The following is a 115343-nucleotide window of genomic DNA, read 5'->3' on the forward strand; positions in this document are numbered from 1 at the left end:
CCCGGATGCAACAACTCTCCCGCCGCCCCGATGCCGATGCAGGCTCCGATGGGCAGACCCCCGCCCAGCCCCTTGGCCAAGGTGATCACGTCGGGCACGATGCCGACCGACTGGTGGGAGTAGAACCAGCCCGTGCGGCCGATACCGGTCTGCACCTCGTCGAGGACCAACAGCGCGCCGTGCTTCGCCGTGATCTCACGTGCGGCAACGAGATACCCGTCCGGAGGAACGACCACGCCGCCCTCCCCCATGATGGGTTCGAGAAACACTGCGGCGGTGTCGGAATCGACGGCTGCCTCGAGCGCGGCGATGTCTCCGTAGGGCACGTGCTGGACACCGGCAGGCATGGGTTCGAACGGAATTCGCTTGTCGGCTTGTCCGGTGAGCGCCAGTGCACCCATCGTCCGTCCGTGAAAGGCCTTCTCGGCGGCAATGATGTGGGGACGACCGGTCAGACGCGCGATCTTGAACGCCGCCTCGTTGGCCTCGGTACCCGAGTTGCAGAAGAACACTCGTCCCGTCGCACCCGCACCCAGGTGTGCGAGCAATTGCTCGGCCAGTTCGATACCCGGTTCCGTCGCATACAGATTCGACGTATGACCCAGAGTGGAGAGCTGAGCAGTGACCGCCTCGATCACCGCAGGATGAGCGTGGCCCAGGATATTGACGGCGATACCGGCCAGCAGGTCGAGGTACTGCTTGCCGTCGGCGTCGGTCACCACAGCGCCTTCGCCTCGAACGAGCGCTACTCGCGGCACACCGTAGTTGTCCATCAGCGACGTGGACCACCGCTGCTGTAGATCGACCGTGGACTGCGTGCCGGTCATGACGTGACTCCTGACGTAGACGAGTGATCGGGGGTGACCATGGTGCCGATCCCCTCACCGGTGAACAGCTCCACGAGAACCGAATGTTCGACGCGACCGTCGATGACGTGCGCCGACGGCACGCCGGTACGAACGACCCGCAGGCACGCTTCCATCTTCGGAACCATCCCGGCATCGAGCGTGGGCAGCAAGGCGTCGAGTTCCGACGCGTCGATTCGAGAGGTCAGCGAGCTGCGATCGGGCCACGCCGTGTAGAGACCCTCGACATCGGTGAGCACGACCAACTTCTCGGCCCCGATCGCACTGGCGAGAGCAGCAGCAGCGGTATCGGCGTTGATGTTGTGCACCACGCCGTCACTGTCGGGTGCGATGGTGGAGACCACCGGAATGCGTCCTGCGGCAATCAGATCGAAGATCGCCTTCGGATCTACCGAGGTGACGTCGCCCACCAGACCGATATCGGTATCGACGCCGTCGACCAGGACCGAACGACGCGTCGCGGTGAACAGGTGCGCGTCCTCCCCCGAGATTCCGACGGCATAGGGCCCGTGACTGTTGATCAAGCCGACGAGTTCACGGCCGACCTGCCCGAACAGCACCATCCGAACGATGTCCATGACTTCCGGTGTGGTGACCCGGAATCCGCCGCGGAACTCACCCGTCAGGCCGAGTCGGGTGAGCATGGCCGAAATCTGCGGGCCTCCGCCATGTACGACGACGGGGTGAATTCCGACGGTGCGGAGAAACACCATGTCGGCGGCGAATGCTCGTTTGAGATCGTCGTCGATCATGGCGTTCCCGCCATACTTCACCACGACGATCTTGCCCGAGAAACGCTGGAGCCAGGGCAGTGCCTCGGCGAGCGTGAACGCCTTCTGCGCTGCGGTCAATGGTGTTGCGGCAGCGGTCATGACGAGTACGCCGAATTCTCTTCGACGTAGGCGTGGGACAGATCCGTCGTTCTGATCGTGGCCGTACCGGACCCGAGTCCGAGGTCGATGGTCACGGCAATATCGACTCCGGACAGGTCGACCTCGCGCGCACCCGGAGCGCCGACGCCGTCGATGCACACCGGATTGCCGTTGAACGACACGGCAATCCGATCCGGATCGAGTTCGATCGGTGCGATACCGATTGCCGCCAGTACACGACCCCAGTTGGGATCCGAACCGAACAGAGCTGTCTTGGTGAGACTGTCCCTGGCGACCGTCCTCGCACCGACGAGAGCCTCGTCCTCGGACACTGCACCGGAGACGGTGATCTTCACTCGCTTGGTGACGCCCTCGGCATCGGCCATCATCTGGTCGGCGAGGTCGTCACACACCGCCAGAACAGCAGCGTCGAGGTCCTCCTGCGAAGGGCTCACACCGCTCGCCCCAGAGGAGAGCAGCAGTACCGTGTCGTTGGTGGAGGACGCACCGTCGACGTCGAGCCGGTCGTACGACAGCCGGGTCGCCGCACGCAACGCCTTGTCCAGCTGTTCCGAAGTGGCGACGGCGTCGGTGGTGATGACACTGAGCATCGTGGCCAACGACGGTGCGAGCATGCCCGCGCCCTTGGCCATCCCACCCACATTCCACTTGTCTGCGTGATGAACCGCGGCCTGCTTCGGCACGGTATCGGTGGTCATGATCGCGTAGGCGGCATCGGTGCCTCCGGAGATACCGCCGGCCAGTTCGTGCACCACCTCGGTCACCCCGGGCAGCAGCTTGTCCATCGGCAACCGGTCGCCGATGAGACCCGTCGAGCACACGGCAACGTCGATCGCCCCTGTTTCCGAACCCCAGTTGCTCAACACGGACGCGACCTCCTCCGCCGTCCGATGCGCGTCCTGGAAACCGGGTGCACCGGTACAAGCGTTGGCACCGCCCGAGTTCAACACCACCGCGCGAAGCCGACCGGTGGTGAGCACCTGCTGCGACCACAGCACCGGCGCGGCCTTGACCTTGTTGCGGGTGAAGACGCCCGCTGCCGTGAAGTCCGGGCCCTCGTTGAACACCAGAGCCAGATCGGACCTGCCACTTGCCTTGATACCCGCGGGAATCCCGGCCGCACGGAATCCGGCGGGAGACGTCACGCCCTGGGAACGCACCAGCTTCCCCGCGATCGAGGCGACCGCGTCCGTCTCGCTCTTCAGGCCGGTCATGGAGCAACTCCTACGGTAGAGAGACCGTCGGTCTCGTCGATTCCCAACGCCAGATTCATCGATTGCACTGCTGCACCGGCTGTTCCCTTGGCCAGGTTGTCGATGGCCGCGATGACGACCAGCAAACCGGCGTCTGCATCGACGGACACACTCATCTGCACAGCGTTCGATCCGATGACCGAACCGGTCTGCGGCAGCCGCCCGGCCGGAAGAACATGAACGAAGGGCTCCGCGGCATAGGCCTTCTCGTACACCTCGACGGCCTGAGCCTCGGTAGCGGTGGTCACGGCCGTACAGGTGGCCAGAATGCCACGCGGCATCGGCGCGAGTACCGGAGTGAACGACACCGACACGTCGGTACCGGCCACCGCCGACAGATTCTGCACGATCTCCGGAGTGTGCCGGTGCGCGCCTGCTACCGCGTATGCGCGAACCGAGCCCATCACCTCGGAGCCCAGCAGGTCGGCCTTGGGTGCCCGGCCCGCACCGGACGTGCCGGTGACCGCAACGATGTTGACCCGTGGCTCGATGATTCCGGCGGCAACTGCCGGGGCCAGGGCAAGACTCGACACCGTCGGATAGCACCCGGGCACGGCGATACGCGTGGCCCCGACCAGGAGCTCGCGGTGCCCCGGTAGCTCTGGGAGCCCGTACGGCCAAGTCCCCGCATGCGGAGACTTGTAGTACTTCTCCCAGGCTGCCGAGTCGTTGAGGCGAAAATCGGCACCGCAGTCGATGATCACCACGGATTCGGGCAACCGAAGCGCGAGTTCGGCGGATTTACCGTGCGGCAACCCGAGGAAGATCACGTCGTGCCCGGCAAGTTCGTCGACCGTCGTGGGGCCGAGAACACGGTCGGCAAGCGGCAACAGGTGGGGATGGAACTCACCCAGTGTCGCGCCTGCATTGCCGCCCGCAGTCAGCGCTCCGATGACCAACGAGCCGTCGCGTACGGCCGGGTGGCCGAGCAGCAGGCGAAGGATCTCACCACCGGCGTAGCCACTGGCACCTGCCACCGCGATGCGCTTCGGCGTTGCCTCCGAAATAGTCATGCGGTTTATTATGCAGCATCATGCAAGCTCATTCATCGGCGGGCCGGAAACGCTAGCTGTTGCCCATCGATCTACGGATTTCGTCGAGCTTCTTTCGGCCGGCTTCCTGCCGATCGTTCCACTGTTTGTCCAGGTCCTGACCGGCTCTCGATTCCCGGTCCAGCTCCTCCGCCCCGACAGCCGTACCCGAGCGGTGCTCCACCTTTTCTCGCACCCCGTCCCAGGTCGGCACCCCGGAGTCGGTGAAGTCGCCCGTAATAGCACCGCCGACATAACCCCCACCCCCGCCGACTGGCAGGTCGTCGACCAATTCCGCATCGATGACGCCCGGCACCGTTCCGCCCAACGGAGCTCCCGGTGGTGGATCGCCGAGCGGCTGGTCGATACGAGGTTTCGTCACCTGCGGAACATCCACATCGGGAACGGTTCCCGGCGGGACGCCGCGATCCGGCCCGGCGGGCTCGGGTTCCGCCGTCCCCAACTCGGCCGCCAGAGCAGATGCCGCCGCTGCCACCGGAGCCAACCGAGGTCGGCCGACAACCGCCGCGAGAACCTCGTTCAACACCTGCAGATCCGAGGCCGTGCCCTGCGTGTCGGATTCACTCATCGGCCGCTCCCGTCGTCGTACCCGTCATGACACCACGCTACGCACAACACCGGCCGCGCCGTCGACGGTTCAGCTACGCAGCTGGGCACCGACCGCTGTGGACGCCGCAGCCACGGCTGCGTCGCGAGCCGCCGTCGCCTGATCCTCGGTCAGGGTGCCGTCCGTACCGCGGAACCGGAGGGCGAACGCCAACGACTTACGCCCCTCGCCGACCTGCTCACCCTCGTAGACGTCGAACAGTCGGATGGACTCGAGCAGTTCTCCACCGCCGATCGTCAGCGCAGCCTCGACGGACGCAGCGGGCACGGACGCGTCGACCACGACAGCGACGTCCTGCAACACGGCCGGGTACGGCGATACCTCGGGGGCCGGAAGCGATTCGACGACGGGCAGAGCACTCAAACTCAGCTCCACCGCGCACGTACGCGGCGGCAAACCGGCTCGCTCGAGCACGGCCGGATGCAGTTCGCCTGCATGCCCGACGACCTCACCGTCGAGAAGAACCTCGGCGCACCGGCCCGGATGCCAGGGAAGGTGTTGTGCGGCACGAAGATCGACGTGCACACCGGACGCCGCGGCAACCGTGCGCACAGCGGCGAACGCGTCCGCGGCCTCGGCTGCTCGGCCCGGACCCCAGGGCCCAGAGGGCTCACGCTGACCGGCGAGCACCACGCCCACGTGTACCGGCTGTGCGGGGAGGGACCCACGGAGCATCGCGATCTGATCGTCGGTCGGTCGCCGATCGACCGGCAACGCGTCCACTGCAGCGGTGGCGTCGTGCCGGAGAACGACCTGGGCGATTCCGAACAAAGACACGTCCCGCTGACCGCGGGCGATATTCCTGCTCAGCATTTCGAGCAGACCGGGAAGCACGGTCGTCGCAAGCTCGGGGCGGTCGGCCTCGAGCGGGTTCAACACCGACGTCGTCGCTCGGCGCGGGTCGTCCGCGTCGAGGCCCCACGTGTCGAAGATTCCCTTGGGCAGGAACACCGGCGGAAGAACCTCGACGTAGCCGGCGAACGCAAGGGCCTTGCCGACTGCCCGCCGACGCTTCTGCTCGACGGTGAGGCCGCGCCCACCGGGAGCGGACGGCAGAATCGACGGGATCTTCTCGAGCCCTTCGAGCCGCAGCACCTCTTCGACCAGATCGGCGCGCTGCACCAAGTCGGGTCGCCACGAGGGAGGATCGACGACCAGTTGTCCGTGGCCGCCACCGTCGACATCCACCTCGACGGTGCAGCCGATCTGAGCGAGCCGTCGAGCAGCGGTCCCGTCGGGGTACTGCACACCCGCGATCCGATCGGGCAGGTCGAAGTCCATCGTCACCGACGGGAACCGGGCAGCCTCGCCGATGTCGGTCAGCACCGGCTCGATACGGCCACCGGCGATCTCGACGAGCAACTGTGCGGCCCGATCGAGCGCCGCAACCGGGAGCGCCGAATCCACAGTCCGCTCGAATCGCTTGCTCGCCTCGCTCGACAGCTTGTGGCGACGGCCGGTTCGGAACACCGCGAGCGGATCGAACGATGCTGCTTCGAGAACGACGTCGCTGGTCGAGTCGTCGACCTCGGTGGACGCCCCGCCCATGACGCCGGCCAACGAGATGGCTCCCGTTCCGTCGGCGATGACCACGTCTTCCGCATCGAGCGAGCGCTCGACGCCGTCGAGCGTCGTGAGCGTCTCCCCCGCATTCGCGCGCCGCACGACGAGATCACCGTCGAGCTTGCTCGCGTCGAAAGCATGCAACGGCTGGCCGAGCTCGTGGAGCACGTAGTTGGTCACGTCCACGGCCACCGAGATCGGTCGCACCCCGGCCAGCAGCAGTCTCCGCTGCATCCACCAGGGAGTGACGGCAGCAGAATCGATACCCACGACCTTCCGCAGAGCGAACCGAGAAGTACCGGACTCGGGCTCGACAGTCACGGGCCAGGCGTCGCCGGTGACCTCGGTGGGCATCGTGCGCGCCGGATCCACATACGGAAGATCGAAGCTGCACGCCAACTCACGGGCCAGGCCGCGCACCGAGAAGGCGTATCCGCGATCCGGTGTCACGTTCAGCTCGATCACCGAGTCATCCAGGCCCAGAACGACTTTGGCATCGTCTCCGGGCTGCGCAGTACCTTCAGGTAGTACCAGGATCCCGGAGTGGTCCCGGCCGAGACCGAGCTCGAGCGTCGAGCAGATCATTCCGTTGGAGTTGCGGCCGTACGTCTTGCGCGACGCGATGGCGAATCCACCGGGCAGAACGCTGCCGGGCAGAGCCGCGACGATCAGGTCCCCCTCGGCGAAATTGCGTGCTCCACAGACGATCTCCTGAGGCTCGTCGGCCCCCACGTTCACGAGGCAGAACCGAATGGGCTTCTTGAATTCGGTCAGTTCCTCGATCGACTCGACCCGACCCACCACGAGTGGCCCCGTCACGTTGTCCAACGAGACCAGCTCCTCGACCTCGAAACCGACGCGTACGAAACCCTCGTCGAGCTCGTCGGGCGAGACGGACCAGTCGGGAGTACCCGCGTGCAGGACCTCGGTCAACCAGGAATGTGGGACTCGCACGTGTGCTCAGCTCTTTCTTGTATCCGAGATGAAGTGGGGCTGGAGAGTAGCGGCGTCAGGCCTGAACACCGAAGGGCAGAGTGAACCTGATGTCCCCCTCGACGATGTCCCGCATGTCCGGGATGTCGTTGCGGAACTGCAGAGTTCGCTCGAGACCCATGCCGAACGCGAAACCGGTGTACACCTCCGGGTCGATGCCGCTGGCCTGCAACACCTTCGGGTTGACCATTCCGCAGCCACCCCATTCGACCCAACCGGCTCCACCCTTCTTCTTGGGGAACCACACATCGACCTCCGCAGAGGGTTCGGTGAACGGAAAGTAGTTGGGCCGCATCCGAGTACGCGTATCGCTGCCGAACAGAGCCTGCGCGAACGCGTCCAGCGTTCCGCGCAGATGCGCCATCGTCAGGCCCTTGTCGATCGCGAGCCCCTCGACCTGATGAAAGACCGGAGTGTGCGTCGTGTCGAGCTCGTCGGTACGGAACGTTCGGCCAGGACAGACGACGTAGATCGGCACCTCGCGAGAGAGCATCGATCGCACCTGCACCGGCGACGTGTGCGTACGCAGTACCTGCCGCGAGCCCTCCGGCGCGATGTGGAACGTGTCCTGCATCGTGCGAGCCGGGTGATCGGGCAGGAAGTTCAACGCGTCGAAGTTGAAGTGCTCGGTTTCCACCTCGGGGCCCTCTTCGACCTCCCAGCCCATTCCGACGAAGACGTCGGCAACCTGCTCGGAGATGATCGTGATGGGATGGCGCGCTCCGACGGGTGCCCGGTCGGTCGGCAGCGTCACGTCGATCGTCTCGGCCACGAGAATTGCCGCATCGCGCTCCGCCGACAGCACTGCGCGGCGCTCGTCGAAGGACTTCTGCACCCGGTCTCGTGCCACCTTGACGCGCTTGCCCGCGTCCGCCTTCTGGTCACCGGGAAGAGCTCCGAGGGCGCGCTGAGCCAACGCCAGTGGCGCCTTTCCACCCACGTGATCGATTTTGACCTTCGTGAGCGCATCGAGGTCCGACGCGTCGGCGAACGCCTGCTCGGCCGAGTCCACCGCAGCGTCGAGTGCGGACCCTTCGAGAACGCTCGGATCTACCGGCTCGGGCCCGGACTCTTTCTTCGCCACGACAGATGCACTCCTCGAATAATGGTCGGTCTGCACGAGGCAGAGTGGTAACGATCCTAGGCGACCGTATTCACGGGTTCGCCGACCGTCGTCGAACACGGGCGCTCGCGTAGAGACACAGTGCCGCGGCGGTCGCCAGGTTCAGACTCTCCGCCCGACCGTGGATGGGAATTCTGATCCGGTGATCGGCAGCTTGGGCAACGGGGAGGGACAAACCGTGGGCCTCGTTGCCGAACAACCACGCAGTCGGCTGCTGGAGCAGCTCGTCTGCGTCGTCCAGGTCGACTTCGCCGTCGGCGGCGGTCGCCACGACCGTCAGTCCTGCACGGCGCAGTGCGTCGACGCCGCCCTCGATCGAGCGCTCCCGCGCGATGGGGAGATGGAAGACGCTGCCGGCCGAGGCCCGCACGCATTTGCCGTTGTGAGGATCGACGGAGTCGCCGAGCAGGACCACAGAATCGGCCCCCGCGGCGTCGGCAACACGAATGATCGTGCCGGCATTACCAGGCTCGGCCATTTCCACAGGAACGGCCACCAGCCGCGGTGTCCCGGCCAACGCACGGCCGATCGGGACGTCGACCAACTCGGTGACTGCGATCAGGCCCTGCGGAGTGACAGTGTCGGACAACGCCTTCGCGGCCCGATCGGTGATCGGAAACACCCGTGCTCCAGCGGCCTCGACGGAGGCGATGAGGCTCTCGTGTCGGTCGAAGGCGTCCGCGGTGAAGAACAGCTCTCGGACCGAACCGAACCGCGCAGCCTCGGACACAGCATTGAAGCCCTCGGCAAGGAACAGTCCCGCCTTCTTGCGCTCTGCAGCGCGAGCGAGCTTTACGGCCGAAACGACCCGCGGAGTTCGCTCGGTCAGCGAATCCACGGGTCGTTTCGGAGTTGAATCGTCGTGCGGCGACTCGCTCAGGCTGCTTCTCCAGCAGGAGCGTTGACATCGGCAGGCAATGCAGCCTTGGCGATGGCGACCAAGCCGGCGAATGCCTCGGCATCGGACACAGCGAGCTCGGCGAGGATCTTGCGGTCCACCTCGACGCCCGCGGCCTTCAGGCCCTGGACGAATCGGTTGTAGGTGATGTCGTTGGCCCGCGCTGCAGCGTTGATTCGCGTGATCCACAGCTTGCGGAAGTCACCCTTGCGCGCGCGGCGGTCCCGGTACGCGTAGGTGAGCGAGTGGAGCTGCTGCTCCTTGGCCTTGGTGTACAGACGTGAGCGCTGTCCGCGGTAGCCCTTGGACGCTTCGAGAATCGAACGGCGCTTCTTCTGGGCGTTGACGGCCCTTTTTACGCGTGCCACTGGTGAATCCTGTCGATCTGGGGGCGTGTGAAACCCCGAATGGTAATGGGATGAAGCCGACCGAAATCAGTCGGCGGCGGGCCGGATCAGATGCCGAGCAGGCGCTTGATCCGAGGCACGTCGGCCTTCTTGACAACGGCGACGCCATCGAGGCGACGAGTCACCTTGGTGGGCTTGTGCTCGAGCAGGTGGCGACGGCCGGCCTTCTGGCGCAGGATCTTGCCGCTGCCGGACACCTTGAATCGCTTCTTGGCACCACTGTGCGTCTTCTGCTTGGGCATGAAATCCTCTGTTCTGTATTAGCTCTTCGGTGATGCATGGCACAGACACGCAGCGCCTCGGCACGGACTGCGCACCGAGGCGGGTGCGGGACTGTCTTACTGGTAGAGCGCGAAGCTCAGTTGGTCTGGGCCGGAGTAGCCGGAGCTGCTGCGGCCGGTGCTTCGGCAGCCGGAGCTGCAGCGGCGGGCTGTTCCGGCGCGGGGGCCGGTGCGCGTTGCGCAGGCGGCGCGGCAGCGCTTTCCTGAGCCTTCACGCGAGTCTTGGCACCCTTGTGCGGAGCCAGGACCATGGTCATGTTGCGGCCGTCCTGCTTGGCCGACGTCTCCACGAAACCGAGTTCCGCGACGTCGGCACCCAGGCGCTGCAACAAACGGAAACCGAGCTCGGGACGCGACTGCTCGCGACCACGGAACATGATGGTGACCTTGACCTTCGAGCCGGCTTCGAGGAAGCGAACCACGTTGCGCTTCTTGGTCTCGTAGTCGTGCGCGTCGATCTTGGGGCGGAGCTTCTGCTCCTTGATGACGGTGAGCGTTTGGTTCTTGCGCGATTCGCGCGCCTTCTGCGCAGCCTCGTACTTGAACTTCCCGTAGTCCATGATCTTGCAGACCGGCGGACGTGCGTCGGGAGCTACTTCGACAAGATCGAGGTCGGCTTCGAGAGCCAAGCGGAGTGCATCTTCAACACGCACGATCCCCACCTGTTCACCGCCTGGTCCGACAAGACGGACCTCGGGAACTCGGATGCGATCGTTGATGCGGGTCTCAGTGCTGATGGGGCCTCCTAGGTAGTGCGGTGTGGTGTGTAACCCGACCGCCTGCCACTTACACAGCCCGTCGCCCTCGAACCTCGACATCACGCTCGGCGAACCAACACCGAAAACGAAAAAACCCTGCAGCCGGTCTGTACCGACAGCAGGGCCCGATGTCGACCGGTCGATCCGTACGACATAGCGCGTCGTACAGTCTCCTCACGAGGAGGAAGCACTGGGGAATCCCAACTGGGAGACCGTCGTGCGACCGGACCGGAAGCCATCCTTTCGGATCACATACCGGTGGGAGTCGGGCTCCACTTGCTGCCTTCATGCGGTGAACTCCATCGAGGAGCGCACGCCGAAGACGGTCGTCGAGTCAGACTACCAGCAGAAGCCCGAAACCGACAATCGCGTCGATCGATCGCGCCGAGTCGACACCCGATCCCACTGACAACACCCGCGGCGTGGGATTCTCGTAGGTATGACCAGTTCATCCACGCCCGCCGAACCCGCAGGCACCGACCCCACCGGTATCGAGCAAGAAGTCCGGGAACTCGCCGAGGTTCCCGCGGTCGAGGTCATCAGCCGCGCAGCGGTGATGCTGATGAGTTCTGCGGCCGAGAAGCTGGGTCTGTCCGAGCCCGATCCCGCGGAGAGCCCCTACCTCGATCTCGATGAGGCCCGACGCGTCATCACCGCACTCGCCGGCTTGGTCACCGCGTCGGTCGAGTATCTCGGTCCGCACGCCGGACCGATTCGCGACGGCCTGCAGGCATTGCAACGCGCGTTCCGGGAAGCCTCCGCACACCCGGACGAGCCGGGACTCGGCCCCGGTGAGAAGTACACCGGCCCGGTGCACTGAACGAGCGCACCCCACCCCCACCGACAGACGACGAAGCCGCATCCGGCAATCCGGATGCGGCTTCGTCGTCGACGTGTTCGCGTCAGACCGCAGCGACCTTACGAGCCCGACGCTTCTTCGGGGCCGCCTTCGGCGTGGACGCCACTACCTCACGGGAGAGCGCCTCCTGCAGGAATTTTCCGGTGTAGCTTTCGGGCACCGCTGCTACGGCTTCCGGATTACCCTGTGCCACAACCGTTCCGCCGCCCGAACCGCCTTCGGGCCCCATGTCGATTACCCAGTCGGAGACCTTGATGACATCGAGATTGTGCTCGATGACGATGACGGTGTTCCCCTTGTCGACCAGTCCGTTCACCACGCCGAGCAATTTCCGGATGTCCTCGAAGTGCAGGCCCGTGGTCGGCTCGTCGAGGATGTAGACCGTGCGGCCGGTCGATCGCTTCTGCAACTCGGCTGCGAGTTTCACACGCTGAGCTTCGCCGCCGGACAAGGTCGTTGCCGGTTGCCCCAGGCGGACGTAGCCGAGGCCGACCTCGACGAGGGTCTTGAGATACCGGTGAATCGACGTGATGGCCTCGAAGAAGTCGGCAGCCTCCTCGATCGGCATGTCCAGAACCTCGGCGATGGTCTTGCCCTTGTAATGCACCTCGAGCGTCTCACGGTTGTAGCGAGCGCCCTCGCACACCTCGCACGGGACGTAGACGTCGGGCAGGAAGTTCATCTCGATCTTCAACGTGCCGTCTCCCGAGCACGCCTCGCACCGACCACCCTTGACGTTGAACGAGAATCGTCCGGGTTGATACCCACGAACCTTGGCCTCGGTGGTGGCCGCGAACAACGTACGGATCTTGTCGAAGACCCCGGTGTACGTCGCAGCATTGGACCGGGGCGTGCGGCCGATCGGCGACTGGTCGACGCGAACCAGCTTGTCCAGTTGGTCCAGACCGTTGATCCGGGTGTGCCGACCGGGAACCTGCCGGGCACCGTTGAGCTTGTTGGCCATCACGGTCGCAAGGATGTCGTTGACCAGAGTCGACTTGCCCGAGCCGGAGACACCGGTGACCGACGTCAGAACACCGAGGGGGAAGCTGACGTCGATTCCCTGGAGGTTGTGTTCACGGGCACCCACGACGGTGACCTGTCGCTTCTTGTCGACCACCCGACGGGTGTCCGGCAGCGGGATCTCCATGCGACCCGACAGATACGCACCCGTGAGCGATTCGTCGTTGGTGAGGAGGTCCGCGTAGGAACCGCTGTGCACGACGCGTCCGCCGTGCTCACCGGCCAACGGTCCGATATCGACGACCCAGTCCGAGGTACGGATGGTGTCCTCGTCGTGCTCGACGACGATCAATGTGTTGCCGAGATCGCGCAGTCTCGTCAGCGTGTCGATGAGCCGGCGGTTGTCCCGTTGATGCAGTCCGATGGACGGCTCGTCCAGTACGTAGAGCACGCCGACGAGGCCGGAGCCGATCTGCGTGGCGAGCCGGATACGTTGCGCCTCGCCGCCGGACAGCGAGCCCGCGGTGCGCGCCAACGACAGGTATTCGAGACCCACGTCCAGCAGGAAGCCGAGTCGAGCCTGAACCTCCTTGAGGACCTGGCCCGCAATCGCTTCCTCGCGTCGCCCCAGAGTGAGGCTGTTGAGGAAGTCGGCCGTGTCGGCGATGGACAGTTCACACACCTCGGCGATCGACTTCGGCCCGAAATCACCTGCCGCGATGGTGACCGACAGAATTTCTGGACGCAGCCTGGCTCCGTTGCAGGTAGGACACGGAACGTCGCGCATGTAGCCGTCGTACCGTTCCTTCATCTGTTCGGATTCGGTCTGCTCGAGGCGGCGGTGCAGGAAGGGCATGACGCCCTCGAACTCGGCGTAGTACGACCGGGTGCGGCCGTACCGGTTCTTGTACTTCACGTGCACCTGGTGGTCGCTGCCCTCCAGGACAGCTCGCTTGACCTTTGCCGGCAGCTTGTTCCACGGAGCGTGCAGATCGAAGCCCATGGCGTCGGCGAGTCCGGACAGCAAGCGGCCGAAGTACTCCGACGTCTGGCCCATGGACCACGGCGCGATGGCCCCGTCGGCCAGACTCAGATCACCGTCGGGCACCACCAGCTCGGGATCGACCTCCTTGCGCACGCCGAGCCCGACACAGTCGGGGCAGGCACCGTAAGGCGAGTTGAACGAGAACGATCGCGGTTCGAGGTCGTCGATGGACAGCGGGTGGCCGTTGGGACACGCGAGCTTCTCCGAGAAACGACGCTCCCGATCGGGGGCGTTCTCCTCACGGTCGACGAAGTCGAGAACCACGATCCCGTCTGCCAGCCGCAGTGCGGTTTCCACCGAGTCGGTGAGCCGCTGCTTCGAACTGGACTTGACGGTGAGCCGGTCGACGACGACCTCGATGTCGTGCTTTTCCTGCTTCTTCAACACCGGTGGGCTACTGAGCTGGTGGACGACACCGTCGACGCGCACACGTGAGTAGCCCTGAGTGTTGAGCGAGTCGAACAGGTCGACGAACTCGCCCTTACGGGTTCGGACCACCGGCGCTAGGACCTGGAATTTCAGGCCCTCCTCCATGTCGAGAACCTGATCGACGATCTGCTGTGGAGTCTGCTTGGCGATCTGCTCGCCGCACACCGGGCAGTGCGCAGTGCCCGCCCTGGCGTAAAGCAACCGTAGGTAGTCGTAGACCTCGGTGATGGTGCCCACGGTCGAGCGTGGGTTGCGGTTGGTCGACTTCTGGTCGATCGAGACCGCGGGCGACAGGCCTTCGATGAAGTCGACGTCGGGCTTGTCCATCTGACCGAGGAACTGCCGTGCGTATGCGGACAGCGACTCCACGTAGCGACGCTGGCCTTCGGCGAAGATCGTGTCGAAGGCGAGAGACGACTTGCCCGAACCGGACAAACCGGTGAACACGATCAGCGCGTCCCGGGGCAGGTCGATATCGACCCCCCTCAAGTTGTGCTCCCGTGCACCTCGCACTATCAGGCGATCCGCCACTGTGTTCCCTTCTTTTCTCACGAGCACGTCGAGCCGTGTTGCTGCTCGACGCAGCATTGTCCGACGTCGAGTCGATGATGACGCGTGGTGCCGATGCACCGATCACATGCCGTGTAGCCGAGGACTCCACGTCGAAAACCTGTCGAGGTGAGCGACGAACCTCACCTCGTAGCAATGGTAGGTCCAGGTACCGACACACTTTTCCACGAGCGTGACCCCGGCGCTCCCGTCGTTGCTGCCGACGGTAGCGTCCTCGAAATGGACGAGCACCTCATGGTCATCGACGACAATTACACCGGCGTCGTTGCACAGGGTTCACCCCCGCAGCGGCGGACGATCCCCGGAGCCACGATCACCAAGATGTCGGTCGGCCCCATGGACAACAACACTTACCTGGTCGTCTGTTCCGCAACGGGCCATTCCCTGCTGATAGACGCCGCCAACGAGGCGGACCGCATCTCACTGCTTCTCGACGAGAACGCACCGACCCTGTCTCTGATCGTCACCACCCATCAGCATGCCGACCACTGGCAGGCGCTGGCCGATATCGCCGGTGGCACCGACTCGCCCACCGCGGCCCACGAGCTGGACGCAGAACCGCTGCCGGTAGCTCCGGACCGTCTTCTGGCCGACCACGACACGGTGTCGGTGGGTGAGCTCACCTTCGATGTGGTGCATCTGACCGGTCACACTCCGGGCTCGATAGCACTCGCGCTGACCGATGCCGAGGGCAAGACGACGCACCTCTTCACCGGCGATTCTCTGTTCCCCGGCGGCGTCGGCAAAACCAACGGCCCCGAGGACTTCACCCACCTCCTCGACGACGTGAGCGCCAAATTGTTCGACCGCTACGCCGACGACACCATCGTCTACCCCGGGCACGGCAAGGACACCACCCTCGGTGACGAGCGGCCGCACCTGGCGGAATGGCGCGAACGCGGCTGGTGACGCCGCGCGTGCTTGAGACCGTGAAACACGGGGTATGAAGAGTGTGACAAAAGTGCACGCACCGGTGACTTCGAACTATTTTCGGTGCGAGTCCGCACGTACAACCGCCATGACACGAGAAACTACGCAGGAGGCTGTCAATGCTGGTCCGCCGTATCGCCCGTCCGCTGATGTCTACGATTTTCATCTCCGGGGGCGTCGATGCACTTCGTAATCCCGCCGGCAGGGCGAAGGCAGCCGCTCCGCTGATCGAGCAGAGCAAGGATGCTCTGCCGAACGAGGTCACCGCGAACGTGCCGACCGATCCCGAGACGTTGGTTCGGATCAACGGCGGTATCCAGGTCGCCGGCGGCATTCTGTTGGCCACCGGCAAGGCACCGCGCATCGCATCGCTCGCTCTGGCCGGAAGCCTCGTTCCGACGACACTGGCCGGACACGCGTTCTGGAACGAAACCGACCCGGAGACCAAGGCTGCGCAACGCATCCACTTCTTCAAGAACCTCAGCCTGCTCGGCGGATTGCTGATCGCGGCCGTCGACACCGAGGGCAAGCCCTCCGTCGCGTGGCGCAGCAAGCGGGCGGCACGCCGCGCACAGGAATCTGTGGTCTCAGCGCTGCCCGGTCACACCACTCACGACACCGGCGAACGCGTCAAGGAAATTGCCTCGATCGCAGCGAGCCGCGGTGCCGACCTGGCCGACGCCGCACAGCCGAAGCTGGCCAAGCTCGCCGACGCTGCACAGCCGAAGCTGGCCAAGTTCGCCGACATCGCCGGCGAGAAGGGCTCGGAGCTGGCAGAGGTCGCGCAGCCCGCTCTGAACCGGTGGGCTCACATCGCCGCCGACAAGGGTTCGGAGCTGGCCGAGGAAGCCCAGAAGCGGGGCTCGAAGCTGGCCGAGCTTGCTGCCGACCGCGGAAGCGATCTGGCCGAAGAAGCGCAGAAGCGTGGATCGAAGCTCGCCGACAAGGCCGCGCACCGCAGCTCGGATTGGGCCGAGCTCGCTCAGAAGCGGGGCTCGAAGTTGGTCGACGTCGCTGCCGACCGTCGCAGTGAACTGGCCGAGGTGGCACAGAAGCGCGGAGCAAAGCTCGCCGATCTCGCTGCCGAGAAGGGATCCGTTCTGGCCGAAGAGGCTCAGAAGCGCGGCGCCACGTGGGCCGACATCGCGTCGGATCGGGTCGACACCCTCGGCAAGCGCGCTCGTAAGCGGGCCGAGAAGCAGAACAAGGAACTCGAAAAGGCAACCGAGCAGGCTCGGGCCAAGCTCGAGAATCGAGTTGCCAAGGCGCAGAAGAACTTGGACAAGAAGCTCCAGCAGTACGCGAAGTAGGTCTACCCACGACGCTCGACGTCGTTCGCGCACGGCCCTGTCCCAGAACTCGCGGTTCTGCGACAGGGCCGTTCTGCGGCGTAGACTGCTCTGGCTGATTTCGAGGCGATATTTTCGCCTCGGCCGAACTCCCGAGGAGAACCTTTGCCGGACGACGGCCACCCATCGAACGATCCCGGTGCACCCATCGAGGAAGACCTCGAACAGGCGCATCTGACGCGGTTGTACACGCAGCTCGATGCACTGCGCGAGTATGCCGCAAACCGACTTCGCGCCGTGCTGCTCGAGACCGGCGGAACACCGCAGGCCCGAAGCGAGCGCGAATCCTTCAACCAGATGTACACCGAGGACATCGCCAAGTACGACGCAGCCGAGAACGGACTCTGCTTCGGACGCATCGACCTCGATCCGGACACCCTCGATCCGAAAGTCGACGACCGCCCCGAGCGTTACATCGGCCGTGTCGGAATCCTCGACGACAAGAACGATTACGAGACACTACTGCTGGACTGGCGAGCTCCCATGGCCCGTCCGTTCTATCTGGCGACACCGGCAGCTCCCGAAAACGTGTTGCGCCGCAGGCACATCCGTACCCGCGGACGCAAGGTGACCGCCATCGCCGACGAGTTCCTGGACCTCGATTCCGCGCAGTCGTCCAACGATGCCGCTGTTGCGGGTGGCGTCGCCAGCGAGGGTGCGCTGCTGTCCGCGCTCGATGCGGCGCGAACCGGTCAGATGAACGACATCGTCGAAACGATCCAGAGCGAGCAGGACGCGATCATCCGCTCACAGCATCGCAGTGTGCTGGTGGTGCAGGGCGGACCGGGCACCGGCAAGACGGCCGTGGCACTGCACCGAGCAGCGTATCTGCTGTACACGTACCGTCAACAGCTCGGCAAGAGCGGTGTCCTGATCATCGGGCCCAACGCCACGTTCCTCGACTACATCGGCCAGGTGCTGCCGTCGCTGGGCGAAACCGGGGTACTGCTGTCGACGATCGGCGATCTGTACCCCGGAGTCCGTGCGCAGCGCGAGGATTCGGCTCTGGCCACCGAGGTCAAGGGCAGACTGTCGATGGTCGACGTACTGACGCAGGCAGTGCGTGATCGCCAGGAGGTGCCCGCACAGCCGCGCCGGCTGAAGTTCGACACCTACGACATCACCCTCGATCGAAAGATAGTCACGCGTGCCCGCGGCCGCGCCCGGTCCTCCCGGCGACCACACAACTTGGCTCGACCTCTGTTCGTGTCCTCGGTCATCGACCAGTTGGCCAATCAGCTGGCCGCGAAATTCGGCCAGAACGTGGTGGACGGATCGAGCTTGCTCAGCGCCGACGACATTGCGGACATGCGGGACGAGATGCGCGAGGACCACGACGTGATGGCTGCGATAGACGAGTTGTGGCCGGATCTGTCACCCCAGCAGGTTCTTCGAGACCTGTTCGCATCGCCGGAGAAGATCGCATCGGCCGCACCTGCGCTCGGCGAGTCGGAGCGCGAGTCGCTGCTGCGCCGCGGCCACGGCTTCTCGTCCGCGGATGCCCCGCTGCTCGACGAGCTCGCCGAGCTGCTCGGCGTCGACGATGCTGCCGAACGTGAGCAGGCCCAGCGTCAATGGCGTGGCCAGATCGCCGATGCCCAGGGCGCGCTGGACATCCTGACCGGGTCTGCACCACAGGACCTCGAAGACGAACTGGACCCGGAGATTCTGATGGCCTACGACCTGATCGACGCCGATCAGCTTGCGCGACGCCAGAATTCGGGTCAGCGACTCACCACCGCCGAACGCGCAGCCGGCGACCGTACCTGGACCTACGGGCACGTGATCGTGGACGAGGCACAAGAGCTGTCGGCGATGGCGTGGCGAATGGTGATGCGGCGCATCCCCAATCGGTGGATGACACTGGTGGGTGACACCGCGCAGACCGGTGACCCGGCCGGAACCACGTCCTGGGGATCGGTGCTCGAACCCTATGTGGCTCAACGCTGGAAGCTCACCGAACTGACGGTCAACTACCGAACGCCGTCGGAGATCATGACGGTGGCGCACGACGTGCTCGCGGCGATCGATCCGGAGCAGTCCGAACCGCGATCCATTCGCAGCACCGGCGTCGAGCCGTGGGCTCAACGCGTAGCCGCAGCAGATCTGGTGACGACGGTCGAGAAGCGAGTGGCCGACCACCCTCGTCCCGGCCTGAGCGCAGTGCTCGTTCCCTCCGAACTGGTCTCCCAACTGCAGCACCTGGCGTCGGATGTGGTGACCGTGTCGACGGTCAAGGACGCGAAAGGGCTCGAGTTCGACTCGGTGCTCATCGTCGAGCCGAGCGCGATCGTTGCGGAGTCCGTCAAGGGTATGAACGACCTCTACGTGGCCCTGACCCGAGCAACCCAGCGACTCGGCGTCGTCCATGTGGATCCTCTGCCCCAGGAGCTCGGGGCCCTGCAGCCCTTCGACGCCGAGGTCTGACGAGAACAGTCCGACGAGAACAATCGGCCCGCCCCGTCATCGTCGACGGGGCGGGCCGATTGTCGTACTACGAGAAAATCAGCGGACGGTATGGACGATCAGCACGTCACAGGTCGACTTGCGGGCCGCGTCGGACGGAACCGAACCGAGCAAGCGACCGGTCAGCGAGTTCAGCCCACGGTTGCCGACGACGAGTAGATCGCCCTTGACCTCGTCCACGAGTGCCAGGAGGGACTCGACGGGCGCTCCGACGATCGGCTTCTCCTCGATGTTCTTCGCGCCGGCCTTGGTGGCGTGCTCTCGGGCGGTGCGCAGGATTTCGCGCGTCGGTGCCGAACCGGTGATCTGGTAGGCGTCCTCGCGGAGTGCGTCGGCGGCGGCAGAGGTGTCTTTCGGATCGGCCGGGTAGTAAGCACACGCGATCACCAGGGTGGCATCGGCATCTCCCGCCAGAGCCGCGGCCTTCTCCACTGCCCGCAGTGACGATTCGGAGCCATCGGTTCCGACGACGACGGTGCGGTAGGCGCTCATTCATTCCTCCATTTGTCGGTCACACACAGATGTGACACTTCTGGTCGAACTGGATTGGTGCAAGTCACAGGACCGAAAGACGTGGTCCGGGGACTAATGCGCTGACAGTAGCCGGAAGTCGACGATCGGCACGTGAACTTGGGGAACAACACGATCCGCGCCACTCACATACATTGGTTTGCATGCCGATCCCCCGCCCGCCGTTGTCGAGACGGGCCCTCGCTCTCGGTGCCGTCGCGATCTCGATCGTGATCGTGGCCGCCCTCGCATTCGCATTCCTCCCCCAGGGACGCGAAGCCGACACTGCTACGCGTGACGCGCGCATCACGCTACCGGACAGCCCCGGTTCGACGGAGACCGTCGACCTCGACACCCGGCTCTACATTCCCGAGTCCACCCCCGCTCCGGCTGTGTTGCTCGCGCACGGCTTCGGCGGCAGCAAGGACTCGGTCGACGGCGAAGCTCGTGATCTCGCCGCGCGCGGATACGTGGTTCTCGCCTACACCGCGCGCGGCTTCGGTGACAGCACGGGTTCCATCTCCATCAACGACCCCGATCGCGAGGTCGCCGATGCCCGCGGCCTGATCGACTGGCTGGCCGAACAGCCCGAAGTACAGCTCGACGCTCCTGGTGATCCCCACGTCGGCGTGGCAGGCGGGTCGTACGGCGGGGCACTGGCCCTCAGCGCAGGCGGAACAGACCCGCGTGTGGACTCGGTGGCCGCTGCCATCACCTGGAACGACCTGGGCCAGGCCCTGTTCCCCAACTTCGGCGTCACCTCGTCCGCAGGTCGAGAAGCGCTCGGAAACATCGATTCCCCGGCCGGTGCCGAATACGGCGGACCCGGCGTCCTCAAACGTGGATGGGCCGGGGTCTTCTTCGGAGCGGGGGCCTCCAGCGCTGCGCCCGGCAGTTCCACGGACGGTAACGGTGGTGGTAACGATGGCGGTGGCGCATCCGCATGCGGCAGATTCGCCCAGGAATTCTGCGACGCCTACGCACAATCCGCAGTGACCGGCATCCCCAGCCAGCCGCTGCTCGATCTGCTGACTGCCCACTCGCCCGTCGCGGTCGCGTCGAACATCACGGCTCCGACGCTTCTCCTACAGGGCACCCAAGACACTCTGTTCGGTCTCGACCAGGCCGACGCGACGGCTCGGCAGATCGCAGCCGCAGGCGGTGACGTGACCGTTCGGTGGTTCGACGGTGGGCACGATGCCGGTGGAACGAACGGTGCGTCGGATCGAGCCGTCGCGGACTTCTTCGACCGGACTCTGCGCGGCACCCCCGATCCCGCGACCTCCGAGAGCGCGCCGTTCGTGTATTCGACGCAGCGCGCAGCCGATGAGCGAGGAGGAGAACGCAATCGTCGGATGACGGCTCCCGACTACCCAGGCCTGACCCCGAACTCCGAACCCACACAGACGAATACGGTGACCTTCACCCCCGCCTCGGACGACGGGACGATCATTCGTCCGCCCGGCGCGTCACCGTCCGCCATCTCGACGGTCCCCGGTCTGGGTTCGGTGTTGTCGACACTCGGATCGACCGGAGCCGGTGCAGCGCTGACTGCGGACCTTCCGGGCCAGTCCGCGATTTTCACCAGCGAGCCCGTCGACTCGTCACTGACCATCACCGGCGCGCCGAGAGTCGATCTCCGGGTGGCGTCCCTCGCCGGGCCCGGCCAGGCTGTGCTGTTCGCGAAACTGTACGACGTCGCCCCGAACGGCACACGGACCCTTCCCGGCGGCGCAGTGTCGGCCATCCGACTGCCCGACACCGGGAGCATCGATCCCGTCGACGTCACCGTCGCCCTCCCTGGAATCAGCTATACCGTCCAGCAAGGTCATCGTCTCGAACTGAGCGTCTCCACCACCGATCAGGCCTACGCCGTCCCGCTGGAGCCCGCACAGTTCAGCGTGACCATGGCGAACACGTCCGTCGCGTTGCCGACGGTTCCCGCGGTGGCGAGCGCGAACAGCACGGTACCCGTCGCTCCACTGATCGGAATCGGCGTGGTCGTCCTGGTGGTCGGATGCATCGTCGTGGCGACGATCGTGCGAACCAGACGCCGCACGGTGGCCGAGGTCGACGAGGCTCTGGTCGACACTCCCCTGGTGATCACCGATCTGGCCAAGACGTACTCGAACGGGTTCCGCGCCGTGGACGGCGTCAGCTTCGAGGTGAAACAGGGTCAGGTACTCGGACTGCTAGGACCGAACGGTGCCGGAAAGACCACCACGTTGCGCATGCTGATGGGCCTGATCACCCCCACCGGCGGCGACATCCGAGTCTTCGGTCACAAGGTCACACCCGGTGCCCCGGTGTTGTCGCGGCTCGGCTCCTTCGTCGAGGGTTCCGGCTTCCTTCCGCATCTGACCGGCACCCAGAACCTGCGGCTGTACTGGGAGGCGACTGGGCGACCGATCGAAGACGCTCACCTCGACGAGGCACTCGAGATCGCAGACCTCGGCGCAGCGATCGAACGCAAGGTCAAGTCCTACAGCCAAGGCATGCGTCAGCGCCTCGCCATTGCACAGGCCATGCTGGGTCTACCCGATCTCATGGTGTTGGACGAACCGACCAACGGCCTCGACCCGCCACAGATCCGAACCATGCGTGACGTGCTGATCAACTACGCGAAGACGGGGCGCACCGTGTTGGTCTCGAGCCACCTCCTCGCCGAAGTGGAACAGACGTGCACGCACGTCGTGGTCATGAACCGTGGCTCCGTGATCAGCTCGGGCACCGTCCGCGAGCTGACAGCGGCCGGTGGGCAGACCGAGATCAGGGTCGACGACGCCGGCCGCGCCCAGTCGGTACTCGACGCCGCCGGCCATGACGGCGCGGTGATCGTCGACGACGGCACGGTGACCGTCGACCTGACCGACGCCGATTCCGCCGTCGTCATCAGAGAACTCGTTACGGCGGGGGTGTCGGTCCGCGGCTTTTCCCAGTCCACCCGACTCGAGGACGTGTTCCTCGACCTCGTTCATCGAGATACCCCAGGCACAGTCGTTCACGAGACCGACTCCAGCGAGGATCGCTCATGAGTACAACGCACGCAGACGGCCGCGCAGCGGGCTACAGCGGCGGCCGCACCCTGCCGTTTCGTACCGAACTGCGTCGACAGTTGGGCCGGCGACGCACTCAGCTCGCCATCGGTTTCCTTGCCCTGCTACCGGTGATCCTTGTCGTCGCCTTCACCGTGGGCAGCTCCAGCGCCGACTCCGACGCCGGCGGACTCATCGAGCTCGGCACGCGAGGCGGCATGAACTTCACCGTCTTCGCACTGTTCATGTCCGTCGGATTTCTGCTCATCGTCGTGGTGGCGCTGTTCTTCGGCGACTCCGTTGCGAGCGAGGCCTCGTGGTCGAGCCTGCGCTACCTGCTCGCCATCCCGGTTCCTCGAAGCCGACTGTTGACCCAGAAGGCACTCGTCTCGGCCACGCTGTCCAGCGCCGCCATTCTGGTGCTGGTCGGAGTGTCCCTGCTGATCGGGACGGTGATGTACGGCGCCGAATCACTGGTCACGCCGCTGGGTGAAGGACTGTCGTACGGCACTTCCCTGGTGCGACTACTGATTGCGGTCGCCTACATCGGCATCAATCTGCTGTGGGTAGCGGGTCTCGCCATGTTGCTGTCGGTGCTCACCGACGCCCCTCTCGGGGCCGTCGGCGGCGCGGTGATGACGTCGATTCTGATGCAGATCCTCGATCAGATCACGGCATTGGGGTCGCTGCGCAACTATCTGCCCGGGCACTACGCGAACTCGTGGATCGACGCCTTCGGCACGAACATCGACTGGAACGACATGGTGGTCGGATCGTTCTCGGCCATCACCTACGCGGCGGTCTTCGGGCTGATCGCGTGGAGACGATTCGCCACCAAGGACATCACCAGCTGAGGCGGCCTACTTCTTTTTGATCGCTGGCCCGAAGACGCCCTCGGGAATGGTGCCCTGGCCGACGATCGACTCACGCCACGGCGTCGCGAGCGAAACCAACCGAGCTGCACCGTCCTCGCCGAGGGCGGCCCACGGCGCGACGGCGAGGTCGTTGGTGATGTCCTCGACCAACGTGCGGAGATCTTTCCCGTCCTGAGTCAAAGCGCCGTCGGCCGTCAACAATTCACGATCGGCCAAGGACGCCACGGCTTCGTTCCACTGCTCGGTCGACCATCCACGACGCTTGCGCGCGAATTCCTTCTCGAAGCCGTACCCGGTGGCGGTGTGGGTGATCAGCGCGTCCAGGCCGTTCAACCCCGCCGTCTGCAGCGCGGCAATGTGACCGTCGCCGCGGTACTCACGGATCAGGGTGAGCGCGTGCCACAACACGAGGTGCGGCGCTTGAGGCCAGTCGAGTTCGGCGTAGGCGGCGTACAGCGGCCGACCGTCGTCTCCTGGGATTCCACGCGCAGCGATCGATGCGAGGTCGGCAGCTTCGGCCATATCCGGGGACGCCAACGTCTCGGAGCCCAACAGACGCTCGAATGCGGTGTCGAGTGTGGCGTAACGGATTGCCATGATCTCGTCGGGAGAGGCGATGGCCCAGGCTGCCGGAACCAGCGGGCTGATCAGATCGCGGTTGAAGTTGTAGAACGTGGCTGTCACGACACCTGCACCGACCGGCCCGAGAGGTGCTGCACGACCGGCGAAATAGCAGGCCCGTGGCGGTAACCCAGCGGCAACGAGAGCGTCCTGCGTCTCCGGCAGGAAGTAGGTCATCGAGTGGATCAGTTCGAGTGCACGAGAGGTGCGGCCGGCGGTGGTTGCGTCCATCACTGAACCGTAACCGAACCATTTCGGATCGTTCCGCAGGCTCGACTCGCACCACCCGCTCGACCTATTTGAGGCCGGCCGCGTCCATGCCGCGGAGCTCCTTCTTCAGGTCCTGGATCTCGTCGCGCAGTCGACCGGCCAGCTCGAACTTCAACTCGCGGGCAGCGTTCATCATCTGATCGGTCATGTTCTTGATCAGGTCCGCCAACTCGGCGCGCGGCATCGACGAGACATCCTGCCCCTCGTACACGCCGGAGCTGACCGACCTGCCTGCTTCGCCCTGCGCTCGCCGACCACGGCTGGCGTTCCGACCCGAGCCACCCACTTCGACGGCCGTGTCGGTGTCCTCTGCCTCCTGATACACCTGATCGAGAATGTCGGCGATCTTCTTGCGCAGCGGTTGCGGATCGACTCCCCGCTCCTTGTTGTAGGCGATCTGCTTCTCGCGCCGACGTTCGGTCTCTTCGATCGCGTACGTCATGGAGTCGGTCATCTTGTCGGCGTACATGTGCACTTCACCGGACACGTTTCGAGCGGCGCGGCCGATCGTCTGAATGAGGCTGGTGCCGCTGCGAAGGAATCCCTCCTTGTCCGCGTCGAGAATGGCGACCAATGACACCTCGGGAAGGTCGAGGCCCTCCCGGAGGAGGTTGATGCCGACCAGGACGTCGTACTCACCCAGCCGAAGCTGCCGCAGCAGCTCGACTCGGCGCAAGGTATCGATGTCGGAGTGCAGGTACCGGACGCGGATGCCCAGCTCGAGCAGATAGTCGGTCAGGTCCTCCGACATCTTCTTGGTCAAAGTGGTGACGAGAACTCGTTCGTCCTTCTCGGCACGCTCGCGAATTTGGTGGACGAGGTCGTCGATCTGCCCCTTGGTCGGTTTTATGACGACCTTCGGATCGACGAGGCCGGTAGGACGGATGACCTGCTCGACGAATTCGCCGCCGGTCTGCCCCAGTTCGTACTTGCCGGGAGTAGCGGACAGGTAGACGGTCTGGCCGATCCTCTGTGTGAACTCTTCCCACGTCAGCGGCCGGTTGTCCGTCGCAGACGGCAACCGGAACCCGAAATCGACCAGGTTCCGCTTGCGCGACATGTCGCCTTCGTACATCGCGCCGATCTGTGGGACGGTGACGTGGGATTCGTCGATGACGAGTAGGAAGTCCTCGGGGAAGTAGTCGATCAGGGTCGCGGGTGCGGTGCCGGCCCCGCGACCGTCTATGTGCCGCGAGTAGTTCTCGATGCCGGAGCAGAAGCCGACCTGCTTGATCATTTCCAGGTCGTATTGCGTGCGCATCCGAAGCCGCTGCGCCTCGAGCAGCTTTCCCTTGCCTTCGAGCTCCGCCAGGCGCGCCTCGAGCTCGGCCTCGATGTCCTTGACCGCCCGTTCCATGCGCTCCGGCCCGGCGACGTAATGGGTGGCCGGGAAGATGCGTACCGAATCGACTTGGCGAACGATGTCGCCCGTCAGCGGATGCAGGTAGTACAGCGCCTCGATCTCGTCTCCGAAGAACTCGATGCGAATAGCGAGCTCCTCGTACGACGGAATGATCTCCACGGTATCGCCGCGGACTCGGAACGATCCGCGGGTGAACGCCATGTCGTTGCGCGTGTACTGCACGTCGACCAGAAGCCGGAGCAGCGCATCACGCTGGACCTCGACGTTGACCTCGAGCTCGATCGACCGATCGACGTACGACTGCGGGGTACCGAGACCGTAGATGCACGACACCGACGCCACCACGACCACGTCTCGGCGAGAGAGCAGGGATGCCGTCGCCGAGTGCCGCAGACGCTCGACGTCGTCGTTGATGGACGAGTCCTTTTCGATATAAGTATCGGTCTGCGCGATGTACGCCTCGGGCTGGTAGTAGTCGTAGTACGACACGAAGTACTCGACTGCGTTGTTGGGCAACATGTCTCGTAGCTCGTTCGCCAACTGCGCTGCGAGAGTCTTGTTCGGTGCCATCACCAGGGTGGGGCGCTGCAGTTTCTCGATCAGCCAGGCGGTGGTGGCAGATTTACCGGTACCGGTGGCACCGAGAAGCACGACGTCCTTCTCGTCCGCCTTGATCCGACGTTCGAGTTCGGCGATGGCGGTCGGCTGATCACCGGCCGGAACGTGTTCGCTGACGACCTCGAACGCCGGTCCGGTGCGCTCGATCGCTCCCACCGGACGGTGTTCGGAGTGCGCGACAACGGGATGTTCGGATGCAAACGCCATTACACAAGCGTAGACGCGACCACCGACAAGTTCCGTCGGAGAGACCTCGGAGGTCTGTTCCCGGTAGCTTCTACAGGCATGGTCGCTCACACGTCAGCCGGTGCGCACACCGTCGTTCATGCCCCGAAACACGAAACGTTCGACCTGGTCGCGAAGACCAACGTCGACCCCAAAGGGTTCGTTCGCGTGGTCGACGAATACCGCGTCGAGCCGTGGGGGCTGTACATGGCCCGGCCATCCGACCATGCCCACTTCGACTACCTGGAGTCCTGGCTACTGCCTGCTCTCGGGCTCCGGGCCTCGGTGTTCCATTATCTGCCCGCGCACGCCAGAGACCAGGACTACTACGTCGACATCGGCGAGTACACGGCCGGGGCCAGCCGATGGACCTCGGTCGATCACTATCTCGACCTCAGTGTTCGCACCGGCCGCGACTACGACCTGCTGGACGTCGACGAGCTGTTCGACGCGCGCGTGGCGCAGCATCTGGACACCCCGACGGCCGAGCGGGCGCTGTCCCGATCGATCGCGGCCATCGAAGGACTGACGCGGCACGATTACGACCTGAACGCCTGGCTCGCGTCCGTCGGCATGCCGACGGAATGGAACGGCAAACCGGCCTGAACCGCGCAGCTCTGCCTCAGGCAGTCCAGTTCGTCTCCTCCGCCCACTGCCACGCCCGCCGATACGCCACGTCGAACCACGGTGCCTTTGCGTTCTCGTATGCCTCGATCGCCGAGCGGTAGTCGGTGATTCCGGCGGCGGCTTCGGAAGCACGCCGCTTGATCGCGGCGTATTCCGTCGCGACAGCCGCGTCCGCCCGGAGCCAGTCACGGAACAACAGGGCGAACGTCTGGTTTGGCCAACCGTCGACTCGAACATGGACGTTGGCCGGTCGGCCGGGGTCTGCGTTGCCGTGAAAACGCTTGCCCCACACGGCCGGATCGGCCTCACCACCCACTCCGTACGCGGGCTTCGGATCGTCGAAGTCACTGGACTCGACTCCGGGGAACCCGGCGACGCGCAACTGTTCGCCGACCGAATCTGCGTCGGCCAGCGAGCGCACCGTGATCTGGATGTCGAGCACGTCCTTGGCATCGAGTCCGGGTACCGCCGTCGATCCGACGTGGTCGATCCGAACAGCCTTGTCCCCACACGCGAGAGCAAGGCGCGCGATCATTCGCCGCGCCTGGGATTCCCAGGCCGGGTCTGCAGTCACGAGTTCCGGATGCGTCCGGGCGACAATGCCCTCTCTGAGGTTGCGCTCGAAGGGAATCACGCGCTCGTTCCACAAGTTTCGTACCTGATCGTCGACGCTGCCGGGCGCACCCGTGTTGTCTATCCACACATCTGCCGCCGCTCGGCGCGCATCGTCGGTCGCCTGCGCGGCGATGCGCGCGCGGGCATCGGCCTCGGGCATGTTTCGTTGGCCGGTCAGCCGACGTACTCGTTCCTCGGCGTCGACCCAGACGACGACGACCAGATGGAAGAACGGAGCCATCGAGCCTTCGACGAGAAGTGGAATATCGTGCACCACCACGGCATCCGCTGCCGCACCCTCGATGATCTCGGTAGTGCGCTGTCCGACCAATGGATGCACGATGGCGTTGAGCTTCTTTCGCGACTCCTCGTCGCCGAAAGCCTTGGCGGCCAAGGCCGGCCGATCGAGTGACCCGTCGGGTGCCAGTATCTCGGTACCGAAGGTGTCCGTCAGTTGTTGCAGCCCAGGCGTTCCCGGCTCCACCACTTCGCGGGCAAGTACGTCCGAGTCGACGAGCACTCCCCCGAGTTCGGTCAGCACTTTCGCCACGGTCGATTTGCCGGCACCAATTCCGCCGGTCAGTCCCAGTCTCAGCATGCGTCCAGTCTGACACTCGAACACGCCGAAGCCCACCAGCCCCAAATGCACCGGTTTTGCAAGCCTGTCGGTTATCTTCGACGAGCGCGACCTCGATGTGCCGACCCACCGCCAGCGAAAAGGACACCCATGCAAAGCAATCAGATCCAACCGGGTCGGCACCGCCTCGGCATGGATGCAGGCGTTCATTGCATTCTCATTCCAGAAGTTGCCTCGGCGCTGGCCGACCACCGGCGTAACTGGTTCACCAACCTCCTGACCCCTGCCCGCCACAGCTTCGCCACGATGCGTAAGCGCACGGCGAGCGTCGGCCAGTGGAGTCCAGCCACCGCCGCGTAGTTCGCACTCCCCCTCAACCTTGGACCCGGTTCACCAGAACCGGGTCCATTGTCGTTCCCGTTGCACCTGCGTATTCGAACGAGAAAGCCCCGGTTCTCACAGGGAGAACCGGGGCCGAGGTCACACCCTCACGGGTGGACTACTTCTATCAGGCGTTGCCCGACAGCTTCTCGCGAAGTGCAGCGAGCTGCGCATCGCTGGCCAGCGATCCACCGGTCGAGGCGGGAGCCGACGCTGCGGGAGCATCGCCTTCTGCATCGGCGGGAGCCTGACCCGACTCGGAGGAGTAGTTGGTGTTGGCGGCTTCGGCAGCTTCGTCCTTGGCCGTCTTCTCCATCTGAGCGGTGTGCATCTTGTGGCGACGCTCGGCCTCGGCGTAGCGACCTTCCCACTCTTCACGCTGCTTCTCGTAACCTTCGAGCCATTCGTTGGTCTCGGAGTCGAAGCCCTCGGGGAAGATGTAGTTGCCACCCTCGTCGTACGAGTCGGCCATGCCGTACTTGGACGGATCGAACTCTTCTGCGTAGTCCTCGTTGGCCTGCTTGAGGCTCAACGAAATCCGGCGACGCTCGAGATCGATGTCGATGACCTTGACGAGTGCGTCGTCGCCGACACCCACGACCTGGTCCGGAACCTCCACGTGGCGCTCGGCCAGCTCGGAGATGTGCACGAGGCCCTCGATGCCCTCTTCGACGCGAACGAACGCACCGAACGGAACGAGCTTGGTGACCTTGCCGGGCACGATCTGGCCGATCGCGTGGGTGCGAGCGAACTGGCGCCACGGATCTTCCTGCGTTGCCTTGAGCGACAGCGACACACGCTCGCGGTCCAGGTCGACGTCGAGAACCTCGACGGTGACCTCGGTGCCGACCTCGACAACCTCGGACGGGTGATCGATGTGCTTCCAGGACAGCTCGGAGACGTGCACCAGGCCGTCGACGCCACCCAGGTCCACGAAGGCACCGAAGTTGACGATGGAGGACACGACGCCCTTGCGGACCTGGCCCTTCTGCAGCTGGTGCAGGAACTCGCTGCGGACCTCGGACTGGGTCTGCTCGAGCCATGCGCGACGCGACAGGACCACGTTGTTGCGGTTCTTGTCGAGCTCGATGATCTTGGCCTCGATCTCCTTGCCGACGTACGGCTGGAGGTCGCGGACGCGACGCATCTCGACGAGCGAGGCGGGGAGGAAGCCACGGAGACCGATGTCGAGGATGAGTCCACCCTTGACGACCTCGATGACGGTGCCCTTGACGGCCTCGTCCTTCTCCTTGAGCTCCTCGATCGTGCCCCAAGCGCGCTCGTACTGAGCTCGCTTCTTGGACAGGATCAGACGGCCTTCCTTGTCCTCCTTGGTGAGGACGAGTGCTTCGATCTCATCTCCCACGGAGACGACCTCGTTGGGGTCGACATCGTGCTTGATGGAGAGCTCGCGGGAAGGGATGACGCCTTCGGTCTTGTAACCGATGTCGAGTAGAACCTCGTCACGATCGACCTTGACGATGGTGCCCTCGACGATGTCACCATCGTTGAAGTACTTGATCGTGGCGTCGATGGCGGCGAGAAAATCCTCTGCGGAGCCGATATCGTTGACGGCTACCTGCGGTGAGGTTGTGGTTGAGGGCATGTGTTGAGTTGCTCCGGACGGGTTGGGTATCGGTTGATGGATGTTCGGTCGGACTTGTGAAACGTGTGCAGCACGAGCATCTTCCGCGGATCCGTTGCCGGCTCCGCACGCGTCGACGCCGGGCAAACCCGACCTGGGCGCAGCATGAACACACTCGCGTTGAACAGGGTACGCGATGCCGCAGTACCAGCACAAACCCGGTTAGAGTCGGCGTGTGACCAATCCTTCCGCACCGCTGTCCACCCCCGGCCGCGGCCGAATCGATTCGGTCGCGAGCGACCGCGCGAGTCGAACCTGGTGGGATTCGGATGCCGACAACTATCACCGTACGCACGGCGCGTTTCTGGGCGCGTCGACCGAATCCGGAGAGTTCGTCTGGTGCCCGGAGGGACTGCACGAGGGCGACGCGCATCTGCTGGGTGACGTCGCGGGCAAGGACATTCTCGAGGTGGGCTGCGGGAGCGCACCCTGCGCCCGCTGGCTCGGGACTCAGGGGGCGCGCGCCATCGGCCTCGACATCTCGATGGGCATGTTGCAGCGCGGCGTCGACGCGATGACCGCGGGCGGGTCGACGGTTCCGCTGGTGCAGGCCAGTGCCGAGTCCCTACCGTTCGCCGACGAGGGGTTCGACATCGTGTGCTCGGCCTTCGGTGCGGTTCCGTTCGTCGCGGACTCCGCCAACGTGATGAAGGAAGTGGCGCGGGTACTGCGGCCGGGCGGCATCTGGGTGTTCGCGGTCAACCATCCGATGCGCTGGGTGTTCCCCGACGATCCCGGGGTGGGCGGCCTGACCGCGACGATTCCGTACTTCGATCGAACCCCGTACGTCGAGTACGACGCCGACGGGACCCCCAACTACGTCGAGCATCACCGCACGATCGGTGATCGCGTGCGCGAGCTGGTCGCCGCAGGTCTCGAGGTTCGCGACATCGTCGAACCGGATTGGCCGGAGTGGCTCGACCGCGAGTGGGGTCAGTGGAGCCCACTGCGCGGCCAGCTGTTTCCCGGCACCGCGATCTTCAGTAGTCGAAAACCGCGGTGAGTCCGTAGTCGATCAGCGCCGGTGCACCCTGGCTTCGACGGTCTCGGTGAAGGCGCTGGTCGACGCCTGACCGCCGAGGTCCGCTGTCGCGACCCCGGATTCGACGGTGTCGTCTACGGCGTGCCGAATCCGGCCGGCTGCGGCGGCGAGCCGTACGTCCCCGTGCCGATCGGCGAGCCACTCGAGCAGCATCGCGGCCGACAGGAACAGTGCCGTCGGGTTGGCGCGATTCCTGCCTGCGATATCCGGGGCGGATCCATGGGAGGCCTGCGCCATGGCCTGGGTACGCGAAGAGTTGATCGACGGTGCCGTGCCGAGTGACCCGGACAACTCTCCGGTCAGGTCGGAGAGGATGTCCCCGAACATGTTCTCGGCCACGATGACGTCGTAGTCCTCACCGCGTCGAACCAGATGCGCCGCGAGGGCGTCCACGTGCTCTTCGGTGACGTCTACCTGCGGAAACTCCTCGCCGACGGACCGGCAGGCATCGCGAAACAACCCCGTCGTCAACGACAGCACGTTGGTCTTGTGCACGATCGTCACTTTCTTCCGCCGCCGGTCTGCGAGCGAGAAGGCCTCACGAGCGATGCGTTCGCACGCCGAACGGGTGAACACTCCCACCGCGAGCGCTACATCGGGCGTGGGCATGAACTCGCCACTGCCGACGAACATGTTGCGGTCGGCGTAGAAGCCCTCGGTGTTCTCCCGCACCACCACCAGGTCCATCTGCGGCGACATCGCGCGCACTCCAGGAAGTGCCTTGGCCGGACGGATGTTGGCGAACAGATCGAAATGCTTGCGAATTCGTCCGCCCGGAGTCAGCTGAGATCGGAACGGCTCAGGGTACGACGCGCTGTCGTGAGGCCCGAGAATCCACGCCTCGAGCCTGCCGAGCTCGTTCAACGTGTGCTCGGGCATCGGCGTTCCGTGCTCGTCGAGAGCACCCAACCCCAGCGGCAAGTGCTGCCAGTCGACGACGGGACCGTGCACTGCGGCCAGAGCTGCGTCCACCACCCGGATCGTCGCAGGGACGATCTCGTGACCGATGCCGTCGCCGGTCATGGCCCCAATTCGTAAAGTCGGTGCATCTCGTCCGTCCGTCTGCGCCATCATGACTACATGGTGCAGTCCGCCGAACTCCTCCTCGACTCGGGGCTCGATACTGCGGTTCGCCGCGAGTGGGCGGCACTCTCCGATGCCGGCCTGCCGAGCCAGAACCGTCATCGGGGCGAGTCGAATCGACCGCACATCACCGTCTCGGTGGCGTCGTCCATGCCCGCGTCCGTCGATTCCGGTACGGCCGTGCGTTTCGACCCGTTCGATGTTCGTCTCGGCGGCCTCGTCGTATTCGGTGGCCGGACCGCCACCCTGGCCCGTCTGGTCGTGCCGAGCGTCGAACTGCTCGACCTGCATGCTCGGATGCATGCCGCCGTAGGCCCGGGCTCGTTCGACAATGTCGCCATCGGGCATTGGACGCCGCACGTGACGCTGGCCCGGCGGTTGACACCCGACGAAGCCGGTGCCGCGACGCGCCTGCTGTGCCCGCACCTGGACGACCTGATCGGCTCTGCCGTTGCCTTGCGTCGGTGGGACGGCGACAACAAGTGCGAATGGCGCATCGGCTGACCGCCAGGCCTGTCAGAACCGGAAGTCTCCGAATTGGGTCACCTCCGCATGTGTATCCGGCGTGCGGCCGACAGCAACCCACGCATCGAGGGCGAGAAACATCAACACAACCACCAGTACAATTGTCATGCCACCAGCGTCCTACCTGCGCCGACCCAACACGAGTGGCAGTAATGACATGTATCGTCGATTTTCTGCCATACTGCTGTCATGCTGAAGAAGGTGGTCGCAGTACTGCTGCCGTTGACCGAGCAGTTCGAGCTCGGCGTGGCCTGCGAGGTGTTCGGATTCGACCGCTCCGACGAGGGACTGCCCACCTACGACTTCTCGTTGATCGCCGGGGTCCCCGACACGATTCGCACCCGGGTGGGTTACACGATCGATGTGCCCCACGATCTCGACCGGCTCGACAGCGCCGATCTGATCATCGTTCCGGCCGGCGGCACCGAATCGGCCGACGACGGAAGCTACGTGTGCGGCAGTACGTACAGCCCCTCGATCGAGCCACTACTCGACAAACTCCGTGCGGCGGTGGACCGAGGCGCGCTGGTCGCCAGCCTGTGCAACGGCGCGTTCGTACTCGGCGCCGCGGGCCTGCTCGACGGCAGGCGGTGTACGACCCATTGGCGACACTCGGCCTCCCTGGCCGCGAAATACCCGTTGGCCCAGGTCGACCCAAACGTTCTCTACGTGGACGACGGGAATGTACTGACCAGTGCGGGCACCGCGGCCGGTATCGACCTGTGCCTGCACATCGTCCGCAAATACCAAGGCAGTGTCGTGGCCAACGGAATCGCGCGCAGAATGGTCGTTCCGCCACACCGTGACGGCGGCCAGGCGCAGTTCGTCACCAGTCCACTACCGGCGATCCGAACCGAAACGTTGGCACCGTTGCTCGATTGGATGACCGAGAACCTCGATTCGGAACTCACGATCGGCCGACTGGCTGCGCGGGTGAACATGTCGGCTCGTACATTCGCCCGCAAGTTCGCCGCCGAGACCGGCACGACGCCCGCGCGGTGGCTCAACGATCAACGCGTACTGGCTGCGCAGCAGCTCCTCGAGAACTCCGACCTGCCGATGGATTCGATCGCCGAAGTCGTCGGTTTCGGGAATGCTGCAGCCCTGCGCCAGCATTTCGTCAGACTTCGCTGCACGACGCCCAACTCGTACCGCCGAACATTCCGGGCCGCGCCGCAACCCGTGTGACGGACCACGGAGAGGAGTGGGTCCGGGAAGATTCCGGAGAACCTCTGCGTTGAGACGAACAAGAAGCGCAATCAATCGAAAGGGTACGCGTGGCCACTCAGACTTTGACTCAGCAGAATTTCGACGAGATCGTCACCAGCAACGACGTGGTGTTGGTCGACTTCTGGGCCTCCTGGTGCGGTCCGTGCCGCCAGTTCGCGCCGACGTTCGAGAAGTCTTCCGACGCGCACCCGGACATCGTGCACGCCAAGGTCGACACCGAAGCCGAACAGGGCTTGGCCGCTGCAGCGCAGATCCAGTCGATCCCGACGATCATGGCCTTCCGCGAGGGCATCCTGGTCTACGCCCAGCCCGGCGCATTGCCCGCTCCGGCGCTCGAAGACCTCGTCGGCCAGATCAAGGCACTCGACATGGACGTCGTCCGTCAGCAGATCGCCGAGCAGGCACCCGCAGCGGAGTAATTCCCTCACAGCACAAAAACGAAGGGCCGTTCACCGAATCCGGTGAGCGGCCCTTCGCTGTGCCATGGCCCGATTCAGTGAGCTGCGGCATCCCAGCTGCGACCGGTACCGACCGACACCTCGAGGGGCACCGACAATTCGATGGCCGACGACATCTTGTTACGCACCAACGCCTCGACTTCCTCGCGCTCGGAGTCGACGACCTCGAGTACCAGTTCGTCGTGCACCTGCAACAGCATGCGCGACTTCAAGGTCGACTCCGCCAGAGACTTGTGCACGTCGATCATCGCTACCTTGATGATGTCTGCGGCAGTGCCCTGAATCGGAGCGTTGAGTGCCGCGCGCTCGGCGACCTCGCGACGCTGACGATTGTCGCTGTTGAGATCTGGGAGGTAACGACGACGGCCGTACAGCGTCGAGGTGTAGCCCACCTTTCGGGCTTCCTCGACCGCGTTGCGCAGGTAGTCGCGCACGCCGCCGAAGCGAGCGAAGTACGCCTCCATCTGCTGCTTGGCTTCGTCGGTGGAGATCTTCAACTGCGCGGCGAGGCCGAACGCGCTGAGTCCGTAGGCGAGGCCGTACGACATGGCCTTGACTCGACGGCGTAGTTCCGGGGTGACCTCGTCGATCGGTACGCCGAACGCGCGCGAACCGACGAAGCTGTGCAGGTCCTCACCGGTGTTGAACGCTTCGATCAGCCCCTCGTCACCGGATACGTGCGCCATGATGCGCATCTCGATCTGGCTGTAATCGGCGGTGAGCAGGGTGTCGTAGCCGGCACCGACCACAAAGCCGTCGCGGATGTGGCGACCCGCCTCGTTCCGCACCGGGATGTTCTGCAGGTTCGGTTCGGTCGACGACAGTCGTCCGGTGGCCGCGACGGTCTGATTGAACGTGGTGTGAATGCGGCCGTCGTCGGCGACAGACTTGAGCAGGCCGTCCACCGTCACCTTCATCCGTGTGGCATCACGGTGATCGAGCAGGAACTTCAGGAACGGATGCTCGGTCTTCTCGAACAGCCCCTGAAGAGCATCGGCGTCGGTGGTGTACCCGGTCTTGGTCTTCTTGGTCTTGGGCATGTCGAGTTCCTCGAACAGCACCACCTGCAGCTGTTTGGGCGATCCGAGATTTATCTGCTTGTCGATCACGCCGTACGCGGAGTTCGCGGCCTCGTCGACCTGCGCAGCAAAACCCGATTGCAGCGAGCGCAGGTGATCGCCGTCCACTGCGATGCCCGTCGCTTCGATATCGGCAAGCACTGTCAGCAGCGGCAGTTCCATCTCCGAGAGCAGAGTGGTCGACTCGATTGCCGCGAGTTCCGCGTCCAGGGCGTCGGCGAGATCGATGACCGCCCTTGCCTTGAGAATTTCGCCCTCGGCGAATGCCGCGTCAGCGGTGTCCTCGGCGTCGAGAAGCGACATCTGCCCCTCGCCGGCATCTTCGACGCGTAGTTCGCGCTTGAGGTAGCGCAGCGACAAGTCGTCGAGGTTGAAAGACCGCTGACCGGGCCGGACGAGATACGCCGCGAGCGCGGTATCGGTCGTCAACCCACCGAGCGTCCATCCTCGACCACGAACAGCGTGCAGTGCCCACTTCGCCTCGTGCAGAGCTTTGGGTCGATCCGCATCGGCGAACCACGCGGCCAGAGCGCGTTCGTCGGATTCGTCGAGAGCCGTCGTGGTGACGAAGGCGCCCTCGCCGTCTGCTGCCGCGATGGCCACCGAGGTCGCGTCGCTGTCGTACGGCCTGCGCGGTCCGAGGATGGATACCCCGCTACGCCGACCGTCGGACGCGTGCTCGTCCAGCCACGCCGCCAACTCCCCTGGCGCGACGATGCCGCCCCGAACGTCGAACCCTTCTTCTGCCTCGGGCTCGACCGAGGCGAGTGTCTCGAACAGTCGATCCCGCAGGATGCGAAACTCCAGATCGTCGAACAGGGCGTGGATCTTCTCGCGATCCCACGGGGCCAGCTCGAGTTGATCGGGCGTGAAGGGCAACGGCACGTCGCGCACCATCTCGGTGAGCTCGCGGTTGAGCACCACACTCGACAGGTTGGCCCGCAATGCGTCGCCCACCTTGCCCTTAACCTTGTCGACATTGTCGACGAGGGCGGTGAGCGACCCGTATTCGATGATCCACTTGGTCGCCGTCTTCTCCCCGACGCCGGGAATGCCGGGAAGGTTGTCGCTCGGATCTCCGCGCAGAGCTGCGAAGTCCGGGTACTGCGACGGCGTCAGACCGTATTTGGTGGCGACCTCGTCCGGGGTGAATCGCGTCAGGTCCGAGACACCCTTGCGGGGATAGAGCACCGTGACGTTGTCGGTGACCAGCTGCAGTGCGTCACGATCGCCGGTGACCACGAGGACGCGATAGCCCAGCGCCTCGGCTTGCGTGACCAGAGTGGCGATGATGTCGTCGGCTTCGAACCCTGCCTCGGCCATCACGGGAATGCCCATGGCACCGAGCACATCCTTGGTGATGTCCACCTGGCCCGCGAACTCGTCCGGCGTCTTGCTGCGGTTCGCCTTGTATTCGGGGAAGCGCTCGGCCCGGAACGTTTGCCGTGACACGTCGAAGGCGGCGGCGATGTGCGTCGGCTTCTCGTCCCGCAACAGGTTGATCAGCATCGAGGTGAACCCGTACACGGCATTGGTGGACTGACCGCTCGTGGTCTTGAAATTGTCCGCCGGCAACGCGAAGAAGGCACGGAAGGCCATCGAGTGACCGTCGATGAGGAGCAGCGTCGGACGCTCTTCGGCTGACTTCGCATCGGTCCGGGCTGCGGGTGCTGCACTTTTGTCGGTTACTGGGCTCACGGTTGACCAGTCTAGGTAGCGGGTCCGACATCACGTAGCCGGATGCGGGCACCGCGACGCAATCGCCGCGGCACCGATCTCCCGCAGCGCGAAACACAACCGATACTTTCCGGAAATCTCAGTTGCCGATTTTGCGTCGTTTCAACGGATAGAGTCCGACAATTGCAGTAAATCCCCATCCCGTGACTCAACGACAACCGTCCGGAGGACGTGCGTGGCTCCAAATGTTCGATGGACCAGAAAGGTGCAACCACCGAGGTTGCGCGCAAGATCTGCAGTTCGCGTCTTCCAGCGAACACTCCTACTCGCCATCCTGAGTTCCATTGCGGCGCTGCTGTTCAGTGCGCCTGCGTTGGCGCAGGAACCTACCCCCACTCCCCCGGCGGCGCCGGGAACCAGTGCCGAACAGGCATCGCCCGCAGACGCCGTCAGCGTCGCGGGATCGCTCAACAACGGTGGAGAACGCCTCGAAGGTGTCGACGTTGCGGCGCTCGACGCGTCGGGCAGCGAAGTGGCCCGCACCACCAGCGAGACCGGCGGACGCTGGACTCTCGAATTGTCGCCTGGCACATACACATTCCAGGTGGTCCAGGAAACGCTCCCCGACGGGGTGAGCGTGCAGGGCGAGGTCGAGCGCGACGTGCAGGCCGGTCGCTCGAACACCGTCATCTTCTCCTTCGGTGAGGCCAGGACCGCGACCAGCACCCCGTTCTACGAGAAGTTCGTGCGCACCACGGTCGACGGCTTCCGCTTCGGTCTGGTCATCGCGCTCGCGGCGGTCGGTCTGAGCTTGATCTTCGGAACGACGGGCTTGACCAACTTCGCACACGGCGAACTCGTGACGCTCGGAGCCGTCGCGGCGTGGTTCTTCAATGTGAGCCTCGGGATACAACTGATCCCGGCCACCGTGCTGGCGATCATCGTCGGAGTCGCGATCGGCTGGCTCAACAACGCCCTGATCTGGCGGCCGTTGCGTAAACGTCGAACCGGCCTGATCGCTCAGCTGGTGGTCACGATCGGACTCGCCATTGCGCTGCGCTACCTCATCCTGATCTTCTTCTCCGACCGCTCGGAGCCATTCGACGACTACCAGGCTCAGACCGAGAACGACTGGGGCCCGCTGTCGATCACCAACGTCAACCTCGCCTGCATCGTCATCAGCGTCGTCGTCCTCATCGGCGTCGCACTGATGTTGCAGCGCACCAAGATCGGTAAAGCCATGCGTGCGGTGGCCGACAACCGTGATCTGGCTGCCTCGTCGGGTATCAACGTCGAGCGCGTCGTGACGTTCGTGTGGTGCCTCGGTGGCGGCCTGGCCGCCCTCGGCGGCGTGCTGTTCGGGCTCTCCGAACTCGGCGGCCGCGTGCAATGGGAGATGGGCTTCAAACTCCTACTGCTCATGTTCGCCGGAATCACGCTCGGCGGACTCGGCACGGCCTACGGCGCATTCCTCGGTTGCGTCATCGTGGGTCTGCTCGTGCAGTGGTCGACGTTGGTCATCAATCCCGACCTCAAATACATCGGAGGGTTGCTCGTCTTGATTCTCATCCTCGTCGTCCGTCCTCAGGGCATCCTCGGCTCGCGACAAAGGATCGGGTGATCTGCACATGGACATCATCGGCGCACTTCAGATCTCTCTTGCTCAGCTGGTCGGCCCGTCGGCCATCTTCTACGCACTGCTCGCCATCGGCCTGAACCTGCACTTCGGCTACGCCGGCCTGCTCAACTTCGGCCAGATCGGCTTCGCCCTGCTCGGCGGCTACGGCGTCGGCATCACCACGATCACCTACGAGCAGCCACTGTGGCTCGGCATTCTGGTCGGTCTCGCTGCGGCCGGCCTGCTGGCTCTGGTGCTCGGCATTCCGACCCTGCGATTGCGAGCGGATTATCTCGCCATCGTGACGATCGCCGCATCGGAAATCCTGCGACTGGTATTCCGCTCCACGGCAACCGATTCGGTGACCAAATCCACCAACGGCATCACCGGATTCGCAGCTCCGTTCACCAACCTCAGCCCGTTCGAGGGTGGAAAGACGTACAGCTTCATCGGCGTTCGGTTCCTGGGTAACGACCTGTGGGCCATGCTCGTCGGCTGGACGTTGGTACTGCTGCTGTGCGGGGTCGTATACCTGCTGACACACAGCCCGTGGGGTCGCGTTCTCAAGGCGGTTCGTGAAGACGAGGACGCTGCCCGGTCGCTGGGTAAGAACGTGTTCGTCTACAAGATGCAGGCACTCGTTCTCGGCGGCGTGATCGGCGGTATGGGCGGGGTGTTCAACGCACTGCAGACGCAGTCGATCAACCCCGACTTCTATTCGACCGCGCAGACGTTCTTCGCGTTCGGCGCTCTCATTCTCGGTGGTGCCGCAACGGTGTTCGGCCCCGTGATCGGCGCAATGCTGTTCTGGTTCCTGCTGTCCATTCCCGACGCGATTCTGCGGCAACTGATCTCGGGCGACGATCCGGTGCTCAACCTCACCGGTGCCCAGGTCGGTGCCACCCGATTCGTACTCCTGGGAATTCTGATCGCCGTGCTGATGGTGTTCAGACCCCAGGGCATTCTCGGCAACAAGCGAGAGGTTCAACTCAATGCCTGACCCGAGCACCGGTGCCGCCGCAGATGCGACACCGAGCAAGAAAGCCAGCACACCCGAAGCACGTGCGGCCAAAGCACTGTCGAGCGATCAGCGTGCCAGTCTGTTCGCCGGCGTCGCCAACGAGCCCGGGGCAGCCAAACCCGACGCGACATTGGTGGTCGACGGGGTCTCGCGTACCTTCGGCGGCCTCAAGGCCGTCGACGTGGCGCACCTCGAGATCCAGCGCGGATGCATCACCGGTCTGATCGGACCGAACGGCGCGGGTAAGACCACACTGTTCAACCTGCTCACCGGATTCGACCGACCCGACACCGGAACGTGGTCGATGGACGGTCAGGAACTCGGCCGGATGCACCCACATCAGGTGGCACGCAAAGGCGTCGTGCGCACCTTCCAGTTGACGAAGGCACTGTCGAAACTGACTGTGCTGGACAACGTTCGACTGGGGGCGACGGGCCAACGCGGCGAGCGCATGATCAACACGTTCATGCCGTGGACGTGGAAAGCACAGGAGCGTCAGATCACCGAACGCGCCTATGAACTGCTGGGGCGCTTCAAACTCGACGCCAAGGCCGACGATCTGGCCGGCTCGTTGTCGGGTGGCCAGCGCAAACTCCTGGAGATGGCGCGAGCGTTGATGACCGATCCGTCGGTCGTCATGCTCGACGAGCCGATGGCCGGAGTCAATCCCGCTCTCACGCAATCGCTTCTGGGCCACATCAAATCGCTGCGCGACGACGGCATGACAGTGGTGTTCGTCGAACACGACATGGATGTCATCCGCGACATCAGCGACTGGGTGGTGGTAATGGCTCAGGGCAGCATCATCGCCGAGTCCACCCCGGAAGAGCTCTCCAACAACGGTGCCGTCGTCGATGCCTATCTCGGTAGCCATCACGATCAAGCACTCGAATTCGACGCCGACGGCAATCCCGTCGGAGCCACCGCCGAACTGGCCGAGGCATTGAAGCAAGCCGAGGTGGAGGAACTGCAAGCAGGAGGCGATCTTTCGGAACCGGAGTTCGTCAGCCCCGCAGCCACCGACACTGCTGCGGGCGGCTCGCACCGAGCTAAGGAGGACAACTGATGAGCGAACAAACTTTGACGCCGGCCGAGTTCGCGGCCACGCCGGGCGAGCATGCGCGTCTGGCCGAAGAAGCGTTGCTGCGCGCCGACGGTCTGGTTGCCGGGTACATCCCCGGTGTGAACATCCTCAGTGAGTGCAACTTCTTTCTGAACGACGGTGAGATCGTCGGCATCATCGGACCCAACGGTGCCGGCAAGTCGACTCTGCTCAAGACGTTGTTCGGCCTCGTGGCGGTCCGCGAGGGCAGTGTGAAGCTGCGCGGTGACAACATCACCTCCGCCGAGGCGCACGTCCTGGTGACCAAGGGCGTCGGATACGTGCCCCAGACGCAGAACGTGTTCCCATCGCTCACGATCGAGGAAAACCTCGAGATGGGAATCTATCTGCGGCCCAAGAAGTTCGGTGAGCGGTTCGACTTCGTCAGCGAGTTGTTCCCACTGCTCGGCGAACGCAAGAAGGTCAAGGCAGGTGCACTGTCCGGCGGTGAGCGCCAGATGGTGGCGATGGGGCGGGCCCTGATGATGGAACCGTCGGTGCTGCTGCTCGACGAACCGTCGGCAGGCTTGTCGCCGATGTTCCAGGACGAGGTCTTCATCCGCTGCAAGAAGATCAACGCGGCGGGCGTCTCGATCATCATGGTCGAGCAGAACGCCCGCCGCTGCCTGCAGATCTGCGACCGCGGCTATGTTCTCGATCAAGGTCGCAACGCCTACACCGATACCGGGCCGGCGTTGATGAACGATCCCAAGGTGATCGAACTCTACCTCGGCACTCTCGCGGGAAGCAAAGAAAAGAAGGCCTGACCCTCTCGACAAGAAGCCCCGACTCGACATAGTTCGAGTCGGGGCTTTCTCGTACCTGCGCCATAGGTACCGAACGTGGTGTCTTCGAACGACTCCGGGCCCGAGTCCTGATGTCAGGACTCGGGCCCGGAGGCTGTGCAGCAGCTACAGATCACTCACCGACGACGATGTATCCGTCCGTCGTCAGCTTGTTGTCCGGTCCGAAGACCAGGTTGCCGTAGGAACCGGTGGCGGGCTCGCCTGCGTCACTGAAGTTCAGCGCGCCGGTGACTCCGTCGTAGTCGATATCGGTGCCGGCCTTGACGAGTGGGAGGCACTCGGCGAAGGTCGTGCACTTCGTGCCGTCCTTGGTGATGCTGTTGATGTTGGCAGCGATGTCGGTGCCTGCCGTCGACTTCGCCTGCTCGGCTGCCAGCGCCGAGATGACGACCGCGTCGTAGGACTCACCGGCGTAGTTGAAGTCCACCAATGCCGGATCCACGCCCTTGAGTCGGTCCTGGAACGCGGTGCCGACGTCGGTCAGCGGGGTGGTGCCGCGCATCTTGTCGAGCAGGCCTGCAGCGACCGACTCACCGAGTGCGTTGCCCATGTTGCCGTCGACGCCGTAGACCAACGTGCCGTCGGACGGTCCGATGCCGATCTCGTGCATACGGGTGATGATCTTCGCGGACTCCTCGAAGCCGATGATGGCGACGGCATCCGGGTTGAAGTTCTTCACGCCGTCGACCTCGGCGTTGAACGACTGTGCGTTCGGGTCGTAGATCGTGGTCTGGATCTGGTCTGCCGCGATGCCGGCCTCTTCGAGGTTGTCGGCGGTGTTCTTGGCCAGGCCCGTTCCGTAGGGGTCGTTGAGAGCCAGGATGGCCACGCGCTGCGCGCCGTCCTCGGCGATCAGCTGCGAGAGTGCCTGTGCCTGCAGCACATCGGTGGGCGCGGTACGGAAGTACTGGCCCTTGTCCGGGTAGCAGACGAACTGGTCGGAGGTGTTGGCAGGCGAGAACTGCACGACACCCGCGCTGGCGATCTTGTCGATGACCTTGAGCGACACCGAGGACGACGCCGCACCGACGATGACGTTCGAGCCGCCGGCGAGCAGACGGTCGACCGTGGTGTTGGCGGTGTCGGTGGTGGTGTCGCCCGAGTCACCGGGGATGAGCGTGACGGGCTGGTCGAGGACGCCGCCCGCACCGTTGACATCGTTGACGGCCAGCTGGACACCGGCGACCTCGGGTGGTCCGAGGAAGGCCAGGGTGCCGGTCTCGGGAAGGAGGGTTCCTACCACCAGCGGCGACATGTCGGGAGTGGATCCGGCGGTGGCCTGCTCAGGAGTGCAGTCGGTGGAGACGGTCGTTTCCGCGGCCGACGTGCCGCCGCTGGCACTGGTGGAGTCGGTCGAGCCCGAGTCGTCGCTCGACGAACAGCCGAACAGTGCGAGCGAGGTGACGCTCAGCACTGCAGCCGTGCGGACATAGGTCCGAATTGCCATCTAGGTTCTCCTTGAAATTGCTCGTCGTTGAAGCTCACCTGAGTTACATGTGGCTCACGTGTGAACCAGACGCTAATGCTCGAAACCGGTTCGCAAGGCCTAGAACGACGCTCGTGACCTGACTGTGACCTAAGAGGTCGAAGTTTTACGTGGCCGTAGCTTTCCGCGGGCCGATCAGCTCTCTGCCACAGGGTTGTTCGCCGGAGTACCGAGTGTTTCGATCACGACCTCGGCTACCGCCTTCATCGTCGTGCGTCGGTCCATGGCGGCACGCTGAATCCACTTGAACGCCTGCGGTTCCGTCAGCGATTGCGTATCCATCAGGACGCCCTTGGCCTTCTCGATCAGCTTGCGGGTCTCGAGTCGGTCCTGAAGATCGGCGATCTCCGATTCGAGCGCAGAGATCTCGCCGAACCGGCTCGCGGCCAACTCGACTGCAGGCATCAGATCGGCCTTGGTGAACGGTTTGACCAGATAGGCCATGGCACCCGCATCGCGCGCCTTCTCCACGAGCTCTCGCTGACTGAACGCTGTGAGAATCACCACCGGCGCGATCCGCTTCTCCGCGATCTCGGAGGCCGCGTCGATGCCGTCACGACGCGGCATCTTCACGTCCATGATCACCAGATCCGGTCGAAGTTCGACAGCCAGTTCCACAGCCTGCTGACCGTCCGCGGCCTCACCGACCACGTCGTAACCCTCTTCGCGGAGCATCTCCACCAGGTCGAGACGAATCAGGGATTCGTCTTCCGCGACCACCACCCGCAGCGCAGGCTTGCCAGTACCGTGCGTATCAGGAGCATTCATCTGTACCGGTCTCCTTCGACAGTCGTCGCCCCTCAGGGGCATCGAGCAACTGAAGGGTACCGGTGCACGGGGCCGAAAGCGCATCTTCTACACTCGTCAATCGTTGCTTGAAAGACGCCAGCCCTCGTATCCCAATTGGCAGAGGAAACGGATTCAAAACCCGTCCAGTGTGAGTTCGAGTCTCACCGAGGGCACCACAGCACGATCGACCGGCCGCGACAGCGGTCGGGTCCACCCCCGATCACGCCTACAGTGGGGTGATGTACATACCCAGCAGTCTTCGTTGCCATGACACCAGCGCGGGCAAATTGTGCGCGCAGAAGGTCGACCACCGTTTCGGAGATTCCGCGGACCAGTCCGCTCAGTGGGTCTACTACACCTGCAGCGCCGACTCCGCCCACGAAACCGGTTACGTCGACCGCCTGGTCACCGCCTGAATCATGTTCGTAGAGCGCGCCTTTGTCCACGCCGACGATGTGGGATCGGAGTGGCCCTTCACCGTTCCCGCTGTCGCCGACCTCGCGCGCGAGGGACTCGAGTTTCTCGCACCGGTCACAATTCTGGTGGGCGACAACGGTTCCGGTAAGTCGACTCTCGTCGAGGCAATCGCAGAGCGTTTCGGCATCGACGCCCGCGGGGGTCGGGCAGCGCAGAAGTCTCGTCGACTGGACGAGGTGACGAGCGTCCTCGGCGAGGTGCTCGAACTCGAGACCACGCCACGAGGCGCGCGCATGCTGCGGGGTCCGCGCGAGCAGAAGCGGGGATTCTTCCTGCGCGCCGAGACTGCATTCGAGATGGCCGAGAACCTCGGCGGCATGCCGGGCTTCTGGGACGAGAACACCGCCGAAATGAGCCACGGTGAGGGCTTTCTCACCATGTTCGGTGCGATGTTGGCCGAACCGGGCTTCTATGTGCTGGACGAACCGGAGTCGGCCCTGTCGTTCACCGCGTGCCTGAACCTGGTCGCGCTGATGTCCCACTTGGGCGAGGAGGGGGCGCAGCTCGTCTGTGCCACGCATTCACCGATCCTGGCTTCGACACCCGGTGCGGACATCGTCGAAGTGGGTGAACACGGTCTGCGCCGAAGCACCTGGGACGAACTCGAATTGGTCCAGCACTGGCGGCGATATCTCGACGATCCGAACGTGTATCTCCGTCATCTACTCGACTGAACCGGCACCAACGCCACGTCCCGACGACGACGCACACTCCCCGGAGAGACTCCCATCGCCCGTTTGAACGCTTTGCCGAATGCTGCCTCCGACAAATAGCCACTGCGCCTGGCCAATTCGGCCAGCACCACGTCCTCGGACCGCAATGTGTCGTACGCGACCTGCATCCGCCACGTCGCCAGGTAACTCATCACCGAATCGCCGACCAATGCGGTGAATCGAGCCGAGAACGCCGAACGTGACATGTGTGCACTCGACGCCAGGGCCGCAACGGTCCATCGCTCGTGGGGATTTCGATGAATGCGAGCCAGCGCGCCCCCGATGCGCTCGTCCTGCAACGCTCCCAGCCAACCGGACTGCGCGCTCGGAGTGTCCGCAATCCATGACCTCAACGCCTGAATCACCAGAACGTCGGAAAGCCTCGTGATCACTGCCTCTCCCCCGGGCTCGAGCGATCGTGCCTCGTCGGCCACCATCGCGAGGACGGTCTGCATACGTGTGCGCCGCCGTTCGCTGTCTGCGTCGATCACGATCAGCGCCGGCAACAAACGAAGAAGCTGCTGCGCCGCAGGATGATCCATCCGGACGGCCCCGCAGACCAACACGGTGTCGGGTCCGCTCGCATCGCACTGGGCGATCACCGCGTACCGGTCGCTGACGTAGTCGTGTGGCACCTCGTACACGCTGGTCGCGTCGCCGACAGACTCGATGTCGGCCGCCAATACGTGCCCACGCCCGTGGGGAACCAAGGCGAAGTCGCCGGGAACGAGCTCCCGCGTCGACTCCCCGGGGACCGACAGCACACACGACCCGTCGACCACGGTGTGGAACCACACAGCGTCGTCCATCGCGGGCAGGGCCAGCCCCCACGAGCCACTCATCTCGGAACGCACGTAGAAGGACCCGGTCATTCGGAGGAAATGCAAAGCCTCACCGAGCGGATCGGGTGACTTCCAGGGGTCGGCTCCACGCACCGGACAATTGTCCCCCACGGCCGGGACGATCGGACATGAATTCGAGCCCTGCGCGCATTGTCCATCCACCCGTGACGCGGAAAGGTCGGAAGCGCACGACGAATCCCCGGGAAGGAAAACCGATGATCGACAAGATCTCCTCGATCGCCACCCTGGTCGCAGCAGTCGGATGCGGCCTCGTCGCGGGCGTCATGCTCGCGTTCTCGGTCAGTGTTCTTCCTGGCCTGGCGTCGTTACCGGTGCCCGACGCGATCGCCGCGATGCAGAGATCGAACGCCGCGATCCTCAACCCACTGTTTCTGACGCTGTTCGTCGGTACGGCGTTGACCTGTTCTCTCGCAACCGTTCTCGCGATCACCACGGAGGGTGGGCGATCGACCTGGGTCGGCGCGGGAGCAGCGCTCTACGTGGTGGGCTGCTTCGTGGTCACGGTGGCGTTCAACGTCCCACTCAACGATGCATTGGCAGCGGTGGATCCGGCGAGTCCGTCGGGAGCCGACATGTGGCAGTCGTTCACGTCGAACTGGACGCGGTGGAACACCGTCCGGATCATCTCGTCGACGGCGGCGTGCGCCGTGCTGATCCTCGGTCAGGGCAGATCCGCGCTGGGCTGATCGGACTCACCGTCCTGGTGACGCCTGCGAATCTCGTCCTCGAAGCGGGCGATGAGATGATCGGTATCGGCAGTGGACACATCTCGCGCGCCTTCGTCCATCGCGGCGTCGCGTCCTCTGCGCAAGGCGGCGAGTTCGGCTTCGAGTTCGTTGTTGTCGAGTACGCGTGGATCCAACATCTCTCCATTGTGGTCCCACCCGAGTGCCTGCGCGCGCTGTTTGCTGTAATCGCGACATGAACGTCGTGCACAGCTTCGAACCGATAGTCGACGAGCACGCTCACACGCTGATACTCGGTTCGATGCCCGGTGTCGCATCGCTTGCTGCTCAGCAGTATTACGCTCATCCCCGAAATGCGTTCTGGCCGATCATGGGCGCGCTGTTCGGTGCCGGTCCCGAACTTCCGTACAAGGCGCGAACTAAGCGACTGGCGCGCAGCGGGATTGCCGTATGGGACGTACTGAAGCTGTGCACTCGGACCGGAAGCCTGGACTCGGCCATAGTCGAATCATCCATCGTGGCAAACGATGTCGCGAACCTCATCGCAGGTCATCCCGGCATCGACACCGTGCTGTTCAACGGAGCCAAAGCTGCCGACAGCTATCGCAGATACGTCGCGAACGCGGTGCAGCAGGACGTCGAGTGCATCCGTCTGCCGTCCACCAGTCCAGCGCACGCCTCACTCACCCTCGAAGCCAAGACTCGACTGTGGTCGGCAGCACTCAGGCGCGAACGCGTTTCGGGAAGTGGCGAATGAGGCCCTCCTGCACGACGGTTGCGAGCAACTGACCGTCCATCGAGAAGAACCGGCCGGTGGCGAGTCCCCGCGATCCGGCCGCGACCGGCGATTCGGTCGCATACAGAGCCCACTCGTCGAATCGGAACGGTCGGTGAAACCAGATGGAGTGGTTGACCGTCGCCGCCACGATGCGGTCGAGTCCCCAGGACAGTCCATGGGTGGTGATGATCGAATCGAGCACCGTGGTGTCCGACGCGTAGCCCATGGTCGCGGCGTGAAAGATCGACTCGTCCGGCAGATCGCCGTCCGCTTTCATCCACACTCGATTGTGGTTTAGCTTCTCACCGGTGCCGTGCATGATCCACGCCGGATCGTTCGCGTACCGCATGTCGATCGGTTTGAGTGCGTCGACGAACATCTGCAGTCGGTCCTCGAACCCCACGAAGTGGTCGCCGAGAGGCGGCAGAGCATCGGGATACGGAACCTCGGGCACCTCGACGCTGTGCTCGAGGCCCTTACCGAAATCCTGGAAAGCAGCGAGCATGACGAACAGCTCGTTACCGTCCTGCAGCGCAGTGACCTGCCGGTTGGCGAACGCCCGGCCGTCGCGCTGACGACTCACCCGGTATTCGATGGGCTTCTTGACGTCACCACCGCGGATGAAGTGCGCATTGATCGCATGAACGTCCCGGGACGTTCCGGATACGGTCCGGCCGGCGGCGATGAGCGCCTGAGCGACGAGCTGCCCACCGAACGTCCGGCTCCCCACCTGCTCCGGATGCTGTCCGATGAACACATCCTCCTCGGTCTCCTCGAGGGCGAGGAGACCGAGAAGGGTTTCGAGATCGGTTCCGCGTACTGCTGTACTGCTCGGCGCGCTCTCGCTGACGCCGGTTCCCCCCGCTTCGACCACTTACCGGTCCTCTTCTCCGATTCGGTGCACATGGATCAAGTTGGTCGAGCCTACTGTGCCGGGAGGGGCACCGGCGACGATCACGACCTGATCGCCTCGGTTGTAACGACCGAGTTCGAGCAACGCCTTGTCGACCTCTTTGACCATCGCGTCCGTCGAGCCCACATCGGGAACCAGGAACGTCTCGGTGCCCCAGCTCAGGGACAGCTGACTGCGGACCTCGGAGATCGAGGTGAATGCGAGCAACGGCAGTTTGGTGTGGAGGCGAGCCAACCGTCGCACGGTGTCACCCGACTGGGTGAAGGCCACGAGGGCCTTCGCGTCCAGACGCTCGCCGATATCGCGGGCGGCGTAGGAAATGACACCGCGCTTGGTGCGAGGAACGTGAGTCAGAGGAGGAACGCTGTCGCCTTCGGTTTCCACGGTCTCGACGATCCGAGCCATCGTCCGCACCGTCTCCATGACGTACTTGCCGACCGAGGTCTCGCCGGACAGCATGACCGCGTCGGTACCGTCGAGCACTGCGTTGGCGACGTCGGACGCCTCGGCGCGGGTGGGACGGGAGTTCTCGATCATCGATTCGAGCATCTGGGTCGCAACGATGACGGGCTTGGCGTTGGCGCGGGCGATCTGGATCGCGCGCTTCTGCACCAGGGGCACCTGCTCGAGTGGCAACTCGACGCCGAGGTCACCGCGGGCGACCATGATCGCATCGAACGCGAGCACGATGGCTTCGAGGTTGTCGACGGCCTCGGGCTTCTCGAGCTTGGCAATGACCGGAACTCGGCGGCCGACGCGGTCCATGACTGCGTGGACGAGTTCGACATCGGCGGGAGAGCGCACGAAAGAGAGCGCGATGAAATCGCATCCGAGCGCGAGGGCGAACTCGAGGTCCGCAATGTCCTTCTCGCTCATGGCAGGAACGGAGACGTCCATGCCCGGGAGGGAGACGCCCTTGTTGTTACTGACCGGACCACCCTCGGTGACCCGACACAGCACGTCGTTGCCTTCGACGCCGGTGACGACGAGGCCGACCTTGCCGTCGTCGACGAGCAGGCGGTCGCCTTCCTTGGCGTCCTGAGCCAGCTCCTTGTACGTGGTCGACACGCGATCGTGGGTGCCCTCGCACTCCTCGACGGTGATGCGGATGAGTTCACCGGCGGCCCAGGTGGTGGAGCCCTCGGCGAATCGGCCGAGTCGGATCTTCGGTCCCTGCAGGTCGGCCAGGATGCCCACGGCTTTGCCGGTGGCGTCCGATGCGGCGCGAACTCTCTCGTAGTTGGCCTGGTGATCGGGGTGATCGCCATGGCTGAAGTTCAGTCGTGCGACATCCATTCCACTCTCGACGAGTTCGCGGATGCGCTCTGTGGTTGCGGTTGCGGGTCCAAGGGTGCAGACAATCTTCGTACGTCGGCTCACGGTTGCGAGCGTAGCCGCTGGACGCCTTGTTCTCTATCGCAGAGGAACCCGGCCGGATACTACCGACGGGTAGCCTCGCCGGGCCGCTGCTGAAAGCACCTGTACCGGTACAGAGACGAGTGTCACACCACCGCCAGAGGCAGTGCCGTGGGGTGTACCGGGGACGGCAATTCCGAGTGTCCGGTGAGGTAAGCGTCGACCCCGTTGGCAGCCGAACGCCCCTCGGCGATCGCCCACACGACCAACGACGCACCGCGGTGGGCATCCCCACAGACGAACACACCCGGGGCCGTCGTCTGCCAATCGGGACCACACGACAACGCGCCGCGCTTGGTCAGCGCCAGGCCGTAGTCGTCGAGCAGCGGTCCGTGTTCGACACCCTCGAATCCGATGGCGAACAATGCCAGATCACAGGGCAATTCGACCTCTTCACCGATGGGCGTCACGATGCGTCGCCCGTCCGCGTCGCGCTGCACCTCGACCTCGGCGAGCACCATGGCGCGCACATGTCCGCGCTCGTCGCCGAGAAATCGCTGCACCGCGACCTGATGACGCACGACGCCACCCTCCGCATGAGCAGGCGACGTCCGAAGCACCAACGGCCACGACGGCCATGGCGAAAGGCCGTCGTCACGGGCACCGGGAAGAGCAGGGTTGTAGTCGAGCTGAGTGACCGACGCGGCACCCTGACGGTGAGCCGTGCCGAGACAATCGGCCCCGGTGTCTCCGCCGCCGATGATCACCACATGCTTGCCGGCAGCGGATATCGACGTCGGCCCGTCGCCCTCACATTCCTTGTTCGACGGCACCAGATGCTCCATCGCGAGGTGAATGCCGTCGAGTTCGCGGCCGATCACCTCGGTATTGTCGCGAGCCCGCAAAGCGCCGACGGCGAGCACGACCGCATCGAAGCTCGCGCGCAGTTGCTCGACGGTGAAGTCGATGCCGACCTCGCACTCGGTGACGAAATGCGTGCCCTCGGCCCGCATCTGCATCAGCCGCTGATCGAGCACCGACTTCTCCAACTTGAATTCGGGGATTCCGTATCGAAGCAATCCACCGAGCCGATCGTCGCGCTCGTACACGGTGACATCGTGCCCGGCCCTGGTGAGCTGTTGCGCCGCAGCCAGTCCCGCCGGACCCGAACCCACGACGGCCACTCGCTTACCGGTGGTGATCGTCGGAGGCTGGGGAACGACGCTGCCCTGTTCCCAGGCCAGGTCTGCGATGGTCTGCTCGACCCGCTTGATCGTCACACTTCCGCCGGTGGCGGCCTCGGAAATGGACAGGACACAGGCAGATTCACACGGAGCCGGACACACTCGTCCGGTGAACTCCGGAAAGTTGTTGGTGGCGTGCAACCGATCACTGGCCGCGTCCCACCGATCGCGGCGCACGAGATCGTTCCATTCCGGAATCAGGTTGCCCAGCGGGCATCCGGCAGTTCCGGAGTGGCAGAACGGAATTCCGCAATCCATGCAGCGGCGCGCTTGTTCCGAGACCTCGGCTGCGCGTTCGCTGCTGGGCTGATCCGAGTACACCTCGTTCCAGTCCCTGACCCGTTCGTCGATAGGACGCTTGGCGGCCTCACGCTTGACGACCTTCAGAAATCCCTGTGGATCAGCCACGTGCAGCCTCCATGATCGCAGCGTCGACGTCGCGCCCCTCGGCGCGCGCCATTCGTGTCGCCTCCAGCACTCGCTGGTAGTCGACGGGCATGACTTTGGTGAACAGAGCGGACCGGCGGGGCCAGTCGGCGAGCAGCGATGCCGCGACGGTGGAGCCGGTCCAGCGCTCGTGGTTCTCGACCGTCTCGCGCAGCCACACCAGATCGTCCGGATCGGGAACCTGCAACTCGACCATTGCCGTGTTCACGTCCGCGGGGTCGAGACCCAGAACGAAGGCGATACCGCCCGACATGCCGGCCGCCATGTTGCGTCCGGTCGGCCCGAGCACGACCACCCGTCCGCCCGTCATGTACTCGAAGGCGTGATCTCCCACGCCCTCGTTGACCGCAACGGCTCCGGAGTTGCGCACGGCGAACCGCTCCCCCGCCTTACCGCGCAGGTACACCTCCCCCGACGTGGCTCCGTAGAGAATCGTGTTTCCGGCAATGACGTTGTCCTCGGCAACGAACGGTGCGTCCTCGGCCGGTCGGACGACGATGCGTCCTCCCGACAGGCCCTTGCCCACGTAGTCGTTCGCGTCGCCGACGAGATCGATCGTGATTCCGGGCGGCAGGAATGCCCCGAGCGATTGCCCGGCAGAGCCGGTGAACGACACGCGAATCGTGTCGTCGGGTAACCCGGCCGCGCCGTAGCGTCGCGTGACCTCGGACCCCAGAAGTGTTCCGACCGTGCGGTTGACGTTGCGCACGGGCAGCTCCAGCGTCACCGGATGCGCGTCCTCCAATGCGCCCTCGGCCAGCTGGATCAGCGTGCGATCCAGCGCGAAATCGAGGCCGTGGTCCTGATCGCGTAGGCGTCGACGCTGCGTCATGGGCGCGCCGTGTCGATCCACCGGCATCGCGAAGATGGGTGCGAGGTCGAGTCCCTTGCTCTTCCAATGTGCGACGCCGGCAGCGGTCTCGAGCACGTCGGCATGGCCGACGGCCTCGTCGATGCTGCGGAACCCGAGCTGCGCGAGGTACTTTCGCACATCCTCGGCGACGAACCTGAAGAAGTCCTCGAGGAACTCGGGCTTGCCGGTGAATCGCTTGCGCAGTTCGGGGTTCTGAGTCGCGACACCCACTGGGCAGGTGTCGAGATGGCAGACCCGCATCATGATGCATCCCGCGACGATCAGAGGTGCCGTCGAGAACCCGAATTCCTCGGCACCGAGCAGCGCCGCGACGATCACATCACGGCCGGTGCGCATTCCGCCGTCGCACTGGACGGTGATGCGATCGCGAAGTCCGTTGAGCACCAACGTCTGTTGGGCGTCGGCCAGCCCGATTTCCCAGGGCGCACCGGCATGCTTGAGAGACGTCAACGGAGCCGCGCCCGTGCCACCGTCGTATCCCGAGATCAGTACGACGTCGGCGTGCGCCTTGCTCACTCCCGTCGCCACCGTGCCCACTCCTACCGAGCTGACGAGTTTGACGTGGACGCGCGCGTTCTCGTTGGCGTTCTTGAGATCGTGGATCAACTGCGCGAGATCCTCGATGGAATAGATGTCGTGGTGCGGAGGCGGGGAGATCAGGCCGACCCCGGGCGTCGAGTGCCGAGTCTTGGCCACCCACGGGTACACCTTGTAACCGGGCAGCTGCCCGCCCTCACCGGGTTTGGCACCCTGCGCCATCTTGATCTGAATGTCGGTGGCGTTGACCAGATAATCGCTGGTCACCCCGAACCGTCCACTCGCGACCTGCTTGACCGCACTGCGCCGGCTCGGATCGTAGAGGCGGTCGACGTCCTCTCCGCCCTCACCGGAGTTGGAGCGCCCACCCAGATTGTTCATTGCAACGGCCATGGTCTCGTGCGCCTCGGCAGAGATGGATCCGTAGCTCATCGCGCCGGTGTTGAACCGAGTGACGATGGACTCGACCGGCTCCACCTCGTCGAGCGGAACAGGCGTGCGCACCTGGTCTTTGAACTCGAACAGGCCCCGGAGTGCGCCCCCCTCACGGGCGAGCCGGTTCACTTCGTCGCTGTATTTCTGGAACACGTCGTAGCGACCGGTGCGTGTTGCGTGCTGCAACAGGAACACCGTCTCGGGAGTGAACAGGTGAAGTTCGCCCTCACGCCGGAACTGGTACTCGCCGCCGATCTCGAGGCGGCGGTGAACACGGTCGGTGGGATTCTCCGGGTATGCCTTCCGGTGACGGAGTTTGACCTCTTCGGCGAGGACGTCGAGACCGACTCCGCCGAGCTTGCTGACGGTGCCCTTGAAGTACTCGCGCACGACCTCGCGATCGAGACCGACCGCCTCGAAAACCTGTGCGCCGGTGTAGGACCCGACGGTCGAGATGCCCATCTTGGACATGACCTTGAGCACGCCCTTGCCGAGCCCGTACAGGTAGTTGCGCACCGCGACAGTGGGTTCGACCCCGGTGAGCTCGCCTTCGCCGACCAGGTCCTCGATCGACTCCATGGCCAGGTACGGGTTGACCGCCGCCGCACCGAATCCGATCAGCAAGGCCAGGTGGTGCACTTCTCGTGCATCGCCGGACTCGACGACGAGAGCGACCTTGGTGCGTTCCTTGGTGCGCACCAAGTGGTGGTGCACAGCTGAGGTGGCCAGCAGGGACGGAATCGGTGCCCGAGTGTGGTCCGAATCGCGATCGGAGATGATCAGCGTGCGGTAGCCGGCAGCGATGGCTTCCGATGCCCGCATGCGCAGTTCTTCGATGGCCTCGGCCAGACCTTCCCCACCACGCTCGACCTCGTACAGTGCGCGCAGCACGATCGCCGACAGACCGGGATGATCACCGTCGTCGTCGATGTGGATGATCTTGTTGAGTTCGTCGTTGTCGAGCACCGGCCACGGCAACACGATCTGCCTGCACGACGCGGCAGTGGGCTCGAGCAAATTCTGCTCCGGTCCCATCACTCGCGACAACGACGTCACGATCTCTTCTCGGATGGAGTCGAGTGGCGGGTTCGTGACCTGCGCGAACAGTTCGATGAAGTAGTCGTACAGCTGACGAGATCGCTGGGACATCACCGCGGACGGGGTGTCGGTCCCCATCGACCCCAGTGGCTCGCCCCCGGAGGCGGCCATCGGCGTGAGCACGACGCGGAGATCTTCCTCGGTGTAGCCGAAGGCGATCTGTCTGCGAATCACGGACTCGTGGTTGTACTGAATGTGGGCGCGCTCGGGCAGGCTCTTGATTTCCAGCAATCCGGCGTGCAGCCATTCCTGGTAGGGATGTTCCTGCGCCAGTTGCAGTTTGATCTCCTCGTCGGGAACGAGACGCCCGGCGACGGTGTCGACCAGAAACATCTTGCCCGGTTCGAGGCGGCCCTTGGCGACGACCTGAGATTGCGGCACGTCCAGGACACCCGCCTCGCTGGCGAGGATCACCCGACCGTCGGCCGTCTGCCACCACCGACCGGGGCGCAGACCGTTGCGATCGAGAACGGCCCCGACGTAGCTACCGTCGGTGAACGTGACGCAGGCCGGACCGTCCCACGCTTCCATCATCGACGAGTGGAACTGATAGAACGCCCGTACCCGCGGATCCATCGTGCGATGGTTCTCCCACGGCTCCGGCACCATCATCATCACGACGTGGGGAACGCTCCGGCCGCCCAGGTGCAGCAATTCGAGGACCTCGTCGAGCGACACCGAATCGGATGCATCGGGATTACAGATGGGGAAGAGCCGCTCCAGATCGCCGGGGATGAGATCGCTGGACAGCATCGCTTCCCGAGCTCGCATCCGGTTCCTGTTGCCCTTGACCGTGTTGATCTCTCCGTTGTGCGCTACGTAGCGGTGCGGGTGCGCCAACGGCCACGACGGGAAGGTATTGGTGGAAAAACGACTGTGCACGATGGCAATTGCACTCGTACACAACGGGTTACGCAGCTCCGGGAAGAACAGGGGCAGCTGCATGGTGGTGAGCATGCCCTTGTAGACGATGGTGCGTGCGGACAGCGAAGGGAAGAACAGGCCCGAGCCTTCTGCCTCGATCTCCGGGGTGACGCGCTCCGACCGCTTACGCAGCCCGTACACCAATCGGTCGAGTTCGAGACCGGCCGGACGTGAACCGTCGACCTCGGGGGCCGCGACGAAGAGATAGCTCATGTACGGCATGCATCCGAGCGCCGTCAGTCCGACATCGGCACGATCGGGATCGACCTCGACCGGAACCCACCCCAGGACCTCGAGACCCTCTTCGGCTGCAATGGATTCGACTCGCTGCACGGCCGACCCGCGCTCACGGATGCCCTGCGGCAGAAAGCAGACACCCGCCGCGAAGGTGTTCTCGCCGTCGCCGTTGGCGGACGGTAACTCGAACGACGACAACGAATCGAGAAGTTCTACGGGCAGCTGGATCAGAATGCCCGCGCCGTCACCACTGTTGGGCTCGGCACCGGCAGCACCACGATGTTCCAGATTCTCCAGTGCCAGAACACCGTCGGACACGATCGAGTGCGAACGGCGTCCGGCGATGTCCGCGATCATCGCGACGCCGCAGGAGTCCTTCTCCGCGCTCGGGTCGTACAGTCCTTGCTCGGCAGGCATCCGAGAAAACAACACCACGATCACCTCCACGTAGACCGGTGGGTGCTTCGGATGGCGCAGTGTCGACACGCTGCACTGTGAGCCTCGGCTACCCCGCCGGCTGGTCGCCCGAACCGACATAAAGTGCCGGATCGACCGAATTCGATGCCTATCGGGAATTCACCGGGACAGCTCTGGCCCGCGAAAGAATCCGAGATCGCTCTCGGATGGCGAAATCGTATCAGTTGCCGATCGCAACGATGCAATCGCGAACGGCGCTGGGCTCAGTCGCGCAGGGGGCGCCCGTGTTCATCGCGCACGCTGCCCGTGAGCATCATGATCCCGTCGATCAGCGGCCAGATACCGCCGATGCCGCACGTGAGCCACGTGACCGCGATCTGCGCCACCGCAATTCCCGGCTGATTCAAATAGAAGCGTCCTGCGCCGAAAACACCCAGCAGGATGTTCAGCAGCCCGGCAGTGAGCTTCTGCTTGTCCGAGAACGGTTCACCGGTGACGGGATGCCGTCCGTAAGGAGCGCTCGGATCCACCCAACCGGGAGCACCGGCGTACTGGGGGCCTAGGTAGTGGGGTCCTCCGTACTGGGGTCCTCCGTACTGGGGACCTCCGTATTGGGGACCGCCCGGAAACGGGGGCGGCGGGTAACCCGCACCGGGCGGTGGACCGTCCGGTGCACCGGAGCTACGGTCGTCACCTCCGGACGCGCCGTACGGATCACTGCCCCAATTCGGCGGACCGTAGCTGGGGTCGGGTGCGCCGTACACCGGGCCCGGTGCCGCGTTCTTCTCGAACGAGATGGTGGGCTCCGAACCCGAGCCGTCTCCCGCCGATCCGCCCGGTGTCGATCCGTCCGATGACGATGTACCTGAATCACTCACAACGAACTCCCTCGACGACGCGCTACGGGTAGGTCGATCAGTCTCGCAGCTTGAGCCCGCGACTGTCGGGAACATTGCCGACGAGAATCAGCACGGCGTCCACGACATGCCACACGAACAGTCCGAACAACAGAATCAAGCCGAGGCCGAACACCACGGTCAGCAGCACGCCGAAGAAGAACAGCAGCAACTGCGCGACACCGATTCCGGTGCTACCGATGTAGAAACGACCCACACCGAGCCAGCCGAGGAACAGCTGAAGTAGTCCAACGACGATCTTCGATTTGTCCGACAACGGTTCACCGGTGACCGGATCCCGCCCGTACGGCGCGTCGGGTCCGACACCGAAACCGGGCCCGGCCGAAAAGCCCTGTGCTTGGCCATAGGCCTGCTGGCCATACCCCTGCTGGCCGTAACCCTGCTGGCCGTAACCCTGCTGGCCGTACCCTTGCTGGCCGTAGCCCGACTGCTGGCCGTAGCCCGAGTGCTGGCCGTACCCCTGTGGTGGACCGTAGGGCGACTGTTGGCCGTAACCCGGCTGACCGTATCCCTGGTACTCGGATCCCGGTGTCGGGTAACCGGCGGACGGCGGAAGGCCACCGATCGAATTGTCGATACTGCCGTCTGGGCTGGGGGCCGGATAGCTAGGAGTACTGGACCAGCCGGGCCCGTTGCCGATACCCGAATAGGTGTCCCAGCCCGGTCCGGTAGAACCGGCGGGACCGTGCGAGGGTGCAGACTCGGATGTCGCGGGCGGCTCGGAGAGCGACGCCTCGGCCGTTGCGTCGTAGTCGAACGGTGTACCGAAAGAGCCGGCCGACTTGTCGGTGCCGCCGCCCGAATCAGCAGGGTCGGGGTGTGCCCTCTTCTCGAAATCAACCACGGGTACTGCCTTCTTCCTCGGCTTTCTTCTCGGACGATGTCTCGCCCGTGCCTTCCTGCGTATCGCCGTCGGCGGACTCGCCACCCGTCTTGTCTTCGCTGTCGCGACCGTCGTCGTCGTTCGACTTCAATGCCGCCGGGTCTTCGCGACCCTTGGTGGCGAGAACGAAATACGCGACCGCGAGCACGAAGATGATCGCCGAGGTGAACGAGTTCACGCGAATGCCGGCGATCTTCGTCGCGAAGTCGTCTCGCATGAGTTCCACCCAGAACCGACCGACGCAGTATCCGGCCACGTAGAGCGCGAACAGTCGACCGTGGCCGATCGTGTACTTCCGGTCGACGAGTACCAGGAGGACGACGATCAGGACGCTCCACAGCAGTTCGTAGAGAAACGTCGGGTGGACGACCTTCTCGACCATTCCGGTGGACACGCCGTTCAGCGGATCGAGCCGGCCGTTCGCATCGAGTCGCTCGTAGATCTCGAGACCCCACGGTTGCGTGGTTTCGCGACCGTAGAGCTCCTGGTTGAAGTAGTTGCCGATGCGGCCGATTGCCTGGGCCAGCAGGATCGGCGGGCCTACCGCGTCACCGAATGCCGGGAGTGGGATGCCGCGTCGACGACACGCGATCCAGGCGCCGACTCCGCCGAGGAACACCGCGCCCCAGATTCCGAGGCCGCCATTCCACACGTAGAGCGCCTCGATCGGCCGACCGCCGGCACCGAAGTACGTCTTCCAGTCGGTGGCCACGTGGTACAGCCGGCCACCGAGAAGCCCGAAAGGTACGGCCCACACGGCGACGTCGAGGACCGTGCCCTTGGTTCCGCCGCGAGCGACCCACCGGCGATCTCCCCACACCACGGCCACCACGATGCCGATGATGATGAACAGGGCGTAGGCACGGAGCGCGAGCGGTCCGACGTGCCACACCCCCTGCGCGGGACTGGGAATGTAGGCCAGGAAGGCGGTCGAAGTCACGACGCTACGTTAGCGGAGCGGACACCCTCGGCGAGTTCGGTCGTCAGGTCACGAACCGCGTCGAGACCGTTGTCGACAGCGGTCACCAAAGCCGAGCCGACGATGACCGCGTCGGCATACTTCGCGATCTCGGCAGCCTGTGCGCCCGACCGAACGCCGAGACCGACGCCGATCGGAATGTCGGAATGCTCGCGGATACGCGCCGCCAACGCCGGTGCCATCGAGGACACCGCGTCGCGGGCACCGGTCACGCCCATCGTCGAGGCGGCGTAGACGAAGCCGCTGCTGGCTTCGACGGTGCTGACGAGTCGCTCCTCCGTCGTCGACGGTGCGACGAGGAAGATTCGGTCGAGTCCGTACCGATCCGAGACCTCGATCCATTCCTGAGCCTCATCGGGGATCAGGTCGGGAGTGATGATTCCGAGTCCACCCGCATCGGCGAGGCTCCGGGCGAAATTCTCGATGCCGTATTTGAGCACCAGATTCCAGTAGGTCATGACGACCGCTTTGCCACCCGCGGCTGCGACCTGCTCGGTGACGGCGAAGACGTCCTTGACCCGGGCACCGGCCCGCAGCGCCACGTCTGCAGCAGCTTGGATCGTGGGGCCGTCCATCACCGGATCGGAGTACGGGATGCCGACCTCGACGATGTCGCACCCGGCATCGACCATGGTCTTGAAGACCTCGATCGACCGGGGGACGGTCGGAAAGCCGGCGGGCAAGTATCCGACGAGTGCAGCGCGCCCTTCGGCACGGCACTGGGCGAACGTCCCGGAGAGGCGAGAGTCGTTGTTGCTCATGGCTTGATACCTGCTTCGTCGTCCACGTTCGCTTCGCCGTCTCCGTCGATCAGACCGAACCACTCGGCTGCGGTGTCGACGTCCTTGTCGCCGCGACCGGACAGGTTGACCAGGATGATGGCACCTTCACCCAGTTCCTTGCCGAGGGTGAGTGCGCCGGCGATGGCGTGCGACGATTCGATGGCCGGGATGATGCCCTCGGTGCGGCACAGCAGCTTGAAGGCGTTCATCGCCTCGGTGTCCGTCACGCCGCGGTACTCGGCGCGCCCGATGTCGTGCAGGTACGAATGCTCGGGTCCGACCCCGGGATAGTCCAATCCTGCTGAGATGGAATGGGATTCGACTGTCTGGCCGTCCTCGTTCTGCAGCAGGTACGAGTAGGCACCGTGCAGGGCTCCAGGCGTACCACCGCTGATGGTCGCCGCGTGACGACCGGTCTCGACTCCGTCGCCGGCAGCCTCGAACCCGACGAGACGCACATCGGCGTCGTCGATGAACGCGTGGAAGATTCCGATGGCGTTGGACCCGCCGCCGACGCATGCCGCGATGGCATCGGGCAGGCGGCCGGTGGATGCGAGGACCTGCTGCCGCGCTTCGAGGCCGATGATGCGCTGGAAATCGCGGACCATCACCGGGAACGGATGCGGCCCCGCGACGGTTCCGAAGCAGTAATAAGTGTTGTCGGCGTGGGTGACCCAGTCTCGCAGTGCCTCGTTGATCGCATCCTTGAGAGTGCGCGAACCGGACTTCACTGCGACGACTTCCGACCCGAGCAAACGCATCCGGGCGACGTTGAGGGCCTGGCGCTCGGTGTCGACCTCACCCATGTAGACGACGCAGTCGAGACCCATCAGGGCACAGGCCGTGGCGGTCGCGACGCCGTGCTGACCGGCACCGGTCTCTGCGATGACACGAGTCTTGCCCATTCGCTTGGCGAGCAGAACTTGCCCGAGCACGTTGTTGATCTTGTGAGAACCGGTGTGATTCAGGTCTTCTCGCTTGAGCAGGATCCGAGCGCCACCGGCATGCTCGGACAACCGGGTCGCCTCGAACACCGGAGATGGGCGACCGGTGTAATCGCGCTGCAGCCGATCCAGCTCACCGAGGAACTCGTTGTCGCTGCGCACTTTCTCGTACTCGGCGGTGACTTCCTCGATCACACCCATCAACGCCTCGGGCACGAACCTGCCCCCGTACACGCCGAAGTGACCGCCCACGTCGGGCTCGTGCGCGCTGCGATCGGTGAGGCCGATGCTGCTCTGCGGCAGATCAGCGCCCTTGAAGCGGACTACCTGAGGGGCGTCCGCGGCGGAAGAAGTTTGGCTGGTGCTCACCCCTCCAGTGTGCCCCAACGGCGGACCGTCGCCGCGTTCGGGTGGGGTGCCGGTTCAGCGTGCGGGTTTCGGGCACGACGGGTGCGTGCCCGCCGTCACCAGGTCCGAGACCGCAGTGCGCGGATCGCCCGCGGTGACCAGACCTTCTCCGACCAACACTGCGTCGGCGCCGGCTCCGGCGTACGCGAGAAGATCGGCGGTGCCCCGCACTCCCGACTCGGCAACGCGAATGATCTCACTGGGCAGGCCGGGCGCGATACGGCCGAAACTGTCGCGATCGATCTTGAGGGTCTTGAGGTTGCGGGCGTTGATACCGATGACGCTGGCACCCGCCTCGAGTGCGCGATCGGCCTCGGCCTCGGTGTGGACCTCGACGAGTGCCGTCATGCCGAGTGACTCCGTGCGATCGAGAAGAGACGTGAGTGCGTCCTGCTCCAGGGCCGCGACGATCAGCAGGATGACGTCCGCGCCGTGGGCTCGGGCCTCGTGGATCTGGTACGGACCGACGATGAAATCCTTGCGCAGCACAGGAATCGAGACTGCGGCTCGCACCGCGTCGAGATCGGCGAGCGATCCCCGGAATCGACGCTCCTCGGTCAACACGCTGATGACGCGAGCGCCACCCTGCTCGTAGGCACGCGCGAGCACCGCAGGATCACCGATGTCGGCCAACGCACCCTTGGACGGGCTCGCACGCTTGACCTCGGCAATGACGCCGATGCCGTCCTCGCGGAGGGCAGCCGCCGCGTCGAGAGGTGCCGGGGCCAGCTTCGCTGCTGCCTTCACCGCAGCGAAATCGATCACCGATTCACGCGCGGCCACGTCGGCTCGTACACCGTCGAGAATCGAGTCGAGAACAGTCATGGTGCCCCAGTCCTTTCTGAGCGTCGACATTCGATGTGAGGAATCTCATCGAGGTCGGAACCTAGCGTAGAGGGCCGAATCAATCCGACGAACGCCGGGTACCGGACTCGTCGGTAGGGTCTTCACCGGCATCGAGCGCGTCCCACATCATGCGCTCGGTCAGGTCTTCACCCTCGTCCTGTGCACCCACGGCGGACGTGGTTCCAGCGGCCCGGCGAGCCACTTCGTCGCGCCGCACAGCCGGAGCTGCGTACTTTGACGAGAGTACCTGTGGGCCAAAAGATTTCCGAATCGACAGGGCAGCCGCCGCGAACGCACACAGGGCCCCTGCGAGCGTGATCAGCGCAGGCAGTGTCGATGCCGTCGTCATCGTCACCTCGGCACGAGCCGGGAGCTCGGCGAGCGCAGCCGCCTCCGAGTCCGAAGCCCCCGCGGCGAGTAGCCGAACGGCCGGAATCGCCGCAGCGATCGCAACCACCGCGATGAGCAACGCCAGAACCCGAGATGCCCACCCGCGCACCGCGAACGAGGCCGCCACAGCAGCGACAAGCACCAAGGCGAGAGGAGTCGTCGCCGCGGCCCAGGTACTGCCGACGAGATCGTCGGTCCGGCTCTCGCCGAGACCGTCGGAGGACGTCACGCTCACCCACGTCATTCTGGACGCACCCCACAGGCATGCGGCCGCAACCACGAGCAGCACGACAGGCAGAACGGCCGATCCGCGGCCGCCGGAGCGTTCGGTCATCGGCCACCTACCTCACGCAGCGTTTCGGCTGCTGCGACGGCACTCAGCACGGCCATGGCCTTGTTCCTCGCTTCGTCGTCCTCGTATTCCGCTACCGAGTCGGCCACGACTCCGGCACCGGCCTGCACGTACGCCGTGCCGTCCTTGATGAGCGCGGTGCGAATCGAGATTGCGGTATCGGCGTCCCCTGCGAAGTCGAGATAGCCGACGATGCCGCCGTAGATGCCACGCCGCGTCGGTTCGAGCTCGTCGATCAGTTCCATCGCCCGCACCTTGGGTGCACCCGACAGCGTGCCCGCGGGGAAGCACGCCTTGACTGCGTCCAGAGCCCGCTTTCCCTCGGCGAGACGTCCCGTCACCGTCGACACCAGGTGCATGACGTGGCTGTAGCGCTCGATATGGCGGTAGTCGCCCACGCGCACCGTCCCGGGAGCACACACTCGGCCGAGATCGTTGCGACCGAGATCTACGAGCATCAGATGCTCCGCGTTCTCCTTCTCGTCGGCCAGCAGATCCTTCTCGAGCAGCACGTCGTCCTCCTCGGAGGCACCGCGCCAGCGCGTCCCGGCGATCGGGTGCGTGGTCGCCAGACCGTCCTTGACCGTCACGAGAGCTTCGGGGCTGGATCCGACGATCGAGAACGCCGTCTCGTCGTTCTCCCCCGGCACGTGCATCAGATACATGTACGGGCTGGGATTCGAGGCCCGCAGCATGCGATAGACGTCGAGAGGAGACGCCTCGGTGTCCATCTCGAAGCGCTGCGAGAGCACCACCTGAAACGCTTCACCGGCCTCGATCTCCTCGACCAGCCGCTCGACATCGGCACCGAATCCCTCCGATGTCCGCTGCCTGCGGAAACGGGGCGCGGACTTGGAGAAGACCGACACCGTCGACGCAGCAGGCTCGGACAGATCCGCGCACATCCGGTCCAGGCGACTCACCGCGTCGTCGTAGGCCCGGTCGACGTGCTCGTCGGTGCCGTTCCAGTTGACCGCGTTCGCGATCAGGGTGATCGATCCTTCGTGATGGTCCACGGCCGCCAGATCGGTGGCCAGCAACATGACCATCTCGGGGATGCCGAGGTCGTCCTGCGCATGTTCGGGCAGCTTCTCGATGCGCCGCACCGAGTCGTATCCGAGATATCCGACCATTCCGCCGGTCAACGGCGGCAGGCCCGGCACGCGCTCGGAATGGAGTAGCTCCAAGGTTCGAGCCAACACGTCGAGGGGGTCACCGCCGCTCGGGACACCTGCGGGCACGTTGCCGCGCCACGCCGCCTCGCCGTCGACCACCGTCAGCGCCGCAGGCGCACCCGCACCGATGAACGACCATCTCGACCACGACCGCCCGTTCTCCGCGGATTCGAGCAAGAACGTTCCGGGTCGGTCGGCGGCAAGCTTGCGGTACGCCGACAACGGAGTTTCGGAGTCGGCGAGCACCTTTCGCGTCACCGGCACCACTCGATGCTCGGCGGCGAGCTGGCGGAACACCTCCCGGGACGTGGTCGAGTCCGCGGCATCGGTGGGTTGGGCGTCGATGGGTGCGGCGTCCATGGATGCGGTCTCGGTGGGGCTCGTATGGGGAGTCGTCTCGCCGTGCATGACCCCATCCTCCCAGGTTCGGCGGCGACACCCTCGCGCGCGGTAACCTGCCGACCATGAAACCAGGCGAGCTCGTTCCCGATTTTTCCCTGCCGGACCAGACCGGAAAGCTGCGAACGCTGACCGAATTGCTGACCGACGGTCCGATAGTGCTGTTCTTCTACCCGGCTGCATTCACCCCCGGATGCACCGCCGAAGCCTGCCATTTCCGCGATCTCGCAGGCGAATTCGCCGAGGTGGGTGCCACCCGGGTCGGCATCAGCGCCGACGCGGTCGCCAAGCAGGCCGAGTTCGCCGCCGCCAAATCGTTCGACTATCCGTTGCTCTCCGACGAGGACGGTGCCGTCGCGACCGCATTCGGGGTCAAGCGCGGCCTGCTCGCCAAGCTCTCCCCGGTCAAGCGCGCGACGTTCGTCATCGGTACCGACCGCAAGGTCCTCGAGAGTTTCTCCAGTGAGCTGCGATTCGAGGCCCACGCGGACAAGGCGCTGGAATACCTGCGCGCGCACCGCAGCTAGGCCGATTGTTCGACGCGATGCCTCGGGCCCGGGGATGCTCGAGGCATCATGTGCAGAACACAACTGTCTCGATCGAGAGGTACCCGCGATGGACACGTCGGCGACACCGAATGATGCGGTGGATCCCCGCTGGCTCACCGAGAGCCAGCAAGAGGCGTGGCGCGCGCTCGTCGCCCTGGTCACCCGACTGCCCGCAGCATTGGACGCCCAGCTGCAACGCGATTCGCAGTTGACCCACTTCGATTACTTCGTCCTCGCGGTCGTCAGCGAGAATCCACAGCGACGAATTCAACTGCGCGATCTCGCGGAGTACGCCAACGCGTCACTGTCACGTCTGTCGCACGTGGTCACCAAGCTCGAGAAAGCGGGATGGGTTCGCCGCGAGAGTATTCCGGGGAGCCGCGGTTCCTATGCGGTGCTGACCGACGCCGGCATGGAAAAGGTCGTGGCATCGGCGCCAGGACACGTCGAGACAGTGCAGGCTCTGATATTCGACGGATTGTCCGACGCGGAGGTGGGTCGACTGTCGACTCTGAGCACGACGCTACTCACTCAGCTGGACAAGGGAATTGCCGCAGGAACCGGTCACGCCTGAGCCGCGGGCCCCAACAGCACGTCGGAGTCGAAGCAGGTGTGGGTGCCGGTGTGGCATGCCGCGCCGATCTGGTCGACGACCAACAGCACAGTGTCCCCGTCACAATCGAGCCGCACCTCGTGCACGTACTGCGTGTGCCCCGAGGTCTCGCCCTTGACCCAGTACTGCTGCCTGGACCTGGAGTAGTAGGTGCCCTTGCGCGTCGCGAGCGTGCGCGACAACGCTTCGTCGTCCATCCAGGCAACCATCAGTACCTGGCCGGTCGAGCGCTCCTGCACCACAGCACTGAACAGCCCGGCCTCGTTTCGCTTGAGCCGGGCGGACAGCGTCGGGTCGAGAGTCATCGAAAACCTCTTCGCTAGCGGACGACGATGCGCTCGGCGCGCATCGATTCTTTGACCTGGCCGATGGTGAGGTCACCGAAGTGGAACACGCTTGCGGCAAGGACGGCGTCGGCTCCGGCGTGGACGGCCGGCGCGAAATGTTCGACGCGCCCTGCTCCTCCGCTGGCGATGACGGGAACGTGCACGGCGGACCGGACCGCCGCGATCATCGGCAGGTCGAACCCGGCCTTCGTGCCGTCGGCATCCATCGAATTGAGAAGGATCTCACCGACTCCCAGTTCGGCACCGCGTACTGCCCATTCGACGGCGTCGATACCGGTTCCACGCTTGCCTCCGTGGGTGGTGACTTCCCAGCCCGACGGGGTGTCCGGCTGTCCCTGCGGGACGGTGCGTGCATCGACCGACAGGACGATGCACTGGGACCCGAATCGCTCGCTGAGCTCGCGCAGCAACTCCGGCCGAGCGATGGCCGCGGTGTTGACGCTGACCTTGTCGGCACCGGCCCGCAGCAGTAGGTCGACGTCGGCGACAGTGCGTACTCCCCCACCGACGGTCAGGGGAATGAACACCTGCTCGGCGGTGCGGCTGACGACGTCGAGCATGGTTCCTCGATCGGATGTGGACGCCGTGACGTCGAGGAACGTCAGTTCGTCGGCTCCCTGTGCGTCGTACGCTGCCGCGAGCTCGACGGGATCGCCTGCGTCGCGGAGGTTTTCGAAGTTGACGCCCTTGACGACACGTCCGGCATCGACGTCGAGGCACGGGATCACTCTGACCGCAACGCTCATCGCACCGGTCCTTCCAGATAGTCGCCGGGTGCACCGAGTTCGGTGATCACCTTCAGCAGTTCGCCGTGTACTCCGGGGCCGGCCGCGAGCACCGACTTCGAATCGATGGTCCACGGTCGGCCATCGAGATCGGTGACGATTCCGCCCGCAGCACGAACCAGCAGGGCCCCGGCAGCGTTGTCCCAGGCGCGGTATCCGAAGACCACCGCACCGCCCAGTACGCCGCTGGCGGTGTACGCCAGATCGACTCCGGTGGCACCGTGCATGCGCAGCCGCGAGGAGTGCATCGACAACTCTTCGAGAATGCGAAACCGGAAGCGGCCGGGGATGGATCCCCGGCTGGCAACGTTGAACGCACCGAACCCGATCATCGACTCCCGCAACGACTTCGGTTGCAGTGCGGGTAGCGGTACCCCGTTCAGAAGCAACGGGCCGTCTGCCACGGCAGAGAATCGCTGATTCACCAGCGGTAGCCACGTGAGCCCGAGGACCGGCACCCCGTCGTCGAGCAACGCCAACAACGTTCCGGCAGAGGGCAATCCGGAGGAGTAGTTGAATGTGCCGTCGATCGGGTCGAGTACCCATACGAGACCGGAGTTCAGGTCGGGACCGCCGAACTCTTCACCGTGAACGGCGATTCCGGTGGCGTCGTACAGTTCCGCGCCCAGACGACGCTCGAGTTCGAGATCCACCGCGGTGGCGAAGTCGTCGGGGCCCTTCTGCACGGCACTCGGTGCGCCGACGCCCGCGAGGAACCGATCATGGATGCCGTCGAGCAACCCACCGGCGATCTCGAGCAGACGACTCGGTTCCTCGGGAAGGGTCATTCGTCGTTACCGAGACACTGCCGTGAGGGCATCGGGCAGTGTGAAACGCCCCGCGTACAAGGCTTTTCCTACGATGGATCCCTCCACGCCACGGTCGACCAGTCCGGCGATCGCTTCGAGGTCGGCGATCGTCGACACGCCGCCGGACGCGATGACCGGCTTGTCGGTCCTGTCGCACACGTCGGCGAGAAGTTCGAGGTTCGGGCCGGTCAGGGTGCCGTCCTTGGTGACGTCGGTGACGACGTACCGCGAGCAGCCGTCGCGTTCGAGCCGCTCGAGTACCTCCCACAGGCCACCGCCGTCGCTGACCCAACCGCGGCCACGCAGACGAGGCGCACCGTCCACCATCAGCACGTCGAGGCCGACCGCGACACGATCGCCGAATTCGCCGATCGCACGAGCGCACCACTCGGGGTCTTCCAGAGCCGCCGTACCCAGGTTGACGCGTGCGCATCCGGTTGCGAGGGCGGCGCGCAGGGAATCGTCGTCGCGAATCCCGCCCGAGAGCTCGACCTTCACATCGAGCTCACCGACCACCGAGGCCAACAGTTCACGGTTGGACCCCCGCCCGAACGCGGCATCGAGATCCACCAGATGGACCCACTCGGCACCGTCGTTCTGCCACGCCAGGGCGGCATCACGGGGCGAACCGTACTTCGTTTCGCTACCGGCTTCCCCTTGAACGAGACGGACAGCTTCGCCGCCTGCGACATCGACAGCAGGCAATAAGACCAGGCTCACGTGCGGTTATGCTACGGGCCGACTCGCGTCGAATTCAAAACGGGTCAGCACTGCCCGGATCCGCAGGCCGCCGGGACGAACCGTCAGCTGTCGGGACCGAGTTCCTTGCGCGTCATGCGCGTGGACACGACCCCCATGGCCGTGATCGCCCCGACAACTCCGGCCAACGCGATGAGCAGAGCAACGCCGGCGGTGGGCTGCCACATAGCAATCGACACGGTCGCGAGGGCGAGTACCGCAACTGCCGCCCCGAGCGCTCGAAACGCCAACCGGCCGAGCGAGAACTCGCGTTCGCTCACACCGATCGAACCCAGTTCTCGAGCAACGCGGCACCGGCGTCGCCGGACTTCTCGGGGTGGAACTGCGTGGCCGAGAGCGCGCCGTTCTCCACGGCAGCGAGGAAGCGGCCACCGTGATCGGCCCACGTGAGCAACGGCGCGGCGATGGTCTCGCTCGGTTCGAGCTCCCACTGCTGCGCGGCGTAGGAATGGACGAAATAGAACCGTGTCTCGCGGTCGATGCCGTCGAACAGCACGCTGTTCTCCGGAGACTCGACGGTGTTCCAACCCATGTGCGGGAGCACTTCGGCCTGCAGGCGTTCGACAGTGCCCGGCCATTCGCCGCACCCGTCCGCCTCGACGCCGAACTCGACACCGCGATCGAAGAGGATCTGCATGCCGACGCAAATTCCCAGTACCGGGCGGCCACCCGCGAGACGACGCCCGATGATGCGCTCACCTCGAACGGCCGTCAGACCCTCCATACAGGCGGCGAATGCACCGACCCCGGGAACCACCAGCGCTTCTGCATTCAGGGCTTCGTCGAAGTCGGAGGTCACCGTCACGTCGGCACCGACGCGGGCCAACGCCCTTTTCGCCGAATGCAGATTGCCCGAGCCGTAGTCGAGCAACACCACAGAAGTCATGGAACGAGTCTATCGGGGACGTGGACGCGCGATCAGTGCCACCGCCGCGACAACGGCAACGGTGGCTGCACCTGCAGTGAACCCGGCGGTGTAGCCCACACTCGTCGCGATCACACCGAGGGCGAGCGCCCCTGCGCCGGTACCGGCATCGAAGCTGATGTTCCACACGGCACTGGCGCTGCTGTACCGCGCGGGCCCCGCCGCGTCGAAGGCCATCACCAGACTGTCGTTCTGGCATGCGCCGTAACCGATTCCGAACAACACCGCGGCGACGAAGAACAGTGCGGCAGGCATGTCACCTGCGGCGGCAACGGCGAACAAACCGACGCCCAGGGCCGCGGAGATGAGCGCAGGCACCACCGACCGGCCGATTCCGATGCGATCGGCAACCGAGCCGGCGGCATATCGACCGACCAGCATCGCGGCACTGACCACGGCGAGGGCCACGCCGATCATCGCGGCTCGCTCGGATTCGGCGATCGGCAGCAGACTGGTGATGCCGCCGTACGACGCCGACACCGACGCAACGACGAGGCACGGCACCAGGAACCGCCGAGCGTCGAGGCGGACCCGGTCGACCCGAGCCGGTTGCGGTGCGGGGCGGGTCGGCGGTAACAGAGCCACCCCGATCAAGCCCGCAGCGGGAACCAGAGCCCCCAGTACGAACACCGCCGTCGGGCTGGCCGCGAAGATCACCAGGCCCAGCGGCAACGTCACCATCTGCGACAACGCAACCGCGATCCCCTGTGCTCCCGTCGCGCGGCCGAGCAAGTGGGTCGGTGCCAACTCGGCGACGATGGCGGCCCCGGCGACCGTCAACATTCCGAAACCCGTGCCCCGCAGCGCCGATACGGCCAGTGCCGGTACGGCCTGCACCGACACGATGAACAGCAACGCCGGAACACCCAGAAGCAGGCAACCGGCCGCAAGTACGGGCCGATGGCCGACGCGAACCAGCATCGAGGGAACGAACAGTTGGGTGATGACCGTGGTGGCCATGAAGATCGCGGTGCTGGCTGCCGCCACCGCGTCGGACGAACCCGATTGCGACACCGCCAGCGGAACCACCGGGAGCAACAGGCCCCAGCCGCCGAACGCGGCCGCACCCATGGCCATCGCGGCCGGGAGGCCACGAATCGAACTCAGACCACTCAACGCACGAGCACCGCTCGACCGATCACAGACTGCCCTTGGTGGAGAGAATTCCGGTGACCCGAGGGTCGTATTCGGTGGCCTGACGCAGCGCCCGAGCGACGGCCTTGAACTCCGCCTCGGTGATGTGGTGCTGGTCGCGGCCGTAGATGACGCGGACATGCAACGCGATCCGAGCGTTGGACGCCAAGGTCTCGAACACATGCTTGTTGATCACGGTGGAGTAAGGAACACCCGGGTAGCCGCCGATCACCGAGTGCACCATGTAGTCCGGCTCGCCGGTGTGCACGCAGTAGGGACGGCCGGACACGTCGACCGCCGCATGCACGAGTGTCTCGTCCATCGGAATGAACGAGTCGCCGAAGCGGGTGATGCCGGACTTGTCGCCGAGGGCTTGGCCCAACGCTTGCCCGAGCACGATCGCAGTGTCCTCGACCGTGTGATGCGCCTCGATCTCGATGTCGCCCTTGGCCCGCACAGTGAGATCGAAGCGGGCATGGGTGCCGAGGGCAGTGAGCATGTGGTCGTAGAACGGCACGCCGGTGGAGATGTCGACGATGCCGGTGCCGTCGAGGTTCAGCTCGACGGAGATGTCGGATTCCTTGGTGGTGCGCTCGATCTTGGCGATACGGGGAGCGGGTGTGGTCACTGCAGTGCCTCTGCTCTTTCGGTCGATGCGAGTTCCGAGCTGACGGTGAGGAATCGGTCGTTCTCGTGGGCGAGTCCGATGGTGACACGCAGATACCCGGGAATACCGACGTCGCGAATGAGGACGCCGTCGTCGAGATATCGCTGCCACGTCCGGACGGCATCGGCGAATCGGCCGAAGAGCAGGAAGTTGGCGTCGGACGGGATCACGTCGTATCCCTGGTCGGCGAGTGTTTCGGCAACACGATCGCGTTCGGCCGACAGTTCGGCCACGCTCGCGAGGGTGTCGTCGGCATGCCGCAACGCGGCCCGAGCGGCGGCTTGTGTGACCACCGAGAGGTGATAGGGCAAGCGCACCAACAGCATTGCGTCGATCACGGCCGGGGCCGCAACGAGGTATCCCAGCCGTCCGCCGGCGAACGCGAATGCCTTGCTCATGGTCCGACTGACGACGATCTTGCTGGGGTAGCTCTCGATCAATCCGATTGCGCTTGCCGCCGAGGAGAATTCGGCGTACGCCTCGTCAACCACGACGATTCCCGGTGCGGCGTCGAGGATTCGACGTAGATCTGCCTCGTCGATGCTGTGCCCGGTCGGATTGTTGGGGCTGGTCACGAACACGACGTCCGGCTTACGCTCCTCGATCGCCTGCACTGCGTAGTCGACGTCGAGAGAGAAATCCGCCCGACGCTGCGCCGGAATCCACTCGGTCTGAGTCCCCGACGAAATGATCGGGTGCATCGAGTACGACGGCACGAAACCCAGCGCGGTACGGTCCGGCCCACCGAAGGCCTGGAGGAGTTGCTGCAGAATCTCGTTGGAGCCGTTGGCCGCCCACACGTTGGCAGTGTCGACCGCAAAGCCGGTTTGCCCGGTGAGATAACGCGCCAGGTCGGCTCGCAAGTCGTCTGCGTCGCGATCCGGATACCGGTGCAGCTGCGCCGCGGCGATGCGCACCGATTCGGCAACGTCGTCGATCAGTGCCTGCGTCGGCGGGTGTGGATTCTCGTTGGTGTTCAACTGAACCGGCACGGTGAGCTGCGGCGCGCCGTACGGCGACTTGCCGATCAGCGCCTCGCGCAACGGCAGATCGTCGAGCGAAATTGATTGCCCCAGAGCATCACTCATGATGTACCACCGGTACGCAACCCCTCGAAACGCAGCCGAACGGCCTCACCGTGAGCCGGGAGATCTTCGGCGTTGGCCAGCGCAATGACGTGCGCAGCAACATCTTTCAGTGCGGCCTCGCTGTAGTCCACCACGTGGATCCCACGCAGGAACGTCTGCACACTCAGGCCGGACGAATGCCGAGCGCACCCGGCCGTCGGCAGTACGTGATTGGAGCCGGCGCAGTAGTCACCGAGGCTCACTGGAGACCACGCCCCCACGAATACAGCACCGGCGCTGCGCACGCGAGCGGCGACGTCGGACGCGTCCTTCGTCTGAATCTCCAGGTGTTCGGCCGCATAGGCGTTGACCACGGCCAGGCCCTGTGTGACGTCGTCGACCAGAACGATTCCGGACTGGCTACCGCTCAGCGCCGTGGTGACGCGTTCCGCGTGCCGGGTGGACGCCATCTGCGCATTGACAGCCTCGTCGACGGCATCGGCGAGTTCGAGGCTGTCGGTCACCAGCACACTGGCGGCCATCACGTCGTGCTCGGCTTGACTGATCAGGTCTGCTGCGACGTGCAGCGGATCCGCGGTGGCGTCGGCGAGAATCGCGATCTCGGTAGGGCCTGCCTCGGAGTCGATTCCGATGAGCGAACGACACAGTCGCTTGGCCGCCGTGACGTATATGTTGCCCGGGCCGGTGATCAGATCGACCGGCGCCAGTTCTTCGCCGTCGGTGTCGACACCGCCGTACGTGAGCAGAGCGATGCCCTGACCGCCGCCGACGGCCCAGACCTCGTCGACTCCGAGGAGCTGCGCGGCCGCCAGGATCGTCGGGTGGGGTAATCCACCGAAGTTCTTCTGCGGCGGCGACGCCACCACCAGCGAACCGACGCCAGCGATCTGCGCAGGCACCACGTTCATCACGACCGACGACGGGTACACAGCGTTGCCACCGGGCACGTAGAGACCCACGCGATCGACCGGAATCCAGCGCTCGGTCACCGTGCCGCCGGGCACGACCTGGGTGGTGTGGTCGGTGCGGCGTTGATCCGAGTGCACCAGGCGGGTTCGCTCGATCGCGACCTCGAGGGCGGCCCGGACGGCCGGGTCCAGCTCGTCGAGAGCTCGAACCAATTCCTGCTGCGGAACCCGAACGCGGTCCGGACGGACTCCGTCGAACTTCTCGCTGAACTCGAGGGCCGCGTCGGCCCCACGGTCCTTGACGGCGTCGACGACGGGCCGAACCTGATGCAGCACCGAATCGACATCCACTCCGCCTCGGGGAAGAGCGCCGCGTAGTTCGGCAGTGGATGGAGTTCGTCCGCGTAGATCGACGCGGGCGAGCTCGATGCGGGCAGGCATAGTGGGCCCCTTCGTGGAGTCGGTTCGGTGCCGGGGTTCGGTCGAATCAGTGTTGTCCGAACCACCAGGATAGTTCCACCGAATTCGGCTCAGCCCCGCACGTCCCACAGATGGTGGATGGGATCGTGAATGTAGTAGGCCGCCAGAGTTTCGACGGTGAAGTGGGAACCGTCGCTGCGTCGCCCTCTGCGATCACGGTCTTCCGGCGGCACAGCCGAGAAGGCGTCGGCCAATGCATGTGCCGCTTCCCCGAGTTCCGACGCCACCGTCGCCGGACTCTGCGCGTTGTAGTTCTCGGCCACGGCCGTGGCATCCTGATCCCAGTTGTCGAACTCGGGATCGTCCTCGGTCAGCACCAGCGCCAACCGAGTGCGGAATATGCGGTGTGCATCCCGAACATGTGCGCCGTATTCGAGCGCCGACCACGTCGAATCGTCGGGCCGCACTGACGCGTCCTCACGATGGAGCACTGCGATCCATCGATCCACGTCGCCGCGAATCAACTCGGGCACGGCGTCGTATTCGACGGAGCTCGAGTCGAACCCGCAGTCGGGGCAGGCACCGTCGAGGACCCACGTCCAGTTCTTGGTATCGGGTTCGATCGGCATGCGGGTCACTGTAGAGCAGGGCCCGTACCGCCACGGGCTGTCCGAGAGGTCAGGCGTAACGAGCAGCCAGATTGTGCAGTGTGCTCGTGATGCCCTGCGCATTCTTCTGCGGCATCTTGAACAACTCGAGCATTTTCGGAACCTTGGCGGTGCCGTAGACGAAGCTCTCGGTGACAGTGGTCAGGCCCGGCTGCTTCTCCTCGAATTCCCAGCGCCAGCTGTGGCCCATCGGGTGCTGCCACTCGATGATCTTGTGTCGATCCGCATCCACGAACTCGGTCACGGTGCTGGTGATCTTGTACGGCACGCCGTACTGCTTCATGCCGACGGAGAATTTCGCGCCGCTGCTCAGCCTCTCGGGTCCACGGACGGTGTCCTTGACTGTGCCGGATCCGTCCAGCTCGCCGTGCCGGGTGGGATCGGCCACGATGTCGAACAGTTCGGCTGCCGGTGCCCGAACCTCGGTCTGTCTCGTGACCTGCTGGGGACCGCTGTCGATGGTTCTGATGTCTGCCATCTGCAGCGTCTACCCCACAATGACCGTATCGACACCCGGCCACCGCGCAGAATGCGAATTGACGGGCGTAGTTCAATGAACACATGTCCTGGTCAGTGTGGCTCGCCTTCCTCGGCGCGAGCATCGTCATCAGTCTGTCTCCCGGAGCCGGAGCCATCGCGTCGATGTCGATGTCCACAGGTCTGCGCTACGGCCTGCGCCGCGGCTACTGGAACATCTTCGGGCTGCAGATCGGCCTGCTGGTCCAGATCGGCATCGTCGCAGTCGGACTCGGTGCTGTCCTTGCCAATTCGGCCCTGGCCTTCACCGCGATCAAGTGGTTCGGTGTCGCCTATCTGGTCTACCTCGGCATTCGCCAGTGGCGGTCGGCTCCGTCCGAAGTCGCGGACGCCCCCGCGGTGGCGGATCGAGGCACGACGATGCTCGCGCGAGGATTTCTCGTCAACGCGAGCAACCCGAAAGCCGTCGTGTTCATGGTCGCTGTACTGCCCCAGTTTCTCGACCCGACGCGGCCGCTGATCACCCAGTACCTCGCCATCGCCGCGACCATGGTCGTCGTCGACATGCTGGTGATGACCGGTTACACCTCTCTGGCATCGCGAGTCCTCCGCATGATGCGGTCGCACCGTCAGCAGAAGACCATGAACCGCACGTTCGCCGGCCTGTTCTTCGCCGCCGCAACATTTCTGGCCACGGTACGAAGGGTGACCCCATGAGGAAATACCGCGTGATCATGAAGAATGCGCTCGGCGGAGATCCGATTCCGTTGGGGCTGTTCGACACTCTGCTCGAAGCCAACACCTGGATTCAGGACGTGGGCAAGCGGGACGAGCACGAACTCGGTACCTACACAGTCGAAGTGGAGGTCGACGAGTGAGTACACGGTGTCCGTGTTCGAGTGGGGACACGTTCGATGCCTGTTGCGAGCCGTACCTGACGGGCTCCGTCGAAGCGCCGACGGCCGAGAAGCTGATGCGCTCGCGCTTCACCGCGTTCGCCGTCGGCGACGTCGCCTACCTGCGGACGTCCTGGCATCCCGACACCGCACCGGCCGACCTGGAGTTGAACCCCGACCAACGGTGGTATCGACTCGACATCCTTGCCGCCGACGCAGGCGGGATTTTCGACGAGACCGGCACCGTGCAGTTCGAGGCACGGTACAGGCATCCCGACGGTGCCGGCACGATGTCGGAGATCAGCCGTTTCGTTCGGGTCGACGGCCGGTGGCGATACCTCGACGGAGTCGTCGCGCCCTAGAGGTTGCGTAGTTTCGTGGGCCGATTGCCCGCAGTGCGACGCGCTTCCTGCTTCTCCTTGATGCGCTCGGCATCCTTGCGAACCTGGATCTGAGTCCGACGCTCGCGTACCAGCCACTGCGGTGGGCTGGCGATCAATTCCTCGATCTCCACACTGGTCAACGCTTCGGTGACTCCGCCGCGTGCCAATCCGGCGATGGACACGTCGAGCTTCTTCGCGATCACGTCGCGGGGGAAGGGTCCGTCGGTCTGCAAGTCGGTCAGCCACTGCGGCGGATCGCTGCGCAGGGCGTCCAGGTCGGATCTGCTGATCATCGAGTTCTGGAACTCTTTTGGCGCTGCGGGTAGATAGATGCCGAGCTTGTTCGCCGCGGTCAATGGCTTCATGGTCTGCTGTTTGTTCTCCGGGCTCACCGGACCAGCTTATCCGGCAATCGGCGGTCCCGACGCCACCGTCCCGCGCTTCGTGCACCGTCCCATAGGCTCGACTCCGTGAACATCGATGTGCAGACACTGCGCTGGTATGCGGCAGTGGCGCAACAACTGCATTTCGCCCGCGCTGCTCAGTCGCTCGGAATCTCCCGAATCCGCCTCAGCAAGACCGTGGTGGAACTCGAAGAGTTGCTCGGCGTCGACCTGTTCGTGCCGGGTGCCTCCCCCACCGAACTCACCGCCGACGGACGCGATCTGCTCGAACGCGCGTTGGTCGAGATCGCCGAGGACGATCGGCGTTCGGAGGTTGCACAGGTTGCTGCCGGCGAGCCGCGCAGTTTCACCATCGGATACGCCGAGGGCGTGACACTGACCAAGTGGACGCGAATCTGGGCCGATCGGTTTCCCGATGTCGCGTTGTCCGTCGTGGCGACGACTCCGGACACGCAGGTGTCTCATCTGCGTGACAGAACGGTCGACGTCAGCTTCGTCAGGCCGCCGATCGACCGTGAGGGTCTGAACGCCATCGGGCTGTATCAGGAAGTTCAGGTCGTGGTGGTGCCCAAAGACCATGCGGTCGCAGCATTCGACTCGGTCACCGCGCTGGACCTCGCCGACGAACACCTGCTCGCCGATCCGACCTCGGTGCCCGAATGGGCCGCTGTTGCAACAGAACTGAGCACCGGCGATCGTCCCGCACTGCCACCGATGACCAGCACAGCGGAGACTTTCGAATACGTGGCTGCCGGGCTGGGCGTGGCGATCGTCCCGCACTCGGTTGCGCGATTCAACGCTCGCAAAGATCTCGTGTACCGCCCGGTCACCGACGTCGAGCAGTCGCAGATCGCACTGGCCTGGGTGGCGGAGCGGGAAGACGACCGCATCGAAGAATTCATCGGCATCGTGCGGGGCCGGTCGACGCGAAGTTCACGCGGATCGTCGGACGACGCGCCCGTCAAGAAGAAGGCGCAGCCCTCCAAACCGGCTCGACCGGTCGTCAAGACGAAAACGAACGCACGTCGCAGCGGAAAGAGACGCTAGCCGGGCTTCGCCCTCGAGCGCGTTGTGCGCCCCCGGAGGTACGCAAAACGCTCACGACTACGAGGGGCGCAGCCGCAGCCGATCGATGTCACGTCGATCACGCTTGGTCGGACGGCCCGTTCCGCGGTCACGTCGGGGAACCGACGCCAGAACCTCTTTCGGTGGCGGCGGCGGACTGCGATCGATCATGCACTCGGCTACCACCGACGCGCCGACGCGTTTGGTGATGGCACGTACGACGACGACGATCTTCTCCACGCCCTCCACGCGCAGCCGGATCTCGTCGTCCGGCCCGACGCGTTGGCCGGGCTTTGCGGGGGTGCCGTTGACGCGGACATGCCCACCGCGACAGGCTGCGGCGGCGGCAGACCGCGTCTTGAACAGTCGCACCGCCCAGATCCAGCTGTCCAGACGGGCACTCTGCAATTCCATCTTCGAACGTCTTCCTCGAATCGTGAGGCTCGGCTACATGTCCAGGCCGAGGTCGAGCACTGTTACCGAGTGTGTCAGACCGCCCACCGCCAGGAAGTCGACCCCCGTACGCGCGTAATCCCGAGCCACGTCGACGGTCAGTCCACCCGAGGATTCCAACTTGGTGTCCGGCGCGAACTTGTCGCGGCGCTGCACCGCCATCTGCGTCTGCCACAGCGCGAAGTTGTCCAGCAGAACGAGTTCGACGTTCTCGGCGAGCACCTCGTCGAGTTGTTCGAGACTGTCGACCTCTACCTCGCAGGCGATGTTCGGCGCAGCGGCCCGCACGGCTCGCAGGGCAGCGACGACGGAGCCGGCCGCCGCGACGTGGTTGTCCTTGATCAGCGCGGCGTCACCGAGACCCATCCGATGGTTGACCCCGCCGCCCGCCCGTACCGCGTACTTCTGTAGCGATCGCAGTCCGGGCAACGTCTTTCGACTGTCTCGAATGCGACACTCGGTCTCTGCGACCTCGGCGACCCAGCCGGCCGTGGCGGTTGCGATACCCGACAGGTGACAGACGATATTGAGCATGGTGCGCTCGGCGGTGAGCAATCCACGGGTGGGAGCTTCGACCGTCAGAACAGCCTGTCCGGGTTCGACATTCGATCCGTCGGCGGTCCTGTGGCGGATCGAGTACGCGCCCGAACCGATCACCTCGTCGAGAACCAGCAGTCCGACATCGAGGCCCGCGAGGGTGCCGAACTGTCGAGACACCACCGACGCCGTGGCCACGGCGTCCTCGGGAACCGTTGCCATGGTGGTGATATCCGGCCCGTACCGGAGATCCTCGTCGAGCGCGGTGCGGATGAGTGCGAGAACCTCGTCGCGGTCGACTCCCGGGTTCACTTCGTCGGCAGTACCGGTCATGTCAGCTTGCTCCCGTCATCACATCATCGTTCACGATCGTCAGTCGTCCGTTCTCGTCGCGTTCGACATACGGGCTCCGTCGGTACTCGGGCATGCTGTCCGGGAAATCCCGTCGGGTGTGACACCCTCGGCTCTCTCGGCGGTGCGCCGCAGCCAGCACGATCACGTCTGCCGCTGCCGTCAGGGCGGCATCCTCGACCGCTACGCCGTCGACCGGCGGTTCCGACACCACGCCGTGTGCCAGCACGTTCTGTGCGTCCGCAAGACCGGACGCATCGCGGACGACACCGACGTGCGTGGTCATGGTTCGCTGCAGTACCGCGCGATCGATCCGCCGGTAGACAGGCAGTGCGGTATCGGACACCGCGACCGTGGTTCCGACCCGCTCCGCGGCGACGAGCGCAGCGCGTTCGCCGACCACCAGACCCTCGAGCAGACTGTTCGACGCCAGCCGGTTGGCACCGTGCAGCCCGGTGCGCGCCACCTCACCCGCAGCGAGCAATCCCGAGACGGACGTCCGTCCGAACGTGTCGGTCACGACTCCCCCGCACGAGTAGTGCGCGGCGGGTGCAACGGGGATGAGATCCGTTGCGGGATCGATGCCGGCGTCCAGGCACGATGCCGTCACGGTCGGGAAACGCTCACGCACGTGCTCCACGCGACGGGCGTCCAGCAACACGTGGTCGTCGCCGCTGCGGTACAGCAACTCGGCGATGGCACGCGAGACCACGTCGCGTGGTGCGAGGTCGCCCATGGGGTGAACACCGTCCATGAATGCGCGGCCGGTGGCATCGACCAAGCGTGCACCCTCTCCACGCACCGCTTCGCTGATCAACGGGCGACGGCCCGTCGACCCTGCGGCGAACAGCACGGTCGGGTGGAACTGAACGAACTCCAGATCCGCGACACGTGCGCCCGCATCCAGAGCCAGCGCAATGCCGTCGGCCGTGGCACCGGCCGGGTTGGTACTGCACGAGAACAGTTGTCCCAGGCCGCCTGTCGCGAGCAACACCGTCGGAGTGCGAACGACGCCGACACCGCGAGGCCCGCGCACGAGGAGTCCGGCCACCTCGCCGTCGGTGGTCAGTACACGGAGCGCGGTGGTGTCGAATTCCACCGAAGGCACTGCGGAGTCCAGTGCGCGTTGTACCTCCGCTCCGGTGGCATCGCCGCCGGAATGGATGATTCGGCGCACACTGTGGCCACCCTCTCGGGTGCGGGAAACCGAACCGTCGGGCGCACGATCGAAATGTGCGCCGGCGACTTCGAGCGACGCGATCGCCGCACGGCCGCCGGACACGATGGAACGCACCGCATCCTCGTCGCACAGGCCCGCGCCTGCTGCGCAGGTATCCGACACGTGCGCATCGATCGAGTCGCCGAGATCGGTGCCGACGACTGCGATTCCGCCCTGCGCATACTTGGTCGCGGTGTCGACCGAACTGCCCTTGCTGACCGTCAGCACGCGCAGACCGCGAGCGGCGGCCGTGCGAGCCGCGGTCAGTCCGGCGATTCCGCCGCCGACGACGACGAGGTCGGCCGCGGTTTCCCAGGCGACCGACGGGTTCACTCGCCGCCGCCGGGTGTGCCGATCTCGATCATGCGTTGCACCGACTTGCTGGCGATGTTCGCCGTTTCGAGGTCGACGTGGACCTCGTCGCGCCCTTCGACGAGGCAGCGCAACAGCGCGGCGGGCGTGATCATCTTCATGTATCCGCACGACGCGCGGTCGTTGACGGCCAAGAAGTCGACATCGGGTGCAGCCCTGCGGAGTTGATGCAGCATCCCGATCTCGGTGGCGACCAGAACCTGCTTGGATTCGGTGGCGCGGGCCGCGTCGAGCATGCCGCCGGTGGAAAGGATCTTGACCTTGTCGGCGGGCACGAATCCTTCGCCGGCGAGGTAGAGAGCCGAGGTGGCGCAACCGCATTCGGGATGCACGTACAGCTCCGCATCGGGGTGGGTCCGAGACTTCTCGGCGAGCTCGTCGCCGTTGATGCCTGCGTGGACGTGGCATTCACCGGCCCAGATGTGCAGATTCTCTCGCCCGGTCACGCGCTTGACATGAGCCCCGAGGAACTGGTCGGGCAGGAAGAGGATGTCGCGGCTCGGATCGATCGATTGCACGACCTCGACCGCGTTGGACGAGGTGCAGCAGATGTCGGTGAGCGCCTTGATCTCAGCGGTGGTGTTGACGTAAGAGACGACGACGGCATCCGGGAAGTCTGCCTTCCACTCGCGCAACTGCTCGGCAGTGATCGAGTCGGCGAGCGAGCAACCCGCACGCTGGTCCGGGATCAGGATCGTCTTCTGCGGGCTGAGGATCTTGGCGGTCTCGGCCATGAAGTGCACGCCGCAGAACACGATGGTGTCCTCGGATACCTCGGCGGCCATGCGCGAGAGCGCGAGCGAATCACCGACGTGATCGGCAACGTCCTGAATCGCAGGCAGCTGATAGTTGTGCGCCAGCAGGGTCGCACCTCGCAGATCGGCGAGCCGTCGCACTTCCGCGGCCCATTCCGCCGACGCGTCGACTCCCCCGTAACCACCGGCTCCATCGACGATGTCGCGGACTCCGGCGAAAGCCGAGTCCAGGAAGTTCACCTGGGTAGCGCTGCTGGTCATGACGGTTCTCCTTCACCGATCATCCGGTCGTCGGTGACCGAATTTCCTCCGAGGAAGTTTTCGACTTATGATCGAAAACATGATTCATCGTAGCACCGTCCACGAAGTACTCATTGCGGTGTTCCAAGTTCGGGTCTTTTCCGACCCCGACACCCCTGAACTGGCGGTCCTGCTGTGGCAGCGTGCGCTCGACCCCGAGGCGGGCACCTGGTCACTCCCCGGGGGCACCCTGCGCTACGACGAGAACCTGGCCACGTCCGCGCGGAGGCAGCTCGCCGAGAAGGTCGACGTACGCAAGGTGGCACACCTCGAGCAGCTGTCCATCTTCAGCGAGCCCGACAGAGTGCCGGGAGATCGCCGAATCGCGTCGACGTTCCTGGGCCTCGTACCGATCGCGGCCGAGCCGACCCTGCCCGCGGATACGACCTGGTACCCGGTGTCGGAGCTGCCCGCCATGTCGTTCGATCACGGAACGGTCGTCGAGCACGCACGGCATCGACTGGTCGCCAAACTGTCGTACACCAACATCGGATTCGCCCTCGCTCCTGCAGAATTCGCGATTTCGACGCTTCGCGAAATCTACGGCGCAGCCCTCGGCTATCAGGTCGACGCCACCAATCTGCAACGGGTACTGAGCCGCCGCGGCGTCATCGAACCCACCGGACGGCGTGCACCGTCGGGTCGAGCGGGTGGACGGCCTCCAGCATTGTTCCGGTTCGCCGACAACAGCATTCGCGTCACCGACGAGTTCGCGGCATTGCGGCCACCACAGGCATGAACGAGATCCGCCGTCAGTCGGGCACCCGCGAGTCGAACGACGGCGGCGGCGGAGCGACGTCGAATTCGATCTCGTCGAGCTCGGGATCGGAATCGGGGTGCTGCAGATCGTCGTTGGGATTCATCGCCGCGAGCAGCAGTATCACCAACGACGCCGTCAGCGCCTGCACGATCAGTGCCGTTGGCGTGTCGATACTCGGTGCAACCCGGACGATCGATCCGACGGCCGGCTCGTCCGCCCTCGGGAATCGCAGCGCCGCAACGCCGTTGCCCACCAGCACTGCTGCGATCGAGCCGACGAACGACCCGACGAACACGGCCACGAACAGCCGTGGACCCCGCTGGGAAATCCACAGCCACCACCCGATCGGCACGAGAATGCCGAGAGCGAACGAGACGAGGACGAACAGGGCGAGAGCGTCGAATCGATGCAGACTCTCCCCGGTCAGTGTTGCTCCTCTGTCCTGCGCGACGACGAGCAACTGCTGGCTCGGTGCCAGGAATCCCCACAGCAGACCGCCGACGGCGGACAGCGCGATCGTCACACCGCCGACCAGAGCCACAAAGCGAAGCGTTCGACGCCGCTCCGGAGTCTCGACGGCAGACGAGGTCGTCACCTAACGCCTACCCGTCGCGGCGGAATCGATCAGGCCGTGCCGCGAGCACACCGACGTCCATCCGTCGGGCACGATCTGCACCACCATCCTGCGACCGCACCGGTCGCAGTACCTCGGCGGCTCCAGCCCGAGACCGACGGCAACCGAGAACGACGGTGCCCCCGCATCCGTACCGACCTCGACAGGCCGACCGGTGTGCGGGTCGTACCGGCTCTCGCTCGTCATTCGACCCACCTTAATACGCGCATCAGATCGTCGAGTTCAACGCTTTGATCGGCATCTGCAGTTCCCCGAGAAGATCGAGATCCTCCTCGGCGGGACGACCGAGCGTCGTCAAGTAGTTTCCGACGATGATCGCGTTGATGCCGCCCAGAATTCCCTGCTGAGCTCCGAGATCACCGAGAGTGATCTCGCGGCCGCCCGCGAATCGAAGAATCGTCCGCGGCAGGGCCAGCCGGAAGGCGGCAACGGCTCGCAACGCATCCGATGCAGGCAGCACGTCCAGATCTCCGAACGGCGTTCCGGGACGTGGGTTCAAGAAATTCAGGGGAACCTCGTCGGGTTCGAGAGCGCCGAGATCGGCTGCGAACTCAGCTCGCTGCTCCAGCGTCTCGCCCATACCGAGGATGCCTCCGCAACAGACCTCCATGCCGGCCTCGCGGACCATCCGCAGTGTGTTCCAGCGTTCCTCCCAGGTATGGGTGGTGACCACGTTCGGAAAGTAGGACCGCGAGGTCTCGAGGTTGTGGTTGTAGCGGTGCACACCCATTGCGGCGAGTTGGTCGACCTGATCCTGGTCGAGCATGCCCAGCGAACAAGCGATGTCGATGTCGACCTCGCCGCGAATGGCCTCGATTCCTGCGGCGACCTGCGCGAGCAGTCGAGCGTCCGGACCCCGCACTGCGGCCACGATGCAGAACTCCGTGGCTCCGGTCTTCGCGGTCTGTTTCGCCGCCTCGACCAACGACGGAATATCGAGCCAGGCCGCCCGCACCGGAGAGGCGAACAGGCCCGACTGCGAGCAGAAGTGGCAGTCCTCGGGGCAGCCTCCGGTCTTGAGGCTGACGATCCCCTCGACCTCCACTTCCGGTCCGCACCATCGCATCCGAACCTCGTGCGCCAGTTGCATCGTCTCTTCGAGACGATCCTCTCCGAGCTCGAGTACCTCGAGCACCTGGGATCGATCGAGCGCAATGCCGTTGTCGAGCACCTGCAGGCGCGCCGTACGCAATATGTCCATACCGGTCCCCTCGTCGTCGAACGGTCTCGGAATTGAACACCGTTCAAGTTGAACGGCGTTCACGTTAGGCACCGCACTCGGCTACTGTCAAAGCGAAACACCGCGTCGAACGGCAGGGGTAGGAAGTGCAGCTACGCAGGCAGGACGTCCTGGACGGTGCAATAGCCATTCTCGACGAGTACGGCCTCGCGGATCTGACCATGCGCCGCCTGGCGACCTCACTGCACGTCCAACCCGGAGCGCTGTACTGGCACTTCCCCAACAAGCAGACGCTGCTGGGAGCGATCGCAGATCACATACTGTCCGGTGCCGACGCACCGTCGACGGAAGAACTGTGGGACGCGCAGATCTCGCAGATCGCACATCGACTTCGCGACGCGCTGCTCTCCCGGCGCGACGGAGCCGAACTGGTCGCCTCGACCTACGCCTCGCGGCTCACCACCAACCGCATCCGTGAACGCATCGCCGCGGTCTGCATTCGTGCCGGGTTGCCCAGAGTCGACGCCGAACTGACCGCCGATACGTTGCTGTACTACGTGCTCGGCCATACCGTGGACGAACAGGCTCGGCTCCAGATGGACTCGGCCGGGGCGCTGACCGCCGACGCGTCCCCGATGTTCGAGCGCCCCGATCCCACCAGCAAATTCGACTTCGGTCTCCGGCTCTTTCTGGACGGCGTGCGCCACGCCGCGTCCGAACCACGCTCCGTCAGGATTCGGTGAACACGATTCGGTCGCGTCCGTTGTCCAGAGTCATCGTGTCGTCTTCTCTGGACCATTTCGGCTTCGAGGACAGAAACTCCGACAGCCACCGATCCTGCTCCATGAGCTCGGCCGGGCACCCCATCCGCGTGGCACCCAGGGAATCGACGGTGAGCGTCCCCAGCGAAGTGTCGACGGTGCCGAACAACCTGTTGCATCCGGCTTCGGCCGAGATGCGGTCGTCGGCGAACTCGAGCCGGATCGTCGTACCCGAGACCGGGGTGTAGGAACCGTCGGCATCGACGGAGGTGTAATTCTTGTCTGCCGGGAATTCCCCGTACGAATCGGTGCAGCCCGAGGCCAACACGCTCACGCCACAGGCGAGAGCGAGCAGTGCCCGGCGCGCGTCAGCCACCGAAGATCGGCCCCAGACCGGCCGCACCGGCATTTCCGCGGGAGGCAAACGGGTTGTCGTGCACCATGTACGTCCACGTCGACGTCGGTCGGCGCATACCGGCATTGTCGAGATCGATTCCGTCGGAGGTGATCTCGGCCGACTCGAATGTCGCGTGGGACAGATCCATGGCCTTGGCGGAGACAGTCTTGAAGGCCTCGACCGCAATTCGGTGGTACTCGTCGAGTGGATTCTCGCGACCCAGCGCACGGAGGTGGATGCTCTCGCGCACGTCGGCCAGGTGCGCTAGGTAGTCCGACCACGCGCGGTCGAGGTGGTGAAGAACGATTCGGCGGGCGACCACCACGAGGGTCTCCTCCGACACGTTCTCGCGAAGTTCCTTCGATCGCGTCGGCGACTGCTCCTCGAGCAGAGCCAACGCCTCTCCGGTGTCCAGCAACGCTGCCCTACGACGGTCCAGAATCTCCCGATGCTGCGCCGTCAGTTGGTTGTAGCGCCAGGTACGCGAGTGTATTTCGAGCATCTGTCCTTCGGCGATGCGCTGGGCATGATCGACTCGATCGGCTGCCGCGGCAGAGGTGAACAGGCCGCTGTCGTCGATGCCTTTCGGTGCGTCCTTGTCACCGATGTTGTTCTTGACGACGTCGTCCTCCCAACTGCCGAAGAACACCGAACGGCCCGGGTCGCCCTGCCTGCCCGCACGTCCTCGCAATTGATTGTCGAGCCGCTCGGTGGTGTGGCGGCCGGTGCCGACGACGAACAGCCCACCCAACTCGGCGATGCGGTCGCGGTCGGTCCCCTCCGGTCCCCCGAGCTTGATATCGGTTCCGCGCCCGGCGATCTGCGTCGAGACGGTGACCGCGCCGTGCACTCCGGCGGCAGCGATGACCGCGGCCTCCTCGGCGTCGTTCTTGGCGTTGAGTACGACGGCGTCCACACCGGATTCCGCGAGGATCGCCGCCAGCGTCTCCGACTCCGCGACATCGTGCGTTCCGACGAGTACCGGTTGCCCGGTCTCGTGAATTTCCTTGACCTGCTGCGCAATTGCGGCATTCTTGTGCTCGACCGTGTCGTACACCCGGTCGACCTCGTCGACCCGCACCGTCGGCACGTTCGGCTCGATGACCGAGACGCCGAGCCCGTAGAACGTACGCAGCTGCTCCCCCGCCGCCATTGCCGTGCCGGTCATTCCACATACGGTGGCATACCGGTTGATCAGCGCCTGCACCGTGATCGTGTCGAGAATTTCACCGGTCTCGGTGGGCTCGAGCCCCTCCTTGATCTCTACGGCCGCCTGTAACCCGTCCGGCCAACGCTGCAGGTCCGCCACTCGGCCACGGGAAGCGTTGATCAGCTGAACACGTCCCTCACGCACGATGTAGTCGACATCGCGTTGCACCAGCACCTGAGCGTGCAGCGCGACATTGACCGCAACGAGGGTCGATCCGACGTGCTGCTCGGAGTAGAGATCGATTCCGCCGAGTTCCTTCTCGAGCCGAAGCGCGCCCTCGTCCGTGAGGAACACATTGCGTCCTTCGGCATCGGTGTCGAAGTCGATCCCCTTGTCCAACAGGCGGACTGCGTCCATCACCGTCGAGGTCGACACGTCACCCGATACCGAGCCGGCCAACACCAACGGCACCAACGCTTCGTCGACCAACACCGAGTCGGCCTCGTCGATCAGTGCGACATCCGGGACGGGCGACACCAGATCGGCACGATCGTCGACCAAATGGTCACGGAGTACATCGAATCCGACCTCGTTGACCGACGCGTACGTGATATCGCACGCGTAGGAATCACGACGTTCCTGCGCGGAAGACGACTCGGCGATGGAACCGACAGTGATACCCAGAGCCTCGAACAGCGGAGCCATCCACCGCGCATCACGTTGTGCGAGAAAGTCGTTGACCGAGATGACGTGAACCCTGCGACCGGACAGAACGTATCCCACCGCAGCCACGGCCCCGGACAACGTCTTTCCTTCGCCGGTCGCCATTTCCACCACGTCACCGGCGAGCAGTCGCTCGGCTCCCAGAAGTTGTACGTCGAACGGTCGCATGCCGAGCGTGCGGTCGCTCGCCTCACGCGTCAACGCCAGGTACCGCGGAACGTCGAGTTTCGACGCGCTCGGGGCCCGCAACGCAGCGGCCTCGGTGGCCAAATCGGCGTCCGACAAGCCCGAAGCCCAGCTCGCATGGTCTCCGGCCTGCTCGACGCGCCGACGCGACGCGCTCTGCGCCTTCTGCGCAGAGCGGCCGAGTACACGCCAGAATCGGTCGGAGCCCACAGCCATCTGTCATCCCTACTCGAGAAAGTACGTGATCTTCTTTCCCACAGTACCGAGTGCCGATTGCCCACTACCCCGCGTCGAGCGGCGTTGTCACTGCGATGTCGAGCGGCACAGCCACTGCGATTCTGCGCGAGCGGTAGTAGGACTGGCCCCGGGCGAAGAAGTCTCGGGTCTGCTGCGGGTCGGAGATGGCGGCGCATCCCCCAGCCGTCACGGCCAACGCGGTGATCGCCACTCCGAATATCGAGATCCGAACAGAGCATGGACAAACCGAGGGGTACGTATTAACGTCTTCCACTAATCAACTAGTGAAAGGCTTCTGGTGATCGCCTACCGTATCGATCGTCAGTCCGGCATTCCCACCTATGTCCAACTGATACTGCAGACCAAACAGGCCCTACGACTGGGAACACTCGCCGTCGGTGACCGACTGCCGACAGCAAAAGAAGTGGTCACGGCGCTGGCCATCAATCCCAACACCGTCCTCAAGGCGTACCGAGAACTCGAACGCGACGGGCTGGTCCAACCACGAACCGGTTCCGGGACGTTCGTCGTCGCCTCGCTCGCAAAACCTGGCATGGCCGAACGATCGGCGCTCGAGACCGAACTCGACCGCTGGATCCGACACTGCACGGCCGCAGGACTGGACAGACCTGACCTCGAAGCCATCGTCACCGCCGCACTCGACAAGCAATTCGACCGAACCGAAAGAGACGAAACATGACCGACGCGGTGCTCACCATGGACGAGGTGGCCAAATCGTTTCGCAGGAAGACCGTCCTCGACGGATGCTCGTTCGCAGTCGAAAGAGGAAGCGTCACAGCGCTGGTCGGCTCCAACGGTGCCGGAAAGTCGACGCTGCTGTCGCTGGCGGTCGGCCTGCTGACACCGGACGGCGGAACCATTCGGGTTCTGGGCGAAAGCGTGACCCAACGCGGAATCTCGCCCGGCCTGTCCTATTTGGCGCAGCACAAGCCCCTCTACCCACACTTCACCGTCGCCGAACTGTTGCGATTCGGCCGAAACACGAACTCGCACTGGGACGATGCGTACGCGAAGGAAATCGTCGACGCCGCAGGAATCGCCACCTCCGCTCGGGTCGAGTCCCTCTCCCCCGGCCACCGCACGCGGATTGCCCTCGCACTGGCACTCGGGCGTCGACCCGAAGTACTGCTGCTCGACGAGCCGCTTGCCGATCTCGATCCGGTCGCTCGCAGGGCGGTGGCACGCACCCTGATGCGCGATGCAGCCGAGAACGGTACGACGATCGTGCTGTCCTCACACGTGCTGTCCGAGCTCGTCGACGTCGCCGACCGGCTGTTGCTACTACGCGGTGGGCGAATGCGACTCGACGGGGACCTCGACGCCATCACCGCCGACCACCACCTTCTCGTCGGCAGCTCCGACGCCGACCCGACGGTCGAGGACGGCACCATCGTGTCCGAGGTGTTCGGTTCCGGGGCAACAACATTCGTCGTACAGGGCAAACAACCGACAACGACACCACCGGGGTGGACAGTCGAGAACGCCACCCTCGACGACGTCGTACTCGCCCACCTCGGAACGGAGACCACCTGATGATCTGGGTGACTTGGAGACAATTTCGCGCGACCATCCTGTTCGGGGCGTTGACGCCACTGCTGTTGGCTGCGATCACGATTGCCGTCACGGTGATCGGCGGCGGTGTGATTCCGTCTCCGTATATGCAGGGTTGTCGATCCTTCGGTTCGTCCGACTGCACCGTCGGGACCGTGCAGACGATAGCGGTACTCACGACGATCGTCTTGCCCGTCGCCCTGGGGGCATTCGTCGGGGTGACCGTCTTCTCCCGCGATCTCGAACGTCGCACCCACGTACTCGGTTTGACTCAATCCGTGAGCAGACGCCGCTGGTACAGCGTGCGCATTCTGGTCGTGTTCACACCGATCGTCGGGGCGATGACGGTGCTCGGATGCGTGCTGTTCGCAGCCAAGTACAACACTGCACCCGATTCCTTCGCGATGTCCTTCGCGGGGTCGAGCGCATCGCGGTTGGACTTTCCCATCTTCGGGGCCACGGGATTCGTCGCAGGCGCGTACACGGCCGTCGGATTGATGGTCGGTTCGGCATGCGCACTTGCGATGCGGAACACGATCGCTGCGATGATCACCACCGTCATCGTGTCGACTGCATTCCTGGCACTGCTGCCGACGCAGTTACGCGAGCACTATGCGACTCCCCAGACAGACCGAGTATCGGTGGAGCAGAAGGTCGACGACATGTACGGCGGCACTCCGGACTAGTACAGACCAGGCGACTCGATCAGTTTGTTCCCACGTTGGGAATTCTCTGCCGACTACGTCGACAGCAACGGCAGTCCGGTGCCCGTCGACTTGATGGACTGCAATTGGACCCAGAACTACAGGGATCTGAGCGAATTCGAGACGGTCGCCGAGTACGAGGAGTATTCCGACCGCAAGAGCGTGGAACGTCGCAACATCGAGATCCAGTGCATTCGGGATCAGGGTGCCGAGGCCTACGAGACGCGCTATCACGAGGACAGATCGTTCTGGCGGTTCCAGGCGATCGAGTCGGCGTTGTCGTTGGTGGTTGCCGGGCTTCTCGGGGGCGTATCACTCCTGCTGCTGCGCAGGCTGCGTCCCTAGGGCAGGTCTGCCGCAGCTACCTCTGCGCTGGAATTCCGAGCGGTTTCCGATTCCTGATCACTGTGGCCACGTGGGCGGGGAGGCCGAGGACCAGAACCATGATTCCGACTACGAGTGCAGCAGTGGACCACGGCCTGGACACCCCCAGCTGATCGGCCAGGGTGACCGCGCCGACGATGCCGAGGATCCAGGCGAGAAATTCGATTCGGCGAACGCGTCGAGATGTCGGATCCGATGTTGCCCACCACGCACCGACGGACGAACACGCGAGGGCGCACACGAGCAACCAGTACTCCGCCATCTCGGCCTCCTCGAAGTCGATGGTGTGATCAGGGTAGTTCGCGTGCCGCCCGTCCGTTCACAATTGTGCGACCAGCAGTGGCAGACCCACCGCGGCCGTTGTGCGCCATCGGTGGTCGGCCATGTCGGATACCTCGGTCTCGACCGGGTTGATCTCGACCACCGTTGCGCCCGCACTGCGTGCGACGGCGGGCAGTCCGGCGAACGGGTACACCACGCCCGACGTACCGACCACGAGCACCAGATCTGCAGCGCGCACAGCATTCTCGGCTGCTTCCCACGCCTGTTCGGGCAGCGATTCGCCGAACCACACGGCCCCGGGACGGATGAGTCCGCCGCACCGGGGACAGTCCGGCGGCGGAACACGCTGATCTGCGTCGATCAGAATGCCGTCGTCCAGAATGTCGGTGTCGTCGAGTTCCGCGCGCACTCCACACTCGCTGCAGTACGGCTCGAAGAGGCTTCCGTGTACGTGTGCGAGCACTGTGGATCCGGCTCGTTCGTGCAGATCGTCGACGTTCTGCGTGGCGATGTCCACCTGCGCATGCTGCTGCCATTGCGCGACGGCGCGGTGGCCGGCGTTGGGTTCGGAACGACGAACCAATGCTGCACGCCACCGGTACCAACCCCACACGAGGTCGCTGTCGGCGAGCCAGCCCTCGGGACTGGCGAGGTCCTTCGGATCGAAGTCCTGCCACAGACCGGTCCGGGCGTCGCGAAACGTTGCAATTCCGGATTCGGCCGACATGCCGGCCCCGGTCAGAACGACGATGCGCGATGCCGCTCGTGCGGCGTCCACGATGGGTTGTGGAACGGCGTCGACCGTCTGCTCGTGCGAATGGGTCACACAGCTATTGTGCCAACCGGTGTTCGCTCACGCGCTACCGTGTGGGCATGAGCATCGACACCGATACCCGCACGCGGCGACGCTGGCCCCTGTGGACCGCAGCGGTCACCGCTGTGGTCGTGGTGGTGGCCGTCGGTGTTCTGTGGCTCGCCCCGAGTCGCTATCTACCGTGGGACACCGAATCGTTCCCCGAGGTGAACAGCGCCGAGTTGACCGTCGACCAGGCACGTGTGGTGGACCTGCTGCGAGTCGAGCACGAGAAGCAGCGTCCGGGAACCTTCTATGCAGAGGGCGTGGACGAGGCCTGGTGCGCCGACTTCGTCAGCTGGATCATGAAGGAAGCGGGCATGCCGTTGTCGAATCCCAACTCGGGTTCGTGGCGCATTCCCGGCGTCTACACGCTGCAGGAGTACTACCAGCAACAGGGACGGTTCGAGACCGTCGGCAACTACACGCCGTCGGTGGGTGATGTGGTGTTGTACGACAACAGCAGTTGGGTCGGCCAACACACCAACGTCATCGTGGCTGTCGACGGCAGCGAGGCCGTCACCGTGGGCGGGAACGAAGCCGGCAAGATCAGGATTCACACTCTGAATTACGAATCCGACTCGGGTGTAGTCGGATTCGGCCGATTGGCATCCTGAGGGCCGTCATTGCGACGGGGTGCTGGAACGGTCGCCGAGTGATCGCGCCCCTCCGTCTCTCTTCGCTCTGTACAGCAACAGGTCTGCTCGGTCGAAACAGTCGTAGAGCGATTCCCCCGGACGCAATGTCGTGTAACCGGCGGAAAATGTCTGCTCGTCCGGGACGACGGCTGCGAGTTCGGTCAGCACGGTTGCCATCGTCGTCGACCCGGTATCGGGCATCGCGATGGCGAATTCCTCCCCGCCCCATCTGGCGACATACGCTCGCCCTGCAAGCAACTGCATTGCAGCAGTGGAGAACTGGACCAACAGGCGATCGCCGCGGCCGTGTCCGTATTTGTCGTTGAACGACTTGAAGCGATCGAAATCGATCATCGCCATGGCCAGCGACACGTCGAATCCGCGCGGAGTCGTCAACTGAGACAACCGATCTCGCCAACCGCGCCGATTGAGCAGCCCGGTCAAGGGATCGGTCAGCGCAGCCTCCCGTAGGTCGTCCTCCAACCGCCGCCGGTCGGTGACGTCGTGGACCACCGCCATGGTCCATCGTCGGCCGTCCGGGCCGGGGACCTCGCTGGCCGACACCCAACCCCACCGCACTGTGCCGTCGGGATGCAGGTATCGCTTCTCGACGTGTACGGATTCACCACGGGCCTCGGCGTCGTCCATCATCTGTTCCATCGCCGCGTGTTGGTCCAGGTCGTCGGGGTGGGTGAATTCACGGGAGGATCGGCCCCACAGTAGATCCCTGGGGCACCCCACGATTGCCGCATACGCCTCGTTCGCGAGTAACAGCAGCCCGTGTTCGTCGGCGAGTGCCATTCCGACCGTGCTGGCCTCGAACATCTCCCGATACCAGCGATCGGCGTCGACCATGATTGTCCGGTTCACTTCCTCGAACGGTGCGAGCCACATCGATTCACACGACACACCGACGATACGCCGTCGTGGGGACCCGAACAGTATCCGGCGATCGGTCTTGACCTTGACGCTACGTCAACGTTCACACTGGACGCATGAGAATCGGATCCCTCGCCGATGCCGCCGGAACGACCCCGCGGACGGTGCGCCACTACCACCGACTCGGCTTGCTCTCCGAGCCTCGGCGGCTGTCCAACGGCTACCGCGAGTACACGATCGACGACGTCGTTCGGCTGATGCGAATCCGATGGTTGGCCGAGTGCGGAATGCCGCTGGGCGCGATAGCGGCAGTGCTCGACGGAAAAGCGACGGACGAGCCCGACGTGGTCGGGGACCTGCGAGCCCTGCTGGCCGGCATCGAGACCGAGCAGACGGCATTGGCACACAAGCACAGTCGCTTGTCGGCGTTGCTCGACGACGCTGTCGCACGGCGTCCTCTGACCGCGCTCCCACGAGATGTTGCCGCGACGTTCGGGTCCTTGCTCGATGCAGCGGACGAACGGGACCGGCCCGCGCTGATCCGCGAACGCGATCTACTCGAAGTGATGGCAATTTCGGGCCGCGTCCCGGCGGCATTCTTCGAGACGATGTCCGCCGCGCTCGACGATCACGACCTACGTCGGAAATACCTGGTGTTGCTACGACGCTTCGGTGCCCTCGAGGGCCGAAGCGTCGCCGAATCCGAGCACGACATCGACGCGTTGGCCGACGAGTTGGTGTCCGTACTCGATGTCGAGTCCTTCGCTCAGGCGCCCGAGTCCGCTGCGCTCGGTAGCGACTCGACCGCGCTGCTCGACATCGAGGACATCGTTCCCGACGCGGCCCAACGCGCCGTCGTCCTCCGCACCACAACTCGTCTGCTCGACGGTGCGCATCCGGCAGGAACCTCACAGTGACCCCGGATCGGGGTGCCCAGGTCGGCAGATGGCACGCACTGCTGTTGTGGGCACGCGGCCGCCACGCTCCGATCGGGGCCGACTCTGCCGAGTTCACCGCGGTGCGCGGAACGGGTTCGATGCCGTTGATGTTCGGTGTGGCCTCGGTCGTCGAGATCGTCGTCGTGCATCTCCTGGTTCCGTGGTTGTGGCTCGATATCGTGCTCGGTGCGCTCTCGGTCGTATCGATCGTTCTGCTGGTGTCGGCTTTAGCCGTCGGCCGGGTGCACCCCCATGTCCTCACGCCCGAAGCACTCGTCCTGCGCACCTCCGGCGAGGTCGTCACCACGGTGGAGAGATCGACGATCGTCTCGGCCCGACTCCATCGCCGGTTCGGCGTGGTGGCTCCCACTGTCCGCGACGACCGAGCCGTGTTACCGAACCAGGACGGCACGAACGTCGACATCACGTTGTCGACCCGCACCACAGTCGTCGTACCCGCACCCCTACGTCGGTGGCGGGTCGAGGGCACCGCGACGTCCATCGGCCTGTACGTGGACGATCCCGTGGCCCTGGTCGCCGCGTTGTCCTCGGTTCCGGCCGACGGTGGCATGTGAACCCGAACTGCTGCGGGACCGGTGAGACCACGCTGTGAGAAACCGGCGACGAGCTGGGACCGGCACCGCAGTACGGACTCCGAGGAGTGCGTCACCGCGCGTACACGTATTGTTTGCTCAGAACGTCTTCTTGTTTGCGACGAACCTCGTAGTCTGCCGAGCAGCTTCCGAGACGAACACCACCGACCGTGACCGCCCGACCAGTGGTCGATCGACAGCCGGAGCCATTCCCCTTTCATGCAGGTACACCCGAGCGGCACCGATCACGAATCGGCAACCGATTCCGCGGCCCCGAGTTCGGTGTCGGCTCCCGTCGTGCCGCGACCACCACAGCGCCAGGATCTGAACGGCCTGCGTGGTGTCGCCATCGCTCTGGTGGTCGTGTTCCACATCTGGATGGGCCGGGTGTCGGGCGGAGTGGATGTCTTCCTCACGCTGTCCGGCTTCTTCTTCACTGCGTCGTTGCTTCGATCGGCCGAGGCCGGTGCGAGCCTGAACCCGATCACCCGCATCGTTCGCGTGCTCCGCAGACTCGGACCGCCTCTGGCGCTCACCCTGTTGGCGGTAGCGGCCGCGTCGGTGTTCCTGCTACCGAGGACCCGCTGGGCCGACGTGGGCGACCAACTCGTCTCCGGCGTCTTCTTCTTCGTGAACTGGCAGTTGGCGACGACAGCCAACGACTACCTGGCGGCCGACCCTTCGGTGAGCCCGGTCCAGCACCTGTGGTCCGTCGCGGTGCAATTCCAGTTCTATCTGCTCGCGATTGCCGTCGTGTTCGGTCTGGCGTGGATTCTGCGGACGATGCGACCGGAAGGACCGCGAAGTCTGCGACCACAGACCTTCGCCGTGATCTTCGCCGTCATCGCGGTGTTGTCGTTCGTGTATGCAGCGGACGGTGCTCGACGCCATCAAGCGTGGAACTACTACGACACGGGCGCGCGACTCTGGGAGATCATGCTCGGTGCGGCGGTCGCGGCCACGTTCGCGGCATTTGCCGGCAGAAACACCGGGGCCGATGCCCGCGTGAGTCGGGTGGGATCGACCGCCCGGGGCGCGCTCGCCGCCGGTGCGATGTTCGTCATCGTCGTCTGTGGATTCGTGGTGGACGGCGTGACCGCGTTCCCCGGTCCCTTGGCGCTGATTCCGGTACTGGCCACTGTGGCGCTGATCGTCGCAGGCTCCAACACCGTGGTCGCCGCGACGTTGTCCAACCGGTTCTTCGCCTGGGTCGGCTCGATCGCGTTTCCGTTGTACCTGTGGCACTGGCCGCTGTTGATCTTCTACCTGTCGGCCACCGGCAGGTCCCACGCGGACATACCCGGCGGACTCGGCATCGTCGGTGCATCGGTCGCACTCGCGTGGCTCACCGTCCGCTTCGTGGAGCGTCCTACGCAGGCCACCACATTCACTCCCGGCCGCATTGCGGTCACGGCCGTCGCCCTCGTTGCTGCCGTGGCGGTGACAGCCGGTTCGGTCGGCTGGAACGCCTACATCGAACGATCGATCTCGGCCGTGCAGGCCGACGAATCGGTCGACGAAGCCACGCACCCGGGGGCGCTGGAATTGACCGACGGCATTCGCGTCGAACCGGCCGAGATGACGCCTCCCCTGTACTCCGCTCCCGAGGATCTTCCCGTCACCACCCTCGAGGGCTGCATCGCGGATTTCGAGACTCGCGACGCTCTGTCCTGTACCTACGGCGACGTCGATGCGGCCCGAACGATCGTGCTGGCGGGGAGCTCACACGCCGAGCACTGGGTGACGGCTCTCGACACTCTGGGGCGGCGGCACGGCTTCAAGGTGGTCACGTTCGTGAAGATGGGGTGCCCGCTCAGCCTGGACACGATGCCGATGCTCGGGCAGAACGAGTACCCGGATTGTCTGGACTGGACCCGGACCGTGCTCGACGACGTCGCATCGATGCAACCGGAATACGTGTTCACCACGGCCACCCGGCCCCGCGACGACTTCCCCGGCGACTTCACCCCGCCCTGGTACGTCTCGGTCTGGCAGCAGTTGATCGCCGACGGTGTCGGCGTCCTCGGTATCAGGGACACCCCGTGGCTCGCGTATCGCGCCATCGACTGCCTGGCCGACGGCGGCTCCGCCACCTCGTGCGGCATCCCGCGAGACGAGGCGCTCGACTCGGTCAACCCCGCTCTGGCGTCCTCGTTCCAGCTGAGCGGATTCTCCGCCCTCGACCTCTCGGACGCGGTGTGCGACGACGCCGTCTGTCGCGTCGAGCAGGGGAACGTACTGATCTATCGCGACGAGCATCATCTGACCGCCACCTACGTGCGAACCCTGACCACCGAGCTCGGCCGGCAGCTCGGATCTGCGACCGGCTGGTGGGCCGGACCGTGAGCGGAACGGCTCGCGCTCGGTAAGCCTGGTCCCACCGGTCACAGTAGGGTTGATCCATGCTGCACGACGCCTCCGACGACACGCCCGCCATCGCCGTATGGCCGGGATCCCCTTATCCACTGGGAGCGACCTACGACGGAGCAGGAACCAACTTCGCCTTGTTCTCCGAGGTCGCCGAGGCCGTGGACCTGTGCCTGATCGCCGAGGACGGTACCGAAACTCGTATTCGTTTCGAGGAGTCCGACGGCTATGTGTGGCACGCGTACCTGCCCACGGTGGTGCCGGGACAACGCTACGGCTACCGCGTCCACGGGCCGTGGGATCCGGCTGCCGGACATCGTTGTGATCCCAGCAAGTTGCTGGTCGATCCTTACGGAAAAGCATTCGAGGGGTCGTTCGACGGAGACCGATCGCTCTTCTCTTACAACATCGACATCCCGGCCGCCGAACCCGAGCCCGTGGAGTCCACGGACTCCGCAGCCGCGGATCCACTCGACGCCGACGGCGGGTTCGAGGACGCGGCGGATCTTGCCGATCCGGACGGCGAAATCGTCGACGAGGCACCGATCGCCCACGACGACGAGCCGAACAACGATTTCCCTCAGCACGATTCGCTGGGGCACACGATGACCACTGTGGTGATCAACCCCTTCTTCGACTGGCAGGCCGACCGCGCACCGAAGAGGCCGTATCACGAGACGGTGATCTACGAGGCCCACGTCAAGGGCATGACGATCACCCATCCGGACATCCCCGAGGCCGAGCGCGGCACCTATGCCGGTCTGGCACATCCGGTGATCATCGAGCATCTGCAGCACCTGGGCGTCACCGCGATCGAGCTGATGCCGGTGCACCAGTTCATGCAGGACCAGGTACTTCTGGACAAGGGACTGCGAAACTACTGGGGCTACAACACCTTCGGATTCCTCGCGCCTCATGCGGAGTATTCCTCGCATCAGTCGCCCGGTGCCGCGGTGACCGAATTCAAGGCGATGGTCCGTTCTTTCCACGCCGCCGGCATCGAGGTGATCCTCGACGTGGTCTACAACCACACCGCCGAGGGAAACCACATGGGCCCCACCATCAGCTTCCGCGGCATCGACAACGCGGCCTACTACCGACTGGTCGACGGCGATCTCGAGCACTACATGGACTACACCGGGACGGGCAACAGTCTCAATGCTCGACACCCACACACGCTGCAGCTCATCATGGACTCGCTGCGCTACTGGGTCACCGAGATGCACGTCGACGGATTCAGGTTCGACCTCGCATCCACCCTTGCCCGTGAACTGCACGACGTGGATCGACTGAGCGCGTTCTTCGATCTGGTGCAACAGGACCCGGTCGTCAGCCAGGTGAAGCTGATCGCCGAGCCGTGGGATGTCGGCGAGGGCGGATACCAGGTGGGTAATTTCCCCGGTCTGTGGACCGAGTGGAACGGCAAGTACCGCGACACCGTTCGCGACTACTGGCGCGGTGAGCCCGCGACGCTGGGCGAGTTCGCGTCCCGCCTGACCGGATCGTCGGATCTCTACGAGGCGACGGGCCGTCGCCCCGGTGCCAGCATCAACTTCGTCATCGCGCACGACGGCTTCACCCTCAACGACCTGGTCTCGTACAACGACAAGCACAACGAGGCCAACGGCGAGGACAACAACGACGGCGAGAGCCACAACCGGTCGTGGAACTGCGGCGTCGAGGGTCCGACCGACGATCCCGAGATCCTCGATCTGCGTGCCCGCCAAATTCGAAACATCATGGCCACGCTGCTGCTCAGCCAAGGCACGCCGATGATCGCGCACGGCGACGAACTCGGCCGAACTCAGCAGGGCAACAACAACGTCTACTGCCAGGATTCGGAACTGGCGTGGATGGATTGGTCCCTGGCCGAGACCAACGCCGACCTGATCGAGTTCACCCGCAACGCAATTGCGCTGCGCAACGAGCACCCGGTGTTTCGCCGTCGCCGATTCTTCGAGGGCAGGCCCATCCGATCGGGCGAACAGGCACGTGACATCGCCTGGCTCACCCCCGCAGGCGAGGAGATGACTCCCGAGGACTGGGACAGCGGTTTCGGCAAATCGCTTACCGTGTTCCTCAACGGTGAGGGCATTCCCGAGCCGAATCAGCGCGGGGAGCGGGTGGTCGACGACTCGTTCCTGTTGTGCTTCAACGCACATCACGAGACGATCGAATTCGTCACCCCGGACGGAAACTACGCCAAGGAATGGACGGTCGCCCTCGATACGGCAGCGCGCACGGGAGCGGGTGAGAAATCGATCGAAGCGGGTACACCGGTGGAGGTCACCGCTCGATCCCTACTCGTTCTACGAAAGACTGCCTGACTCATGCCGCTGCCCACCAGCACATACCGGTTACAACTGCGGGGCGATGCCTTCACCCTGGCCGACGCCTCGGACGTGGTCGACTACCTGCACGACCTCGGAGTGAGCCATCTCTATCTCTCGCCGATACTGACCGCGACCGACGGTTCGACGCACGGGTACGACGTCACCGACACCTCGAGCGTCTCCGCCGCCCTCGGCGGGCGAGATGCATTGACTCGCTTGCACACTCGGGCTGCCGAGGTGGGCATGGGGATCATCGTCGACATCGTTCCCAACCACGTCGGGGTGGAGGATCCACGACAGAACGCGTGGTGGTGGGACGTTCTGCGGCGCGGTCGTGACTCGGAGTTCGCCACCTACTTCGACATCGACTTCGCAGCGGACAACGGAGTGGACGGCAAGATCGCGATCCCCGTGCTCGGCAGCGCGAGCGATGTCGCCGAGGTCACCGTCGACCGCTCCGAGGACGAGCCTCTGCTGGCGTTCTACGAGCACCGCTTCCCCATCGCCGACGGTACCGACGGCGACGACGCCCAGGCCGTGCACGACCGTCAGGCCTACCGCCTCGTCAGTTGGTCCGCCGGGCTGATCGGCTACCGGCGCTTCTTCTCGGTGAACGGCCTGGCCGGTGTCCGGCAGGAAGACCTCGACGTCTTCACCGACTCGCATCGCCAGGTGGCGAGCTGGATCGAGGACGGGCTGATCGACGGTTTGCGCGTCGATCACCCCGACGGCTTGGCCGATCCTGCCGGTTATCTGACCGAGCTACGCGGGCTGCTCGGTCCCGACCGCTGGCTGGTGATCGAGAAGATCTTGGCCGACGGCGAACCGTTGGACGAGTCGCTGCCCGTCGACGGCACGACAGGGTACGACGCGTTGGCGGCCGTGGGCGGGATATTCGTCGACCCGGAAGGGGCGCCGGCACTGACCGCACTGTCTCAGGTGCGCTCCGGCATCGCCTACGACGACGAGACGTTGCACGAGACAGAACTCGATCTCAAGACCGCTGTCGCGCGCGGCGACCTGTCCCCCGAGGTGCGACGCCTCGCCCGCGCCGTGGTTCGTGAATCGGGTACCTCCATCGAGCTCGAATCGGTGATCGACGCCATCGTCGCCGTTGTTGCCGCAGTTCCGGTGTACCGCACCGACTACGCGCCGCTGGCCGGTGTGCTTCCGGGTGTCGTCGCCGCCATCGGTGAAGAGCAGCCGGAATTGGCCGGCGGTCTCGACGCTCTGACAACCGCCTTGATCGCCGGTACCGAATCCCCCGTGCGTTTCGATCAGGTGTGCGGTGCCGTCACGGCCAAGGGCGTCGAGGACTGCCTGTTCTACCGCGCCAACCGGTTGATCTCGCTGCAGGAAGTCGGCGGCGATCCCGCTCGGTTCGGTTGCAGCCCAGCGTACTTCCATCTGAAGAACGCCGACCGCGCGAAGCGCTGGCCCGCCGCGATGACGACACTGTCCACGCACGACACCAAACGCGGTGAGGACGTCCGGGCGCGTATCGGCGTGCTCTCGCAGACGCCGGAGTTGTGGGCCCGGTCGATCGCCGATTGGGAGGAGCTGACCCCGAGCCCCGACGGCACCACGGGAATGTTCCTGTGGCAGAACGTGTTCGGCGTTTGGCCGGTCGACGGGGTGGTCACCTCGACTCTGCGCGAACGGGTACACGCCTACGCCGAGAAAGCCATCCGCGAGGCCTCTCTCCGCACCACGTGGACCGATCCGGACGAAGAGTTCGAGACTGCCGTACACACGTGGCTCGACGCGATCATGGACGGCCCGGTGGCGCGTTCGATGACGATGCTCGTCGAAAAGCTCTCGCCGCATGGACGTTCCGACGCACTCGGGCAGAAGTTGCTCACCCTCGTCGGCCCCGGAATCCCGGATGTGTATCAGGGCACCGAGTTGTGGGAGGACTCGCTCGTCGACCCCGACAACCGCAGGCCCGTCGACTACTCGGTACGCCGGTCCGTTCTGGCCGGACTGAACGGATCAGTGCCGTCGGTCGACACCGGTGCTGCGAAATTGGCCGTGGTTCGTTCCGCGCTGACGGTACGACGCGAACGGCCTGAGAGCTTCGTCGGCGGTAGTTACACGCCGATCGTCGCGGACGGGGCCGCGGCCGAGCATGTCGTCGGATTTGCCCGAGGTCCGTTGCCCGGCAACTCCGATGTGGTTGCACTGGCCACGAGGCTGTCCCTCGGCGTGGCCGAGACAGGGTGGGGCGAGACGAGCGTGACGCTGCCCGACGGTCGTTGGCGCGATCCCATTACCGACGCCGAACACAGCGGGACCGTTGCGGTCGCCGAGCTGTTCGCCTCACTGCCGGTTGCACTTCTGGTGCGCGACAACGAAGGAGAGTCAGCACGATGACATCCTCGACCACTACATCCTCGAGCACGACATCTCCCGCGCCGTCACGCGAATTTTCCGTGTGGGCACCGTCCCCCGAGAAGGTGCGGCTGCAACTGGACGACTCCGTCCACGACATGACGCGATCCTCCGACGGCTGGTGGCGAGTGGAGGTGGCTGCCGCCGCGGACAGCCGCTACGGATTTCTCCTCGACGACGCCGAGAAGGCGCTGCCGGATCCACGCTCGCCTCGGCAACCCGATGGTGTGCACGAATTGTCCCAGGTGTTCGAGGTCGATCCGTCGTTGTGGACCGATTCCGCATGGACCGGTCGTCAACTCCCCGGATCGTCGATCTACGAACTCCACATCGGCACCTTCACTCGCGAGGGAACGTTCGACGCGGCGATCGACAAGCTCGATCACCTCGTCGACCTCGGCGTGTCCTTCGTCGAGATCATGCCGGTCAACGGATTCAACGGCGTGCACAACTGGGGCTACGACGGCGTCCTCTGGTACACCGTGCACGAGGCCTACGGTGGCCCGGAAGGGTTGCAGCGCTTGGTCGATGCATGCCACGGCCGCGGGATCGGTGTGGTTCTCGACGTCGTCTACAACCATCTCGGCCCGTCCGGCAACTACCTGGAACGCTTCGGTCCCTACATGACCGAAGGGGCCAACAGCTGGGGCCAGGCGATCAACTATGCCGATGCAGACTCGGGCGAGGTGCGGCGCTACGCCCTGGACAACGCGTTGCGCTGGTTCTCCGAGTTCCACATCGACGCGTTGCGTCTCGACGCGGTGCACGCCATCGTCGACCACACGGCGGTGCATCTCCTCGAGCAGCTCTCGATCGAAACGCGCACCCTGTCAGCGCATCTCGGCCGTCCTCTGACCCTGATCGCCGAGAGCGACCTGAACGATCCGTCGCTGATCACGGCGCGGTCGGGTGGCGGCTACGGACTCGACGCACAGTGGGACGACGACATTCACCACGCGATCCATGCTGCGGTCTCCGGCGAACGGCAGGGCTACTACGGCGACTTCGGGTCCTTGCAGGGCCTGGCGAACACGGTGCGGCAAGGCTTCTTTCATGCCGGAACGTACTCCAGCTTCCGCGGCCGAATCCACGGGCGACCATTGGACACCCGCCGCATTCCCGCCAGCTCTCTGGTGGCCTACACGACCACCCATGATCAGGTCGGTAACCGTGCGATCGGAGATCGCCCCGGCTTCTACCTCTCCCCCGGACAGCTCGCGATCAAGGCAGCTCTGGTACTCACCTCGCCCTACACTCCGATGCTGTTCATGGGCGAGGAATGGGGAGCGTCGACTCCGTTCCAGTTCTTCACCTCGCACCCCGAACCCGAGCTCGGCAAGGCCACGGCGGAAGGACGCAAAGCCGAGTTCGCCGCACACGGGTGGGACAAGAGCGACATCCCCGACCCACAGGATCCCGAGACGTTCACACGATCGAAATTGAATTGGTCGGAACTGGGCGACGGCGACCATGCCCGACTGTTGGCCGTCTATCGAGACCTACTGGCCCTGCGCCGCGAGCGGACCGAACTGACCGACCCGTGGCTCGATCACGTGAAGGTCGAGTACGACGAGGACGCCCAGTGGATCGCGATTCGCCGCGGCCGCGTCAGCGTGGTGTGCAATCTGTCCGAGTCCGCGGTGACGGTGCCGGTCGGCGGCTCCACACTGCTCGAGTGGGAGCCGACGACCTCGAACGACACCGGGTCTGCCACCACGGTTCCCGGTCACTCCTTCGCGGTGCTCGAATCCTGATGAACCCGTAGGTTCACCAGCACGAACACGGCGGTGACCGCAAGGACCACCGCGGTGGCGACGGCCGCAACGTGCATGCCCGAGACGAACGCGGCATGCGCGGAGTCCAGGAGGACCGTCGCCACCGAGTCCGGTAGCTCACGGGCCACCGCGTCTGCGCCGCCGAGCGTTTCGGCTGCTCTGGCACCGAGCTCGGGTGTGAGCTGCGAGGTGTCGATCCCGCGTCGGAAGATGGCCATGACGACCGTGCCGAGGATCGCCACTCCCAGCGCGATGCCCAGCTCGTACGCGGTTTCCGAGACCGCGGACGCAGCCCCAGCTCGTTCGGGTTCGACGGCGCTGACCACGAGGTCGGACGTCAGAGTGAGCGCGAAGCCGACGCCGGCACCCACCAGGACGAATCCGGCGATGAACAACGCCGGGCTGGTGTCCGTGCCGAGACCGACCAGGATGCCCGCGCCCGCAGCGGCAGCGATCATGCCTGCGCCGAGGACCGTGCCTGCGGTGAAGTACCGAACCAGAACCGCCGCGAGCAATGAGGTCACGATGCTGGCGGCCGTGCCCGGCAGCAACAGCAGTCCGGCTTCGAGCGGGCTGTTGCCCAGGACGAGCTGCAGGTACTGCGAACCGAAGAACAGCACGCCGGCGAGTGCGAACACGGACAGGAAGTTCGTCGCCACACCCGTCGAGAAGGCACGGTTGGCGAACAGCCGGATGTCGATCATCGGGGCGTCCAGAATTCGCTGCCGCCGCACGAACACCACACCGGCGATCATGCCGACGACGGCGGAGACCACGTAGGCCGGGTGAAGGCCGTGCGCTGCGATCTCCTTGACCGCGAACACGATCGGAACGATAGCGAGCATCGACAACGCCGAGCTGGGGAGGTCGAAACGGCCCGGGTTCGGATCCTTGGACTCGGGAATGACCAACGGCCCCAGCGCGATCAGCGCAATCATGACGGGAATGTTGATGAGAAACACCGAGCCCCACCAGAAGTGCTCGAGCAACCACCCGCCCACGAGCGGACCGGCGGCCGCGCCGCCGCCAGCCATTGCGCCCCAGACGCCGATAGCGGTCACCCGTTGGCGCGGATCGAGGAAGATCGTGCGAATCAAGCCGAGAGTGGCGGGCATCAAGGTCGCGCCGGAGATACCCTGCAGAACTCGCGCCGCGATGAGCATCTCCGGGCTGGTCGAGACAGCCGCAACGAGAGAGGCGATTCCGAAGCCCGCTGCTCCGATCAGCAGTAGGCGACGCCGACCGATCCGGTCACCGAGCGTGCCCATCGTGATGAGCAAGCCGGCCAGTACGAACGAGTACACGTCGATGATCCACAGCAGCTGATTGCTCGACGGTGCCAGATCGGCGCTGATGAACGGCAGGGCGAGATCGAGCACGGTTCCATCGACCGCGATGAGAAGGACGGCAAACGCGAGCACCACCAAACCGAGCCAGTCACGCGCGGTGGCCCTGGAGGCCGATCCGCCGTCGATCTCGTGCACCGCACCGGTCCGCACGTCGCTCACCATGACTCCATTTCGCCCGCCCGGTCCGCGACCGGGCACATTCTCGATACCAACCGTCCAGCCGGTACAGCTCCGAAGACTACCTCGAACCGTCCAGCCGGTAAAGTGAGTTTCATGTCATCTGACACACGCGACCGAATTCTGGATTCGCTCGAGACATTGCTTCTCGAACACGGCATGACCAAAGTGACCCTGGACAGCGTCGCCGCCGCCGCCGGGGTATCGAAGGGCGGCTTGCTGTACCACTTCAAGACCAAGGACGCTCTGGTCGCTGCCATGGTCCGGCGGCTCGCCGTTCAGGCCGATCAGCAGCGAGCCGACGCCGGCGCAGGTGGCACCTCCGTGGCGGAGTGGTATCTGCAACCACCCGATTGCATTTCGGAGAAGGAAATCGCGCTCTACCGCTCCACGCTGGCGGCACTGCGCAGCGTCGACGGAAACTCCGGTGAGGTGCAAGACGCCGTCACGGACATGATGCAGCAGTGGGACGAGGGCTTACGGACCGAGATCGACGATCCGGTGCAGGCCGAGATCATCCGACTCGTCGGCGACGGGATATACCTCGGAGCCGTCCTCGACCTGCCCGCCGTCGACCCCGAACTGCACAAGCAGGTGGTCGACCGCCTGCTGGGTCGGTGACTCAGGTCAAGTAGCGGTAGACGGGCGAACCCGGCTCCAGCTGCTCCACCTGAAGGTGCGAGGACCGCATACGTTCGAGGAGGGCCGAAAGGCCGTGCGCCGCACCGAGTTGGATGCCGACGAGCGCGGCACCGGTCTCCCGGTTGTTTCGCTTGACGTACTCGAACAAGGTGATGTCGTCCTCGGGCCCGAGTACCTCGTCGAGAAAGCGACGCAGTGCGCCGGGCTCCTGCGGAAAGTCCACGAGGAAGTAGTGCTTGAGGCCGAGGTGGACGAGCGATCGTTCGAGAATCTCGCCGTACCGTGAGACGTCGTTGTTTCCCCCGGACACCAGGCACACGACGGTACTTCCCGGTGCGATGTCGAGGTGCTCGAGCGCGGCGACCGCCAACGCGCCTGCGGGCTCGGCGATGACCCCTTCGTTCTGGTACAGCTCGAGCATTGCGGTACAGACCGCGCCCTCGTCGATCTGGGTGATCAGGAACGCACCGGGGCCGGAACTTTCGAACACCGGCGCGGTGATCAGGGGCAACGATGCATGGGACACCACCGTCGCGCCCAACGACCGCAGCGCCGAGTACGGAACATCGCCGATGCGCCGGACCGCAGCCCCGTCGACGAACGGATCGATATCCGACAGCGTCACCGGCCCACCAGCAATCAACGCAGCGGTCATCGACGCAGCACCGGATGGTTCGACGCCGACCAACGATGTCTGCGGAGCGCGCTCACGCAGGTAGCTCGAGATACCCGCGATGCAGCCGCCCCCGCCGACGGGCATCACCACCACATCGGGTGCGCCGCCGAGCTGATCGACGATTTCCTTGGCGATCGTCCCTTGGCCCGCCACCGTTCGTGGATCGTCGAACGGCGGGACCATGGTGGCCCCGGTGCGGGCCACGTCCGCGGCGGCCGCCGCAGCTGCGGCGTCGAACGTGTCGCCGATGACGATGAGCTCCACGAAATCGCCTCCGTGGACCCTGATCCGGTCACGCTTCTGCTTGGGGGTGTTGGCCGGCACGTAGATCCGACCTCGCACCTGCATGGACCGACAGGCGAATGCCACACCCTGCGCGTGGTTACCGGCACTCGCCGTGACCACGCCGACGCTGCGCTCGGCATCGGTCAGCTGATCCATCAGGTTGTAGGCACCGCGGATCTTGTACGAGCGGACGATCTGCAGGTCTTCGCGTTTGAGGTAGACCGTCGCTCCGGTCTCTGCCGACAGGCGCTCGCACAACTGCAGGGGTGTCGCGGCGACCACCGAGGAAATTCGCATCGCAGCTGCATCGATGTCGGCCGCGGTGACGGCTACCGACGAAGGGTGCTGGGAGGCGAGCTCAGGTGATGAAGACACCAGCACATGCTGCCACCAGCGTGGAACGGTCACCCACTCGGGACCGTTCCACGGGCAGGCCGATCGTGCTCAGGCGCGCGCGAGGACGAACACCGGGATCTCCCGGTCGGTCTTCTTCTGGTAATCCGCGTAATCGGGGTAGACCGCGACCGAGCGCTCCCACCACACGGCTTTCTCGTCGCCGGTTACCTCCCGAGCGACGTAATCATGCTTTTCGGGTCCGTCCTGCAGCTCCACCAGCGGCTCGGCTTTGACGTTGAAGTACCAGACGGGATGCTTCGGCGCACCGCCGAGGGAGGCCACGATGGCGTACTCCCCATCGTGTTCCACCCGCATCAACGGCGACTTGCGCAGCTTTCCGCTCTTGTTTCCCTTGGTGGTCAGCAGCACGACCGGCATCCCGTTCATCGTCGTGCCTTCGGTTCCGCCCGAGTTCTCGTACAGCTCGGCCTGCTTTCGGGCCCAGTCGGATGAACTCGGTTCGTATTCTCCTGTCAATGGCATGGTTTCAGTCAACACCCACGACCGCCGAGACGCCACCGAATCTCGATCGTCGCAGGTCGGAACCGCGAGTTCGGTGGACCGAATCTTTGCGTGGGTATAGTCTGAACTTCACCCGCCGGACACCCGAATCATCGAACCGGACGGGCGTACCCGAGGAGGACGCGATGACCTACACGAGCAACCAGGTGAGCCGTCGAACTGTCCCCGTTCTGCGCACGGTCGATGTCGCCGGAGTCGAATGGCCTCTGTACAAGCTCGAGTCATCGGCGATCGGGCTCGTCGTGTTCGTCGCCACCCTCGCGCTGGTCGGATCACTGCAGGCAGCCGTCCTCGGCGGCGCAGCAGTCGCAACCGCCGCGTGGTGGACTCTCCGATTGACCGAGGTCCACCCCGCCCGGACCGGCTCACCCCGTCAGGCAGCCGGGCCCCAGTAGCGCCTTCAGGTCTCCCATCAACGCCGACGTCGGCGTCACCCGCAGACTGTCGTCGAGCTTCATCGTGGTGATCTTGTCGCCACTGACCAGACGTAGATGCACGTCCGAGGTCCCAGGGTGGCTGATCAACACCCGCTTGAGCGCGCCGACCTTGTCGGCCGTGCACAGTCTCGTCGGCAAACTCACCGCGAGCGGCTTGTCGATACCGATCGCCGAAAGATCCGGCACCGCAAGATCGTTCGCAATCAACGACACCCGGTCGTCACGCACCGACACGCGACCCTTGACGAGCACCACCGAGTCCTCGGTGACGTCGGCACCGAACACCGAGTAGGCCTGCGGGAAGAACAGCACCTCGATGCCGCCGGCAAGGTCCTCGAGCTGAGCCGACGCCCACGTCAGACCGTTCTTGTTGATCCGCCGGTTCACCGAGGCCAGAATTCCGCCGACGGTGACCTGGGTGCCGTCCTTGATGTCCCCTTCGAGAATGGTCGGGATGTTGCAGTCGGACTTCGCGGCCAACATGTGCTCGACACCGAGCAGCGGGTGACCCGACACGTAGAGACCGAGCATCTCGCGTTCGAGGGCCAGACGGTGCTTGGACTCCCACTCCTCGTCCGGCACGCGGACGTTGAACACCGAGGAAATGGACTCGTCGGCGTCCTCACCGCCGAACAGATCGAACTGTCCGATCGCCTCGGCCTTCTTGGTGCCCATCACCGCATCGATCGCGTCGGCATGGATCAACATCAGACCCTTGCGCGGATGATCGAGAGAGTCGAAAGCGCCTGCCTTGATCAGAGATTCGGTGACCTTCTTACTGCACGCGATCGCGTCGATCTTGCCCAGGTAGTCCGAGAAATCCGTGTATTTGGACTTCTCCGACCGCGCTCTGATGATCGATGCGACCACGTTCGTGCCGACGTTGCGCACCGCGCCGAGACCGAATCGGATGTCCTTGCCCACCGATGCGAAGTTGAGCTCGGATTCGTTGACGTCCGGTGGCAGCACCGTGATGCCGAGCTTGCGGCAGTCGGCCAGGTAGATCGCGGCCTTGTCCTTGTCGTCACCGACACTGGTGAGCAGGCCGGCCATGTACTCGGCCGGGTAGTTGGCCTTGAGGTACGCAGTCCAGTACGAGACCAGGCCGTAGCCGGCCGAGTGCGATTTGTTGAACGCGTAGCCGGCGAACGGCAGCACGGTGTCCCACAGCGCCTTGATCGCGGCCTCGGAGAAGCCGTTGTCCAACATGCCCTGCCGGAATCCGGCGTAGGCCTTCTCGAGCTCGGAGAGCTTCTTCTTTCCCATGGCACGACGCAGCAGGTCGGCTTGGCCCAGGGTGTACCCGGCGACCTTCTGCGCGAGCTGCATGATCTGCTCCTGGTAGACCACCAGGCCGTACGTCTCGCCGAGAATCACCTTGAGCGGCTCTTCGAGCTCGGGGTGAATCGGCTTGACCTCCTGCCGCCCGTTCTTGCGGTCGGCGTAGTCGTTGTGCGAGTTCATGCCCATCGGACCCGGGCGGTACAGCGCGAGCACGGCGACGATGTCCTCGAAACCGGTGGGCTGCATGCGGCGCAGCAGGTCTCGCATCGCGCTGCCGTCGAGCTGGAAAACACCGAGAGTGTCTCCGCGAGAAAGCAATTCGAAGGTCGCCGGATCGTCGAGCGGCAACGCGTCGAGATCGATGTCGATGCCGCGGTTGGCCTTGATGTTGTCGATCGCGTCGCCGATGACCGTGAGGTTTCGCAGACCGAGGAAGTCCATCTTCAGCAGGCCGATGGCCTCGCACGACGGGTAGTCCCAGCCGGTGATGATCGCGCCGTCCTGGGCCCGCTTCCACACCGGGATGGCGTCGGTGAGCGGCTCCGAGGACATGATGACCGCGCAGGCGTGCACGCCCGCGTTGCGGATCAGGCCTTCGAGGCCCTTGGCCGTCTTGTAGATCGTGGCCACGTCGGGGTTGGAGTCGATGAGCGCTCGGACCTCGACGGCCTCCTTGTAGCGCTCGTGCGACGGATCGGTGATGCCGGCCACCGAGATGTCCTTGGCCATGATGGGCGGCGGCAGAGCCTTGGTGATCTGATCGGCGATGCCGAAACCGGGCTGGCCGAACTGCACACGTGCGGAGTCCTTGATGGCAGCCTTGGTCTTGATGGTGCCGAAGGTGATGACCTGCGCAACCCGGTCGCTACCCCACTTCTCCGTGGCGTAGCGCACCATCTCACCGCGACGACGATCGTCGAAGTCGATATCGATATCGGGCATCGAGACGCGCTCGGGGTTGAGGAATCGCTCGAAGAGCAATCCGTGCGGGAGCGGATCGATATTGGTGATGCCCATGGCGTAGGCAACCAGGGATCCGGCGGCGGAACCACGGCCCGGTCCGACGCGGATGCCGACCGCTTTCGCGTGGTTGATGAGGTCGCCGACCACGAGGAAGTAGGCCGGGAAGCCCATCTCCAGGATCACCTTGATCTCGTACTCCGCTCGCGCGAGGTAATCCTCGGCCGGACCGTCGGGGAACCGACGTTCGAGTCCGGTCATGACCTCGTGCCGCAGCCACGTTCCCTGCGTGTATCCCTCGGGAACCGGGAAGATCGGCATCCGGTCGCGGTGCGCCCACACCTCGTCGTAGGGCTGGACTCGCTCGGCGATGAGGAGCGTGCTGTCGCAGGCACCGGGTACCTCGTCGTCCCAGAGGGCACGCATCTCGGCAGCGGACTTGAGGTAGTAGCCGTCGCCGTCGAACTTGAAGCGCGTGGGATCGCTGAGCGTCTTACCGGTCTGGATGCACAGCAGAGCCTCGTGGTTCTCGGCGGCGTCCTTCGTGACGTAATGGCAGTCGTTGGTGGCCAACGGCGGAATGGACAGCTTCTTGCCGATGTCGAGCAGGCCTTCGCGGACTCGTCGCTCGATGGACAGACCGTGGTCCATCAACTCGAGGAAGAAGTTGTCCGGTCCCCAGATCTCCTGCCACTTGGCCGCGGCCTCGAGTGCTTCGCGGTCCTGGCCCAGACGGAGGCGCGTCTGAACCTCACCGGACGGGCATCCGGTGGTGGCGATGATGCCCTCGGCGTGCTGAGCGATGATCTCCTCGTCCATGCGGGCCCACTTGCCGAGCTGACCCTCGATGGACGCCAGCGAAGACAGCTTGAACAGATTGCGCACGCCGGTCGCGTTCTCCGCCACCATCGTCATGTGCGTGTACGCACCGCTACCGGAGACGTCGTCGGACTTCTGGCTTCGGTCGCCCCACAGCACGCGCTTCTTGTTGAACCGGGATTCGGGAGCGATGTAGGCCTCGATGCCGATGATCGGCTTGATGCCGGCCTTCTTGGCCTCGTTGTAGAACTCGCTGGCTCCGTACATGTTGCCGTGGTCGGTCATGCCGACCGCCGTCATCTCCAACCGCGCCGCCTCGGCGAACATGGCCCCGATCTTGGCGGCACCGTCGAGCATCGAATATTCGGTGTGGTTGTGCAGATGAACGAACGAATCGGCCACGAAGGTTCTCTCCTGAAGGTCGTGCGTTTTCGAAAATACGAGCCGCGAATGCACCCACTCTAGGCGGTGGAACCGACAGATTTTTCAGGCCGACGGTGTGTCCTGGGAGGACGTGACGGGTGTGACGAACGAGACTGAAGTTGCCTCATTCGGCGGGAACCGGCCCGTCGTCCGGCAGCGGCCCGACGACGTCGATGTGCTCCGGAAGCAACGGCTCGACGGCGAACTTCCCGGACACCGCGTCGGGCGGAAGTGCCTCCACCGCCCGCACCCCGTCGCGGCCTGCCACCTCGCTCAACTCGGCCGCGGTGCCCCGCACGACCACCGTCACCACGCATGCGCATCCGCTCAGCAACCGGCGCTGCGACACAGCGTCTATCTGAGCCTGCCGGTCCTCCACGCCGAACGATTCCTGGATCTGGCCGGCAGCGCGCGCGGTCGCATTCAGTATCGACCGTTCACTGCCGGGAACACCGACCGTGAGGATCGGAGTTTGCACGCGATCGAGCGGTACTCGAAAGAGCACCATCGAGATGCGCACGCCGTTCGCGGCGGCGTAGGCCTGTTCGGCGGTGAGTTCGCGATCGAACGACACCGATCCCCAGCGAGGTTCGGCATCGTTGCCGAGCAGACTCGCCTCGGCGCGAGCCAGGTAGTCGGTCACCTGCTCGCCGCTCTCCGGGCCGAGCCGGTCGGTGCCCACGCGCAGCTGCCGTTGCGGGTTCAGATGGCCGACGACGGCCAGGCCACCGACCACCAGAGCGATCGTGACGACGACACCGACCACACCCGAGACTCCGCGCATCACGCCTTCCGGAGCACCTCGAGAGCGTGTTCGAGGTCTGCCGGGTACTTGCTCTCGATCTCGACCCAGCGGCCGTCGGACGGGTGCGCGAAGCCGAGCGAACGCGCGTGCAGCCACTGACGTTCCAGGCCCAACCGTTCGGCCAACCGCGGGTCGGCCCCGTAGGTCAGGTCGCCGCAACACGGGTGCCGCAGCGCCGAGAAGTGCACGCGGATCTGGTGCGTGCGACCGGTTTCCAGGTGGACGTCCAGCAGGCTCGCGGCCTGAAAGGCCTCGACCGTGTCGTAGTGGGTGACGCTGGGCTTGCCGTCCGCGCGGACGGCGAACTTCCAGTCGTTGCTGCCGTGCCGTCCGATCGGAGCATCGATGGTTCCACTGCTCGGATCCGGATGTCCCTGCACCAGGGCGTGATAACGCTTGTCGATCGTACGAGCCTTGAACGCCCGCTTGAGCACGGTGTATGCCCGTTCGGACGTCGCGACCACCATCACCCCGGACGTTCCCACATCGAGTCGGTGCACGATGCCCTGACGCTCGTGCGCGCCGGACGTGGAGATTCGGAAACCGGCGGCCGCGAGGCCGCCGATGACGGTCGGCCCGGTCCAGCCCACACTGGCGTGCGCGGCGACGCCCACGGGCTTGTCCACGGCCACGACGTCGTCGTCGGCGTAGAGAATCTCCATCCCTTCCACCGGCTCGGCCTCGATCGTCAGCTCACGTGCAGGTTCGGGCAGAGTCACTTCGAGCCACGACCCACCCGAGAGGCGATCGGACTTCCCGACGGCACTGTGATCGACCAGCACCGAGCCCTCTTCGGCCAAGGCTGCGGCGACCGTGCGCGAGAGCCCGAGAAGTCGCGCCAGGCCGGCGTCGACGCGCATGCCGTCCAAACCGTCGGGCACCGGCATGGAACGCGATTCCCTCACGAGTCGGCCTTCTGCGGGGCATCGGACGTGGACTTCGTCACCCGTTCGCCGTTGGGCTCGAAACCGAACAGGCTGAGCGCGACGAGCAGGATGGCCCCGCACACGATGGACGAATCGGCGACATTGAACACCGGCCACCATCCCACCGATACGAAATCGACCACGTGACCCTGGAACGGGCCCGGTGCGCGGAAGAACCGGTCGATCAGGTTCCCCAGAGCGCCGCCGAGAACCAGCCCCAGACCCAGCGCCCACCACGGCGAACGCAGCGTTCGACCGATCTTCACGACCCCGATCACCACGGCCACGGCGACCAGCGTCAACAACCACGTCATTCCGGTGGCCATGGAGAACGCCGCTCCGGGATTGCGCACCAGCCGCAGTGTCACGACGTCGCCGATGATCTCGATCGGGTTTCCAGGCTTCACGTAGTGCACCACCACGATCTTCGTGATCAGGTCGAACAGCAGAATCACTGCCGCGATCGCCACCAGGAGTCGGGTACGCAGAGGTGCGGCGGGCCGAACCGCAGCACTGTCGGCACCGGACACCTGCTCGTCTGCAGCCTCGTGGAGGTCGGGGGTTGCACTGGTCTCGGTGGTCGGATCGTCGGGTCGGTCGTCACTCACCCGTCCATCATGGCGCATCGACAACCGTCGGTCCGCATCCGAGCCGCGTGGTAGCGGTCTGCGCACCCGGTGTCATCAGTAGCCTGGTGCCCGTGAAGTCGACCGATCGCACCCGCACCGTCCGCTCCGGCTTCGTGGCCGCCTCCTGCGCAGTGGCTCTACTGGCCGGATGCTCGAGCGGTGATTCGGATCCCGCACCCGAACAGACCCCGTCTTCGAACGAGGTCACGATCGCGGTGACGCCCACAACCACCACCGTCGTCGATCCCGGTAGCGAGCCACGGCGCGCGCTCACCTTCGACAGCTCCGACACGGACGCGCAGAACCAGAGCGTCGACCTCACCACCACCTCGACCGTGCAACAACAGATCAATGCTGCTGCGCCGCAAGACTTCTCCAGTCCGGAACTGACCGTGCCACTGACTGCCTCGGCGTCCGACACCGTCCCGGACGAGGACGCGTCGAGCGGGGCCACCACCTCCGTCGAGCTGACCATCGGAGCCGCGACGTCACCGGACGCGGGACTGACCGACGCACTCTCCGCATCCGAGGGATCGACTGCGCGATTGGCCAGGACCGATTCCGGAGCGATCACCGCCCTACACATCACGCCGGCCGACGATGCCCTCGATACCGCCCGCGCCGCGATCGAACGCTCCTTGAACGCGGCGGTGTACCGATCCATCGACTTTCCCGACGAGGAAGTGGGGGTCGGCGCGGTCTGGACCGTCGATCAGCAAGTGCTCAGCGGCATCACACTGAACCAGCGCACCACGGTCACCTTGCGTGCACTCGACGGCGACCGCGCGACCCTCGACGTGGCCATCACCCAGACGCCCGAATCGTCGGTGTGGAATCTGCCCGACAATGCGGGCACGCTCAACATCGCGTCCTACACCTTCACGGGCGCGGGAACACTCGATGTCGATCTCTCCCGACCACTTCCGGTCGGAGGTTCGATCACCGCAGGCGGCGAGCAGATGTACACCGACCCCGACAGCACCACGGTGCTCCGGCAAACCGTCGGCGATTCGATCACCTGGACCGCCCGATGACGCGCGCTGCCACCCGGGTACTGGCGACGTTGTCGATTCTCGGGATCGCTGCTGCCGCCGGATGCAGCACGGACGAGCCTGCCGAAACGGCCGCGCCTGCCGTCACCACCGTCGCGGCTCCCGACCCGCTGCGCAGTCCGCCCATCACCGACCCGGCGGCGCTGACTGCCGCGATGCTGGGGCTCGCAGACCTGCCGGACGGCTTCTCCTCGATTCCCGATCCGGTTCGAGATCTGGGATTGGATCCGGCGCCGGAGTACGACTCGCCTGATCGCTCGAGCACCGACCCGGCCGAGTGCGCCGCCGTCCTCGCGCCGGTATCGCAACAGCAGGCCGGAGCCGCGTCGAGCGCGGTGGTCCGCTTCTCCGGTCCGAATTTCTCGTCGATCGACGAGGACGCGGCGAGCTATCCCGTGCCGGGAGCCGCCGAGGCTTTCGCGAACATTCAGCGAGCGTGGGCCGCGTGCTCGACGTTCACCGGAACCGACGCGGACGGTATCGGCGTCGACTACTCGGTGGCGGGGCGTGACCAAGCGACCGTCGGCGACGCGTCCGCATCGATTCGACTGACCACCACGAGCGAGGGCTTCACGCTGGTCTCCGACGTCGTGGTGGCGGTGGTCGACTCGACCGTGGTGCAGATCGTCGTCTCCGACCAGAGCGGACTCGAACCGGAGACCGTCACCGCCGTCGCGGGGTCGG

At 64.9% G+C, this 115343-nt stretch carries 111 protein-coding genes and 1 tRNA gene (1 of these 112 only partly in view); 44 read left to right on the top strand and 68 right to left on the bottom strand.

Features of this window, described 5'->3' with window-relative positions; translation table 11 throughout:
- The 11 genes from J1M81_RS12280 to infC form a co-directional block, all read right to left on the bottom strand.
- On the bottom strand, nt 1–827 hold an 827-nt coding region (locus J1M81_RS12280; protein WP_206498255.1), incomplete at its 3' end, for an acetylornithine transaminase.
- Nucleotides 824–1738 (bottom strand): acetylglutamate kinase, encoded by a 915-nt coding sequence (gene argB / locus J1M81_RS12285; RefSeq protein ID WP_206498117.1) that lies wholly within the window; start codon nt 1736–1738, stop codon nt 824–826. The genes J1M81_RS12280 and argB, both read right to left, overlap by 4 nt.
- On the bottom strand, nt 1735–2973 hold the full coding sequence (argJ, locus tag J1M81_RS12290) for a bifunctional glutamate N-acetyltransferase/amino-acid acetyltransferase ArgJ (RefSeq protein ID WP_206498118.1): 1239 nt from the start codon (nt 2971–2973) through the stop codon (nt 1735–1737). Before argJ ends, argB begins: the two co-directional genes overlap by 4 nt.
- Nucleotides 2970–4025, bottom strand: a complete 1056-nt coding sequence (argC, locus tag J1M81_RS12295; RefSeq protein ID WP_094716024.1) for an N-acetyl-gamma-glutamyl-phosphate reductase — start codon at nt 4023–4025, stop codon at nt 2970–2972. The genes argJ and argC overlap by 4 nt, the downstream gene beginning before the upstream one ends.
- A gap of 52 nt (nt 4026–4077) precedes the next feature.
- On the bottom strand, nt 4078–4632 hold the full coding sequence (locus J1M81_RS12300) for a hypothetical protein (protein ID WP_206498119.1): 555 nt from the start codon (nt 4630–4632) through the stop codon (nt 4078–4080).
- A gap of 69 nt (nt 4633–4701) precedes the next feature.
- Complete coding sequence (gene pheT / locus J1M81_RS12305) at nt 4702–7188, bottom strand: phenylalanine--tRNA ligase subunit beta (RefSeq protein WP_206498120.1); 2487 nt, start codon at nt 7186–7188, stop codon at nt 4702–4704.
- A 55-nt stretch (nt 7189–7243) separates the two neighbouring features.
- Complete coding sequence (gene pheS / locus J1M81_RS12310; protein ID WP_206498121.1) at nt 7244–8311, bottom strand: phenylalanine--tRNA ligase subunit alpha; 1068 nt, start codon at nt 8309–8311, stop codon at nt 7244–7246.
- A 70-nt stretch (nt 8312–8381) separates the two neighbouring features.
- Nucleotides 8382–9188: an RNA methyltransferase gene (locus tag J1M81_RS12315; RefSeq protein WP_206498122.1), complete on the bottom strand. Its 807-nt coding sequence runs from the start codon at nt 9186–9188 to the stop codon at nt 8382–8384.
- A gap of 38 nt (nt 9189–9226) precedes the next feature.
- Nucleotides 9227–9616, bottom strand: a complete 390-nt coding sequence (gene rplT / locus J1M81_RS12320) for a 50S ribosomal protein L20 (protein WP_008715924.1) — start codon at nt 9614–9616, stop codon at nt 9227–9229.
- An 86-nt stretch (nt 9617–9702) separates the two neighbouring features.
- A complete protein-coding gene (gene rpmI / locus J1M81_RS12325; protein WP_008715923.1) occupies nt 9703–9897 on the bottom strand; it encodes a 50S ribosomal protein L35 in 195 nt (64 codons plus the stop codon).
- A 116-nt stretch (nt 9898–10013) separates the two neighbouring features.
- Complete coding sequence (gene infC, locus J1M81_RS12330; RefSeq protein ID WP_045841242.1) at nt 10014–10754, bottom strand: translation initiation factor IF-3; 741 nt, start codon at nt 10752–10754, stop codon at nt 10014–10016.
- 379 nt (nt 10755–11133) lie between these two features.
- On the opposite strand from infC, the gene J1M81_RS12335 reads away from it, so the two are divergent.
- Nucleotides 11134–11514: a DUF1844 domain-containing protein gene (locus J1M81_RS12335; protein WP_206498123.1), complete on the top strand. Its 381-nt coding sequence runs from the start codon at nt 11134–11136 to the stop codon at nt 11512–11514.
- An 82-nt stretch (nt 11515–11596) separates the two neighbouring features.
- Here the strand turns inward: J1M81_RS12335 and uvrA are convergent, their stop codons facing one another.
- Nucleotides 11597–14521: an excinuclease ABC subunit UvrA gene (uvrA, locus tag J1M81_RS12340; RefSeq protein ID WP_032374518.1), complete on the bottom strand. Its 2925-nt coding sequence runs from the start codon at nt 14519–14521 to the stop codon at nt 11597–11599.
- Nucleotides 14522–14779: 258 nt separating this feature from the next.
- Between uvrA and J1M81_RS12345 the strand changes: the two genes are divergently transcribed.
- From J1M81_RS12345 to J1M81_RS12355, 3 genes are all read left to right on the top strand, one after another.
- Nucleotides 14780–15469: an MBL fold metallo-hydrolase gene (locus J1M81_RS12345; protein ID WP_206498124.1), complete on the top strand. Its 690-nt coding sequence runs from the start codon at nt 14780–14782 to the stop codon at nt 15467–15469.
- 140 nt (nt 15470–15609) lie between these two features.
- Entirely contained in the window at nt 15610–16800 is a 1191-nt protein-coding gene (locus J1M81_RS12350) for a DoxX family protein (protein WP_206498125.1), read from the top strand.
- A gap of 144 nt (nt 16801–16944) precedes the next feature.
- Nucleotides 16945–19266, top strand: a complete 2322-nt coding sequence (locus tag J1M81_RS12355; protein ID WP_206498126.1) for an ATP-binding domain-containing protein — start codon at nt 16945–16947, stop codon at nt 19264–19266.
- 78 nt (nt 19267–19344) lie between these two features.
- On the opposite strand, the gene J1M81_RS12360 is transcribed toward J1M81_RS12355, so the two are convergent.
- Nucleotides 19345–19797 carry a universal stress protein gene (locus J1M81_RS12360; RefSeq protein ID WP_008715916.1) on the bottom strand — a complete coding sequence of 151 codons (453 nt, stop codon included), beginning with the start codon at nt 19795–19797 and terminating at the stop codon, nt 19345–19347.
- A 182-nt stretch (nt 19798–19979) separates the two neighbouring features.
- Between J1M81_RS12360 and J1M81_RS12365 the strand changes: the two genes are divergently transcribed.
- Together J1M81_RS12365 and J1M81_RS12370 are read left to right on the top strand one after the other, a co-directional pair.
- Entirely contained in the window at nt 19980–22850 is a 2871-nt protein-coding gene (locus J1M81_RS12365; protein ID WP_032370339.1) for an alpha/beta fold hydrolase, read from the top strand.
- On the top strand, nt 22847–23704 hold the full coding sequence (locus J1M81_RS12370; protein ID WP_032400018.1) for an ABC transporter permease: 858 nt from the start codon (nt 22847–22849) through the stop codon (nt 23702–23704). The genes J1M81_RS12365 and J1M81_RS12370 overlap by 4 nt, the downstream gene beginning before the upstream one ends.
- A gap of 6 nt (nt 23705–23710) precedes the next feature.
- Here the strand turns inward: J1M81_RS12370 and J1M81_RS12375 are convergent, their stop codons facing one another.
- Together J1M81_RS12375 and uvrB are read right to left on the bottom strand one after the other, a co-directional pair.
- On the bottom strand, nt 23711–24577 hold the full coding sequence (locus J1M81_RS12375) for a hypothetical protein (RefSeq protein WP_032391042.1): 867 nt from the start codon (nt 24575–24577) through the stop codon (nt 23711–23713).
- Nucleotides 24578–24641: 64 nt separating this feature from the next.
- On the bottom strand, nt 24642–26804 hold the full coding sequence (gene uvrB / locus J1M81_RS12380; protein ID WP_027497251.1) for an excinuclease ABC subunit UvrB: 2163 nt from the start codon (nt 26802–26804) through the stop codon (nt 24642–24644).
- A 78-nt stretch (nt 26805–26882) separates the two neighbouring features.
- Here uvrB and J1M81_RS12385 point away from each other — a divergent pair, with 78 nt between their 5' ends.
- Nucleotides 26883–27428 (top strand): DUF402 domain-containing protein, encoded by a 546-nt coding sequence (locus tag J1M81_RS12385; protein WP_032365527.1) that lies wholly within the window; start codon nt 26883–26885, stop codon nt 27426–27428.
- Nucleotides 27429–27444: 16 nt separating this feature from the next.
- On the opposite strand, the gene coaE is transcribed toward J1M81_RS12385, so the two are convergent.
- On the bottom strand, nt 27445–28662 hold the full coding sequence (coaE, locus tag J1M81_RS12390; RefSeq protein WP_206498127.1) for a dephospho-CoA kinase: 1218 nt from the start codon (nt 28660–28662) through the stop codon (nt 27445–27447).
- Nucleotides 28663–28791: 129 nt separating this feature from the next.
- On the opposite strand from coaE, the gene J1M81_RS12395 reads away from it, so the two are divergent.
- Nucleotides 28792–29001, top strand: a complete 210-nt coding sequence (locus tag J1M81_RS12395; RefSeq protein WP_027497254.1) for a hypothetical protein — start codon at nt 28792–28794, stop codon at nt 28999–29001.
- A 148-nt stretch (nt 29002–29149) separates the two neighbouring features.
- Here the strand turns inward: J1M81_RS12395 and rpsA are convergent, their stop codons facing one another.
- Entirely contained in the window at nt 29150–30628 is a 1479-nt protein-coding gene (gene rpsA / locus J1M81_RS12400) for a 30S ribosomal protein S1 (protein WP_027497255.1), read from the bottom strand.
- Nucleotides 30629–30842: 214 nt separating this feature from the next.
- On the opposite strand from rpsA, the gene J1M81_RS12405 reads away from it, so the two are divergent.
- The gene (locus J1M81_RS12405; RefSeq protein WP_094621180.1) at nt 30843–31670 is read left to right on the top strand and encodes a class I SAM-dependent methyltransferase; all 828 of its coding nucleotides are present in this window, start codon (nt 30843–30845) and stop codon (nt 31668–31670) included.
- A 12-nt stretch (nt 31671–31682) separates the two neighbouring features.
- Here J1M81_RS12405 and J1M81_RS12410 read toward each other — a convergent pair whose 3' ends face one another.
- Nucleotides 31683–32780 carry an isocitrate/isopropylmalate dehydrogenase family protein gene (locus J1M81_RS12410; RefSeq protein ID WP_094621226.1) on the bottom strand — a complete coding sequence of 366 codons (1098 nt, stop codon included), beginning with the start codon at nt 32778–32780 and terminating at the stop codon, nt 31683–31685.
- 9 nt (nt 32781–32789) lie between these two features.
- Here J1M81_RS12410 and J1M81_RS12415 point away from each other — a divergent pair, with 9 nt between their 5' ends.
- The 3 genes from J1M81_RS12415 (at nt 32790) to trxA (ending at nt 34966) form a co-directional block, all read left to right on the top strand.
- Nucleotides 32790–33296, top strand: coding sequence for a 2'-5' RNA ligase family protein (locus J1M81_RS12415; RefSeq protein WP_027497258.1), 507 nt, complete (start codon nt 32790–32792; stop codon nt 33294–33296).
- Nucleotides 33297–33506: 210 nt separating this feature from the next.
- Nucleotides 33507–34505 (top strand): helix-turn-helix domain-containing protein, encoded by a 999-nt coding sequence (locus tag J1M81_RS12420; RefSeq protein WP_027497259.1) that lies wholly within the window; start codon nt 33507–33509, stop codon nt 34503–34505.
- Between the two features lie 89 nt (nt 34506–34594).
- Nucleotides 34595–34966: a thioredoxin gene (trxA, locus tag J1M81_RS12425; RefSeq protein WP_027497260.1), complete on the top strand. Its 372-nt coding sequence runs from the start codon at nt 34595–34597 to the stop codon at nt 34964–34966.
- Between the two features lie 74 nt (nt 34967–35040).
- Here the strand turns inward: trxA and polA are convergent, their stop codons facing one another.
- The gene (gene polA / locus J1M81_RS12430; RefSeq protein ID WP_032374320.1) at nt 35041–37782 is read right to left on the bottom strand and encodes a DNA polymerase I; all 2742 of its coding nucleotides are present in this window, start codon (nt 37780–37782) and stop codon (nt 35041–35043) included.
- 259 nt (nt 37783–38041) lie between these two features.
- Here polA and J1M81_RS12435 point away from each other — a divergent pair, with 259 nt between their 5' ends.
- The 4 genes from J1M81_RS12435 to J1M81_RS12450 are packed head-to-tail and all read left to right on the top strand — an operon-like array spanning nt 38042 to nt 42269.
- A complete protein-coding gene (locus J1M81_RS12435) occupies nt 38042–39382 on the top strand; it encodes a branched-chain amino acid ABC transporter permease (protein ID WP_206498128.1) in 1341 nt (446 codons plus the stop codon).
- A gap of 7 nt (nt 39383–39389) precedes the next feature.
- Nucleotides 39390–40379: a branched-chain amino acid ABC transporter permease gene (locus tag J1M81_RS12440; RefSeq protein ID WP_027497263.1), complete on the top strand. Its 990-nt coding sequence runs from the start codon at nt 39390–39392 to the stop codon at nt 40377–40379.
- Nucleotides 40372–41466, top strand: a complete 1095-nt coding sequence (locus tag J1M81_RS12445; protein ID WP_032400014.1) for an ABC transporter ATP-binding protein — start codon at nt 40372–40374, stop codon at nt 41464–41466. Before J1M81_RS12440 ends, J1M81_RS12445 begins: the two co-directional genes overlap by 8 nt.
- Nucleotides 41466–42269 (top strand): ABC transporter ATP-binding protein, encoded by an 804-nt coding sequence (locus J1M81_RS12450; protein ID WP_032400013.1) that lies wholly within the window; start codon nt 41466–41468, stop codon nt 42267–42269. The genes J1M81_RS12445 and J1M81_RS12450 overlap by 1 nt, the downstream gene beginning before the upstream one ends.
- 151 nt (nt 42270–42420) lie before the next feature.
- Here the strand turns inward: J1M81_RS12450 and J1M81_RS12455 are convergent, their stop codons facing one another.
- Nucleotides 42421–43755 carry an ABC transporter substrate-binding protein gene (locus J1M81_RS12455; RefSeq protein WP_032400012.1) on the bottom strand — a complete coding sequence of 445 codons (1335 nt, stop codon included), beginning with the start codon at nt 43753–43755 and terminating at the stop codon, nt 42421–42423.
- Nucleotides 43756–43929: 174 nt separating this feature from the next.
- Nucleotides 43930–44562 carry an ANTAR domain-containing response regulator gene (locus J1M81_RS12460; RefSeq protein WP_032400011.1) on the bottom strand — a complete coding sequence of 211 codons (633 nt, stop codon included), beginning with the start codon at nt 44560–44562 and terminating at the stop codon, nt 43930–43932.
- Nucleotides 44563–44682: 120 nt separating this feature from the next.
- Between J1M81_RS12460 and J1M81_RS12465 the strand changes: the two genes are divergently transcribed.
- The 3 genes from J1M81_RS12465 to J1M81_RS12475 all read left to right on the top strand — a co-directional run bounded on the left by J1M81_RS12465 (nt 44683) and on the right by J1M81_RS12475 (nt 45734).
- Nucleotides 44683–44759 (top strand) — tRNA-Leu (locus J1M81_RS12465).
- Nucleotides 44760–44822: 63 nt separating this feature from the next.
- Nucleotides 44823–44999 (top strand): hypothetical protein, encoded by a 177-nt coding sequence (locus J1M81_RS12470; protein WP_165430221.1) that lies wholly within the window; start codon nt 44823–44825, stop codon nt 44997–44999.
- A gap of 3 nt (nt 45000–45002) precedes the next feature.
- Nucleotides 45003–45734, top strand: a complete 732-nt coding sequence (locus J1M81_RS12475) for an AAA family ATPase (protein WP_032400010.1) — start codon at nt 45003–45005, stop codon at nt 45732–45734.
- On the opposite strand, the gene J1M81_RS12480 is transcribed toward J1M81_RS12475, so the two are convergent.
- The gene (locus tag J1M81_RS12480) at nt 45719–46708 is read right to left on the bottom strand and encodes an AraC family transcriptional regulator (protein WP_206498129.1); all 990 of its coding nucleotides are present in this window, start codon (nt 46706–46708) and stop codon (nt 45719–45721) included. The genes J1M81_RS12475 and J1M81_RS12480 overlap by 16 nt on opposite strands.
- 122 nt (nt 46709–46830) lie before the next feature.
- Here J1M81_RS12480 and J1M81_RS12485 point away from each other — a divergent pair, with 122 nt between their 5' ends.
- Nucleotides 46831–47322: a DUF1772 domain-containing protein gene (locus J1M81_RS12485; RefSeq protein WP_032400008.1), complete on the top strand. Its 492-nt coding sequence runs from the start codon at nt 46831–46833 to the stop codon at nt 47320–47322.
- Here the strand turns inward: J1M81_RS12485 and J1M81_RS12490 are convergent.
- Nucleotides 47298–47501: a hypothetical protein gene (locus tag J1M81_RS12490; protein ID WP_027497271.1), complete on the bottom strand. Its 204-nt coding sequence runs from the start codon at nt 47499–47501 to the stop codon at nt 47298–47300. The genes J1M81_RS12485 and J1M81_RS12490 overlap by 25 nt on opposite strands.
- A gap of 56 nt (nt 47502–47557) precedes the next feature.
- On the opposite strand from J1M81_RS12490, the gene J1M81_RS12495 reads away from it, so the two are divergent.
- Nucleotides 47558–48079: a DNA-deoxyinosine glycosylase gene (locus J1M81_RS12495; protein WP_032400007.1), complete on the top strand. Its 522-nt coding sequence runs from the start codon at nt 47558–47560 to the stop codon at nt 48077–48079.
- Here J1M81_RS12495 and J1M81_RS12500 read toward each other — a convergent pair.
- The 12 genes from J1M81_RS12500 to J1M81_RS12555 form a co-directional block, all read right to left on the bottom strand.
- Nucleotides 48045–48974: an acyl-CoA thioesterase II gene (locus J1M81_RS12500; RefSeq protein WP_032370334.1), complete on the bottom strand. Its 930-nt coding sequence runs from the start codon at nt 48972–48974 to the stop codon at nt 48045–48047. The two genes, J1M81_RS12495 and J1M81_RS12500, sit on opposite strands and share 35 nt — an antisense overlap.
- On the bottom strand, nt 48975–50393 hold the full coding sequence (gene pyk / locus J1M81_RS12505) for a pyruvate kinase (RefSeq protein WP_027497274.1): 1419 nt from the start codon (nt 50391–50393) through the stop codon (nt 48975–48977). It abuts the gene before it with no gap.
- Nucleotides 50394–50515: 122 nt separating this feature from the next.
- Complete coding sequence (locus J1M81_RS12510; RefSeq protein WP_027497275.1) at nt 50516–52021, bottom strand: glutamate synthase subunit beta; 1506 nt, start codon at nt 52019–52021, stop codon at nt 50516–50518.
- The gene (gene gltB / locus J1M81_RS12515; protein WP_241258067.1) at nt 52014–56582 is read right to left on the bottom strand and encodes a glutamate synthase large subunit; all 4569 of its coding nucleotides are present in this window, start codon (nt 56580–56582) and stop codon (nt 52014–52016) included. The genes J1M81_RS12510 and gltB overlap by 8 nt, the downstream gene beginning before the upstream one ends.
- Nucleotides 56583–56845: 263 nt before the next feature.
- The gene (locus tag J1M81_RS26335) at nt 56846–57460 is read right to left on the bottom strand and encodes a TM2 domain-containing protein (protein WP_052061431.1); all 615 of its coding nucleotides are present in this window, start codon (nt 57458–57460) and stop codon (nt 56846–56848) included.
- 37 nt (nt 57461–57497) lie between these two features.
- Nucleotides 57498–58343 (bottom strand): TM2 domain-containing protein, encoded by an 846-nt coding sequence (locus J1M81_RS26835; RefSeq protein WP_206498130.1) that lies wholly within the window; start codon nt 58341–58343, stop codon nt 57498–57500.
- Nucleotides 58336–59322, bottom strand: coding sequence for a prolipoprotein diacylglyceryl transferase (gene lgt, locus J1M81_RS12530; protein ID WP_032368071.1), 987 nt, complete (start codon nt 59320–59322; stop codon nt 58336–58338). Before lgt ends, J1M81_RS26835 begins: the two co-directional genes overlap by 8 nt.
- Nucleotides 59319–60122, bottom strand: a complete 804-nt coding sequence (gene trpA, locus J1M81_RS12535) for a tryptophan synthase subunit alpha (protein WP_027497278.1) — start codon at nt 60120–60122, stop codon at nt 59319–59321. Before trpA ends, lgt begins: the two co-directional genes overlap by 4 nt.
- Nucleotides 60119–61390, bottom strand: a complete 1272-nt coding sequence (gene trpB / locus J1M81_RS12540; RefSeq protein WP_045841352.1) for a tryptophan synthase subunit beta — start codon at nt 61388–61390, stop codon at nt 60119–60121. The genes trpA and trpB overlap by 4 nt, the downstream gene beginning before the upstream one ends.
- 120 nt (nt 61391–61510) lie before the next feature.
- Nucleotides 61511–62320, bottom strand: a complete 810-nt coding sequence (gene trpC / locus J1M81_RS12545; protein WP_206498131.1) for an indole-3-glycerol phosphate synthase TrpC — start codon at nt 62318–62320, stop codon at nt 61511–61513.
- A 79-nt stretch (nt 62321–62399) separates the two neighbouring features.
- The gene (locus J1M81_RS12550) at nt 62400–63065 is read right to left on the bottom strand and encodes a TIGR02234 family membrane protein (protein ID WP_027497281.1); all 666 of its coding nucleotides are present in this window, start codon (nt 63063–63065) and stop codon (nt 62400–62402) included.
- Entirely contained in the window at nt 63062–64618 is a 1557-nt protein-coding gene (locus J1M81_RS12555) for an anthranilate synthase component I (protein ID WP_228139413.1), read from the bottom strand. The genes J1M81_RS12550 and J1M81_RS12555 overlap by 4 nt, the downstream gene beginning before the upstream one ends.
- A 104-nt stretch (nt 64619–64722) precedes the next feature.
- On the opposite strand from J1M81_RS12555, the gene J1M81_RS12560 reads away from it, so the two are divergent.
- Both J1M81_RS12560 and J1M81_RS12565 read left to right on the top strand, forming a co-directional pair.
- Entirely contained in the window at nt 64723–65184 is a 462-nt protein-coding gene (locus J1M81_RS12560) for a peroxiredoxin (protein ID WP_027497283.1), read from the top strand.
- Nucleotides 65185–65272: 88 nt separating this feature from the next.
- Nucleotides 65273–65779 (top strand): MarR family winged helix-turn-helix transcriptional regulator, encoded by a 507-nt coding sequence (locus J1M81_RS12565; RefSeq protein WP_045841353.1) that lies wholly within the window; start codon nt 65273–65275, stop codon nt 65777–65779.
- On the opposite strand, the gene hisI is transcribed toward J1M81_RS12565, so the two are convergent.
- The 12 genes from hisI to J1M81_RS12625 form a co-directional block, all read right to left on the bottom strand.
- Complete coding sequence (gene hisI / locus J1M81_RS12570) at nt 65770–66123, bottom strand: phosphoribosyl-AMP cyclohydrolase (protein ID WP_027497285.1); 354 nt, start codon at nt 66121–66123, stop codon at nt 65770–65772. The two genes, J1M81_RS12565 and hisI, sit on opposite strands and share 10 nt — an antisense overlap.
- A 14-nt stretch (nt 66124–66137) precedes the next feature.
- A complete protein-coding gene (gene hisF, locus J1M81_RS12575) occupies nt 66138–66911 on the bottom strand; it encodes an imidazole glycerol phosphate synthase subunit HisF (RefSeq protein WP_206498132.1) in 774 nt (257 codons plus the stop codon).
- Nucleotides 66908–67738 (bottom strand): inositol monophosphatase family protein, encoded by an 831-nt coding sequence (locus J1M81_RS12580; protein WP_206498133.1) that lies wholly within the window; start codon nt 67736–67738, stop codon nt 66908–66910. Before J1M81_RS12580 ends, hisF begins: the two co-directional genes overlap by 4 nt.
- A gap of 6 nt (nt 67739–67744) precedes the next feature.
- The gene (gene priA, locus J1M81_RS12585; protein ID WP_206498134.1) at nt 67745–68479 is read right to left on the bottom strand and encodes a bifunctional 1-(5-phosphoribosyl)-5-((5-phosphoribosylamino)methylideneamino)imidazole-4-carboxamide isomerase/phosphoribosylanthranilate isomerase PriA; all 735 of its coding nucleotides are present in this window, start codon (nt 68477–68479) and stop codon (nt 67745–67747) included.
- 83 nt (nt 68480–68562) lie between these two features.
- Nucleotides 68563–68778: a hypothetical protein gene (locus J1M81_RS12590; RefSeq protein ID WP_206498135.1), complete on the bottom strand. Its 216-nt coding sequence runs from the start codon at nt 68776–68778 to the stop codon at nt 68563–68565.
- Nucleotides 68775–69404 (bottom strand): imidazole glycerol phosphate synthase subunit HisH, encoded by a 630-nt coding sequence (gene hisH / locus J1M81_RS12595; RefSeq protein ID WP_206498136.1) that lies wholly within the window; start codon nt 69402–69404, stop codon nt 68775–68777. The genes J1M81_RS12590 and hisH overlap by 4 nt, the downstream gene beginning before the upstream one ends.
- 9 nt (nt 69405–69413) lie before the next feature.
- On the bottom strand, nt 69414–70520 hold the full coding sequence (locus J1M81_RS12600) for an MFS transporter (RefSeq protein ID WP_032374330.1): 1107 nt from the start codon (nt 70518–70520) through the stop codon (nt 69414–69416).
- Between the two features lie 61 nt (nt 70521–70581).
- Complete coding sequence (gene hisB / locus J1M81_RS12605; protein WP_027497292.1) at nt 70582–71205, bottom strand: imidazoleglycerol-phosphate dehydratase HisB; 624 nt, start codon at nt 71203–71205, stop codon at nt 70582–70584.
- The gene (locus J1M81_RS12610) at nt 71202–72332 is read right to left on the bottom strand and encodes a histidinol-phosphate transaminase (RefSeq protein ID WP_206498137.1); all 1131 of its coding nucleotides are present in this window, start codon (nt 72330–72332) and stop codon (nt 71202–71204) included. Before J1M81_RS12610 ends, hisB begins: the two co-directional genes overlap by 4 nt.
- Nucleotides 72329–73681, bottom strand: a complete 1353-nt coding sequence (hisD, locus tag J1M81_RS12615; RefSeq protein WP_206498138.1) for a histidinol dehydrogenase — start codon at nt 73679–73681, stop codon at nt 72329–72331. Before hisD ends, J1M81_RS12610 begins: the two co-directional genes overlap by 4 nt.
- A gap of 89 nt (nt 73682–73770) precedes the next feature.
- Nucleotides 73771–74289 carry a DinB family protein gene (locus tag J1M81_RS12620; protein WP_206498139.1) on the bottom strand — a complete coding sequence of 173 codons (519 nt, stop codon included), beginning with the start codon at nt 74287–74289 and terminating at the stop codon, nt 73771–73773.
- Between the two features lie 49 nt (nt 74290–74338).
- Nucleotides 74339–74806, bottom strand: a complete 468-nt coding sequence (locus tag J1M81_RS12625) for an SRPBCC family protein (protein WP_027497296.1) — start codon at nt 74804–74806, stop codon at nt 74339–74341.
- Nucleotides 74807–74889: 83 nt separating this feature from the next.
- Here J1M81_RS12625 and rhtB point away from each other — a divergent pair, with 83 nt between their 5' ends.
- The 3 genes from rhtB to J1M81_RS12640 are packed head-to-tail and all read left to right on the top strand — an operon-like array spanning nt 74890 to nt 76063.
- Nucleotides 74890–75522, top strand: a complete 633-nt coding sequence (rhtB, locus tag J1M81_RS12630) for a homoserine/homoserine lactone efflux protein (RefSeq protein WP_206498140.1) — start codon at nt 74890–74892, stop codon at nt 75520–75522.
- An 11-nt stretch (nt 75523–75533) separates the two neighbouring features.
- Nucleotides 75534–75683, top strand: coding sequence for a hypothetical protein (locus tag J1M81_RS12635; RefSeq protein ID WP_179273973.1), 150 nt, complete (start codon nt 75534–75536; stop codon nt 75681–75683).
- Nucleotides 75680–76063, top strand: coding sequence for a YchJ family protein (locus J1M81_RS12640; RefSeq protein WP_206498141.1), 384 nt, complete (start codon nt 75680–75682; stop codon nt 76061–76063). Before J1M81_RS12635 ends, J1M81_RS12640 begins: the two co-directional genes overlap by 4 nt.
- Here J1M81_RS12640 and J1M81_RS12645 read toward each other — a convergent pair.
- Nucleotides 76060–76476, bottom strand: a complete 417-nt coding sequence (locus J1M81_RS12645) for a DUF5997 family protein (RefSeq protein ID WP_283550175.1) — start codon at nt 76474–76476, stop codon at nt 76060–76062. The genes J1M81_RS12640 and J1M81_RS12645 overlap by 4 nt on opposite strands.
- A gap of 78 nt (nt 76477–76554) precedes the next feature.
- Here J1M81_RS12645 and J1M81_RS12650 point away from each other — a divergent pair, with 78 nt between their 5' ends.
- Entirely contained in the window at nt 76555–77535 is a 981-nt protein-coding gene (locus tag J1M81_RS12650) for a LysR family transcriptional regulator (protein WP_206498142.1), read from the top strand.
- A 57-nt stretch (nt 77536–77592) separates the two neighbouring features.
- Here the strand turns inward: J1M81_RS12650 and J1M81_RS12655 are convergent, their stop codons facing one another.
- From J1M81_RS12655 to nadA, 4 genes are read right to left on the bottom strand one after another with little or no spacing between them, the layout of a single operon-like run.
- The gene (locus J1M81_RS12655; RefSeq protein WP_032368080.1) at nt 77593–77967 is read right to left on the bottom strand and encodes an RNA-binding S4 domain-containing protein; all 375 of its coding nucleotides are present in this window, start codon (nt 77965–77967) and stop codon (nt 77593–77595) included.
- A 33-nt stretch (nt 77968–78000) separates the two neighbouring features.
- Entirely contained in the window at nt 78001–78876 is an 876-nt protein-coding gene (gene nadC, locus J1M81_RS12660; RefSeq protein ID WP_032368081.1) for a carboxylating nicotinate-nucleotide diphosphorylase, read from the bottom strand.
- A gap of 1 nt (nt 78877) precedes the next feature.
- Nucleotides 78878–80446, bottom strand: coding sequence for an L-aspartate oxidase (locus J1M81_RS12665; RefSeq protein ID WP_206498143.1), 1569 nt, complete (start codon nt 80444–80446; stop codon nt 78878–78880).
- Nucleotides 80443–81501: a quinolinate synthase NadA gene (gene nadA / locus J1M81_RS12670; protein WP_048318691.1), complete on the bottom strand. Its 1059-nt coding sequence runs from the start codon at nt 81499–81501 to the stop codon at nt 80443–80445. The genes J1M81_RS12665 and nadA overlap by 4 nt, the downstream gene beginning before the upstream one ends.
- A 79-nt stretch (nt 81502–81580) precedes the next feature.
- Here nadA and J1M81_RS12675 point away from each other — a divergent pair, with 79 nt between their 5' ends.
- Entirely contained in the window at nt 81581–82279 is a 699-nt protein-coding gene (locus tag J1M81_RS12675) for an NUDIX domain-containing protein (protein WP_206498144.1), read from the top strand.
- 13 nt (nt 82280–82292) lie between these two features.
- Here J1M81_RS12675 and J1M81_RS12680 read toward each other — a convergent pair whose 3' ends face one another.
- The 3 genes from J1M81_RS12680 to bioB are packed head-to-tail and all read right to left on the bottom strand — an operon-like array spanning nt 82293 to nt 84135.
- Entirely contained in the window at nt 82293–82895 is a 603-nt protein-coding gene (locus tag J1M81_RS12680; RefSeq protein WP_027497306.1) for a DUF2567 domain-containing protein, read from the bottom strand.
- Nucleotides 82896–83120, bottom strand: coding sequence for a hypothetical protein (locus J1M81_RS12685; RefSeq protein WP_032382834.1), 225 nt, complete (start codon nt 83118–83120; stop codon nt 82896–82898).
- Between the two features lie 22 nt (nt 83121–83142).
- On the bottom strand, nt 83143–84135 hold the full coding sequence (bioB, locus tag J1M81_RS12690; RefSeq protein WP_032370319.1) for a biotin synthase BioB: 993 nt from the start codon (nt 84133–84135) through the stop codon (nt 83143–83145).
- A 125-nt stretch (nt 84136–84260) separates the two neighbouring features.
- Between bioB and J1M81_RS12695 the strand changes: the two genes are divergently transcribed.
- Entirely contained in the window at nt 84261–84857 is a 597-nt protein-coding gene (locus J1M81_RS12695) for a TetR/AcrR family transcriptional regulator C-terminal domain-containing protein (RefSeq protein WP_027497309.1), read from the top strand.
- Here J1M81_RS12695 and J1M81_RS12700 read toward each other — a convergent pair.
- From J1M81_RS12700 to J1M81_RS12710, 3 genes are all read right to left on the bottom strand, one after another.
- Complete coding sequence (locus J1M81_RS12700) at nt 84844–85251, bottom strand: META domain-containing protein (protein WP_052054876.1); 408 nt, start codon at nt 85249–85251, stop codon at nt 84844–84846. The genes J1M81_RS12695 and J1M81_RS12700 overlap by 14 nt on opposite strands.
- Nucleotides 85244–87547: an accessory Sec system translocase SecA2 gene (gene secA2, locus J1M81_RS12705; protein ID WP_032399992.1), complete on the bottom strand. Its 2304-nt coding sequence runs from the start codon at nt 87545–87547 to the stop codon at nt 85244–85246. Before secA2 ends, J1M81_RS12700 begins: the two co-directional genes overlap by 8 nt.
- A gap of 64 nt (nt 87548–87611) precedes the next feature.
- Nucleotides 87612–87779: a hypothetical protein gene (locus tag J1M81_RS12710; RefSeq protein WP_155288449.1), complete on the bottom strand. Its 168-nt coding sequence runs from the start codon at nt 87777–87779 to the stop codon at nt 87612–87614.
- Between the two features lie 87 nt (nt 87780–87866).
- Here J1M81_RS12710 and J1M81_RS12715 point away from each other — a divergent pair, with 87 nt between their 5' ends.
- From J1M81_RS12715 to J1M81_RS12730, 4 genes are read left to right on the top strand one after another with little or no spacing between them, the layout of a single operon-like run.
- Entirely contained in the window at nt 87867–88268 is a 402-nt protein-coding gene (locus J1M81_RS12715; RefSeq protein WP_027497311.1) for a GntR family transcriptional regulator, read from the top strand.
- Complete coding sequence (locus J1M81_RS12720; RefSeq protein WP_032399991.1) at nt 88265–89122, top strand: ABC transporter ATP-binding protein; 858 nt, start codon at nt 88265–88267, stop codon at nt 89120–89122. Before J1M81_RS12715 ends, J1M81_RS12720 begins: the two co-directional genes overlap by 4 nt.
- Nucleotides 89122–89826, top strand: coding sequence for a hypothetical protein (locus J1M81_RS12725; RefSeq protein ID WP_206498145.1), 705 nt, complete (start codon nt 89122–89124; stop codon nt 89824–89826). Before J1M81_RS12720 ends, J1M81_RS12725 begins: the two co-directional genes overlap by 1 nt.
- 24 nt (nt 89827–89850) lie before the next feature.
- Nucleotides 89851–90189: a hypothetical protein gene (locus J1M81_RS12730; RefSeq protein WP_052061428.1), complete on the top strand. Its 339-nt coding sequence runs from the start codon at nt 89851–89853 to the stop codon at nt 90187–90189.
- A gap of 16 nt (nt 90190–90205) precedes the next feature.
- Here J1M81_RS12730 and J1M81_RS12735 read toward each other — a convergent pair whose 3' ends face one another.
- Both J1M81_RS12735 and J1M81_RS12740 read right to left on the bottom strand, forming a co-directional pair.
- Nucleotides 90206–90490, bottom strand: a complete 285-nt coding sequence (locus J1M81_RS12735; protein WP_206498146.1) for a hypothetical protein — start codon at nt 90488–90490, stop codon at nt 90206–90208.
- A gap of 57 nt (nt 90491–90547) precedes the next feature.
- On the bottom strand, nt 90548–91336 hold the full coding sequence (locus tag J1M81_RS12740) for an NAD-dependent deacylase (protein ID WP_032399989.1): 789 nt from the start codon (nt 91334–91336) through the stop codon (nt 90548–90550).
- Nucleotides 91337–91383: 47 nt separating this feature from the next.
- Here J1M81_RS12740 and J1M81_RS12745 point away from each other — a divergent pair, with 47 nt between their 5' ends.
- Entirely contained in the window at nt 91384–91980 is a 597-nt protein-coding gene (locus tag J1M81_RS12745) for a CHAP domain-containing protein (RefSeq protein WP_032382827.1), read from the top strand.
- Nucleotides 91981–91986: 6 nt separating this feature from the next.
- Here the strand turns inward: J1M81_RS12745 and J1M81_RS12750 are convergent, their stop codons facing one another.
- A complete protein-coding gene (locus tag J1M81_RS12750) occupies nt 91987–92895 on the bottom strand; it encodes a GGDEF domain-containing protein (RefSeq protein WP_032399988.1) in 909 nt (302 codons plus the stop codon).
- 101 nt (nt 92896–92996) lie between these two features.
- On the opposite strand from J1M81_RS12750, the gene J1M81_RS12755 reads away from it, so the two are divergent.
- The 6 genes from J1M81_RS12755 to treZ all read left to right on the top strand — a co-directional run bounded on the left by J1M81_RS12755 (nt 92997) and on the right by treZ (nt 103256).
- Nucleotides 92997–93797 (top strand): MerR family transcriptional regulator, encoded by an 801-nt coding sequence (locus tag J1M81_RS12755; RefSeq protein ID WP_206498147.1) that lies wholly within the window; start codon nt 92997–92999, stop codon nt 93795–93797.
- Complete coding sequence (locus J1M81_RS12760) at nt 93794–94393, top strand: hypothetical protein (protein WP_052061427.1); 600 nt, start codon at nt 93794–93796, stop codon at nt 94391–94393. Before J1M81_RS12755 ends, J1M81_RS12760 begins: the two co-directional genes overlap by 4 nt.
- Nucleotides 94394–94630: 237 nt before the next feature.
- A complete protein-coding gene (locus J1M81_RS12765) occupies nt 94631–96757 on the top strand; it encodes an acyltransferase family protein (protein ID WP_032399986.1) in 2127 nt (708 codons plus the stop codon).
- A gap of 56 nt (nt 96758–96813) precedes the next feature.
- The gene (gene glgX, locus J1M81_RS12770) at nt 96814–99105 is read left to right on the top strand and encodes a glycogen debranching protein GlgX (protein ID WP_032374340.1); all 2292 of its coding nucleotides are present in this window, start codon (nt 96814–96816) and stop codon (nt 99103–99105) included.
- 3 nt (nt 99106–99108) lie between these two features.
- Nucleotides 99109–101484: a malto-oligosyltrehalose synthase gene (gene treY / locus J1M81_RS12775; RefSeq protein WP_206498148.1), complete on the top strand. Its 2376-nt coding sequence runs from the start codon at nt 99109–99111 to the stop codon at nt 101482–101484.
- Nucleotides 101481–103256 (top strand): malto-oligosyltrehalose trehalohydrolase, encoded by a 1776-nt coding sequence (gene treZ / locus J1M81_RS12780; protein WP_196250992.1) that lies wholly within the window; start codon nt 101481–101483, stop codon nt 103254–103256. Before treY ends, treZ begins: the two co-directional genes overlap by 4 nt.
- Here treZ and J1M81_RS12785 read toward each other — a convergent pair.
- Nucleotides 103229–104788: an MFS transporter gene (locus tag J1M81_RS12785; RefSeq protein WP_206498149.1), complete on the bottom strand. Its 1560-nt coding sequence runs from the start codon at nt 104786–104788 to the stop codon at nt 103229–103231. The two genes, treZ and J1M81_RS12785, sit on opposite strands and share 28 nt — an antisense overlap.
- A gap of 111 nt (nt 104789–104899) precedes the next feature.
- Here J1M81_RS12785 and J1M81_RS12790 point away from each other — a divergent pair, with 111 nt between their 5' ends.
- Entirely contained in the window at nt 104900–105424 is a 525-nt protein-coding gene (locus J1M81_RS12790) for a TetR/AcrR family transcriptional regulator (RefSeq protein WP_032374344.1), read from the top strand.
- 1 nt (nt 105425) lies between these two features.
- Here J1M81_RS12790 and ilvA read toward each other — a convergent pair whose 3' ends face one another.
- Both ilvA and J1M81_RS12800 read right to left on the bottom strand, forming a co-directional pair.
- Nucleotides 105426–106781 (bottom strand): threonine ammonia-lyase IlvA, encoded by a 1356-nt coding sequence (ilvA, locus tag J1M81_RS12795; protein ID WP_206498150.1) that lies wholly within the window; start codon nt 106779–106781, stop codon nt 105426–105428.
- A gap of 69 nt (nt 106782–106850) precedes the next feature.
- Nucleotides 106851–107285, bottom strand: a complete 435-nt coding sequence (locus J1M81_RS12800; protein WP_027497325.1) for a nitroreductase family deazaflavin-dependent oxidoreductase — start codon at nt 107283–107285, stop codon at nt 106851–106853.
- Nucleotides 107286–107449: 164 nt separating this feature from the next.
- Here J1M81_RS12800 and J1M81_RS12805 point away from each other — a divergent pair, with 164 nt between their 5' ends.
- Entirely contained in the window at nt 107450–107719 is a 270-nt protein-coding gene (locus tag J1M81_RS12805) for a hypothetical protein (RefSeq protein ID WP_052061425.1), read from the top strand.
- Here J1M81_RS12805 and dnaE read toward each other — a convergent pair.
- From dnaE to lspA, 4 genes are all read right to left on the bottom strand, one after another.
- Complete coding sequence (dnaE, locus tag J1M81_RS12810; RefSeq protein ID WP_027497326.1) at nt 107690–111226, bottom strand: DNA polymerase III subunit alpha; 3537 nt, start codon at nt 111224–111226, stop codon at nt 107690–107692. The two genes, J1M81_RS12805 and dnaE, sit on opposite strands and share 30 nt — an antisense overlap.
- Nucleotides 111227–111371: 145 nt before the next feature.
- On the bottom strand, nt 111372–112031 hold the full coding sequence (locus J1M81_RS12815; RefSeq protein WP_032399983.1) for a hypothetical protein: 660 nt from the start codon (nt 112029–112031) through the stop codon (nt 111372–111374).
- Complete coding sequence (locus J1M81_RS12820; protein WP_027497328.1) at nt 112031–112957, bottom strand: RluA family pseudouridine synthase; 927 nt, start codon at nt 112955–112957, stop codon at nt 112031–112033. Before J1M81_RS12820 ends, J1M81_RS12815 begins: the two co-directional genes overlap by 1 nt.
- On the bottom strand, nt 112954–113604 hold the full coding sequence (gene lspA / locus J1M81_RS12825; RefSeq protein WP_080736440.1) for a signal peptidase II: 651 nt from the start codon (nt 113602–113604) through the stop codon (nt 112954–112956). Before lspA ends, J1M81_RS12820 begins: the two co-directional genes overlap by 4 nt.
- Before the next feature lie 74 nt (nt 113605–113678).
- Here lspA and J1M81_RS12830 point away from each other — a divergent pair, with 74 nt between their 5' ends.
- Entirely contained in the window at nt 113679–114641 is a 963-nt protein-coding gene (locus tag J1M81_RS12830) for a hypothetical protein (protein WP_230593425.1), read from the top strand.
- Nucleotides 114638–115343 carry the 5' portion of a hypothetical protein gene (locus tag J1M81_RS12835; protein ID WP_032399981.1) on the top strand. Its footprint extends 38 nt past the window's final position, so 706 of the gene's 744 nt are visible here — the first part of the coding sequence; the start codon lies at nt 114638–114640; the stop codon falls past the right edge of the window. Before J1M81_RS12830 ends, J1M81_RS12835 begins: the two co-directional genes overlap by 4 nt.

Source organism: Rhodococcus sp. KRD175 (assembly GCF_017168275.1).
In the GTDB taxonomy this organism is placed as follows: domain Bacteria; phylum Actinomycetota; class Actinomycetes; order Mycobacteriales; family Mycobacteriaceae; genus Rhodococcoides; species Rhodococcoides fascians.

Coding starts and splice junctions, on each gene's coding strand:
- rhtB (WP_206498140.1), top strand. CDS start 74,890: ATGTCCTGGTCAGTGTGGCTCGCCTTCCTCGGCGCGAGCATCGTCATC.
- J1M81_RS12620 (WP_206498139.1), bottom strand. CDS start 74,289: ATGCCGATCGAACCCGATACCAAGAACTGGACGTGGGTCCTCGACGGT.
- J1M81_RS12410 (WP_094621226.1), bottom strand. CDS start 32,780: ATGGCGCAGACGGACGGACGAGATGCACCGACTTTACGAATTGGGGCC.
- J1M81_RS12745 (WP_032382827.1), top strand. CDS start 91,384: ATGAGCATCGACACCGATACCCGCACGCGGCGACGCTGGCCCCTGTGG.
- hisI (WP_027497285.1), bottom strand. CDS start 66,123: ATGACTCTCGACCCGACGCTGTCCGCCCGGCTCAAGCGAAACGAGGCC.
- J1M81_RS12750 (WP_032399988.1), bottom strand. CDS start 92,895: ATGTGGCTCGCACCGTTCGAGGAAGTGAACCGGACAATCATGGTCGAC.
- J1M81_RS12815 (WP_032399983.1), bottom strand. CDS start 112,031: ATGCGCGGAGTCTCGGGTGTGGTCGGTGTCGTCGTCACGATCGCTCTG.
- rpmI (WP_008715923.1), bottom strand. CDS start 9,897: ATGCCCAAGCAGAAGACGCACAGTGGTGCCAAGAAGCGATTCAAGGTG.
- hisF (WP_206498132.1), bottom strand. CDS start 66,911: ATGAGCGTTGCGGTCAGAGTGATCCCGTGCCTCGACGTCGATGCCGGA.
- J1M81_RS12420 (WP_027497259.1), top strand. CDS start 33,507: ATGCTGAAGAAGGTGGTCGCAGTACTGCTGCCGTTGACCGAGCAGTTC.
- J1M81_RS12685 (WP_032382834.1), bottom strand. CDS start 83,120: ATGACGAGCGAGAGCCGGTACGACCCGCACACCGGTCGGCCTGTCGAG.
- J1M81_RS12565 (WP_045841353.1), top strand. CDS start 65,273: ATGGACACGTCGGCGACACCGAATGATGCGGTGGATCCCCGCTGGCTC.
- J1M81_RS12450 (WP_032400013.1), top strand. CDS start 41,466: ATGAGCGAACAAACTTTGACGCCGGCCGAGTTCGCGGCCACGCCGGGC.
- rpsA (WP_027497255.1), bottom strand. CDS start 30,628: ATGCCCTCAACCACAACCTCACCGCAGGTAGCCGTCAACGATATCGGC.
- coaE (WP_206498127.1), bottom strand. CDS start 28,662: ATGCTGAGACTGGGACTGACCGGCGGAATTGGTGCCGGCAAATCGACC.
- J1M81_RS12675 (WP_206498144.1), top strand. CDS start 81,581: ATGATTCATCGTAGCACCGTCCACGAAGTACTCATTGCGGTGTTCCAA.
- J1M81_RS12300 (WP_206498119.1), bottom strand. CDS start 4,632: ATGAGTGAATCCGACACGCAGGGCACGGCCTCGGATCTGCAGGTGTTG.
- J1M81_RS12725 (WP_206498145.1), top strand. CDS start 89,122: ATGATCTGGGTGACTTGGAGACAATTTCGCGCGACCATCCTGTTCGGG.
- J1M81_RS12495 (WP_032400007.1), top strand. CDS start 47,558: ATGAACGTCGTGCACAGCTTCGAACCGATAGTCGACGAGCACGCTCAC.
- J1M81_RS12470 (WP_165430221.1), top strand. CDS start 44,823: ATGTACATACCCAGCAGTCTTCGTTGCCATGACACCAGCGCGGGCAAA.
- J1M81_RS12560 (WP_027497283.1), top strand. CDS start 64,723: ATGAAACCAGGCGAGCTCGTTCCCGATTTTTCCCTGCCGGACCAGACC.
- J1M81_RS12735 (WP_206498146.1), bottom strand. CDS start 90,490: ATGGCGGAGTACTGGTTGCTCGTGTGCGCCCTCGCGTGTTCGTCCGTC.
- trpA (WP_027497278.1), bottom strand. CDS start 60,122: ATGAGCAACAACGACTCTCGCCTCTCCGGGACGTTCGCCCAGTGCCGT.
- treY (WP_206498148.1), top strand. CDS start 99,109: ATGCCGCTGCCCACCAGCACATACCGGTTACAACTGCGGGGCGATGCC.
- argC (WP_094716024.1), bottom strand. CDS start 4,025: ATGACTATTTCGGAGGCAACGCCGAAGCGCATCGCGGTGGCAGGTGCC.
- J1M81_RS12720 (WP_032399991.1), top strand. CDS start 88,265: ATGACCGACGCGGTGCTCACCATGGACGAGGTGGCCAAATCGTTTCGC.
- J1M81_RS12415 (WP_027497258.1), top strand. CDS start 32,790: ATGGTGCAGTCCGCCGAACTCCTCCTCGACTCGGGGCTCGATACTGCG.
- J1M81_RS12375 (WP_032391042.1), bottom strand. CDS start 24,577: ATGGACGCAACCACCGCCGGCCGCACCTCTCGTGCACTCGAACTGATC.
- J1M81_RS12335 (WP_206498123.1), top strand. CDS start 11,134: ATGACCAGTTCATCCACGCCCGCCGAACCCGCAGGCACCGACCCCACC.
- hisH (WP_206498136.1), bottom strand. CDS start 69,404: ATGACTTCTGTGGTGTTGCTCGACTACGGCTCGGGCAATCTGCATTCG.
- J1M81_RS12490 (WP_027497271.1), bottom strand. CDS start 47,501: ATGTTGGATCCACGCGTACTCGACAACAACGAACTCGAAGCCGAACTC.
- gltB (WP_241258067.1), bottom strand. CDS start 56,582: ATGCCTGCCGAGCAAGGACTGTACGACCCGAGCGCGGAGAAGGACTCC.
- J1M81_RS12600 (WP_032374330.1), bottom strand. CDS start 70,520: ATGGCCATGGGTGCGGCCGCGTTCGGCGGCTGGGGCCTGTTGCTCCCG.
- nadA (WP_048318691.1), bottom strand. CDS start 81,501: ATGACCAGCAGCGCTACCCAGGTGAACTTCCTGGACTCGGCTTTCGCC.
- J1M81_RS12350 (WP_206498125.1), top strand. CDS start 15,610: ATGCTGGTCCGCCGTATCGCCCGTCCGCTGATGTCTACGATTTTCATC.
- J1M81_RS12440 (WP_027497263.1), top strand. CDS start 39,390: ATGGACATCATCGGCGCACTTCAGATCTCTCTTGCTCAGCTGGTCGGC.
- argJ (WP_206498118.1), bottom strand. CDS start 2,973: ATGACCGGCCTGAAGAGCGAGACGGACGCGGTCGCCTCGATCGCGGGG.
- J1M81_RS12805 (WP_052061425.1), top strand. CDS start 107,450: ATGACCTACACGAGCAACCAGGTGAGCCGTCGAACTGTCCCCGTTCTG.
- J1M81_RS12550 (WP_027497281.1), bottom strand. CDS start 63,065: ATGACCGAACGCTCCGGCGGCCGCGGATCGGCCGTTCTGCCTGTCGTG.
- J1M81_RS12580 (WP_206498133.1), bottom strand. CDS start 67,738: ATGACCCTTCCCGAGGAACCGAGTCGTCTGCTCGAGATCGCCGGTGGG.
- J1M81_RS12385 (WP_032365527.1), top strand. CDS start 26,883: ATGGTCGCTCACACGTCAGCCGGTGCGCACACCGTCGTTCATGCCCCG.
- J1M81_RS12445 (WP_032400014.1), top strand. CDS start 40,372: ATGCCTGACCCGAGCACCGGTGCCGCCGCAGATGCGACACCGAGCAAG.
- J1M81_RS12555 (WP_228139413.1), bottom strand. CDS start 64,618: ATGGACGCCGCACCCATCGACGCCCAACCCACCGATGCCGCGGACTCG.
- J1M81_RS12455 (WP_032400012.1), bottom strand. CDS start 43,755: ATGGCAATTCGGACCTATGTCCGCACGGCTGCAGTGCTGAGCGTCACC.
- J1M81_RS12790 (WP_032374344.1), top strand. CDS start 104,900: ATGTCATCTGACACACGCGACCGAATTCTGGATTCGCTCGAGACATTG.
- nadC (WP_032368081.1), bottom strand. CDS start 78,876: ATGACCGGTACTGCCGACGAAGTGAACCCGGGAGTCGACCGCGACGAG.
- J1M81_RS12755 (WP_206498147.1), top strand. CDS start 92,997: ATGAGAATCGGATCCCTCGCCGATGCCGCCGGAACGACCCCGCGGACG.
- J1M81_RS12345 (WP_206498124.1), top strand. CDS start 14,780: ATGGACGAGCACCTCATGGTCATCGACGACAATTACACCGGCGTCGTT.
- J1M81_RS12625 (WP_027497296.1), bottom strand. CDS start 74,806: ATGGCAGACATCAGAACCATCGACAGCGGTCCCCAGCAGGTCACGAGA.
- hisD (WP_206498138.1), bottom strand. CDS start 73,681: ATGCCTGCCCGCATCGAGCTCGCCCGCGTCGATCTACGCGGACGAACT.
- J1M81_RS12365 (WP_032370339.1), top strand. CDS start 19,980: ATGCCGATCCCCCGCCCGCCGTTGTCGAGACGGGCCCTCGCTCTCGGT.
- J1M81_RS12800 (WP_027497325.1), bottom strand. CDS start 107,285: ATGCCATTGACAGGAGAATACGAACCGAGTTCATCCGACTGGGCCCGA.
- J1M81_RS12610 (WP_206498137.1), bottom strand. CDS start 72,332: ATGAGTGATGCTCTGGGGCAATCAATTTCGCTCGACGATCTGCCGTTG.
- J1M81_RS12785 (WP_206498149.1), bottom strand. CDS start 104,788: ATGGTGAGCGACGTGCGGACCGGTGCGGTGCACGAGATCGACGGCGGA.
- infC (WP_045841242.1), bottom strand. CDS start 10,754: ATGTCGAGGTTCGAGGGCGACGGGCTGTGTAAGTGGCAGGCGGTCGGG.
- treZ (WP_196250992.1), top strand. CDS start 101,481: ATGACATCCTCGACCACTACATCCTCGAGCACGACATCTCCCGCGCCG.
- J1M81_RS12485 (WP_032400008.1), top strand. CDS start 46,831: ATGATCGACAAGATCTCCTCGATCGCCACCCTGGTCGCAGCAGTCGGA.
- J1M81_RS12460 (WP_032400011.1), bottom strand. CDS start 44,562: ATGAATGCTCCTGATACGCACGGTACTGGCAAGCCTGCGCTGCGGGTG.
- secA2 (WP_032399992.1), bottom strand. CDS start 87,547: ATGGCTGTGGGCTCCGACCGATTCTGGCGTGTACTCGGCCGCTCTGCG.
- J1M81_RS12360 (WP_008715916.1), bottom strand. CDS start 19,797: ATGAGCGCCTACCGCACCGTCGTCGTCGGAACCGATGGCTCCGAATCG.
- glgX (WP_032374340.1), top strand. CDS start 96,814: ATGCTGCACGACGCCTCCGACGACACGCCCGCCATCGCCGTATGGCCG.
- J1M81_RS12395 (WP_027497254.1), top strand. CDS start 28,792: ATGCAAAGCAATCAGATCCAACCGGGTCGGCACCGCCTCGGCATGGAT.
- J1M81_RS12655 (WP_032368080.1), bottom strand. CDS start 77,967: ATGGAATTGCAGAGTGCCCGTCTGGACAGCTGGATCTGGGCGGTGCGA.
- trpC (WP_206498131.1), bottom strand. CDS start 62,320: ATGACTGTTCTCGACTCGATTCTCGACGGTGTACGAGCCGACGTGGCC.
- uvrB (WP_027497251.1), bottom strand. CDS start 26,804: ATGGCGTTTGCATCCGAACATCCCGTTGTCGCGCACTCCGAACACCGT.
- J1M81_RS12765 (WP_032399986.1), top strand. CDS start 94,631: ATGCAGGTACACCCGAGCGGCACCGATCACGAATCGGCAACCGATTCC.
- lspA (WP_080736440.1), bottom strand. CDS start 113,604: ATGCGCCATGATGGACGGGTGAGTGACGACCGACCCGACGATCCGACC.
- J1M81_RS12370 (WP_032400018.1), top strand. CDS start 22,847: ATGAGTACAACGCACGCAGACGGCCGCGCAGCGGGCTACAGCGGCGGC.
- bioB (WP_032370319.1), bottom strand. CDS start 84,135: ATGGACATATTGCGTACGGCGCGCCTGCAGGTGCTCGACAACGGCATT.
- J1M81_RS12475 (WP_032400010.1), top strand. CDS start 45,003: ATGTTCGTAGAGCGCGCCTTTGTCCACGCCGACGATGTGGGATCGGAG.
- argB (WP_206498117.1), bottom strand. CDS start 1,738: ATGACCGCTGCCGCAACACCATTGACCGCAGCGCAGAAGGCGTTCACG.